This window comes from Actinoplanes sp. NPDC021490, assembly GCF_055562135.1.
This window is the reverse complement of sequence record NZ_JBVHFW010000019.1, coordinates 82600-195791: the sequence shown is the minus strand read 5'-3', so window position 1 is coordinate 195791 and position 113192 is coordinate 82600. Positions and strand designations below refer to the sequence as shown.

Below are 113192 nucleotides of genomic sequence, written 5' to 3'. Positions count from 1 at the left end.
GCTGGGTCGGCCGGGGCGCTCTCGCCGCCCGTACGGGTGGCAAGCTCGAGCGTCTCGACGGCTGGCTCAACCGCCGCGGCCTCTCCGCCGTGCTGCTGGTCCGCTTCCTGCCGCTGGCCCCGTTCGGCCTGGTCGGCTACGCCTACGGCACCACCAGCGTCTGCCGCAAGCGTTACCTGCTCGGCACCACGCTGGCCTCGATCCCGTCCGCGGTGTCGTACGCGGTGATCGGCGCGGCCGTGGTCCAGCCGGGCGAGATGAGCCCGCTGTCGCTGGCCCCGGCCGCGATCGGCTTCACGCTGACGACCGGCATCGTCTTCTGGTGGAAGCGCTCGGCCAAGAAGGCCGCCGCCGCGGCCGCCTGACGTACGTAAGAACAAGAAGGCCCACCTCGTACGAGGTGGGCCTTCTGCTTTGTCTTCAGAGCCGTCAGACGACGACGCTGACCAGGCGGCCGGCGACGACGATGACCTTCTTGGGCTCGCGCCCGGCCAGCGCCTCGGCCACGGCGGTCAGCGCCTGGGCCCGCACGTCGGCCTCGGGCGCCGTCGGTGACACCTCCACGCGGGCCTTGACCTTGCCGTTGACCTGCACCGGATATGTGATCGAGTCGGCCACCAGCTGGGCCGGGTCGGCCACCGGGAAGTCGGCGTAGGCCATCGAGCCCGGGTGGCCCAGCTTGCCCCACAGCTCCTCGGCCATGTGCGGCGCGAACGGGGACAGCATCAGCAGCAGCGGCTCGACCGCCTCGCGCGACGCCGACGGCAGCGGGGTCAGCGTGTTGGTCAGCTCGATCAGCTTCGCGATGGCGGTGTTGAACCGCAGCTCGTCCAGATCCTCGCGAACGCCCGCGATCGTCCGGTGCAGCTGCTTGCGCACGGCCGGCTCCAGCGGCCCGTTCCCGACGCGTACGGCCCCGGTCTCCTCGTCGACGATCAGGCGCCACACACGCTGCAGGAAGCGCTGCGACCCCACGACGGCGCGGGTGTCCCACGGGCGGGAGACGTCCAGCGGGCCCATCGCCATCTCGTAGACCCGGAACGTGTCCGCGCCGTACTGCTCACACATCTCGTCCGGCGTGACCACGTTCTTCAGCGACTTGCCCATCTTGCCGTACTCGCGGACGACCTCCTGGCCGTCGTAGAAGTACTTGCCGTCGCGCTCGGTGACCTCCTCGGCGGGCACGATGACGCCGCGGGAGTCACGGAACGCGTACGCCTGGATGTAGCCCTGGTTGAACAGCCGGCGGAACGGCTCGAACGACGAGACGTGGCCCAGGTCGTACAGGACCTTGTGCCAGAACCGGGCGTACAGCAGGTGCAGCACGGCGTGCTCGACCCCGCCCACGTACAGGTCGACGCCGCCGCAGTCGCCGTCGCGCTGCGGGCCCATCCAGTACGCCTCGTTGTCCGGGTCGACCAGCGCCTTCTCGTTGCGCGGGTCCAGGTAACGCAGCTCGTACCAGCAGGAGCCGGCCCACTGCGGCATGGTGTTGGTCTCGCGGGTGTACGACTTCAGGCCGTCGCCCAGGTCCAGCTCGACGTTGACCCAGTCCTTCTTGCGGGACAGCGGGGTCTCGGGCTCGCTGCCGGCGTCGTCCGGGTCGAAGGTGCGCGGCGAGAAGTCGTCGACGTCGGGCAGCACGACCGGCAGCATCGACTCGGGCAGCGCCACCGGCAGGCCGGTCTCGTCGTAGACGATCGGGAACGGCTCGCCCCAGTAGCGCTGCCGGCTGAACAGCCAGTCCCGCAGGCGGAACGTCGTCGCGCCCCGGCCGTGCCCGTGCTGCTCCAGCCAGGTGATCATGTCGGCCTTGGCCTCGACCACGCCCTTGCCGTCCAGCCAGTCGCTGTTGATGGCCGGGCCCTCGCCGGTGTACGCGCCCTCGAAGTCGTCGGGGGCCTGCACCGTACGGATGATCGGCAGCTCGAAGACCTCGGCGAACGCCCAGTCGCGCTCGTCCTGGCCGGGCACCGCCATGATCGCGCCGGTGCCGTAGCCGGCCAGCACGTAGTCGGCGATGAACACCGGAACGCTGTCGCCGTTGACCGGGTTGGTCGCGTACGCGCCGGTGAAGACGCCGGTCTTCTCCTTGCCCTCGGTGCGCTGCTCGTCGGTCTTGGCCGCGGCCTCGGTCCGATAGGCGGCGATCGCCTCGGCCGGCGTCGGATATCCGCCCGACCACTTCGGATTCGTCCGGTTCGGCCACGCGGGCGGGGCGATCCGGTCGACCAGCTCGTGCTCGGGGGCCAGCACCATGTAGGTGGCTCCGAACAGCGTGTCGGGCCGGGTGGTGAAGACGGTGATGTTGTCGCCGGTCGAGGTCGCGAAGTCGACGTGGGCGCCGCGCGACCGGCCGATCCAGTTGCGCTGCATCAGCTTGACCGGCTCCGGCCAGTCCAGCGTGTCCAGATCCTCGACCAGGCGGTCCCCGTACGCGGTGATCCGCATCATCCACTGCTTCAGGCTGCGCTGGAACACCGGATAGTTGCCGCGCTCGCTGCGCCCGTCGGGCGTGACCTCCTCGTTGGCCAGCACCGTGCCCAGGCCGGGGCACCAGTTGACCGGGGCCTCGCTGACGTAGGCCAGGCGGTGCTCGTCGATCAGCTGACGGCGTTCGACCGGCGACAGCTCCGGCCAGGGCCGTCCGTCCGGGGTGGGCTTCGACCCTTCCTCGTACGCGGAGATCAGCGTCGCGATGGGGCGGGCCTTGCGGATTGCCGGGTCGAACCAGGAGTTGAAGACCTGCAGGAAGATCCACTGCGTCCAGCGGTAGTACTCCGGGTCGGTGGTCGCGAACGAGCGCCGGTCGTCGTAGGCCAGGCCCAGGCGGCGCAGCTGGGTCTTGTACCGCTCGACGTTGGCCGCCGTGGTGACCGCCGGGTGCGTGCCGGTCTGCACCGCGTACTGCTCGGCGGGCAGGCCGAACGCGTCGAAGCCCATCGGGTGCAGGACGTTGAAACCGGCCATCCGCTTGTACCGGGTGTAGCTGTCGGTGCCGATGTAGCCGAGCGGGTGCCCGACATGCAGACCCGAACCGGACGGGTACGGGAACATGTCCTGGACGTGCAGCTTGGGCGCGCCGGCCCGGGGGTGTGTGGGGTCGGCCAGATCGCCGGCCGGGTTGGGCGCCTGGAACGTCCCGTTCTCGGCCCAGTACGCCTGCCAGCGCGGCTCGATCTCGTTGGCCAGCGCGGCGGTGTAGCGGAACTTCGGGGTCTCTGACTCGCTCATCGTCGGCATCCGTCTTCTCGTCATCAAGGGTGGCTGGGGCTTCTTCGAACCTGGGCACAAAAAAACCCCTCACGCAGGAGGGGTCGCCGTGCTGGGCCGCTAGGGAAGCGGGATCAGCACGGCCGGCTAAGAAGCAGGAAACGCCGAGCCATGTGTTGCATGATACCGGTCGCCGCCCGTGAGCGGCGACCGGTATCACCCCTGACTGTTAAGCAGCCGGTCCGTAGACCGCCAGCTCGGTGCTGTCGAGGAACACGCAGCCGCTGACTGTCGGCGGCTGGCCGGCCGGGCAGAGGCCCGCGTCCTGGCCCTGCGTGGTCAGCATCGTGTACCGGACGAACTGGATGCCGTCGCCCGTGCCCGCGGCCAGCGCGACCGGGGTCGGCGTGACGGTGCCGGCCGGGAAGTTGCCGCTCGCGGCGACCGCCCAGGTCGTGCCGTCGACCGAGGTCTCGACGCGGTATCCACCGGTCGAGGCGGTCTCGTCGTCACCACAGGTGGCCGACGGGTTGATCACGAGCTCGGAGACGTCGACCGCACCGGAGAGCCGGATCACGGCGTTCTGTCCCGCGTCGGTCTCGGGCACGTCCGAGCCCCAGCCCGAGGTCTGCGACTGATCGATCAGCTCGCCCGGGCCACACCCGAACGGCGTGTAGTCGGGACCGGTGAAGCTGAGGATCGTGCCACCGCCCGAGGAGGCGGCCCAGTCCTTGCGGACCGACCAGTTCTCGGTCTTGGTGCCGGAGTTGATCGACAGCGTCTTGACGACGATGTCGTAGCCGGCGCCGCGAGCGAACACCTTGGCGTACGTGCCCGGGATGATGCCCGAGATCGAGTAGGTGCCGTCCGCGGCCGTGGTGGCCCGGTAGTCACCGGCGAAGCCGGAGGCGTGGCCGCCGAAGGCGACGGTCAGGCCGGCCACCGCCGCACCGGTGTCGGTGTCGGTCGCCTTGCCCTTGAGGGTGCCCCGCGGCGTGTTGGCCGACGGCGGCGTCGAGAAGTCCTCGACCGGCTGCGAGTCGTCGCCGTCGATGGCGGCGGCGAAGTAGCCCATGCCCCGCTTGGCGAAGACCTTCCAGATCGTCTTGGCGTTCTTGCCCTTGTTGACGACCAGGTCGGCGGCGAGGATCGAGTTGCGCATGTCCAGGTAGGACGGGTTGGACGGCGAGAGCTCCATGCCGCGCGTCACGATCGACTGCACGGTCTTGCTGCCGACCGCCTGACGCAGGTCCCACAGGGTCTGCGACCAGATCTCACCATCGGCGTGCACCTCGGGGCCACCGGCATAGATCTTGCCGTAGTCGCCGTAGGTGAAGCCGCCCGGACCGGCGCCCGGGGTCCCCGCGCACTGCGTCGCGGTCGAGCCGACCGGGCAGTCCACGGCCTCGTAACGGATCGTGCCGCCCGCGGTCCAGTACTTGCCGACCAGCATCTCGCCCGGCTTGGCGGTGTCCTTCTCGAGGCCCTTGGCCTCCAGGTAGTCCAGGGCGTAGAAGTCGCTCCACGCCTCGCCCATCGCGCCGCCCTGCTGATCGCTGAGCGTCGAGTTGCCGTCCGCGTCGATCACCAGGCGGTTGGACAGGCCGTGGGTGTACTCGTGGAACACCACGTCGGCCTCGTCGCCGGTGTTGGCGGCGATCGAGCTCGGGCCCGGGTTCAGCAGGTACATCTGCATGACCGGCGGGATGCCGTCGGGCGGGGTGTTCATGTTGGCGTTGTCGGTGTGGTTGGGGTCCGGCAGGCCGTTCGCCGTGTTGGCGCCGTCCATCGCCTGACCCTGCACGGCGTCGCCGTCCTGGGCCTCAAAGTTGCCCGCGGCCCGGGTGAAGCCGATCGGACCGGCCTTGAGGTGGTCGTGGAAGGTGCCCAGGAACGTCAGCAGCTGCACCGCGTTCTGCTTGCGGTTGGTCTGCCACGAGTTGGGCGTCTCCGGGTCCCACGAGCAGGGGTACGCGTCCGAGCAGAGGCCACCGACCTCCTCGTTGAAGTCCACGAAGGGGTAGTTCCAGGTGCGCAAGCCGGAGGGGCCGACCTCTTCGCCGGCGTCCGGGAGGTCGTTGTCGTTGACGTCCGACCAGACGTGGGCGACGTTGCCGCTGAGCACGCGCGCGTTGTTGGGCAGCCAGCCCTTGGCGGTCACGTCGACCGGCTGCTGGCGTCCGCCCTTGGGGGCGCCCGGGTAGTTCTGCCACACGTCGGCCCGGTCGTTGGCGATCGTGCTCTTGCGGTAGAGCACCTCACCGCTGGCCGCGTCGACGACGTGCACGTAACCCTCGTCGACGGCAATCGTCTGCCAGGCCAGGCGCACGCCCGAGGCGGTCTGGAACCAGACCTGCTTGACGTTGCCCTTGTCGCTGAAGGTGGTCTTGCCGGCCTCGGTCTTGGTGACCTTGGCGGTGGACGTGCCGAACACGTCCTTGACGGCGGCGGCACGCGCGGCCGTGGCCGACACCTTGGCGGCGCCCGCGCTCGACGGCAGCGACTTGAGCGGCGAGCCGTCGACCTGCACGAGCCGGCCGTCCTTGGTGACGTGCGCCTTGAGGCCGTTGCCGAACACCGGCACGCCGTCGGACACCTGCACCCAGCTGAGGTGGTGGGTGCCCTCGATGTCGACGTAGTCCTGGCGCAGCACGAGGGTGGCCAGGTCGGCCGCGTCGAGGCCGAACACCTCGGGGTGGGCCTTGATGTAGTCGAGCGCGATCTTGGTCGGCTTCTTGTTGCTCGGCCCGGTCAGGAAGCCGTCGAGCTTCGCCACCCGGCGCGGGGTCCCCGTCGCGCGGTCGATGTCGACGATCCCCTGCACCCCGAGCGAGTCGCGCAGGGTGTTGACCGCGTTGGCACTGGGCGCCGGGACAACGGCGCGGCTCAGGGCGGCAGTCGGTTGCGCGGCCGCCGCGGCGGCCAGGTTCTGACGGCTGTCGTAGTCGGCTCGCCGCTGCGACTTGCTGTCGGTCGCTCCGGTCACGGCCCCGGGCAGCGGCGCGGCTTGGGCCTGCGCCGGCAGCAGCGATGCGAGCAGGACGATCCCCGCGGCTGCCGCCCCCACCCGCCGGGTCGCGGACGGTACGGATAACGGTCTCAATTCAGCCCCTCTCGATCGGGCTCAGATGCGGCCGCGAGCAGGGCGAACCCCCCGCCGGCCCCACCTCACTTGTGTGGCCCGTCGATGGCTGATGCTCTTCAACATCGGCAAATATAACTAGAGCGATGTCTGATTCTTTACCTATCTGATACCCATGTCCGGTTGACGGTTGTCGAATCAGGCCGACGGCCGACCTCGGCGAGTTGCTGTGATCGGGCTAACCTGTGGGTGACGGGGCGGCGCGCTGAGTTTTTCGCTGCCCTTTCGCCCCGGCTGCCGAAGATGGGGCGCGCACACCAACTTGGAGGAGGCCCGTGACAACCCCGACCTGGGACGAGCCCGGTGGACCGATGCCGAACGAGGACTTCCGCGCCGCGACGCAGGCCATCATGACCAACATCGAACAGGTCATCGAAGGCAAGAGCGCCACGGTCCGGCTCGCTCTGGCGGTTCTGCTGGCCGAGGGTCACCTGCTCATCGAGGACGTGCCCGGCGTGGGCAAGACTAAGCTGGCCAAGGCGCTCGCCCGCTCGATCGACTGTTCCGTCCGCCGCATCCAGTTCACGCCCGACCTGCTGCCCAGCGACGTCACCGGCGTGAGCGTCTACAACCAGGAGCAGCGCGACTTCGAGTTCAAGCCCGGCGCCGTGTTCGCCAACCTGGTGGTCGGCGACGAGATCAACCGGGCGTCCCCCAAGACCCAGTCGGCCCTCCTCGAATGCATGGAGGAGCGGCAGGTCACGGTCGACGGGACGACCTACGAGCTGCAGGCGCCGTTCATGGTGATCGCGACGCAGAACCCGATCGAGATGGAGGGGACCTACCCTCTGCCCGAGGCGCAGCGCGACCGCTTCACCGCGCGTATCGCGATGGGTTACCCCGACCCGCGGGCCGAACTGGCCATGCTGAGCGGGCACGGCGCGCACGACCCGCTGAACGACCTGCGGGCCGTCACCGACGCCGCCATAGTCCGCCGGCTGATCGCCACGGCGCGTGACGTGCACGCGTCCGAGGCCGTCCAGCAGTACGCGATCGCCCTGGTCACCGCGACCCGCGAGGCGCCCGAGATCCGTCTCGGCGCGTCCCCCCGGTCGACGCTCCAGCTGATCCGCACGGCCAAGGCCGTGGCCGCGCTCGAGGGCCGCGACTACGTGCTGCCCGACGACCTGCAGTCGCTGGCCGTGCCGGTGCTCGCGCACCGCATCATCCCGACCGCGGACGCCCAGCTCAACCGGCGGACGACCGACGCCATCGTGTCCGAGATCGTGCACCGGCTGCCGCTGCCGCACGACCGCAACCGCTCGCCGTACGACACCCGGAACAACGCCGGCGGCAACCAGTACGAGCCGCGGGGGCACTGACCATGCGCGAGGCCTTGCGAGGGCTGACCACCCGCGGTCGTTCCTTCCTCGCGGCGGCCGCGGCGGCGGGCCTCTCCGCGATCATCCTCGGCGAGCGTGACCTGCTGCGGGTGGCCGTTCTGCTCGCCGTCCTGCCGCTGCTGGCCGCGGCGTACGTGGGCCGCAGCCGGTACAAGCTGGCCTGCACCCGCTCGCTCGACCCGGGCCGCGCGCCGGTCGGGTCGAGCGCGCGGGTGATCCTGCGCCTGCAGAACATGTCCCGCCTGCCCACCGGCACCCTGCTCCTGGAGGACAGGCTGCCGTACGCGCTGGGCAGCCGCCCCCGGGTCGTGCTCGAGCGGCTGGGCTCGCACCAGGCCAGCAGCGTGGCCTACACGGTGCGGGCCGACGTGCGCGGCCGCTACCCGATCGGCCCGCTGGTGATCCGGCTGACCGACCCGTTCGGCCTGTGCGAGCTGACCCGCTCCTTCCCCAGCGTCGACAACCTCACCGTCATCCCCCAGGTGTTCACGCTTCCGGTGGTCCGGCTGGCGGGCGAATACGCGGGCACCGGCGACAGCCGGGCCCGGTCGGTGGCCGTGCACGGCGAGGACGACGCCGCCACCCGCGAATACCGGCGCGGCGACGACCTGCGGCGCGTGCACTGGCGGTCCACCGCCCGCACCGGCGAGCTGATGGTGCGCCGCGAGGAGCAGCCCTGGGAGAGCCGGGCCACGGTCGTGCTCGACACCCGGGTCTACGCCCACCGCGGCGAGGGCCCGACCGCCAGCTTCGAGTGGGCCGTCTCGGCCACCGCCAGCATCGCGATGCACCTGCGCCAGCAGGGCTACAAGTTGCGGCTGGTCACCGGCTCGGGCGTCGACATCGACGCCGCCGAGGCGACCGGTGAGGGCATCATCCTCGACACCCTGGCCGACGTGAAACTGTCCCAGAACGGCGACATCTCGGTGCTGGTCGAGCAGGTGCGCCGCCGCTCCGACGGCGGGCTGGTGATCGGCATCTTCGGCGCGCTCACCGTGCCCGAGGCCGAGCTGCTGAGCGGCCTGCGCGGCAACGGCGCCACCTGCATCGGCTTCGCCATCGACAGCTCGACCTGGGTCAACTTGAGCCCCGGCGAGCGGCAGGAATCCGACCGGGAGCACTCGGCGGCCGCGCTGGCCCTGGTGCACAGCGGCTGGCGTTCGGTGCCGGTCGTGCACGGGGCGACGCTGCCCGCGCTGTGGCCGGCCGCCGCCCGCGGCTCCAGCGGCTTCGCCTGGCGGGCCGCAATGGCCGAGACCGTGGGCGGGAGGATCCGATGAGTGGCCGTCGCCGTCTCGGGCTCGTCGCGGCGGGGGCGACCCTGCTCGCGTCCGCGCCCATCGTGTCGATCTTCGACGGCTACACGTGGCTGATGCAGTGCCTGCTCACGGTGGGCCTGATCGCCGGGGCCGCGGTCGGCGCCCGGACCCTCCGGTTCCCGTCCTGGGCCCAGGCGCTCAGCATGGTCGTGGTCCTGCTGCTCACGCTGACCTGGCTCTTCCCGAGCGGTCACGAGTTCCTGATCCCGACGCCGGCCACGTTCGGCCACTTCGCCGACCTGTTCACCCAGGCCGGGCAGGACACCAGGTCGTACGGGGTGCCCGTGCCCGACCGGGAGGGACTGCTGTTCGTCACCGTGCTCGGCATCGGCTCGGTCGCGATCGTGGTCGACCTGCTGACCGTGATCGCGCGCAAGCCCGCCCTGGCCGGACTGCCGATGCTGGCGATCTATTCGGTGCCGGTCGCGGTCTACGTCGACAGCGTGCCGGTGCTGCCGTTCATCATCGGGGCCTTCGGCTTCCTCTGGCTCCTGGTCAGCGACAACATCGACCGCGTACGCCGGTTCGGCCGCCGCTTCACCGGCGACGGGCGCGACGTCGACGTGTGGGAGCCGTCGCCGCTGGCCGCGGCCGGGCGCCGCCTCGGCGTCGTCGGCGTCATCGCGGCCGTGCTGCTGCCCCTGCTCGTCCCCACGATCAGCGGCGGGCTGCTCTCGCGGCTCACCCAGACCGGCTCCGGGGTCGGAGTGGGCGTCGGCAACGGCTCGGGCGGGCGGATCAACCTGTTCGCCTCGCTGAGCGGCCAGCTGACCCGCAACGACGAGGTCGAGCTGGTGCGGCTCCGGACCGACGAGCAGACGCCGTACTACCTGCGGTTCGGGGTGGCCGACCAGCTCACCGCGAACGGGTTCGGCAGCCGGCCGGCCAACGGCGAGAGCATCACGCAGGGCCTGCCCGACCCGCGCACCTCCAGCGCGACCAGCAACTTCGTCCAGCACCGGGCCCAGGTGCAGATCAGCGACGACCTGCAGCAGGGCATGCTGCCGACCTACCAGAACACGGTGGGGGTCGAGGGGTTGCAGGCCGGCTGGAACTTCGACGACAACCAGCAGGTGGTCTTCTCCAACCGCCGGTCGACCCGCGGCCTGACGTACACGTTCGACTACGTGCGGGCCCGGCCCACCGTGGCCCAGCTGCGGCAGGCCGAGCCGTTGAACCAGGACGACCCGATCGTGCGGCTCAACACCGCGCACCCCGACGACGCCACGGTGACCGCCCTGGTCAACCGGCTCATCGCGAACAAGCGCACCCAGTACGACCGGATGATGGCCCTCTACGAGTACTTCTCCTCGAAGAACGGCTTCACCTACCGGCTGTCGACCCAGCCGGTCGGGGCCAGCTCCGAGATCGCGGCGTTCCTCGACACCAAGGTCGGCTACTGCCAGCAGTACGCGGCGGCGCTGGCCTGGATGGCGCGGGAGGCCGGCATCCCGGCCCGGGTGGCGTTCGGCTTCACCCGCGGTCAGCGCGACGGCGACGCGTACCGGATCACCAACCGCAACGCCCACGCCTGGACCGAGATCTACCTGCGCGGCTTCGGCTGGATCCCGTTCGACGCCACCCCCGCGGCCAGCGTGACCGGCGCGGCCCGCTCCGACTACGCGCCGGACGTCGACCTGCCCACGCAGGCCCCCACGGCGGCCGAGTCGCAGGCGGCGCCCGGAGCCGACCCGTCGGCGTCGGGCGGGCTCGAGCGGCCCGACCGTCCCGACTTCAACGACCAGGCCGCAGCCGGCCCGATCGACACCGGTTCGGGCGGGATGTCCGGCACGGCCATGCTGATCGTCGGCCTGTCCGCCCTGCTGCTGGCGTTGCTGCTGGTTCCGGCGCTGCGGCGGGTGCTGCTGCGCCGCCACCGGCACGCGGCCACGGCCGGAAAGAATCCGAAGGTCACCACGCTCAGCGGGCCCGGAGACATCGTGGTCACGTCCGAGAACGTGAAGGATCGAGCCGACGCGCACGCGGCGTGGGACGAGCTGATGGACACGATGGTCGACTTCCGCATCCCGATCGACCCGACCGAGACGCCCCGGGCCACCGCCCAGCGGCTGGTCAACGACGCCGTCCTGCTCGAGGAGCCCGCCTCCGCGGCGACGCTGCTCGGCACGGCCGAGGAAAGGGCGCGATACGCGCGCAAGCCGTTCGAGGGCGCCGAGCTGACCGCGGCGCTGGGCCACGTGCGCCGCGGGCTGGCCCGCTCGGCCAACCGGCGCACCCGCCTCACGGCAGTCCTGCTGCCACCGTCGGTGCTGATGCGCTGGCGGCTGGGCCTCGCCGAGGGTTCGGCCCGCATGGTCGGCGCGGGCGGGCGGTTGCGCGAGGCCGCGGCCAAGTTCAGCCCGCGTCGGCTGCTCCCCCACCGGGGCCGTTGACACCCGGTCCAACGAGAGATGCCGCTCCCCTTATCGGGGGGCGGCATTTTTCTTTGGCCAGGCGCTCAGCCCACCTCACCCAACCTCACCCAGCCTCGCCTCTCCCAGCCTCGCCTCTCCCAGCCCCGCCTCTCCCAGCCCCGCCTCTCCCAGCCCCGCCTCTCCCAGCCCCGCCTCTCCTCGCCCCGCCTCGCCGAACGGTGGTCGACACCGCTGATCGGAGCGGGCGGTGGCTTGGGCGCACATGGGAAGACGCCAAGAACGGGCGCGGCAGGCGCCGGCATGCGGCAGCAAGAACGGGCAAAGCGGCGCGGGCAAGCGCGGGCAGGCTGCGGGAAGAAGCAGTAAGCCGCAGGCGGGCGGCTGGCGGGCGGCATGCAGCAGGCGGGCACGGCGGCCGGCGCGGTGGGCGGCGAGCGCGCGGCAGGCGGGCTGCGGACGGCAGACCGGCGGCGGGCGGGCGCGCGACAGAAAGCATGCGGCGGCGGGGCGCGCGGCCGGGGGGCGGACGCAAGAAAGAGCGATGGCGGCCGCGGCCGCCATCATTGGTGGTCACCCGGACCGGCCGGGCTAGGTTGTGCCGAGATCCGCGGCTGCCCTTGTCGTCAGCCGCGGGTCTGCGGAAACGTCAGCGATGGCCCTCGGGCCGCTGACGCCACCGGTCCTCCAGGCGGTCGAGGAAACCGGCCTTGCGGGTCTGGCGGGTGCGACGGGTGGCGGTGCCCCCCACGGCGTGCAAATCGGTCGGGGCCGAGCTCTTGCGGCGGGACTGCATCGCGAAAGCGGCGGACCCCAGCATGACCACGAAGCCCGCGACGCCCAGCGGCGTGTTGCTGCTGACCGTGCCATAGACGACCAGCGCTAGGCCGAGAACGATGACGAACGCGGCGACCAGCAGCCGGCGCCGTGCGTGAAAACGCGGGTCGCTGGCCCGCACAGCCGAGGCGAACTTAGGGTCCTCGGCAAGCGACCGCTCGATCTGATCGAACAGCCGCTGCTCGTGCTCCGAGAGCGGCACGGCATTCCTCCCCGGGCGCAAATCCAACCCCCCAGGCGGGGTCGGGGTGTCACTAAGGTAAGTGGCGCGGGACAGCCGTTGGCTGCCTTACCGAGCAAGTCTACGAGGGGGTTGGCGGGTCGGAAAGCGGGACGACCGTCGAGTGCGGGTGATTTTCGGTTCTTCGTAGATCGCTTCGTCCCAAAAGACTGGCCGGACCGACGCTGGCACGACCGAAACGGGCGATTACTGCGTCCTTGGCCGCTTCCGCCTCACGCCAGCCCCGTTCCGGTTCGCCCAGGCTGAGCTGCCGGGACGTCGTGGCGGCCGGAGTAAGGCCCTCGACCCGCACGCCGACGAGACGAATATGCTCGCTCGCCCCCAGGGCCGTGAACAGCGACCACGACATCTCGAAGATCTCGCGTGCCACATCGGTGCTCGTCGGCATCGTGCGTGACCGATTCACCGTACGGAAGTCGGCCAGACGCACCTTGATCGCCACCGTGCGACCGACGAAACCGCTCGCGCGCAGCCGGGCCCCGACCTTGTCGGCCAGGGCAAGCAGGCTCTTACGCAGCACCTCATGATCGGCCACGTCGACGTCGAAGGTCATCTCGGCGCCGATCGATTTCTCCTCGCGCTCGGGACTGACCCCGCGCGGGTCGCGGCCCCAGGAGAGCTCGTGCAGATGGACCGCCGCGGCCTCGCCCAGGGCGCCGCGCAGCATGCCGACGGGGGCGTGCGCGATCTCGCCGACGGTGGTGAGGCCCAGCCGGCGCAGCGTCTCGGCGGCCCGCTCGCCGACTCCCCACAGGGCGTCGACCGGCAGCGGATGCAGAAAGTCGAGCACCAGGCCGGCCGGCACGACGAGCAGCCCGTCAGGTTTGGCCCGGGTCGATCCGAGCTTGGCCACGAACTTCGTCGTGGCCACTCCGACCGAGCAGGTGAGCCGCTGCTCGGACTGCATACGGCGGCGGATCAGCCGGGCGATCTCGGTCGGGGTGCCGAGCAGACGCTGGGCGCCCGCCACATCTAGGAACGCCTCGTCGGACGAAAGCGGCTCGACCAGCGGGGTCACGTCACGGAAGATCGCCATGACGGCTTCGGACGCCGCCCCGATGGCCGGCCCGTCAACGGGCAGGAAGATGCCGCGCGGGCAGAGCGCCCGGGCCCGGGCGGTCGGCATCGCGCTGCGGACCCCGAACCGGCGAGCCTCGTAACTGGCCGAGCTGACCACCCCGCGCGGCCCGACACCGCCGACGATCACCGGCTTGCCGCGCAGCTCAGGCTGGGCGCGAACGGCCACCGAGGCGAAGAACGCATCCATGTCGACATGCAGGATCGTGCACCCCGCGTCATCGGCACCCGGCCCGAATCGCGGGTCGCGCCCCCTCGGCACAGCCTGGCTACGTCCCACGTGAAGGAGGCTAGCCCGACCCTCCGACAAGATCGCCACTCCACCACCACAAAGTGGCATAAGCCCTAAATCCGCTGTACGGCCATCCCTAACCCCCACCCGCCCGGGGAGATGTGGGGAGACACTATCCGGTGTCAAGTGCGGGGGGCCGGTTGTCCACAGTGGCGGGCTGTCCACAGGTCAGTTGGCGTGTCTTGCCTGGATGTGCATGGAGGAGAGGTCCCAGCAGACGTGTCAGCGCTCGTTGACCTGTGGCTGGGATGAGGGCGATGCAGTTTGCGGGCGCGTCGCCGTTTCCGCCCTTACTGCTCCCGGCGTCGCATTGTGCGCCGTCGGGGTCGATGGGCGTGGCCGACCGGCTGACCGTCGGGGTAGGCGTGTGGCAGGTCGTGGGAGCGAAGTGGTCGTCGCCCAGCAGAAAGTGATCGCCCGGCGACCCCGGCCACGTAAGAGGTGGGCACCGGCCAGCCTGAAGAGAGCATCGTCAGCACTCGCGTGGCGGGTAGGCGATCACGGCGGCCAGGAGCAGAGGGTGATCGGCGCTGGTCGGGTGGGATTTATCGGTACATCAGCACCGCGGCCCACCGTCGGCATGGCGAGGGAACGGCGCACCTGACACGTCACGTGGAACTGAAGACACAGGTCAGTGGGCGATCAACAAGGGGATCTGCATCTCGGCGGCGGTGACCGAGCCGTGGTAGGCGATCAGCCGGCCCACCGCGGGCGGTTCCCAGCCGCCGGCCAGGGTGACGGCGCGGCCCTGGCAGATGACCACGATGTCGCCGATGCGGTCGCGGTGGCCGGGGGCTACCGGGCCGAACCAGCCGTCGTCGATCGCCTCGTCGCGGGTCAGCACCCAGGCCTGGTCGCCGAGTACGGCCTGCCAAGTGGCCACCACGTCGTCGCGGGCGCCGGGGGCGGTGTAGAGGTAGCGGACCCGGGGCTCGCCCGCTACGCCGGTTACGCCCTCGCGCAGATCCGGAATGTCGGCCATGTCGAAACGTGCGTCAGCGGGGACATTGAGCTGGCCGTGGTCGGCGATCACGAGCAGGGCCGCGCGGGGTGGCAAGTTGTGGATGATCTGGTCGATCAGGGCGTCCACGCCGCGCGCGGCCTCGCGCCAGGACGGGGAGTCGACGCCGTCCTCGTGGCCTTTTTTGTCCAGGTCGGGGTGGTAGCCGTAGACCAGGGCGGGGCCCTCGGTGGCCGACAGGGCGGCGGTCATGTCGGCGGCCAGGCTGGTCTCGCCGACGTACCGGGCGCCGCCGTAGGACGCGACGGTCAGGCCGCTGCCCTCGAACTCGGGCTTGCTCACGGCGGTGGCCGCGACTCCGGCCGCGGCGGCGGCGGCGAAGCGGGTCGGCACCGGCTGCCAGGACGCCGGGTCGGGATCGTGCTTCCAGAGGATGTGGTTGAGCGTCCGGCCGTCGGGCCGCCGCACGGTGAAGCCGAGAATCCCGTGCGCGCCGGGCGGCACCCCCGTGCCCACGGTGGCCAGACTGACTGGCGTGGTCGACGGGAAACCCGTGGTCAGGGTGCGGGCCGAGGCGGCCAGATCGGCGACCGTGGGAGCGTACGGGGAAATGACCGGAATCTGATGTGTGCCGAGCCCGTCGACCAGCAGGACACCGACCCGGTTCACGCCGTCGAGGCGGTCGCGGAGCCCCAGCACGTCGGTGGCGCCGGGGACCCCGAGCAGCGCGCACACGCTGGGCAGCACGTCGGCCAGGCTGTGCGAACCGTAGGCGGGCCGCACCGGCTCGAAGGCGGACGCGGGCAGATGGTCGGCGGGCACCACTAGTGGCTCGGTGGTCACGCGGCCATCCGATCACGTCCCGGGCTCCCGCGCGACCGATCTGCGGGCGCCGGCCGTACCAGCAAAAGGGCTACGGCTTGCGGGCGAACAGATGCAGCTGGGAGGCGATGTCGCGGAACGGCGGCCGGGCCGACAACTCCAGTTCGAGGTCGAGCAGAGCCTGCGGATCCTCCTCGACGACGGCCGCGGGCAGAAGATCGGCCAGCACCCGTACGCCATGGGTCTGCTCGACGGTGAGCCCGGCCGAGCCCAGCAGCGCCTCCGCGCTCTCCGCGTCGTAGCGCCGCCGCAGGGTGTCGCGGGCGCCCGCCCGGCCCTCGGGATCGGCCGCCACCGCCGTGGCCGCCCGCAGGTGCCCGTTGATCGCGCGGCCCAGGATGGCCGCGGCTCGGCCGGCCACCAGCACACTGGCCGCTCCCCCGGGGCGCAGCGCGGCGGCGATCGCGGCGACCACGCCGGCCGGGTCGTCGACGACCTCGAGCACGGCGTGGCAGAGAACCAGGTCGGCCTGGCCCGGCTCGACCAGGCCGGCCAGCGCGTCCCCGTCGCCCTGCACGGCCCGCACCCGGCCGGCCACCCCGGCGTCGGTGGCGCGTCGGGTCAGCGCGGCCAGCGCGTCGGGGCTGGCGTCGACCACGGTGACGGTGTGCCCGGCCTCGGCCAGCGGCACGGCGAACCCACCGGTGCCCCCGCCGACGTCGAGCACGGTCAGCTCGCGGCCGGCGTGACGTTCCAGCTCGCGCCGCAGCACGGCCCAGACGGCAGCGGTGCGGGCGGAGACGAGCGGGCGCGCTGTCCGTGTCGATGCGATTTCCACACGGGCAGCGTAACGGCCGTTCAGAACCGGAACAGCACTCCCGTGGCGCGGCGCATCTCGCACGTGTTGCCGTAACGGTGCGTCCAGCTCACCGGGCGGCCCTGCCACATGCCGCTGAGCTGGGCCGTGACCGGCTTGTAGAGCAGGATGCAAGCGGTGTGGGCGGGCTTGATCCGGTCCGGGTCGGCGTCGGTGCCGGTCAGGGCCGCACACGCCTCGGCCGGCCGGGGGTGGCCGCCGCCGAGCGGGTCGCAGGTCAGCTTGACCGCCATCGCGAAACCGGCGTCGGCCACGTAGCTGAGCGTGAGCTCCTCTTTCGTGGGGCGCGGCGGATGCCCGTACGAGGGCCTGGGGTCGGGCAGTGGGCCGATGACGGCGGTGAGGGCGGCAGCGGCGAGAGCGACAGGAAGCATGCGCTAAAGGTACAAAATCGGGCAAGTCGAATCAGCGGAAGTCCCGGGAGCCCGGTGTGACCGGCGGAGTGACCGCCTCCAGCCGGTCGGCCACCAGGTTGAGCACGTTCTCGGCCGACTTCTCGAGGCGGCCGCGCACGATCAGCGCCGAACTGGTGCGCGCCACCCGCCGATACCGCTGCCACAGCCCCGGCGAGCAGGTCACGTTGAGCATCCCGGTCTCGTCCTCGAGGTTCACGAACGTCACCCCGCCCGCGGTCGCCGGCCGCTGCCGGTGCGTGACGATCCCGCCGACCCGGATGCGGGTGCCCGCCTCGACCCGGCCCAGCCGGTTGATCGGGATGGCGCCCACCTGGTCGAGTTCGGCCCGGATGAACTGGGCCGGGTGCGCGTCGGGGGACAGCCCGGTGGCCCACACGTCGGCGACCAGCTCGTCGACCGCGCTCATGCCGGGCAGCATCGGCGCGTCGGTGCCGGTCACCGTGCCGGGCAGGCGGTCGGGCCGGTCCTGCGCGGCGGCCCCGGCGGCCCACAGCGCCTCGCGCCGGGTGAGGCCGAAACCGGCGAACGCGTCGGCGGTGGCCAGCGCCTCCAGATGAGCGGTGGTGCATCCGGTCCGGCGGGCCAGATCGGTCATTCCCCCGTACGGGCCGTGGGCGCGCCGCTCCTGCTCGATGCGCCCGGCCAGATCCTCGCCGAGCGAACGGATGCTGCCCAGTCCCTGCCGGACGGCCGGGCCGCCCAGCCCCCAGGCGTGCGGCGGCTCGCCGGGCAGGGCGCCCCAGCGGGACCTCGGCGTCGACTCGAGGGTGGCCTTGGCGTCACTCAGGTTGATGTCGGGGCGCCGCACCTCGACCCCGTGCCGGCGGGCGTCGTCGACCAGCGACTGCGGCGAATAGAAGCCCATCGGCTGGGCGTTCAGCAGCGCCGCGCAGAAGGCGGCCGGGTGGTACCGCTTGAGCCACGCGCTGGCGTACACGAGGTAGGCGAAGCTCATCGAGTGGCTCTCCGGGAAGCCGTAGCTGGCGAACGCGGAGAGCTTGACGAACAGGTCGTCGGCGAGTTCGCCGGTGATCCCGTTGCCGGCCATCCCCGCGTACAGGCGGTTCTTGATCTTCTCCATCTTGTCGGCCGACCTCTTCGAGCCCATCGCCCGGCGCAACTGGTCGGCCTCGGCCGGGTCGAAGCCGGCCACGTCGATCGCCAGCTGCATGAGCTGCTCCTGGAAGAGCGGCACGCCGAGCGTCTTCTCGAGTGCGTTGCGCATCAGCGGATGCGGATAGGTGATCGGCTCCAGGCCGTTCTTGCGCCTGATGAACGGGTGGACCGAGCCGCCCTGGATCGGGCCGGGGCGGATCAGCGCCACCTCGACCACCAGGTCGTAGAACTCGCGCGGTTTGAGCCGGGGCAGGGTCGCCATCTGAGCGCGGCTCTCCACCTGGAAGACGCCCACCGAGTCGGCCCGGCAGAGCATCTCGTAGACCTCGGCGTCGGTCAGGTCCATGGTGGAGATGTCCAGATCAGATTCGATCATTTCGTACGCGTACCGCAGCGCGGAAAGCATGCCCAGTCCCAGCAGGTCGAACTTGACCAGCTCGACCGCCGCACAGTCGTCCTTGTCCCACTGCAGCACCGTGCGGCCCGGCATGCGCCCCCACTCCACCGGGCACACCTCGATGATCGGGCGGTCGCAGATCACCATGCCACCGGAGTGGATGCCCAGGTGGCGCGGGAAGTCCTGCACCTGGTTGGCGAACTCGACGACCTGGGCCGGGATGTCCTCGACGTCGACCGTGGCCACGTTTCCCCACCGGTCGATCTGCTTGCTCCACGCGTCCTGCTGGCCCGGCGAGAACCCGAACGCCTTGGCCATGTCGCGCACCGCCGACCGCGGCCGGTACGAGATGACGTTCGCGACCTGGGCCGTGTGCTCGCGGCCGTGCTTGCGGTAGACGTGCTGGATGACCTCCTCGCGCCGGTCCGACTCGATGTCGACGTCGATGTCGGGCGGGCCGTCGCGTTCCGGGGCCAGGAACCGTTCGAAGAGCAGGTTGTGCGCGACCGCGTCCACATTGGTGATGCGCAGCGCGTAACAGACCGCCGAGTTGGCCGCGCTGCCCCGGCCCTGCGCGTAGATGTTCTCGCGGCGGCAGAACTCGACGATGTCGTACACGACCAGGAAGTACCCGGGGAAGCCGAGCGCCTCGATCATCTGGAGTTCGTACTCGATCTGCTCGTACGCCCGGGGGTGCGCCTCGGGCGGGCCGTAGCGGTCGCGGGCGCCGCGCATGGTCAGTTCGCGCAGCCAGCTCATCTCGGTGTGCCCCGGCTCCGGGATCGGGAAGTCGGGCAGCCGCGGGGCGACCAGGTTGAGGTCGAACGCGAGGTCCTCGCCGAACATCGCCGCGTTGGCCACCGCGTTCGGATAGGCGGCGAACCGGCGGGCCATCTCGTCGCCGCTGCGCAGGTGGGCGGTGCCGGCCGCGGGCAGCCAGCCGTCGATCTCGTCGAGGCCGCGGCGCGACCGGACGGCGGCCAGGGCGGTGGCCAGCCGGCGCCGGGCCGGGGTGGCGTAGTGCACGTTGTTGGTGGCCACGACCTCGAGGCGGCGGCTCCGGGCCAGCTCGAAGAGGACATCGTTGCGATCATCGTCGTACGGGTCGCCATGCGAGGTGAGCTCGACGGCGACGTTCGGACGGCCGAACAGGGCGACCAGACGATCGAGCTCGTACGCGGCGGCCTCGACACCCCCGGTGGCCAGCGCGAGCGGGACGGGGCCCTTGCGGCAGCCGGTGAGGATCAGCACGTGATCGCGCAGGTTGGCCGCGATGTCCTCCAGATCCCCGTACTCGGGCTTGCCCTTCTCCCCGCCGGCCAGCTGGGCCCGGGACAGGGTGGTGGCCAGGCGGGCGTACCCCTCGTGACCGTGCGCGAGGGCGAGCAGGTGACGGCCCTCCGGGTCGGCCTCGCCGTTCTGCGGCTTGGTCAGGCCGAGGGACAGCTCGGCGCCGAAGATCGTGGGCAGGCCGAGCTCGCGGGCGGCCTGCGAGAAACGGACCACCCCGTAGAAGCCGTCGTGATCGGTGACGGCCAGCCCCTGCAGCCCCAGCCGGGCGGCTTCCTCGGCGAGTTCCTCGGGATGACTGGCGCCGTCGAGGAAGCTGAAATTCGTGTGGCAGTGGAGTTCCGCGTACGGGGTGGTGCTCTCCTGTTTGATGAAGGCCGGCGCCTCGTACGCCTGCCGCTTGCGCGACCAAGCGGGCGAGTCACCGCCGTCCCCGTCGACCGCCAGCGGGTCGACGACGTGACTCTCTTTGCTCCCCTTGCCGGTGAGCGTCCGCTCGAGTTCCGACCAGGACACTTTGGGGTTATGAAAGCCCACTGGAACTCCTAGTCATAGATCGCCTCCACGGCCCAGTGCCCCCCGGCCAGGCTGAGCAGAAACGCCCGCCCGTCCTCGAGAACCACCTGAAACCGCGCCCGCCGCCGCGAGTCCTCCGCGTCCCACCAGCGCTCGTCCACCGGCCAGGGCCCGGCCCACCCGACAATGGCCACGGCCGGCGCCCGCTCGATGATCAGAGCGGCCGGGCTCCCGCTCAGATCAAGCCGGGCACTGACCCCGACGGTCCGCCCCTCCGCATCGACCACCACGGCCGGCAGCGCCCGCAAAGGCACAATCGCCGGCGCCGGCTTCGGCAGCTTCCCCGGCCAGGGCGGCTCCTTGACCCCCCGCTTCTTCTTCACCCCGACCCGCTTACCCGACCCCTTCTCCCCGCCGCCACTCACCCCCGACGCTTCCCGCCACGCGCGCTCCGCCCCTTCCCGCCCGCTTTGCTCAGCCCCTCCCGACCACGCCTGCTCCACCCCTCCCCGCTCCTCACGCTCCGCCCCTGCCTGTTCTCCGCGTTCCCGCCCATCCTTCGAAGTGGACAAATCCGAAATAAGAGTTATCCGACCGCGGGCAATGTGTGATGTGGGTACCTCATCGCGAGTGGCCTCATCGGGGCCGGGCTCCACACGGCCGGGCTCAGCAACGACAGGCTCAACAAGGACCGGCCCATCAGTGGCGGGCTCATCGCGTACGGGAAAGGGTGGATCGGGAAACTGCAAGGTGAGCTGGGGCTGGATGTGGTGGGACAGGACCGGGACGGTTTTGATGCCGGGGACCGGGTCGGTGTGCGGGGCCGCCGGGCGGCGGGGATCGCGTTTGTCGCCCCAGGGGACCAGGCGGATCTGGTCGTCGGCGTTGCGGCCGCCGCCCAGCACGGGTGTGACCACCGACTCGGGGCCGAGCAGACCCTGCACCCGGCTGAAGGCGCGGTGCGCGCGTTCGCGGTCGGCGCCGGCGTCACCCCACAGGCCGGGCTGCAGTCCAAGGTGGACGAGCACGCCGTCGGGGATCAGCCGCAGCCGCACCAGTCCGGCGGTCGGACGGGCGGGGGCGCCGCGGCGGGCGCCGGTGAGCCAGCCGTCGAGCTGCCAGCGGACGCGTTCGGCGATGGCGGCCGAGGTCAGCGTGCCGTCGTGCCGCCAGACGCGGTGCAGTTCCTGGCCGTTCGCGGTGACCGCCTCGATGCCCAGCCGGGTGCAGGCCAGCCCGTACGCGGCCAGCTTGTCGTGCAACCGTTCGGCCAGCGCGCGCCCGGCGAACGCGGCCACGTCCACGCGTTCCAGCGGCTCGTCGTACGTCTCGGAGACCTCCAGATCGGGCGGCGGCCGGCGCACCGCGAGCGGCCGATGATCGAAACCGGCCGCGAGCCGGTGGGCCAGCGCCCCGTCGAAGCCGAACCGGGTCAGCACGTCCCCGGCCGGCAACGCCGCGAACTCGCCCAGCGTCTTGAGGCCGAGCCGCTTGAGCAGGTCGGTCAGTTCGGGCCGTTCGAGCGCCTCGATCGGCTGCCCCCGGAGGAAGGCGGCCGTCTCGCCGGGCGGGATGACCCGGCCGGCGCGGGCCGCGAGCCCGGCCGCGAACACTCCCTCGGCGATGCCGACCTGGCTTTCCACCTCGCAGGCCTGGGCGACCTGCTCGACTATCCGCTCGGCCGCGGCCTCCTCCCCGCCGAAGTAGCGCGACGGCCCACGGGCGGCGATCGCGCACGCCCCCGGCCGGATCACCTCGACGCCGGCCGCAGTTTCTTCGACGGCCGCGACGACGGGTTCGAACGCGCGCGCGTCCCGGCCCGGATCGTGCTCGACCGCCTCGACCTGCGGGCATCTGCTCTGCGCTTCCCGCCGCCGGAGCCCCCGCCGTACGCCTTCCTGCCGCGCCGTCTCGGAACAGGCGACCACGCGGTTGCCGTGCAGCACGATGACCGGTTTCGCGGCCGGCACCCCCAGCACGATCTCGGCCGCGATAACCGGCCAGTCCGGGCACCAGAGCAGCATGGTCCGGGCGCCGACGGTCCCCGCCGCGGCCCGGCTGCCCGCCTCCGGCTTTCCCACGTCACATCACCGCCGTCGTCCGGCGGTCGTCCGGCTTCCCCCGGAAGGCCACCACCCGCCCGTCGCCGTCATCGTCCACATGCGAGGCAGCCGCCTGCTCTTCCTCAGCGCCAAACCGCCCGCCGCCGGAAATCTGTTCCTCTTCCACGCCGAGCGGGCCGCCGCCGGACATCTGTTCCCCCTCCACGCCGAGCGGGCCGCCACCGGGCGCCTGCGGGTGCTCGCCCGGTGTTTCTCCTGGCCGAAGCTCTGGGCCGGCGGGGCCGGGGCCTCCCGCCGTCCGATCGCTCCCGGTGCTTTTGTCCCCCTCGGCCGAGGGAACCAGGCACAGCTGGCCGGCTTCCCGGCCTCGCCGCCCTTCTTGACGAGGGGCGGCGGCGGCCGGAAAAGCAGGAGGAGATGGCGGGGCGGGCGAGGGAACGGCGGTGAGGAAACGCTTGGCCGGCCGGTCCACCGTGGGCTCGGGCTGGGACGAGGCCGGCGGCGGAGGCAACGGGCGGATCGTGATTCCCGGCATCCACATGGTGACCTCTTTGGGGCGGGCCGCGGCGCCCCGCCCCCGGGCCAGGACCCGCACTTCGCGACGGCGCAGACGGCCGTGACCGGCGTCGAGTCCTTCCCAGCGGGCTTCGAGAACACTCAGCGTGACGTCGGCGCCGGCCCAGTCGCCGTACGGAACCAGCACGCTCCCCCGCTGCCGGGCCCGCGCCACCAGCCGGGAGGCGATCGAGGCCGGAACACCACCCGGAACGGCCAGCACGATGACGTCCACACCGTCGATCAGCGCGGCGACGACGGTGGGCCATTCGGGCCCCGGGTCGGGCACCAGCGCAAGCCGGTCGAGGGCGATGCCACTCTCGGCGGCGGCTATCGCACCCAGCGAGGGCACCCCGACAACAGCACACCACGATCCCGTACGGGATGCCTCGGCCACCAACGCCAGCAGCAGCGAAGTCCCGCCCGCAGCCGTGGCCGACCGCCCCGCGGCCACGGCCACCGTGCTGCCCCGGCGCAGTCCGTGCCCCGGCAGCAACGAACTCAACTCCGGCGCAACCGGCAAGGTCCGATCAACACCGGAAGTCTCGGTCTCACCCGCCGCCCGAACCAGCTCAGCAAGGGCGGCCGCACCGCTGATCATGCGTCCCGCCATGTGGTGCCTCACTCTTGTTACCCAGCTCTTCCCGCCCGCCCCGCCGCGAGCCGGCCTACCGAAACCCCCTCCCAAGCCACCCACCGCCGCTTCCCGGCCGGTCGTCGCCCTGCGAATCTCAGTCCCGCTGAAACCGCGAAGCACCAGCCCTTCTTCGTGCCGCTCCCCCTACCCGGCGCCGCATTGCGTGCCCTGCGCCGCATGCCATGCCGTACCGCCCATGCCGTACCGCCCCCGTGCCGCGCCGCCCCGTGCGTGCCACCCCCGCGCCGTGCCGTGCCACCCCCGCGCCGTGCCGCTCCCGCGCCGTGCCGCTCCCGTGCCGTGCCGCACGCCGTCGGGTCGTGCTGCGTGCTGTGCCACACGCCGCCGTGCCGTGCCACACGCCCAGCTCCTTGGCTTCGCGGCGACAGCGCGTGAACCGCGACCGCCCACACCGCAACGGCATCTCCGCGCTCCACGCCCTGATCGACGCGTGCGCGGCCGCCGCCGGCGCCGGCGAACCCGGGCACGGCTGATCGGCGGCCCCCGGAGAAGGAGGTCGCCGAGCAGTGGGGAAGAACCGCCCGGAGAATCCGGGACAAAACTCGTCGGCCAAACTTCGGACCGGCGGGACAAGGCCTGAGATCAGGCCCCCGGCCAACGCCGGCGGGTCAGACGACCGAGGCGAACCGGATCAGACAACCGCCCCGGGCAGGACCGATCCGGCACCATCCCGGGCAGAACTGATCAGCCGCCGCCACGCGCAGAACCGACCCGACCGCCACCCCGGGCAGAGCTGACCCGACCGCCACCGGCAGAACTGGTCCGGCCACCGCCACGGGTAAGGCTGCCGACGAGGCTGGTCATGCGGCCAGTGGGGGCTGGTAGGTCAGGCCCAGGGAGGACTCGACCACGGCGACGAACTGTTCGGCGGCTCGCAGTAGGTCGTCGGCCTCGCGGGGAGTTACCACGCGTGGGATGCCGGCCTCGGCTGCGGCGCGCTTGGAGGCTCCGAGGGCGAAATAGTTGGCCCACTCGCCGAAGTCGGGGGCCACCATCACCAGGAGCGACCACACGCTGGTGACCTTGCTGCGCCGGCTGGCCGGCGCGGGACGGGCCCGGGCGGCGAGCACAGCCGCCGCGGCTCGCAGGGCGGCCAGGTGAGCGGTGGCGTAACGGATGCCGTCGGGCTGGGTGCGCGCGGCCTCCGCAAGCCCGTCGCGGGCGATGGTCAGCAACTGCGCGGGCGTGCGCTGAGGCAGCATGTGCGCCGGGACGGTGGGGGCATCGGCCCGGGCCGCCGCCGTCGGCGCATGCGCCAGGCCGGGCACGGTCAGCCCGGAGACGTCCACACCGGACGAGGCCCGGCGAGCAGAGACAGCCGGCGAATCGGGCGCGGCCACCTGACGCGGCCGCGCCGGGGCGGAGGGCTCACGACGAAGGCGCGCCGGCCCCGAGGGCTCCTGGTGGGCGGCGTCGGCCGGCGGCGCTTCGGGGGCGGACTGGCGGGGCACGACCCAGCCGAAAGCCGCCTGGCGGGCCATCACCGAACCGGAAGGCTCCTGAGAGGCCGGGGCCGCCGGGTTCGCACGAGATGACGGCGTGCCGGCGAAGGCCGACGGATCGATGAGCGCCGGGTGGGCTTCCGGCCGGCCGCCATGGGCCAGGTCGGGAGCCGGCCAAAGGCTTGGCGCCGTGTGGCTCGCCATGTGTTTCTCCTCGCGTGTCTCGCATCCGACGTGCCGGGTCGAACCGGAGCGCTGCGGAGGAAGGAGCAGCAGCCCCGTGGTGGTGACCGGCCGGGTGTGAAGCTTCCCCACACCACACCCGGCCGGACTTGCCGGCGGGTCCGTCGCCCGCCACCCGGGGGTCGGGGGGAGCGGACGACGGTCCTGCCTTGTCTGGAGGCCCGGACCCGCGAATGCCCGGAACCTCATGCGCGGCACTTCGCGGGCGCCGCACTGTGGGAGCCGCGCCGCGAAACACGGCTCCCGTCAGTCCGGATATTCGAGGCTCAGGCGTTCGAGGTATTCGAACATCCGTTCTAACTACAGAGAAGACTAGCACTGACGTACGACAAAAATGCAAGACGGCGTGAGGGAGCCCAGCCGGAAGAGTTCACACTGTGATGACGACCTTGGCCCGTACGTGCTCCGCCTCCATGTAACGGACGGCCTCGGGCACCTCGGCCAGCGGATATGTGCGGTCGATGACCGATCTGACCCGCCCCGCCTCGACGAGCTCACGCAGCCCGGCCAGCAGGGCGCGGCTCGGCGGCACCGACAGCACGATCATCCGCAGCCGGCTGAACCGGGCCGCCAGCTGGGCGCCGACGATCAGCTTCAGGGGCCCGACCAGCGCGGGCCGCCCGCTGAAGGTGCCGCCGCCGGAGAGCACGAGCGTCCCGCCGGGGGCCAGCACCCGCCGCAGATCCCGCAGCGACCGATTGCCCACCAGATCGAACACCAGGTCATAGGGGGTGACGGCCGCCGGCAGCGAGGTGAAGTCCTGCGTTTTGTAGTCGATCACCTCGTCGGCGCCCAGGGAGCTGACCAGGCCGGCGTTCCGGGTGCTGCAGACCGCGGTCACGTGGGCGCCCAGGGCCTTGGCTATCTGGACCGCGTACGTGCCCACGCCGCCGGAGGCGCCGTTGATCAGAACCCGGGCGCCGGGACGCACCCGGCCCACCTCGCGCAGGCCCATCAGGGCCGTGCTGCCGGCCAGGGGCAGGGCCGCGGCCTCGGCGAAGCTGATGCCGGCCGGCTTGAACTCGATCGTCCCGGCCGGGGCGCACACGGTGGAAGCGAACGCCCCGTGCGCGTCGCCCAGGTCGCCGAAGACCTCGTCGCCGGGCTGGAAGCGGTCGACCCCGGCGCCGACCGCCTCGACCGTGCCGGCGAAGTCCGTGCCCCGGATCCGGGTGCGCGGCCGCCGGACTCCCATCATCATGAGCCGGGCCAGATAGGGGTCGCCGCGCATCATGTGCCAGTCCCGCGCGTTGATCGAGGCCGCCCGCACCCGTACGAGGACCATCCCCGGCTCGCAGACCGGCGGCTCGACGTCCGCGAGCTCCATGACGCCGTACTTCTCTTGCACAATCGCCTTCATGACGTCGATCGTGGGCGTCACCGGGGGCGGATTCATCCCGCTGAAGGCCATCGGTCACCCGGCCGGAAGCAGGAGTCAGGCCCGGCCCGAAGTACGGCCCGTCTCGTACGCCCACATGGCGATCTCGACCCGGTTTCGCACCACCAGCTTGGCCATCAGGCTCGTCACGTGCGTCTTGACCGTGCTCAGGCTGATGTGCAGCTCGGTGGCGATCTCGGCGTTCGTGCGGCCCCGCGCCACCGCCCCCAGCACCTCTTCCTCACGGCCGGTGAGGGCGTCGATCGGCTGGGCCGGCGGTCCGGCCGGGCCGGTGCCGGCGAACGCCTTGAGCAGCCGGGTCGTGATGTTGGGGGCGATCAGGGCGTCCCCGCGGGCGGCGGCGTGGACGGCCTGGCTCAGCAGATCGGTTCCCGCGTCCTTGAGCAGGAAGCCGCGAGCGCCCGCGCGCAGGGCCGAGTAGACGTATTCGTCGAGGTCGAACGTGGTGATGACGACGACCGCGAGGGGGTCGGTGACCGCGGGCCCGGCCAGGCGGCGGGTGGCCTCGATGCCGTCCATGCCGGGCATGCGGATGTCGAACAGGCACACGTCGGGCCGCAGCCGCTGGGCCAGTTCGACGGCCCGTCGCCCGTCGGGGGCCTCGCCCACCACCTGGATGTCGGGCTCGGCGTTGAGGATCATGGTGAGGCCGGTACGCACGATCTCCTGATCGTCGGCGACGACCACCCGGATGCTGTCGTCCATCTAGGCGGCCGCTCCCGTCCGGGGCAGCGCGGCGGTGACCGTCCAGCCGCGGCCGGGCGCGGGACCGGCCTCGCAGGTGCCGCCGAGCAGGCCCGCGCGTTCGCTCATGCCGGCCAGGCCGAATCCCGGGGATCCGCCCGCGTGCGTGCCCAGGCCGTCGTCGCTGACCCGCAGGCGCACGAAGCCGTCGTCGGCGGTCACCCGCACCTCGATGCGGGTGGCCTGCCGGGCGTGCCGCCGCGCGTTGGTCACCGATTCCTGCGCGAGGCGGTAGATGGCCGTGCCGACCGTGGCCGGTATTTCGCCCAGGTCGCCGGTCAGCTCGACCTCGACGACCGGGCCGGACGGCGGCCGCCCGGCCAGACGGGCCACCTCGGGCAGGCCGGGGCTGGGCTCGAGATCGGCGTCCTGGGCGTGACGCAGGGCGCGCACCATCGTGCGCATCTCGGCCAGGGCGCTGCGGGCCTCGGTCTCGATCAGGCGTAGCGCGTCGACCGCGGCCTCGGGCTGCCGCTGCGCCACGGCGATGCCGGCCTGGGCGCGGATCGCCATCGCCGAGACGTGGTGGGCCACGGTGTCGTGCAGGTCGCGGGCGAGCCGTTCGCGTTCGCGCAGTTTGGCCTCGCCGAGCCGGCGCTCGAGCAGCCGGGCGCGATAGCGAAACGTGGTGGCCAGGGCGAACGCGGCGATCATGGCGACGAAGCCGAGGAGCATGTCGGCCGCGGTGATCTCGCCGAGGGCAGCCGAAACCGCGATCTTGGCCAGGATGAGCGCGCCGCCGATCACCGATTCGCGTCCGGAACCCCAGCGGAACAACGCGTACGGCAGGAGAAGCAGATAGGCGAGCGAGCCGTTCTCCGGTTGTGGCAGCCAGACGAAGCACGTCACGAACGCGATCACGACCACCGGCAGGGGGTGGGTGCGCCGCCAGAGCACGGTCGGGGCCAGCAGCAGCCCCAGGACCAGGCCGGGATAGGCCCGCGTCAGGAGTCCTTCGAGGACGGTGGCCACGACGATGACACCCAGGAGCACCCAGTCGCGGCGGACGCGGACGGGCGCACCGGGGAACCGGGGTTCCCGCCACACCGAACGGAGAAGCTCGTGCACGCCCCGATCGTACGAAGGATGCGGCCGATCCGGACCGGCCTAAAGTACTAGCTTCTCGAAGGCGAGCTGGTTGTACTGCGAGGAGTCGTAGGGCGGGATCTCGCGGTAGCCGCCGCGGCGGTAGAGGGCGATCGCCTCGGTCAGCGCGGAATGGGTGCCCAGCCGGATGATCGTGATCCCGTGGGCGGCCGCGTCCCGTTCGAGCGCGTTCAGCAGGCGCGCGCCCAGGCCGTAGCCGCGGGCGGCGGGGCTGACCCAGAGGTGACGGATCTCGGCGAAGGCGCCCGACCGGATCCACAGCCCGCAGCCGACCGGCTCGTCGTCCTCGCGGGCCAGCAGGAACGTGCCGTCCCGGAGCGTCCCGGGCGTGGTCAGGGCGGCCCGGTCGTAGCCCTCGGGAAAGCGGAGAGCCAGTTCCGAGGCGTACGCGGAAAGGCAGCTCCGGGCTTCGGGGTCGTCGTCGGGCACCGCCTCGAAAGTGACCGCGGCCAGGCGCAGCAGCCGCCGGATCCGGTCCTGGGCCTCGACCAGCCGGTCGCGCTGTTCCGGGGTCAGCGGCTCGAGCAGCGCGGCCACGCTGTCCCGCGAGCGCGCCTCCAGATCGTCGCGCTCGCGCCGCCCGGCCGCGGTCAGGGTGGCGATGCGCCCGCGGCCGTCGGCGGGATCCGGCCCGACCTCGACGAGCCCCTGACCGGAGAGCGACCGCAGCAGCCGGCTCAGATAGCCCGAGTCGAGCCCGAGCCGGATGCGCAGCTCGCGCAGGCCGGCGCCGGCGCCGATCTCGAACAGCAGGCGCGCCTCGCCGAGCGGCCGCCCCTGACCCAGGTAATGATCGTGGAGGACGCCGAGGCGTTGCGTGTAGTACCGATTGAAGTCCCGCACCAACTCGATCTGATCCACAATCTCTGACCTTAGTCAGATAAATGGAGGACCGCATGCCCCGGACCGTGGTGATCACCGGCGCGAGCTCCGGAGTCGGCCTGGCCGCCGCCGAACAGCTCGCGGCGGCCGGAGACGACGTCGTGCTGGTCGGCCGGACGCCCGCACGCCTGGAGGCGGCCGCCCGCAAGGTCAGAAACGCCCAGGTCTACCGGGCCGACTTCGAAGACCTGGATCAGGTACGCGACCTGGCCGCCAAGCTGCGGGAGGCGTACCCGAAGATCGACGTCCTGGCCAACAACGCGGGCGGCATGGTCGGGTCCTACCGCCGTACGAAGGACGGCTTCGAGGCCACGATCCAGGGCAACCACCTGGCCCCGTTCCTGCTCACGCACCTGCTGCGTGACCGGCTGACCGGCGGCGTGGTGATCGGCACGGCCTCGCGGGCGCACATGCGCGGCTTTCCCGACCCGGACAACCTCGCGGGCGACCCGGCCCGCTGGAGCTCGTTCCCGCAGTACGGCGCGGCCAAGGCGGCCAACATCCTGTTCGCGGCCGAGGCCGCCCGGCGGTGGCCCGAGATCACCAGCGTCTCGTTCCACCCCGGGGTCGTGCGCACCAACTTCGGGGCGGGCCAGGTCACCCGGTTCTTCTACAAGTACGCGCCGTTCCTGGTCACGCCGGAGAAGGCCGGGGCGCTGCTGGTCTGGCTGGCGAACAACGACCATCTGGTCAACGGCGCCTACTACGTCGGGCACGAGGTCCGGACGCCGGCCCGGCACGCGAACGACCCGGCCCTGGCCGCGCGGCTCTGGGAGGCCAGCGCCGCGGCCACCGGCGTACGGGAATAACGGAAAACCGGGAAACCGAGGGGTTGTTCACCTGCCCCTGCCGCCGGGGCCTGCGGAAACGTACGGTCTCGGCTCGTGCGGAAGTCCGCGGTGCTCTCCCTGCTCATCGTCACGGCAATGTGGACGATGGGCCGGGACGACGCGCCGTCCGGACCGGCCGCTTGGGGACGACTGGCCGCCCTGTGGTCGGCTGACCTGCTGCTTCTCCAAGTCGTGCTGATGGCCCGCATCCCGTGGATCGAGCGGGCGTACGGGCAGGACACGCTGGCCCGATGGCACCGGTGGACCGGCTTCGCCTCGTTCCAGTTGCTGCTCGCCCACGTCGTTCTGGCCGTCATCGCGTACGGGGAAAGAAAGCCCTGGCCGCGGCTGACGACCGAACCCGGAATGCTCTACGCCCTCGCCGCGCTGGTCGCGCTGATTCTGGTCGTCGTCACGTCGGCGCGTGTCGTACGCAGGCGCATGCGCTACGAGTCGTGGCATCTTCTGCACCTGTACGCCTACCTGGGCGTCGGGCTGGCCCTGCCGCACATGCTGTGGCTCGGCAGCGACTTCCGGTCGCCGCTCGCCCGCGCGTACTGGTGGAGCCTCTACGTGCTGGCCGCGGGTTCGGTGCTGGTGTTCCGGCTCGGGCTGCCGGTGTGGCGCACGCTGCGGCACCGGCTCACCGTCGATCACGTCGACCCCGAGGCGCCCGGCCTGGTGTCGGTCTATCTGAGCGGGCGGCGTCTCGACCGGCTTCCCGTACGGGCCGGTCAGTTCTTCGTCTGGCGTTTCCTGGACGGCCCGGGGGCGCTGCGCGGCAACCCGTTCTCGCTGTCCGGCCCGCCGCGCAGCGACGCCCTGCGGATCACGGTCAAGGTGGTCGGCGACGGCAGCTCGCGGGTGGCGGCGCTGCGGCCGGGCACGCGGGTGCTGATCGAGGGCCCGTACGGGCGGATGACCGCGGCCACCTACGCCGGCGGCCCGGTGACCATGCTGGCCTGCGGGGTCGGGGTGACGCCGCTGCTGGCGTTGCTCTGGGACCTCCCGTACGCCCGAGGGACGGCCACCCTCGTCTATCGCACCCGGCATCCGCACGAGGTGGCCTTCCTGGGCGAGCTCGAATGGCTGGCCGAGCATCGCGGGGTGCGGCTGGTGCCGCTGGTCGGGCCGCGCGCCGAGGCCGGGTCGTGGCTGCCCGCCGAGTACGCGGACTACGACGACGCCGGGGCGCTGCGGTCGCTGGCCCCCGACATCGCCGGCCACGACGTGTACGTCTGCGGGCCGGACGCCTGGGCCGCGTCGGTGTTCCGGGCCGCCCGCGCGGCCGGCGTACCCCCGGCCCGCCTGCACCGGGAACGTTTCGGGTGGTGAGAATGGGTGACATGAGGGAACACCCCAATGTCATCGCCGTCCAGGACGCCCTGGACGCCGCGGGCGCGCACACCGCCGACGACGCGCCGTCCCAGGTGATCATCCTGGACGCGGCCGCGCACACCGCGGCGGCCGCGGCCGAAGCCCTGTGCATCGAGGCCGGCCAGATCGCCAACTCGCTGATCTTCGACGCCGACGGGGAGCCGCTGCTCGTGCTCACCTCGGGCGCCCACCGGGTCGACACGGCCAAGGTCGCGGCCTCGCTGGGCCTGGCGAAGCTCAAGCGGGCCACGCCCGAGTTCGTCCGCGAGCACACCGGGCAGGCGATCGGCGGGGTGGCGCCGCTGGGGCACCCCAAGCCCGTACGGACCCTGGTCGACACGGCTCTGGAGCAGTACCGCGACGTCTGGGCGGCGGGCGGCGTGCCGCAGGCGGTCTTTCCGATCACGCACGCCGAACTGGTCCGCGTCACCGACGGCACCCCGGCCGACGTCGCCTGATGCCGGTCACCCTGCACGTCTGGCGGGTGCCGCGGCGGCTGGTCGGAGCGGCGATGTTCCGGATCGCTTTCCCGGGCGTACGGAATGTGCCGTTTGCGAAGTTCGTGGGGACATCCCGAGGGTTCCTGCCGCGCGACGCGGATCTGACCCGGTACGCGGCGGTGATCGTGAGCCCGGAGCCGGTCGCCGTGCCCAAATGGGACAAACTGGCGGTCGCGTCGGCCCGGGTGGAACTCGAGCCGCTGCTCAGCCGGGGGTCCTGGTCGGGCCAGGAGCCGTTCACGGTCCGGCCAACGGAGCCGGCCCCCGACGGCATGGTGCTGGCGCTGACCCGGGCCCGGCTGCGGCCCACGAAGATGCGGACGTTCTATCGCGCCGTGCCGGCCGTTCTCCCCGAAGTCGATCAGGCGCCCGGCCTGCTGGCCCGCTTCGGCATCGGCGAGGCGCCGATCGGCTTCCAGGGCACCATCAGCCTGTGGCGCAATGCGGCGGACCTGGCCCGATTCGCGTACCGTCAGCCGGAGCATCGGGCGGTGATCGCGCGGACACCGGCCGATCGGTGGTATGCCGAGGAGCTTTTCGCCCGATTCGCGGTGCGGGAGATCAGCGGCGACCGGGCGGTGCTCGGGTGGGTGGCTGGGGACCAGAGGGGCGTGACTCGACGATGAGGCTCGTGGCGTGGCAGCCGGACGATCTGCTGCGGCGGCTGGACGACGTGGTGAGCGTCTACGGCGAGGCCATGGGCTATCGCCAGGAGCTGTTGCAGACCCGCCGCGGTTACATCGGCGCCCACGTGCGCCGGCCCGGCTTCCGGGCGGTCGCCACCCTGACCACCGACGGGCGGCTCGCCGGTTTCGGCTACGGCTACACCTCCGGCACCGGCCAGTGGTGGCACGACCAGGTGCGTTCGAGCCTGCCCGACACCGAGCGGCTGCGCTGGCTGTCGCACTGCTTCGAGGTCGTCGAGTTGCACGTACGCCCGGCCGCGCAGGGCCACGGCGTCGGCGCCCGGCAGCTGCGCGCACTGCTGGCGATGGCCGACGGCGAGACCGTGCTGCTCTCCACCCCCGAGGCCGACGAGCAGAAGTCCCGGGCCTGGCGTCTCTACCGCCGGTTCGGCTTCACCGACGTGCTGCGCCAGTTCATGTTCCCCGGCGACGAGCGCGCATTCGCGATCCTCGGCCGCGACCTGCCGCTCGTGGAGCGCCCGGCCGAGGATGCCCCCGGCATTGTCGGTCTCTAGAGCCACGCCCTGGGCCCTGCTCGGGGCACTGATCCTCGCCCAGATCTGCTACCCGCTGACCTCCGGCGACACCCGGGCCGCGTTCACCGTCGCCACCGTCGTGCTCGGCTACCTGCTCTCGGTCTCGCACGCGTGGCTCACCCGCGGCCCCCGAGCCGCGCTCGCCCTGGTCGGCACGGCCACCGCCGGCGGTTTCGCGGTCGAGGCGCTGGGCGTGGCCACGAGCTTTCCGTTCGGCACGTACGACTACTCGGGCCAGCTCGGCCCCAAGGTGCTCGGCGTCCCGCTGATCATCCCGCTCGCCTGGACGTGGATGGCCTGGCCGGCCTGGGTGGCCGCGCAACGGCTGCCGGTCGCCCGCTGGGCGCGCGTCGTCGTGGCCGGCTGCGGGCTGGCCGCCTGGGATCTCTTCCTGGACCCGCAGATGGTGGCGGAGGGGTATTGGCGGTGGGAGTCCCCTACCCCCGCGCTGCCCGGAGTGCCCGGCATTCCGATCAGCAACTATCTGGGCTGGTTGGGCTTCGCCCTGATCCTGATGACGATCCTCGATCATCTGATCCGCCGAATCGCTGCTTCCAAGATCGCCGTCCGGCCATCCCTAACCCCCACCCGCCCTGGGGAGAAGGAAGCAGACTCTATCTCTTGTCAAGCGGGAAGCACGGAGTTATCCACAGGCAGCGACGTGCCCATCATCGCGCTCTGGATCTGGACGTACGCTTCCTCCGTGCTCGCCCACGCCGTCTTCCTCGACCTGCCCGCCTCGGCGGCCTGGGGTGGCGTGCTGATGGGCGCGGCCGTGCTCCCGCTCCTGCTTCAGCTGCGGCGAGGGCCGCTCCTGGCCCTCCTTCGACGACGGCCGCTGCCCCAGCCGCGGCGACGGCTATGAAGCGGCGACGGCTATGAAGCGGCGACAACCATGAAGTGGCTGGCGCTGCTGCCCTGGGTGGCCCTGACCGCGCACACCGTCGCCAACGCCTTCCTGCTGCGCCGCCTGCCCCGCGAGCCGGCCGTCAGCGAACGGGTCGCGGTGCTTCTGCCGGTGCGCGACGAGGCCGATCGGGTCGGGCCCTGCCTGGAGTCGTTGCTCGCGCAGCGGGGCGTACCGGAGCTCACGATCTATGTGCTCGATGACGGATCGACGGATGGCACCGCCGAGGTCGTCCGGGCTCTCGCCGGGGACAAGGTCGTGCTCCTCACCGGGGAACCGCTGCCGCCGGGCTGGCTGGGCAAGCCGCACGCCTGCGACCAGCTCGCCCGGGCCGCTTCCGGGGCCACCGTGCTGTCCTATGTCGACGCCGACGTCGTGCTGCACCCGGAGGCGATCGCCTCGGCCGTCACCGAGATGCGGCGCCTCGACGCGGGCCTGCTCTCGCCCTATCCGAAGATCACCGGCGCCGGACGCCTCGTGCAGCCTCTCCTGCAGTGGTCGTGGCTGACCTTCCTTCCCCTGCGCGCGATGGAACGCTCGCCCCGCCCGTCGCTGGCCGCGGCCGGTGGCCAGTGGCTGGTGATCGACGCGGCGGCGTACCGGAAGGCGGGGGGCCACGCGGCCGTGCGCGCCGAGATCCTCGAGGACATCGCCCTGGCCCGCGCGATCAAACGCACCGGCGGGCGGATAGCGCTGGCCGACGGCTCCCCCATGGCCACCTGCCGCATGTACGACTCGTGGCGCGAGCTCACCGCCGGTTACACCAAGTCGCTCTGGGCGTCCTTCGGCTCGTCGTCCGGCGCGGGCGCCGTCGTGGTCCTTCTGCTTTTCCTGTACGCCGTCCCACCGCTGACAGCCGCAGCGTTCGCCGCGGCCGGGGAGTTCGAGTGGGCCGGTGTCGCCCTTGTCGCGTACGGGCTCGGTGTCCTGGGCCGGGTGGTGGCCGCGACCGCGACGGGTGGGCGCGCGTGGCCGGACGCCCTGGCCCACCCGATCTCGGTCGCGCTGTTCGCGTGGCTGGTCACCCGTTCGTTCCGGCTGCGCCGCCGCGGAGCCCTGACCTGGCGCGGGAGGCCGGTATGACCAGGCAGTCACCGGGCAGGGCCCGACCGGCGACCAGCACCCGACCAGCAGTCGGCGGGTGGCCGGCATGAGCAGGATCGTGGTGATCGGGGCCGGGGTCGGCGGGCTGACGGCGGCCGTGCGGCTGGCCCGTGCGGGGCACTCGGTGACGGTGTTCGAGCGATCCGGCCAGCTGGGCGGGAAGCTCGGGGTCTACGAGCGGGACGGCTTCCGGTTCGACACCGGGCCCAGCCTGCTGACGTTGCCGCAGGTGTTCACGGAGGCCGCGCTCGAGCTGGTGCCGCTCGATCCGGTGGTGCGGCATGTCTTTCCGGACGGCACGGTGCTCGACTCGTCGCCGGTGCACGCCGAGTTTCTCGAACGCATCGGGGACGCGCTGGGGCTGGAGGCGGCCCAGGACTGGGATCGGTTCTGGCGTCGGGCCCGGCGCATCTGGGACGCGTCGTGGCGGTCGGTGCTGCGGGAACCGGTCACACCGGCATCGCTGGCGGCATTGTCGTGGCGGGTCGGCGATCTGGCCGCGATCGCCCCGGGCCGCACGTTGCGTTCGCTGGGACGGCACTATCTTCGCGACCCCCGGCTGCGGATGATGCTCGACCGGTATGCGACCTACACCGGCGCCGACCCGCGGCGGGCGCCGGCCGCGCTGGCCGCGGTGCCGTACGCCGAGCTGGCCTTCGGGGGCTGGTATGTGCCGGGTGGACTGGGCACGCTGGCGACCGTGCTGGCCCGGGGCTGCGCCGAGACCGGGGTCCGGATCGTGCTCGACGCCCCGGTCGAGCGGATCGAGACTTCGCAGGGGCGGGTCACCGGCGTACGGCTGGGGGACGGTTCTCTCGTGCCGGCCGACGAGGTGGTGTCGAATGTGGACGCGCTCACGGTCTATCGCGACCTGCTGCCCGAGCCGCGGCGGCTGACCGGGCTCACCGACCGCAGCCTGGCCGGGTTCGTGCTGCTGCTCGGCGTGCGCGGTGAGACCCCGGCGCTGGCCCACCACACGGTGTTCTTTCCGTCCTACTACGACGCGGAGTTCGACGCGATCTTCGGCTCGGCCTCGCGGCGGGCGCGACCGGCCGCCGACCCGACCGTGTTCGTCACCCGGGCCGTCGACCCGGCGGTGCGGCCGGACGGTTGTGAGGCATGGTTCGTGCTGGTCAACGCGCCGCGGCACGGCAACGGGTGGCGGGCCGTGGACTGGCGGCGGGAGGGGCTGGCCGAGGCGTACGGGGATCTGGTTCTCGACGTGCTGGCCCGGCGCGGTCTCGACGTGCGCGATCGGCTGGTCCTGCGGGAGACGCGCACGCCCGCCGACCTGGCCGCGGCCACGGGGGCGCCCGGCGGCGCCATCTACGGCACGGCCGGCGGGCTGATGCGGCCGGTCAACCACGGTCCGGTCGCGGGACTGCACCTGGTCGGCGGCTCGGTGCACCCCGGCGGCGGCCTGCCGATGGTCACGCTGTCGGCCCAGATGGTCGCCGACCGGATCGGCCCCGCCTGAGCCGACGGGCTGGGCACAGCCGGCCGCGGGCCGGCACAGCCAGCCGCGGGCCGGGCACAGCCGGGCCGGGCCGGGCACAGCCGGGCCGGGCACAGCCGGGCCGGGCACAGCCGGGCCGGGCCGGGCACAGCCGGGCCGGGCCGGGCACAGCCGGGCCGGGCACAGCCGGGCCGGGCCCGGGGTCAGCGGGGGGCGTGGGCGGCGAGGAAGGCCTTGGCGATGGCCGAGGACAGGTCGGCCGGGTTGGTGGCTGGGAAGGCCTTGCCGCCGGTGGTGGCCGACATGTCGTTGAGCGCCTTCATGTCGGCGTCGGGACCGTAGCCGACGGCGATGATCGGGACCGGGCGGCTCGGGTCCTGTTCGCCGGCCAGCTTGGTCATGAACTGGGCCTGCGTCATCTTGAACGTGGACTCGCCGTCCTTGCCGTCGGTCAGCACCACGACCAGCGTCACCGTGCCGGGCGCGACCTTGTCCCGCATCTCGGCGACGCCGTCGAGCACGCTTTGATAGAGCGGGGTGCCCGAGTTGTCGGCCGCACGATATTTGTCCATGGCCTTGACCAGGGCGTCCCGGCGTGTGCCGCCGTCGAGCTCCTCGGTGATCGGCCCGAACGGCACGATCTCCTGGTGGGCGGGGCTGGTCGGGCTGGGCTGGCCGAAATACCACATGCCGACCGTGGTGTCCTCGGCGAACAGCTCGGCGGCGAACCGGCCGGACTCGCGGAGCAGCGCGGCGCGGGTGATCGTACGGCCGCCGGGCGCCTTGATCTTCTGGTTCATCGAGCCGGACGCGTCGATCAACAGCAGCACCTGGGTGGCGAGCGACTTGTATTCGCTCCACATCGCGGCCGGGGCGAGCAGGTTGCCGGGCTGGGGCGGCAGGGGCAGCGCGTTGGGCGTGGGGCCCGGACGGAACCCGGCCTGGGTGAGCGACGACGGGGTGATCGCGGCTCGCAGCTTCGCGGTCAGCTCGGTGTCCTGATTGTTCTTGGCCACCGCGAACGGGTAGTCGGCCTGGACCAGGCCGTCGGCCGGGTAGGCGCCCTCGAGCTGCACGGTGTGCTTGCCCCGCTGGTAGACCTTGAGCTGCTGCTCGACGATCGGGAAGACGCCGACGTCGTAGACCACGCTGTTGGTGTTCCACTGCTCGGCCACCTTGGCCAGCAGTGTGGACGGGTCGGCCGAGGCGTCCCGCAGCCGGCTGCGCAGGGTCAGCGCGCGCAGCTGGGCGATGCCGCTGTCGGGCGTGGTGCGGGACATGGCCGCGTTGACGCCGTAGACCGAGAGCAGGCCGACCGTGCTGGCCTGGGCGTCCGGCATGGTCACCGAGACGACCTTGCCGGTGGCGACGGCCGCGGTGAGCTGGGCCCACGAGGTGCGGCCACCCTGGCCGAGCCGGTCGGCGACGGAAGCGGGGGCGGCCAGCATGATCGGCGAGTACGCCATCGGGTTGCCCTGGGCGGTGAACGCGGCGCCGCCGGCGTTGGCGATGCCGAGCCAGGCGCTGCTGGACGGGATCCAGATGTCGGGCTTGGCCGCGGTGGCGACGGTGTAGCCGGGTTCCTCGGCGACGACCTCGATCGGGTCGCACGGGTTGGCCGGGTCGTCGTCGAGCGTCTTGGCTCCGGCCCGCACGGCCGGGGCGATCTCGGGCGCGGCCACCACGCGCAGTTTGACGCCCGGACAGGCGGGCGCGGTCGACGGCTTGAGCGGGAGCGAGGTGTTCGTGGTCGGGGACGGATCCCGCGTGTACATCCACCAGGTGGTGCCGCCCGCGACGGCGACCAGCAGCAGGACGATTGCGGCGGCCAGCAGCACCCGCCCGGGGCCGCCACCGGGGGGACCGTGGTGGGTCACAGGCTCGTCCATCGGCGACTGATTGCGTCCCGTCAGATCCGACATCGCACCCACCTCTCCCTCGACTCCGACGCGCCCGGCGACCCGTCCGGCCTCTCCGGCGTGGATCGCAACATCGAGCGGTCTCGCTTCAACGTGAGCGAATAGTAATCACATCTCGCCCGCCGACAACCGTCCGCCCCCTATTGGCACATTGCCGACAGACACACCGGCGCCCATCACCTACCCTGCGGCCGGGCGATCGCGACCACGATCATTTCCCCATCTTCACCTGTGCCAACAGGCTCCCGGGCCCACCCGCCGTAGACCCGGTCGACGTCGAATCCGGCGGCCTCGACAGTTGTCCTGATCTCATTTTCGGAACGGAAACGCAACGTGGCCGTGCTCGTCAACTCGTCACCCTCCGTAAACAGGTAGTGCAGAGTGAAGCCGACCACCCCGTTATCCAGGGAATTTACCTCCGTCCATGTCTCGACCTGATCGCCGTCGGGCATGACGACGGTCCGACGTGAGTCGACGGGGTTCCACCGCTCCCAGCGACGATCGTCCGGATCGCGGCTGTCGAAGATCAACCGGCCGCCGTCGACCAGGGACCGGCGCAGCGCCCGCAAGGTCGACAACCACTGCTCGTCACTGACGAGGAACTGCGCGACGTGACTTGTGAGTAACACCGCATCGAACGCCCGGGCCGGCAGCACTTCGGCCGAGCCCTCGATCCACTGCACCTGGCCGGCGCCGGGCTTGCGGCGGGCGGCGTCGAGCGACGCGCGTGCCGGGTCGACCCCGGTGACCTCGTGACCGGCCTTCGCCATGGCGATCGCGAGGCGACCGGTGCCGCAGCCGAAGTCCAGCACGCGGGGCGCGTGGTGCTCGGCCAGCAACGCCATGAACAGGTCGTCGTCGAAGCCCCACACGAATTCCGCGTCGTAGACCTCGACGAGGCGCGGATCCTCGAACTCACCATGGTGCACAGCGATGATGCTAAGTCCGATTTCCGGTACGCAGCTGCACACGGCTTCTCAGTAGTCTCGGCCCATGGAGTGGCTGGCACCGGAGAGATACGCGGCGGAGCTCGAGGCGGAGGCCGGCCGGCTGGGTCACCGCCTGATCGGGCTGGCGGCCGGTTCGATCGTGCCCACCTGTCCCGCGTGGACGGTTCGTGACCTGGTCACCCACGTCGGGACGGGTCACCGCTACGCCATCGGGGTCGTCGCGTCGGGCCGGATCGCGGAGTATCGGCTGGTCGAGGCGCCGTCCGAGCCCGACGCCTGGACGCGGTGGCTGCTGGACGGGGCCCGCGAGCTGAACGCGGCCGTGCGCGAGCGGGGCTTCGGCGAACAGGTGTGGACCTGGCACCCGAGGCATCAGACGGCCGGTTTCTGGCTGCGGCGCATGGTGCACGACCTGGTGGTCCACCGTTTCGACGCCGGGGCGGCCGCGTCCACCGGGAACGCCGCCCCGGATGACGCCCTGGCGCCCGATCTGGCCGCGGACGGGGTCGCCGACCTGCTGCTGTGCTTCGAGACGTTCGAGGGGCTGGCCGGGAACGGCGAGGCCCTGCAGTTCCGCGCCACCGACATACCGCGAAGTTGGCACGTCACGTTGACGAGCGGCGGCATCGAGTGGACCGACGGCGACCGGCCGGCCGATGTCACGGTCGCGGCGCCGGTGCTGACCCTGCTGCTGGCGCTCAACCGGAGGCCCGCCCCGGTGACGGTCGAGGGCGACGCCGGCCTGTGGGAACGGTGGCGGACCGGCTCGCGGTTTTGAGGGCCCCTCGGGAGTTTGTGGCGCCCGGCGAGGCGTACGGGATCAAAGGTTCAAAGAGGACGCACGCCCAGGGGAAGCTCCTGGGTGGCGACGTGGTGGAGCAGGGTGGCCCGCAGGGCCTGGGCGGCGTGCGGAAGCACCGAGCGCTTGCGGTGGGCCAGGGCGATGGTGCGGCGCATGCCGGGCGGGGCGAGCGGGGTGGCGCGCAGCAGGGGCCGGTTGGCCAGCACCATGCTGGGCACGAGGGCGACGCCCAGGCCGGCCTCGACGAAGGCCAGCACCGCGTCCATCTCGCCTCCCTCGACGGCGAACTTCGGGGTGAAGCCGGCTTTCTGGCAGGCCTCGAGAGTGACGCCGCGGATGTCGTAGCCGGCCCGGAACATGACCAGCGGCGTGTGCTCGAGCTCGGCCAGGGCGATCTGCGGGTTGGTGGTGGGCGGCGGGCCGTCGGCGACCGAGGCCACGACCAGGCTTTCGCGCAGCACGGGGGCGGCGCTCAGCGCGTCGTCGATGCCCTCCTCGGGCTGCACGATCAGGGCCAGGTCGAGCGTGTGGGCCAGCAGGTTCTCGATCAGGTCCTGCGAGCCGCCCTCGTTGACGTAGAGCTGGATCTCGGGGTGGGCCGCCCGGAAGGTGCGCAGCACCTCGGGCACGAGCGACGAGCAGAGGCTCGGGGTCGCGCCCAGCCGCACCTCGCCGCGGCGCAGGCCGACGATGTCGGAGACCGCCTCGCGGGCCGCGTCGGCGTCGGCCACCATGCGCTGGGCGAGCGGAAGCAGCGTCTGGCCCGCGGCCGTCAGCGTCACGCCGCCGCGGATCCGCTCGAACAGAGGCGCCCCGAGCGTGTCTTCCAGCGTGTGAATTTGCTTACTGAGAGTCGGTTGCGAGACGCCCAGAATGTCAGCTGCTTGGGTGAAATGCCGGGTTCGTTCGACTGCCAGGAAGTAGCGAAGTTGCTGCAGCTGCACTTTGATAGCTTATCTCTATGATGACTGGGTCGATCATGCATTAGACGAATCGCACACAGCTTTCTACCGTCCAAGGGGTGGCGGTAGATACTTCGACCCGGAAGTCGGCGGCGGCTGCGTCCGCTCCGGGCAAACTCAGCCGGCGGCGCTCCTCGGTCGCCCTCAAGATCTTTATGGCGGTGACCGGCTTCCTGCTGGTCGGCTTCCTCTATGTGCACATGATCGGCAACCTGAAGATCTTCTTCGGCGCCGAGACCTTTGATCACTACGCGCACTGGCTGCGGTCCATCGGCACCCCGCTGCTCCCGGACGGCTGGTACCTCTGGATCCAGCGCTTCGTGCTGACCGTGGCGGTGATCGGGCACATCGTGGCCGCGGTGATCCTGACCCGCCGGGCCCGGCAGGCGCGACCGGTCAAGTACGCGCACCGGCCGAAGGTGCAGGGCAGCTACGCGGCGCGCACGATGCGCTGGGGCGGCGTCATCATCCTGCTCTTCGTGATCTACCACATCCTCGACCTGACCACGCTCACGCTGAACCCGCACGGCGTCACCGGCGAGGTGTACCGCAACGTGGCCGAGGACTTCGCGCCGTCCCGCTGGTACGTGACGCTGTTCTACACGCTGTCGATCGTGGCGGTCGGCTTCCACCTGCGGCACGGCCTGTGGAGCGCCGTGCGCACGCTGGGTCTGCAGAGCCCGCGCGGCGAGTTCTATGCCCGGGCGACGGCTCTGGTGCTGTCGGTGGTGCTGGTCGTCGGCTACCTCTCGGTGCCGTTCGCGGTTCTCGTCGGATTGGTGGACTGACATGTCGGACTTCTGGAACGACGGCGACCCGATCGCCGACACCGCGGCGCCCGAGGGGCCGATCGAGACCCGCTGGGAACGCCGCAAGTTCAACGCCAAGCTGGTCAACCCGGCCAACCGCCGCAAGCTGACGGTGATCGTCGTGGGCACCGGCCTGGCCGGCGGTTCCGCGGCGGCGACGCTGGCCGAGGCCGGCTATCACGTCAAGTCGTACTGCTATCAGGACAGCCCGCGGCGCGCGCACTCGATCGCCGCGCAGGGTGGCATCAACGCCGCCAAGAACTACCGCAACGACGGCGACTCGATCTACCGCCTGTTCTACGACACCGTCAAGGGCGGCGACTTCCGGGCCCGCGAGTCCAACGTCTACCGGCTGGCCACGGTCTCGGTGAACATCATCGACCAGTGCGTCGCGCAGGGTGTGCCGTTCGCCCGCGAGTACGGCGGCCTGCTCGACAACCGCTCGTTCGGCGGCACCCAGGTGTCCCGTACGTTCTATGCCCGCGGCCAAACCGGTCAGCAGCTGCTGCTCGGCGCCTACCAGGCCATGGAGCGCCAGATCGGCCTGGGCAACATCGAGATGAACTCGCGGCACGAGATGCTCGAGCTGATCGTCGTCGAGGGCAAGGCCCGCGGCATCGTCGTCCGCGACATGATCACCGGCGAGATCACCACCGAGATGGCCGACGCCGTCGTGCTCGCCTCGGGCGGCTACGGCAACGTCTTCTTCCTCTCCACCAACGCCATGGGCTGCAACGTCACGGCGTCGTGGCGGGCGCACCGCAAGGGCGCGCTGTTCGCGAACCCGTGCTACACGCAGATCCACCCGACGTGCATCCCCGAGTCGGGCACGCACCAGAGCAAGCTCACGCTGATGAGCGAGTCGCTGCGCAACGACGGCCGGGTGTGGGTGCCCAAGCGGGCCGAGGACTGCCAGAAGCCGGCCGCGGACGTCGCCGAGGAGGACCGCGACTACTACCTGGAGCGGATCTACCCCTCGTTCGGCAACTTGGTCCCGCGGGACATCGCGTCGCGTGCGGCCAAGAACGTCTGCGACGAGGGCCGCGGTGTGGGCCCGGGCGGCCTGGGCGTCTACCTGGACTTTGCGGACGCGATCAAGCGGCTGGGCAAGAAGGCCGTGGAGGCCAAGTACGGCAACCTGTTCGAGATGTACCAGCGGATCACGGGCGAGGACCCGTACGAGGTGCCGATGCGCATCTATCCCGCGGTGCACTACACGATGGGTGGCCTCTGGGTCGACTACGACCTGCAGTCGACGATCCCGGGCCTGTTCGTGGTGGGCGAGGCCAACTTCTCCGACCACGGCGCCAACCGGCTCGGCGCGTCCGCGCTGATGCAGGGTCTGGGCGACGGCTACTTCGTGCTGCCGACGACGCTGGGCAACTACCTGGCCAACGGGCCCTACGAGAAGATCTCCGAGAACCACGAGGAGGTCGTCGCGGCCCGCGCCCAGGTCGAGAGCCGCATCAAGCGCCTGCTGGAGATCAACGGCGACCGTACGGTCGACAGCTTCCACCGCGAGCTCGGCCACATCATGTGGGAGTACTGCGGCATGGAGCGCACCGAGGAGGGCCTGACCAAGGCCATCGGGCTCATCCGCAGCCTGCGCGACGAGTTCTGGCAGCGCGTCAAGGTGCCCGGCACCGGCGAGCAGCTCAACCAGAACCTCGAGAAGGCCGGCCGTGTCGCCGACTTCTTCGAGCTGGGCGAGCTGATGTGCATCGACGCCCTGCACCGCCGCGAGTCCTGCGGCGGCCACTTCCGGGCCGAGTCGCAGACCCCGGACGGCGAGGCGCTGCGCCACGACGACGAGTTCAGCTACGTCGCGGCCTGGGAGTACGCCACCGGCGAGAGCGCCAAGCCCACCCTGCACAAGGAAACGCTCGAATTCGAGTACGTCCACCCGAGCACCCGGAGCTACAAGTAATGGACATCCAGGTCCGCGTGTGGCGTCAGGAGAACCCGTCCGACAACGGCCGGATGGTCTCCTACGACGTCAAGGACATCTCCCCCGACGCCAGCTTCCTCGAGATGCTCGACGTGCTGAACGAGAAGCTGATCCTCGACGGCGACGACCCGGTCGCCTTCGACCACGACTGCCGCGAGGGCATCTGCGGCGCCTGCAGCATGGTGATCGACGGCGTGGCGCACGGCCCCGAGAAGGCCACCACCACCTGCCAGCTGCACATGCGGCACTTCAAGGACGGCGACACGATCGACGTGGAGCCGTGGCGAGCCTCCGCCTTCCCGGTGGTCAAGGACCTGGTCGTCAACCGCGGCGCCCTCGACAAGATCATCGCAGCCGGCGGCTACATCACCGCCCCGACCGGCGCCGCCCCCGAGGCGCACGCCACCCCGGTGCCCAAGAAGGACGCCGACCTGGCGTTCGAGGCGGCCACCTGCATCGGCTGCGGCGCCTGCGTGGCGGCGTGCCCGAACGGCTCGGCGATGCTGTTCACCGCGGCCAAGGTCGCCCACCTCGGCCTGATGCCGCAGGGCCAGCCCGAGCGCGACACCCGCGTGATCGACATGCTGCAGGCCCAGGACGACGCGGGCTTCGGCGGCTGCACCAACATGGGCGAGTGCTCGCAGGTCTGCCCCAAGGGCATTCCGCTCACCCTGATCGGCCGGCTGAACAGCGACTACCGGAAGGCCGTCCGCAAGAACCTCTGAAGTTCCGGGGCCGGGTCCTAGGATCCGGCCCCGATTCCTCTGTGGATGAACGACGTCAGCGTCTCGATCGCCTCGTCGTCGGACACTCCCGGCGGGTGATCGGCGGCAAAGGCCGACAGCAGTCCGGTGAAGATCGAGGCCAGCACGTACGGATCCGCCGACGGCGCCGCCTTGGCCAGATGGTCGGCGATGTGGCGCAGATCGGGCTCCATCATCTGCCGGAACCGCTCGGCGAACCCCTCGTCGACGATGGCGGCCTGCCGCAGCGCCTCGACGACCGTACGGTGCCGGCGATGGAAGCCCCAGTACGCCGCGACGTGGTAGCGCACCGCCTCGCGATCACGGAAGTCGTCGCTGTGCCCCTCGGCCGCGGCGCTCTCGTCCCCTTCGGCCAGCAGGTCCCGCAGCAGCGCCTCGAGCAGCTGCTCCTTGCTCGCGAAGTGCTTGTAGAACGAGCCCGTGGCCCGCCCCGCCTCCGCCGTGATGTCAGTGATCTTGGCGTTGAGATAACCGGCCCGCTCGAAGACCCGCACGGCGGCCGCCTTGAGCTCCGCCTCGGTCTGTGCCGCCTGCTGCTTCCGAACCCCTGCCACTTGACGCAGATTATCAGCCACCCGTACGGTGAATCTATGTTCACTGAATCTCAGTTCACCTTAATCGTCGGCGCCGGACCCACCGGACTGACCCTGGCCCGGGTGCTGCGGCGGCACGGCGTCCCGTTCCGCATCGTCGAACGGTCGCCGGGCCCGCCCGAAGGTTCCCGGGGCAAAGGCATCCAGCCCCGTACGCAGGAGGTCCTGGACGACCTCGGCCTGCTCCCCGCGTTCCTGTCCGCGGGCCGCGACTACCCGGCGTTGCTCATCCACCTGCCCGGCGGCGGAGAGATGACGCAGCGGATGGACGAGCTGCACGACCCGACGCCCGCGGTGCCACACCCCAACATGCTGATGCACCCGCAGTGGCGCACCGCTCAGCTGCTGGCCGACGGCATCCCGGTCGAGTACGGCGTCGAGGTCGTCTCGCTCACCCAGGACGCCGTCACGCTGTCCACGGGCGAGACGGTCACGCCGCGCTACGTCGTCGGATGTGACGGCGGGCGAAGCACCGTACGCAAGGCCCTCGACATCCCCTTCGAGGGCGACTCGTTCCCCTCGGAACAAATGATCATCGCCGACGTGCGGGTGCCCGGCCTGACCCGCGACAACTGGCACATCTGGCCCGGCGCGGACCAGCGCTCGTTCCGGCTCGGTCTCTGCCCCATGCCCGGAACCGACACGTTCCAGCTGACGGCGCCGCCCTCGGACCTGTCGATCGAGCAGTTGGTGGAATCGGCCGGGCTGAAGGTCACCGGCATCGGCTGGCAGTCTCTGTACCGGGCGAACATCCGGATGGTCTCGCGTTATCGAGTGGGTCACGTGTTCCTGGCCGGGGACGCCGCGCACGTGCACTCCCCGGCGGGCGGGCAGGGCCTCAACACGGGTATCCAGGACGCCTACAACCTGGGGTGGAAGCTCGCGTACGAGGGCCTGCTCGACACGTACGAGGAGGAACGCCTGCCCGTGGCGGCCGGCGTCCTGGGCATCAGCACCCGCCTGCACCGCCGGGCCGTCGACGCGGCGGACGACGCGATGCGCCGCGACGACCCCGCGCTGCGGCAGTTGTCACTTCATTACCGGGACAGTTCCCTCTCCGCCGAGCACCGCACCACGCCGGGCCTGGTCCGGGCGGGCGATCGGGCGCCCGGACCGCTCTTCGACCTGCTGCGCGGGCCCCAATTCACCTTGCTGGCCTTCAACTGGACGGGCGAACTGCCCTCATCGACCGCCCAATGCCACGTCCACCGCATCAGCGATCCGGCGGTGGCGGCAATTTACGACGCCCACGAGCCAACCCTTTTCCTCGTACGCCCGGACAACTACATCGGCTGCGTCTCGCCCCACGTGGACGACGTCACCCAATACCTCGACGCGCTCACCCGCCGCTGACAGCGCCCACCGCCCACCCGGCAGCCGACGACGCCGCGAGACCCATCGGTGCCGCGCTGAGGCCACCGGCGGCTGATCTCGCCGCGAAGCCCATCGGCGCGGGCCTGAAGCCCGACCACCCCACAAAGCCGCGAAGCCCATCGATGCCGCTCTGAAGCGTGACCACCGAATGATGACCCGCACCCACCCGGCGGCTGACGACGGCCGTGAGTAGTCACCGTTACCACCCGCCTGGCCTGACCACGCATTCATTGAACGACCCGCCGGGCGCACGGGAGCCGACTTGCTTGCGCCCGGCGGATTTGAACCGGCAAGTGTGGGCGCGGTAGGTGGGTGGTAACGGTGACCACTCACGGCCGCTTCTTTCCTACGGCCCAGTGCGGGTCATCATTCGGTGGTCACCCTCGAAAGACCGAAGCAGCCTGCGGCGGTCACTGTGCTGCGGTCGGGGCTGTTGCTGGTGTTCGAATGCTGTGCAGGCCGATCAGCGCGGCCCCCACGCTGGCCGCCGCCGCGAAGGCCAGCGGAACAACCGCGCCCAGGTGGATCGCGGCGGCCCCCAAGGGAATGCCGATGGCGACCGGGCCGAACATCACGGTGCTGGAGGTCGCGGCGACCCGGCCCAGCAGGTGGTCCGGGGTCAGGGTCTGCACGGCGGTCACGGCGGCGATCAGGGTCCAGGGCAGGCCGACGCCGATGACCAGGCTGCCGGTGACCATCGCGGGAAACCAGGGCAGCGCCTGTGCCAGACAACCGGCGGCGAAGACGACAGCTCCGATGCCGGCCACCGTGATCGGGGGCCGGCGGGCCAGGATGCGACCGGCGACCAGGCCGCCGACGATCGATCCGGCGCCCTGCGCTGTGCCCAGGAAACCCAGGTGGGTGGCCGGCAGGTGCAGGTCGTGCACGAGGTGGGCCAGCACCGCGGCGTCCTTCAGCCCCGACATTCCGATCGCCACCGCGGCCACGAGCACCGGGTTTCGCACAGCGGGCACGCTGAACAACGCCCGCAGTCCTTCCTTCAGCCCGCGCCGACCGGCGCGGGCTTGCGGGTCCGGGCGTTCGGCGGTGGGCCGCAGCCGGACCGCCGCGTAACAGAGCGCGGTCAGCAACGGCATCGCGGCACTGAGCAGGACCACCGCGACGGGGCCGTGCCAGGCGTACAGGGTCGCTCCGGCCAGCGGGGCGATCAGTTTCATGCCTTCCTGGGCGCTGGACCGCCAGCCGTTGACGTCGCCGAGCCGGCCGGGTGGCAGCGCGGACGGCAGGATCGCACTTTCGCCGGCCTCGATCAGCACGTAGCTCGCGCCGCGGGCCAGCAAGACGGCGAAGATCAGCCAGGTGGCGCCGGCCGAGCGGACGGCCAGCAGGGTGAGCAGCAGCAGGCCCAGGACGAGGTCGACGGCGATCACCAGGGGGCGCCGGGGCAGGCGGTCGACCAGGGCGCCGAGCCAGGGTGCGGCCAAGGTGGGGGCGTAGATGCAGACCGCGGTCAGGGCGGCCAGGCTCACCGAACCGGTCAGGTCGAGCACCCAGATGCCGGCGGCGAGGGTCATGGTCGTGCTGCCGAAGCCGGACAGCAGCGAGATCAGCACGAACAGGACCGCGTTGCGCCGCATGACGCCTCCGAAGAAGGTTGAGTCGTGTGGACTCACATACTTTAGAGTTGAGCGGCAATCTGTCAACGTTTGGGTGACGCGGCCTCCAGTGCGGCGCGGAGCCGGTCGACGGCGGCCCGGGTGGGCGCGGGCAGCGGCCCCGGCACGGCCTCCAGGTCGGCCATCACGGATTCGGCCAGGGCGAACAGCGCCCCGCCGGCCGCGCCGGGCACCGCCGAGAGGGTCTCGCGCACCAGCACGGCCCGGGTGAAGCGGCGGTCCCAGCGGCGGTCGGCTCCCACCCGGCGGTGCAGCTCGAGGGCGGCATCCCGCAGTCGGGCGAGGCTCTCCCCGTACGCATCGGGGGTGGTCGGCACGGCCGTGGCCAGCCGCAATCTCCGCTGCTCGGCGGCCTGCCGGCTGCCCAGGCCGAGCGCGCCGGCGATCTCGCCCCAGGTCGCGCCGTCGCGGCGGGCCCGGTCGATCAGTTCGAGTTCCCGCAGGTCGAGCTGCGCCCGTGCGGCCGGGATCTCGCGCAGCCGGTCCAGATCCGCCATGCCGCCATACTAGTCAACAGAACGTTGACAACGGGATGTCAGGAGCGGAGCGATTTCAGCAGGGCGATGTCGGCCGCGTGGCCCTCGTGCTCGACCGTCGGGGTTTCGACGATGACGGGGACGCCGGCCGTGGCCGGATGGGTCAGCAGCTCGGCGAAGGCGGCCGTGCCGATGCGGCCCGCGCCGATCGTCTCGTGCCGGTCGCGGGCGGAGCCGCACTCGTCCTTGGAGTCGTTGGCGTGGATCAGCTTGAGGCGTTCGCGACCGACCGTCTCGACCAGCGCGTCCAGCGTCGCCGTCATGCCGCCCGGCGTGGCCAGGTCGTGCCCGGCCGCCCACGCGTGGCACGTGTCGAAGCAGACGCCCAGGCCGGGATGGTTGTCGACGGCGTCGAGGTAGCGCGCCAGATCCTGCATCTTGGAGGCCAGGCTGCGCCCGCCCCCGGCGCTCGGCTCGACCAGCAATTGGGGCAGGCCGGGCCGGTCGAGCAGCGGCAGCAGCACCTCGTGCAGCTGGTGGAATGCCTTGTCCTCGTGGGCCTCGTCGACCGAACTGCCGGCGTGGAAGACCACGGCGGTCGCCCCGATGGCCCGGCCCCGCTCGAGCGCGTGGGCCAGCACGGCGGCCGAGCGTTCCACTGTCAGCTCGGTCGGGGAGCCCAGATTCACCAGCAGAGAGGCGTGGATGTACGCCGGGACACCGCGCTCGCCGATGCCGTCGCGGAACAGCACGTCCTGCTTCGGGTCGCCGGGCGGCATGGCCCACCCGCGCGAGTTCGAGACGTAGACCTGCAGCGTCTCGGACTCGGCGGCGTCCACGTAGGGCAGGGCCGCCTTGGCCAGCCCGCCCGACGTCTTGGTGTGCGAACCGATGCGGCGATCGGGCGGGGAACCTAGAAGCACTGGATGGCGACCTCGGACTGCGGCGGCACCTGGGTGTTGCCGCCGGGCTGCTGACTACGGACGATGGCGTCCTGGTTGAAGTCGACCCGGACGCGCAGGCCCAGACCCTCCAGCGCGCCCTTGGCCTGCTGGCACGGCTGGTTGGTCAGGTCGGGCACGGTGACCAGCGGCGGGCCCTTGCTGACGTCGAGCGTGACCGTGTCGTCCTTGGTCGCGCCGGTGTTCGGCTTCGGGTTCTGCCCGATGACCGTGTCGGCCGGCTGGTCGCTGTCCTTGTAGACCTCGGCCGCGGTCAGGCCCAGCCCGGCCAGGTCGGCGCGGGCGTCGTTGATGTTCTTGCCGGTCAGGTCGGGCACCCGGATCGGGGCGCGGCCCTTGCTGAGCACGACGGTGATCGTCGCACCCCGCTTGAGCTGGGTGCCCGTCTTGGGGTCGGAGGCGATGACCGCGCCCTCGGGCACGGTGTCGCTGTATTGACCCGCGCCCTCCTTGAGCTTGAGGTTCAGCTGTTCGAGCTCGCCGCGGGCGGCCGCCAGCTCGAGGCCGGACAGGTCGGGCACGGCGAAACGCTCGGGGCCGAGCGACAGGTTGACCGTGAGGACGCCGCCCTTGACGATGCGCTCGGTGGCCGGCGGGTCCTGCGAGACGACCGTGTCCTTGGGGACGGTCTCGCTGTAGGCGCCGTCGCCGTAGAACAGCTCGAAGCCATGCTGGTCCGCGTACAGCTCGGCCTGGGCCTTGGTCATGTTGACCATGGCCGGCGAGTCGGTGTAGCGCCCGAGGGTGACCCACCACGTGCTGCCGATGACGACCAGCACCATGACGGCCACGGCCGCGCTGAGCAGGATGCGGCGCCGGTCGGTGCCGCCGCCCAGCCCGCGCTTCGCCCGCGGCATGCGGCCGGCCGTGTACTGCTGGCCGCGCGGAGCCGGCTGGTTGGGCAGGCGGGCCCAGGGGGGACGGTCGCCCACGCCGACGGCGGGCACCACGGTGGTGGCGTCGGTGACGGCGCCGCGCGTGGGCGGGACCTGGCGCAGCAGCGCGGTCTCGACGTTGGCCGCGCCCAGGTCGTCGCGGACGGTCTGCACCTCGGCCAGCAGCGCGCCGGCGTCGGTGGGCCGGGCGCCCGGGTCGCGGCGGGTGGCGCGGGCGGTCAGGTCGTCGAGCACCGAGGGCAGGCCCTTGACGATGCTGGACGGGGCGGGCACGTCGTTGTCGACGTGCTCCCAGGCCACCGCGACCGGGTCGTCGCCGTCGAACGGCACCCGCCCGGTGAGCATCTCGAACAGCACGATGCCGGCCGAGTAGACATCCGTGCGCGCGTCGGCGTGGCCGTCGGTGACCAGCTCGGGCGCGACGTAGGCCACGGTCGCCATCAGCTGGCCGCCCTCGTCGGCGCTGCTCGCCTCGACGGCGCGGGCCAGCCCGAAGTCGGCCACCTTGACGACGGCGTCGACCAGGTTGGCCACTCCCCCGCTGGGCGCCTCGGCCACGAGCACGTTCTCGGGCTTGACGTCGCGGTGCACGAGGCCGGCCCGGTGGGCGGCGGCGATCGCGGCGAGCATCTGCTCGAGGATCGCCAGCGCCTCGACCGGGTTGAGCCGGCGGCGCTGGGTGAGCAGGTCGCGCAGCGTGCGGCCCTGCACGTATTCCATGACCAGATAGGGCAGGCCCTGGTGGCGGCCCTGGTCGTAAACGGCCACGACGTTGGGATGGGTGAGCCGGGCGATCGTCTTGGCCTCGTCGGTGAACCGGTCGACGAAGTGCGCGTTGGTCGCCTGCGACGGGTGAATGATCTTCAGAGCGACGGTGCGCTCGAGTCGTTCGTCGGTGGCGGTGTAGACGGTCGCCATGCCACCACGGGCCACTCGACCGGTGATCCGGTAGCGGCTGTCAATCGTCGTGCCGATCAACGTGTCGGCGACTGTGGTGTCCATCGGCGTGAAGTGTATGTGGCTTTCGCTTGGGGGCAGTCCAGGATGTCACAGCTGAGTCCAAACGGGTACGGGCGATCACTCCGCCCCGCCTGATCTGCCCCGTCAAAAGCGGATTTAGTGGCGTCGCTTGTGGCGTCGGCCATCCCAAGACCGGCTCGGTGAAGCGGAGGCGGCCGGGTCCGCGGAGTCGCTGGGCGACGGATCCGGGCTCTCCGGGGCCGCCGATTCCGACGGGGACGGTGACGTCGAGCGGGTCGGCGAGGGCGAGGCGGCCGGAGCGGTCGGCGTCGGAACGGGCGGGTTGCAGTGGCATTCCGGACTTGCCGGTTTCGTGGTCCGGATCGGACGGGCGACCGCCGGCGGCGCGACGACCGGGGCGATCGTGGCGACCGGCGCCGCGGCGGGCGGCGTCACCCGGAGCGCCGCGGGCGCCGTGGGCGCCGTGGTGCGGGGCGGCGGCAAGGGCGCGGCCGGGGCCGACGACGACCCCATCCCGGCCGCGGTGGCCGCCGCGGCCCGCGGCGGCGCGACACCGGCGGCGGCCGTGCTCTCCGTCATGATCGATCCCAGCCCGTTCACCACGGCCAGATAGGCACTGGCCGCGCCGACCACGGTGAGGGTCGCGAAGGCGGTCACCGCCACGGCGCGCCGGGGCTGCCGGGCCGGGGGCGCCGCGGTGGCGTCCTCAACGGGGAGGTGCAGGCCGAAGGTGCCCATCCCGGTCGAGGTCATGTCCGGCCCACCGGCGGGCGGTTCGGCCGGCGAACGGCCCATGTCGTAGCGCAGCGAACGCCACGCGCCGGCCACCTCCGTACGGGTCCTGCGGAGTAGGCTCATCGGGTTCCTTCCCGGCTCTCGTACGCTGTAGGAGTGAGCGATTCCGTAACCGCCGGCCCGGCCGAGTGGATCAACCTGCCGGACGTGTCCGCGAAGCTCGACGTGTCGATCAGCAAGGTCCACCAGATGATTCGCGACGGGCATCTGCTCGCCGTGCGCCGTGACGGCATCCGCGTGGTCCCCGCGGACCTGGTGGCCAACAGCACGGTGCTGAAGCACCTCCCCGGGGTCCTGAACTTGCTTCGCGACGCCGGGTATAACGACGAAGAAGCCCTCCGGTGGCTGTACGAGCCCGACGAGACCATCGACGGGTACGCGGCGAAGGGCCTCGGCGGGGACCGCGCCCGCGAGGTGAAGAGGCGCGCTCAGGCGCTCGGCTTCTAGACCGTCCGCTTGGTCGCGGCCTCGGCCAGGCGGTGCAGCACGTCGCGGGCCTCGGCCTCGACCGGCGCACCCTCCAGGGCCGCCAGCGACGCCGTCATCAGCTCGTCGATGCGGCGCTCGGTGGCGGCCAGCGCCCCGCTGTCCCGGATCAGGGCCCGCAGCCGTTCCACGCGCCGGTCGTCGAGGCCCTGGTCGCCCAGCCCGGCGTCGAGTTCCGCGCGCTCCGGCTCGCCCAGCGCCGCGAACGCCGCGGCCACGAGATAGGTGCGCTTGCCCTCGCGCAGGTCGTCCCCGGCCGGCTTGCCGGTCTGCGCCGGATCACCGAAGACGCCCAGCACGTCGTCGCGCAGCTGGAACGCCTCGCCCAGGGGAAGACCGAAGCGCGAGTACGCCTCGTGCAGCCCGGGACTCGCCCCGGCCAGGGCCGCGCCGAGCAGGAGCGGGCGCTCGACCGTGTACTTCGCCGACTTGAACCGGGCGACCTTGCCCGCCCGCTCGAGTGACGTGTCGGCGGTGGCCTGGGTGAGCACGTCGAGGTACTGCCCGACCGTGACCTCCGTACGCATCTCGTCGAAGACCGGGCGGGCCCGGGTGAGCTCGGCCGGGCCCAGACCCGAGGTGTGCAGCAGCTCGTCCGACCAGACCAGCGCCAGGTCGCCCAGCAGCACGGCCGCGCTGTCGCCGAACGCCGCCGCGCCGCCCCGCCAGCCCGACGCCGTGTGCCGCGCCTCGAACCGCCGGTGCACCGAGGGCTCGCCGCGCCGGGTGTCCGACCGGTCCATCAGGTCGTCGTGGATCAGGGCGCTCGCCTGCACCAGTTCGAGCGCCGCAACCGCGGCCACGATCTGGCCGGAGTCGGCGCCCCCGGCCCCGCGGAAGCCCCAGTAGGCGAAGGCCGGCCGCAACCGCTTGCCGCCCTTGAGCACGAAATCCTCGAGCGTCTCGGCCACGGCGGCCAGCGCCGGGTCGATTCCGACGAGCCGGTCATGCTGCTCACCGAGGAACACGGCGAGCGCCTTGTCGACGCGGGCGCGCAGGTCGGCGGCTTCCAAGGGCGAGGTCACGCACGAACGCTAGCGGACTCCGTCGGTAGAGTGACCGTGTGGCTCTCGGACTTCCCTCACGTCTTCCCGCGACCCCGGCGATCGGCGATCTCGTCCGGGGGTCCGTGCCGACGTTCTCGTTCGAGTTCTTCCCGCCCAAGACACCCGAGGGCGAGCGGCTGCTGTGGCAGGCGATCCGCGAGCTCGAGCCGCTGCGGCCCAGCTTCGTCTCGATCACGTACGGCGCCGGTGGCACCACGCGTGACACCACGGTCGCCGTCACCGAGCGGGTCGCGACCGAGACCACGCTGCTGCCGATGGCCCACCTCACCGCGGTCAACCACTCGGTCGCCGAGCTGCGCAACATGATCGGCCGGCTGGCCGGGGCGGGCATCCGCAACGTCCTCGCGGTGCGCGGCGACCCGCCCGGCGACCCGATGGGCGACTGGGTGCAGCACCCGGAGGGCGTCCTGTACGCGGCGGATCTCGTCCGGCTGGTCAAGGAGTCGGGCGACTTCAGCGTCGGGGTGGCCGCGTTCCCGCACAAGCACCCCCGCTCGGCCGACATCGAGACCGACACCGCCAATTTCATCCGCAAATGCCGCGCCGGCGCCGACTTCGCGATTACCCAAATGTTCTTCGACGCCGACGAGTACCTGCGCCTGCGTGATCGGGTCGCGGCGACCGGCTGCGACACGCCGATCCTGCCCGGCGTCATGCCGGTGACCCGGATGGCCACGATCGAGCGGTCGTCGCAGCTGTCCGGGGCGCCGTTCCCGCCGGCGCTGCTGGCCCGCTTCGAAAAGGTGGCCGGCGACGAGGCCGCGGTCCGCGCGCTCGGCGTCGAGCTGTGCGCCGAAATGTGCGCGCGGCTGATCGACGAGGGCGTGCCCGGCATCCACTTCATCACGCTCAACCGGTCGACGGCGACGCGCGAGGTGTGGCAGCTGCTGGCTCCCCTGCCCGCGGCCGTGTAACCGTGCTCTGGGACGACTACGCCACGACGTGGTCCGGGCTGCACGGCGGCTTCGACCCGAGGCGGGCGTCCTTCCTCGTACGCGGGTGGGTCCGGATCGCGTACGGGATCGGCTCGTGGCTGGCCCGTCACCGCGTGGGCCCGATGTCTGTCACCACGATCGGTCTGCTCGTCTGCTGGACAGTCCCGGTGGCCGTGCTGCTGGGCCGTTGGGGCGCCCTCCTGGCCGCCGTCCTGGTGCTGGTGGCCGCGCTGGCCGACGGCCTCGACGGCGCCGTGGCGGTGATCACCGGCCGCACCACCCGGCTCGGCTACGTCTACGACTCGGTCGCCGACCGCGTGGGCGAACTGGCCTGGCTGGTCGCGTTCTTCCTGGCCGGCGCCCCCGGCTGGCTGGTGGCCACCGCGGGCGCCGTCTCCTGGCTGCAGGAATACGCCCGGGCCCGGGCGACGGCCGCCGGCATGTCGGAGATCGGCGTGGTCACCGTGGCCGAACGCCCCACCCGTGTGCTGGTCGCCATCTTCGGCCTGCTCGCCGCGGCCGCCTGGCCACCCCTGATCATCGTGGCCGCCGCCGTGTGGACGGCCCTGTCTCTGGTGGCCGGCGTCCAGCTGACGGCGGCCATCCGCCGGGCCCTGATCACCTGACCGACGGCCCGCGCGGCGAGCGTGATCGTTAATCGGTTGTGAGGAAACGGTCGCGGATCGTACGGTTGTCCACATCGGAGCCGCCGGGCCGGGCGGCGGGCCGACACGGGGGCAGGTCCGCCGACCGTCCCGGCCCCGGATCATCCGTTACCGGATAATCCGCGTTACGCTGGGCCGATGTCCGCTCCCGCACGCACCGAGCGCGACGTCACCGGCCTGCTCAACATGGCCGGGCACGCGCTCTCCAACCGCCTGGCCGTTGCCCTGGCCGGCATCGACCTCACCCCGCGCATGCAGTGCGTCCTCGTGCACGCGCTCGAGCAGGAGCGCACCCAGATCCAGCTGGCCGCCCTGGCCGACCTCGACAAGACCACCATGGTCAGCACGGTCGACGACCTGGAGCGCCGCGGCCTGGCCGAGCGCCGGCCCTCCACCACCGACCGCCGGGCGCGCGTCATCGCCGTGACCGAGAAGGGCCGCCTGGCCGCCGAGGAGGGCCAGCGGATCGTCGACGAGGTGCACGCCGACGCCCTCAGCAGCCTGCCCGACACCGCCCGGGCCGCCTTCGTCCAGGCGCTGGCCCAGCTGGCCGACACCACCCGAGACCAGGGCCCCCAGCCCGTACGCCGGGCCCGCAGCCGCTGAATTCGAGGCCGCAGCCTGCGGCCCGGGTGACCACCGGGAACATCTCGGTCGCGCGCTACGGCCGGGCCGCCCACGGGGGTCGCGGGCGGCAGCCGCCGGAGGCGGAGTGCTAACCCGGTGCGGTTGAGCACTCGACGAGGCGTACGTCTGCGGTCCGATTCTGATCTTTGGTTCGGAGGGCGAACGCGGTGATCAGCAGGGCGGTCAGCACGAAGCCGGACGCCACCAGGAAGGCCAGGGTGTAGCCGGCGTGCAGGGCCTCGGCCTCGGGACGACCGGCCAGCGACGCGGTGCGGCCGGCGGCCAGAGCGGCCAGCAGCGAGAGGCCGAGCGCGCCGCCCGCCTGCTGCGCGGTGTTGCTGAAACCGGAGACCATGCCGGTGTCGGCCGGCGCGGCGCCGGCCATGGCCAGCATGATGATCGCCGGGACCGTGACGCCGACGCCGAGACCCATGACGATCAGGGCGGGCAGCATGTCGGTCGCGTAGGACGGCTCGACCGGCAGGCGCCAGAGCAGCAGCAGACCGGCGAAGAGCAGGATCAGACCGGCCATCAGCACCGGGCGCGGGCCGAACCGGCCGGTCAGGCGGGGTGCGGCAAACAGGGAGACCAGGCCGATAACGATCGGGGTGGGCAGGAAGGCCAGGCCGGTGCCGAGCGCGTCGAAGCCCATCACCCGCTGCACGAACAGCGCGTTCATGAACTGGAAGCCCATGCCGGTGGCGAACACCAGCACGACGGCCGCGTTGGCGGTCAGCAGCCAGCGGCGGCTCAGGATCGTCAGGGGGATCAGCGGGCGGCGGGCCAGGCGCTGCCGCAGCAGGAAACCGAGGATCATCAGGACGGCGATCGCCCCGGTCACGGCCGCGGTGGGTCCGGCTTCCGGTTCCCCCGTACGCACGATCGCGTACACGCCGAGCGACAGGCCCCCGGTGATCAGCAGGGCGCCCGGCACGTCGAGCCCCCGGGCCGGCCCGAGCCCGGCCTCGCGGGGCAGCAGACGGCGGCCGAGGACCCACACGGCGATGCCGATCGGCACGTTGATCAGGAAGATCACCGGCCAGCCGAGCGCGTCGGTGAGCATGCCGCCCAGCACGAACCCGGCCGCCGCCCCGCCGGCCTGGGTGAAGCTGTAGATGCCCATCGCCCGGGCCTGCGCCTCGGGCTCGGGGAACAGCCGCACGATCATGCCGATGACGACGGCCGCCGCCAGCGCGCCCCCGGCCCCCTGCACGAACCGCCCGGCGATCAGCATCCCCGCCGTACTCGCGAAGCCGCAGAGCAGGCTGGCCACGGTGAACAGGGCCAGCCCGGCCAGGAACACCCGCCAGGCGCCGATCAGGTCACCGAGCCGCCCGGCCAGCAGGAGCAGTCCCGCGAACGCGACCAGGTACCCGTTCACCACCCAGGACACCCCGGCGGCGGTGAAGCCCAGGTCGCGCTGAATGTCGGGAACGGCGACGGCGACGATCGTGCTGTCCAGAACGATCATCAGGGACATCGCGCACAGCACCGCGAGGGCGGACGCACGACGGGTCACGGAAGGACTCATGGCCCGACCGTAACAGATAATCCGTTAGCGGACTATCTCGAAGCAACTCATCATGCGCCCTGCAGGAGTCCGCCCAGCACGACGATCGCCTGGTCGATGGCCTCGTCGTCGACGTCGAGGTGGGTGACCACGCGCGCGATGTCGGGCAGCATCGGGGAGATGTGCACGCCCTGCTTCGCGGCCAGGGCGGCCAGCGTCGGCGAGTCGAGCGACGACTTGGACAGGTCGAGCGGCACCAGGTTGGTGCGGACCCGGGCCGGGTCGACCACTCCCAGCGGGGCCAGGGCCTCGGCCAGCTTGCGGGCCCGGGCGTGGTCGTCGGCCAGGCGCTCGATGTGGTTGTCCAGCGCGTACCGGCCGGCCGCGGCGAGGATGCCGACCTGGCGCATGCCGCCGCCCATCCGCTTGCGGATCACCCGGGCCTGGGCCATCCGTTCGCGGCTGCCGACGATCAGCGAGCCGACCGGGGCGCCGAGACCCTTGGAGAGGCAGACCGAGAGCGTGTCGAACAGCGCGCCGTAGGTGGCCAGCGGCACCCCGTCGGCGACGTGCGCGTGCCAGATCCGGGCGCCGTCACAGTGGAGTCCGACGCTCGACCGGTCGGCCAGCTCCCGCAGGGCTTGCAGAACGTCGAGCGGCACGACGGAACCGCCGCCCAGGTTGTGGGTCTGCTCGACGGCGATGGCCCGGGTCGGCACCGACGGATAGCCGACCGGCCGGATCATCGCGGCGATCTGCTCGACGTCGAGATCGGCGCCGACCGACGGCCACGTGCGGGTCGAGATGCCGCCGAGGGCCGCGGCCGCCCCCAGCTCGTACGTGACGACGTGCGCATCGCCTCCGGCCAGCAGTTCGGAGCCCGGCTGCACGTGGAGCTGCAGCGCGATCTGGTTGGCCATCGAGCCCGACGGGGCGAACAGCGCCGCCTCGTGGCCGAACAGCTCGGCGACGTACGCCTCGAGGTCGTTGACCGTCGGGTCGTCGCCGAAGACGTCGTCACCGACGGGGGCGGACGCCATGGCCTGCCGCATCTCGGCGGTGGGCCGGGTGACCGTGTCGGATCGAAGATCAACCACGAAGCATCTCCGCTACCAGGAAGGCGAGCTCGAGGCTCTGCTGGGTGTTCAGCCGGGGGTCGCAAGCCGTCTCGTAGCGGCCCGGCAGGTCGAGGTCCTCGATGCCCTGCGCGCCGCCCAGGCACTCGGTGACGTCCTCGCCGGTCAGCTCGATGTGGATGCCGCCGGGGTGGGTGCCCAGGCCACGGTGCACCTCGAAGTAGCCGAGCACCTCGTCGACGATGCGGTCGAAGTGGCGGGTCTTGTATCCGTTGGACGACTCGTGGGTGTTGCCGTGCATCGGGTCGCACTGCCAGACGACCTTGGCCCCGGTGGCGTGCACCTTCTCGACGATCGGCGGCAGCGCGTCGCGGACCCGGCCGTTGCCCATCCGGCTGATCAGCGTGAGCCGGCCCGGGATGTTGTTCGGGTTGAGCTTCTCGCACAGCTCGATCGCCGTCTCGGGCGAGGTGCCGGGGCCGAGCTTCACGCCGATCGGGTTGGCGATGCGGCTGATGAAGTCGATGTGCGCGTGGTCGAGCTGCCGGGTGCGCTCGCCGATCCACAGGAAATGACCACTGAGCCCGTACGCCCGTCCGTCGCTGACCCGGGTCAGGGCGCGGTCGTACTCCAGCGCCAGCGCCTCGTGCGAGCAGTACAGGCTGACCGTGCGCAGGGCCTCGTTGTCGGTCATGCCGCAGGCCCGGATGAAGTCGAGGGCGCGGTCGATCTCGCGGGCGATGGCCTCGTAACGCTCCCCGGCCGGCGAGGCGCGCACGAAGTCCTTGTTCCAGTCGTGCAGCCCGTGCAGGTCGGCCAGGCCGCCCGCCAGGTAGGCCCGCAGCATGTTCATCGCCGCGGCCGAGTTCGCGTACGCCCGGATCATGCGCTGCGGGTCGGCGACGCGGGCCGACTCGTTGGCGTCGAGCGAGTTGATCAGATCGCCCCGGTAGGCCGGGAGGCCGAGCGAGTCGGTCGGCGCCGAGCGGGGCTTGGTGTACTGCCCGGCGACGCGCGCGACCTTCACCACCGGCATCGAGGCCCCGTACGTCAGCACGACCGCCATCTGCAGCAAGGTGCGCGCGTTGGCGAGCAGGTGACTCTCGGTGTTGTCGGTGAACGTCTCGGCGCAGTCGCCGCCCTGGAGCAGGAACGCCCGGCCCTCACACACGTCGGCCAGCTTGACCCGCAGCTGGTCGACCTCGTAGGGCGCCACGATGGACGGCACGTTGTCGAGCACCTGGCAGACCGAGGCGACCTCGTCCATGTCGGCCCACGGCGGCATCTGGACCCGCGGCATGGTGCGCCAGCGGTCGAGGCCCAGAGCCTCGTCCTCGGCCGAGTCGGTGGACGGGCGGGAGGTCTGCAGGGCCGGGTTGCCCACCCCCGGGTAGCTGAGCTGATGCCACTCTCGCTGCATGAGGGAAAGCGTACGGAAGCGGGGCACCAGCCTTGCGGCCGGTGCCCCGCTTCCTTACTGAGGAGGGGCAGAGATCAGAGGTTGTTCTTGATCGCGGTGATCAGCTCGCCGTTGCTGGTGTCACCGGAGAACTCCCAGAAGAAGGTGCCGGCGAGACCCTGCTGCTTCACGTAGTTCATCTTCCCGGCGATGGTCGACGGGGTGTCGTAGCTCCACCAGTTGCTGCCGCACTTGGCGTACGCGGTGCCGCCGACCGTGCCCGTGACCGGGCAGCTGTTCTTGAGCACCTTGTAGTCCTCGATGCCGGCCTCGTAGGTGCCGGGGGCGGCGCCGGTCGCGGAACCACCCGGTGCGGCCTGCGTGACACCTGTCCAGCCGCGGCCGTAGAAGCCGACGCCGAGCAGGATCTTGTTGGCCGGGACGCCCTTGCTCTTCAGCTTCTGGATCGCGGCGTCGGAGTTGAAGCCCGCGGTCGGGATGCCGGAGTACGAGGTGAGCGGCGAGTGCGGGGCGGTCGGGCCCTGCGGGGCGAACGCGCCGAAGTAGTCGTAGGTCATCGGGAAGACCAGGTTCAGCTTCGAGATGCCCGACGCGTAGTCGGCCACGTCCAGCTTGCCACCGTTCGAGCCGTCCGCCGTGATCGCCGAGGTGATCGTGAAGTTCTGGCCGAACTTGGTGCGCAGCGCGGAGATCACGTTGTTGTACGAGGCCGGGCCGGACGCGTCGCAGCTCAGGCCACAGGCGTTCGGGTACTCCCAGTCGATGTCGATGCCGTCGAAGACGTCCGACCACCGGGGGTCCTTGACCAGGTTGTAGCAGGAGTTGGCGAACGCGGTCGGGTTGGCCGCGGCCTGGGTGAAGCCGCCGGACCAGGTCCAGCCGCCGAACGACCAGATCACCTTGATGTTCGGGTACGCCTTCTTGAGCTTGCGCAGCTGGTTGAACGAGCCGCGGAGCGCGCCGGCGTCCCAGGTGTCGGCGACGCCGTCCACACTGTTGGCCGCGGTGTAGGCCATGTCGTAGTCGGCGTAGGCGTCGCCGATCGTGCACTGGCCGCCGGTGGTGTTGCCGAACGCGTACAGGATGTGCGAAAGCTTCGCGGCCGAGCCCGAGGTGACCAGGTTCTTCACGAAGTACTGACGGCCGTAGACGCCCCACTGGGCGAAGTAGCCGACGACGTTCTTACCACTGGTGCCGGGCGGGGTGGTCGTCGGCGGCGTGGTCGGAGGCGTCGTGGGGGGTGTCGTCGGGGGCTTGGTCGGCGGGGTAGTGGGGGGCGTGGTCGGAGGCGTGGTGGGGGGTGTCGTACCGCCGCCGCAGACGCCGTTGTCGATCCAGACGTCCCACTGCCCGCTCTTGGTGGCGGGCGACTCGCCCTGGGTCCACCACTTCGCGGTGTAGTTGTGGCCGCTCTGGGAGGCCTGGTTGTCCTTGACGTAAACAGCGGTGGAGGACCACGCGGGGGCACAGGCCGCAGCGGCCGACGCCTGGGTGGCCGGGATCGCAGCGGTGGCAGCCACCACTACGATCGCCGAAACCCAGGTGGCGCGGCGGAGGGATTTCTGCACTGGGGCTCCTCTTTGAACAGTTAGGAAACTTTCCAAAAAGTTCGTTGGAGGAGACCGTAGTCACAGGCATTCATAATCGTCAAGACAGTGTCGAGGGATTACGCAAAGGCTTAACTTTGTCGCACCGACCGCTACGGGGTGCACACTGACGGACACAGCGCGTAGTCTGCGTTCATGACCATCCCCGACGTCGTTGTCCGATTGGCCGCACGCCGCCGATGAGTGTCCGAGTTATAGGTGTCGATGCGTACGCGCTCGGCTGGGTCGGCGTCGAGCTGCGTGACGGCGCGTTCGGCCGGGCCGTGCTGGCCTCCACGCTCTACGAGATAGTCGTCGGCAGCTCCGGCGCCTCGGTGATCGGCGTGGACATCCCGCTGGGCATGCTCCCCGACCGCTGGCGGGCCGCCGACACCCTCGCGGCCGACCAGCTGGGACCGAGGCGCGGCAGCGTGTTCCGGGTGCCGCCGCGCGCGGTCTGGCAGGAGTCCGACTTCACCGCGGCCAACCGGCTCTGCCGCGAGCTGACCGGGGCCGGGCTCAGCCGGCAGTCCTGGGCGCTGCGGCCCAAGCTGCTCGAGGCCAACGCGATCTGGGAGCGGCACCCCGGCCTGCTGTTCGAGGCGCACCCCGAGGTCTCGTTCCGCACCATGGCGGGCGAGCCTCTGCAGTACGCCAAGAAGACCTGGACCGGTCAGGCCCGGCGCCGCGAGCTGCTGGCCCGCAACGGCATCGTGCTGCCCGACCAGATCGGCCCGGCCGGTCAGGCGCCGCCGGACGACATCTTGGACGCGGCCGCCGTGGCCTGGTCGGCCCACCGCATGGCCACCGGGACGGCGCTGAGCCATCCCAGCCCGCCCGAGGAGACCAACGGCTCGAAGATCGCTATTTGGTACTAGGAGCTGTCATCTCGGTGGCGATCTGGCGGGCCCGGTCGCGGGCCGCCTCGAGAGCCGTCAGGAAGGCCGCGCGCAGGCCGTGCTTCTCGAGCTCGCGCAGGGCCGAGGCGGTGGTGCCGCCGGGCGAGGTGACCGACTCGCGCAGGCGGACCGGATGCTCGCCCGAGTCGCGCAGCATCGTCGCGGAGCCGACGGCGGTCTGCACGGCCAGCTCGTGGGCGACGTGGCGGGGCAAGCCGAGGAGGATGCCCGCGTCGACCATGGCCTCCACGAGCAGATAGAAGTACGCCGGACCGGAGCCGGAGAGCGCGGTCACCGCGTCCTGCTGGCCCTCGGGCACGCGCAGGGTGCGGCCGAGCGGCTGGAAGATCTCCTCGGTGATCGCGAGGTGCTCGTCCGTCGCGTACGGCCCCGGGGAGATCGCGGTCATCGCCTGGTCGACCAGGGCGGGGGTGTTGGTCATGACCCGCACGACCGGGATGCCGCCGGGCAGGCGATCGGAGAAGAAGCCGGTCGGCAGGCCGGCGCAGAGCGAGACGACCAGCGTGCCCGGCGGCACCTTCATGCCGAACTCGTCGAGCAGCTTGCCCGCGTCCTGCGGCTTGACGGCGATCAGCAGCACGTCGGCCTGGGTGACGGCGGTCAGGTTGAGCACCGGGCGGATGCCGTAGCGCTCGGCCAGCTCGGCCGCGCGCTCGGGACGGCGGGTGGTGGCCAGCACCTGCTGCGGCGTCCAGCCGGAGCGCAGCAGTCCGGACAGGACCAGCTCGCCGAGCTTGCCCGCGCCGATCACGGCGACACTGTGCTTGGTCATTCCCGCGCCCCTCTGGAAACACATAAGGGGCGACCAGATGGCCGCCCCTTACGAAAGCTCGACCTAGCTGCCGAAGAAGACCTCAGCCTCTTCGTACCGCGACAGCGGCACGGTCTTGAGCTCACCGGTGCCGTCGATCAGCGGCACGCGCACGATGTCGGTGCCCCGCAGCGCCATCATCTTACCGAAATCGCCCTCGTTGACGGCGTCGATCGCCTGCAGGCCGAACCGGGTGGCGAGCACCCGGTCGAACGCCGACGGGGTGCCACCGCGCTGGATGTGACCGAGGACGACGGTGCGCGCCTCCTTGCCGGTCTTCTCCTCCAGCTGCTGGGCGAGCCACTGGCCGATGCCGCCGAGGCGGACGTGGCCGAACGAGTCGAGCTCCTGGTTCTGCAGAGCCATCTGGCCGTCGAGCGGCTGCGCGCCCTCGGCGACCACGACGATCGGCGCGTACTCGACCTGGAAGCGCTTGGTCACATAGGTCGCGACCTGCTCGACGTCGAACTGACGCTCGGGCAGCAGGATCACGTTGGCGCCACCGGCCAGGCCGGCGTGCAGCGCGATCCAGCCGGCGTGCCGGCCCATGACCTCGACGACCAGGGTGCGGTGGTGCGACTCGGCCGTGGTGTGCAGCCGGTCGATGGCCTCCATCGCGATGTTGACCGCGGTGTCGAAGCCGAACGTGAAGTCGGTGGCGTTCAGGTCGTTGTCGATCGTCTTGGGCACGCCGACGACGTTGACGCCCAGATCGTTGAGCTTGGTCGCGACGCCGAGGGTGTCCTCGCCGCCGATCGCCACGAGCGCGTCCACGCCCTGCTCGGCCAGGTTGGCCTTGATCCTCTCGACGCCACCCTCGATCTTGAAGGGGTTGGTGCGCGAGGAGCCCAGGATGGTGCCGCCACGGGGCAGGATGCCGCGGACCTCGGCGATGCCGAGCGGCTTCGTCAGACCCTCGAGCGGGCCCTTCCAGCCGTCGCGGAAGCCGACGAACTCGTGACCGTAAGCGGCGACGCCCTTGCGGACCACCGCCCGGATCACCGCGTTGAGACCGGGGCAGTCGCCGCCGCCGGTGAGCACGCCGATACGCATGTTTTGCTCGTCCTCCCTGTATCGGGTATGCGAGAAGCAGATAGCCCGTCGAGCCCCAGGGAGAATTGTCGGCAGCGTTGCCGGTCCGGGGCGGGCCGCGACCCGAACTCTAGTCGCCGCCCACCACCCGGATGCAGCCGCCCCGCTAAAGCCGGACTGTTTCGTTCTCCCCGGCGTCCGGGGTCTTTCCGGTTACGGCGGCCTTGGCGTAGCCGAGCAGCGTCACGACCTTCGAGCTGTGCGCGGCCTCCCAGTACTCGGCGGTGTCGGCGTGCACCTTGACCAGGGTCAGGTTCGGCGTCTCGAGACCGTCCGGGAACCAGGCCTTGAGCGGCGCGCTCCACAGCTCCTTGGCCTTGGCCGGGTCGTCGGTGCGGACGGCCGTGCCGGCCAGCGAGACCCAGTTGTTCTGCTTCTGGTCGCTGAACGACACGTTGACACTCGGGTGGACGGCGATCTGCTCGACCAGGTCGGAGTCGGAGTACGTGAAGAACCACAGGTCGCCGTCGAACTCGACGTCCTGCAGGGCCATCGGGCGGCTGACGTGCTTGCCGTCCGGGGTCATCGTGGTCAGCATGCAGATCCGGGCGTCCGCGATCATGCTCTTGACCTTGTCGCGGCGCTCCTGCTCGATGTCAGTCATACCGGGAATCGTTCCCGGTAAAGAACCGGCCAAACGAGGGCTCAGCCACCCATCGCCCGCCACCGGGCCAGGTTGTGCCGGGCGTCGACCAGCGCGTCGTGCCGGCCCGACATGGTCGGCAGCGGCGGGCGGCCCTTGTCGTCCCAGAGCTGGCGCAGATCCTTGGTGAAGCGCGGGATGTCGCGCGGCAGGGCCGGCATAGCGCCCCACAGCTGGGCCAGCGCGACGTGGTCGTACGCCGCGAACCAGGCCCACAGCTCGATCTGCTCGTCACGGCCCGCGATCGGCTCCTTGAGGAACGCGTACAGGTCGTCGCGGATCCGCTCGCGCGAGCGCCAGGCCTTGTCGGACGGCGAGGGCAGCTTGTCGAGCACGTTGCGCCGCACCCAGGGAATGGCCCGGCTGTCGTCGAACTCCGTGCTGACCGCGTAGAACTCGCGGCCGAACTCGTCGACGACACCGATCGAGACCAGGTCGACCACGCGCCCGTCCTCGATGAATTCGCAGTCGTAAAAATAGCGGTAGCCCATCGGCTCCTATCCTGGACCATGGTCAGCCGGGGGTGGACTCCAGGGCCTCCCGTGCGCGTCGCAGGGCCGCCGGGCTCCCCCGCCGGGCCGCCCGGTCGGCCTTGACCGCCCAGCGCAGTCGCAGCAGCACGGGCAGCGCCGCCTCCAGTTCGCCGGCCTCGACCGGGCCGGCCGCGAGATATCCGTCGAGCAGTTCGTGGGCCCGTGCCACTCCCCCGGCGTAGAGCACAGCCGCGGCCACGTCGTAGACCAGCGGGCCGACCCCGCTGGCCCCGCAGTCGAGCAACCCGGCGCGGCCGGTGCCCGGGTCGAGCACGAAGACGCCGGGCGCGGGGTCGCCGTGCAGGACCCCGTACGTGAGCCGGTCGGTGATGGTCAGCCGGGTGGCGGCGGCGGACGCCTCGGCCACCGCGGCCCGCAGCCACGGCTCGGCGTCCAGGTGGGCGGCCTCGGCGTCGAGCGGCTGCCAGGACCGCAGGCCCGGATGGTGAAAGCCCTGCAGGGCCCGGTGCACGGCACCCAGGCGATCGCCCCACCACTGCTGGTCGACCGGGTCGCGGCCGTCCAGGCGGCGGCCGGGCACCCGGTGCAGCACGGCCAGCGCCCCGGCCTCGGTCTGGGCGGTGAGCCCGCCGGACAGGGTGCGGACGGGCCGGCCGGCCGCGATGTCCCGGCCGCGCAGAAGCTCGGTGGCGGCCAGCCCGGCCTCGACCGGGAGCCGGGCTTCGGCGTCGCACAGCCGGACGACGTACGTGTCCGATCCGGCGATCACCTCCCATCCACGGGACAGCAGCACGTCGTCCAGGGCGGTGATCTCGCTGGGCACGAGATGCCACTCGTCCCGCAGAGTCGATCGAAGAAGTTCGGCATCCGGCACGGCGGGATTATCGCGGCAGAACCGGTAAAAGCGACGGACTGGCTGGGTGATGTCCGAACGAGACCTCAACCCGAGCGACTTTCACTCATGGCATTCAGGTGTTTACAGATAGCGACCAGCGCGACATGATCCTATGAGGCGCCGCCGGTACAGGTGCTGATAAATGGCGCCGGTGGGTTGCTGTGTGCTAAGAGTGATCGTTCGCGTCGCGGGGCCCGGCGCGGCCACTCGCCGACGCGGCCCCCACCGGGGGAGGGATGACGCCGTGGACCATCGCATGCCGGACAACGGCGACGCGCTGACCGGCGTGGAGATGTTCGCCGGCCTGGAGCCGGACGTCCGGCAACGGGTCATCGCCACGGCAGTCCCGCGTACGTACCGCAAAGGACAGATCATCTTCGTCGAGCACGACCCCGGCGAATCACTGATCATTCTCAAGCGTGGCGCCGTGGCCATCTTCCGCACGGCCCCGACCGGGGAACGCGCGGTTCTCACCGTGGTGCGCCCGCCCGACGTGCTCGGCGAGGTGTCCCTTCTGGACGCGTCGGCCCGCAGCGCCTCGGCCGAGGCCATCGAGGACTGCCAGGCGCTCACGCTCTCGCGGTCCGCCTTCATCGACCTGGTGCACGCGAACCCGCGCATCCTCGACGCGGTGATGCGCTCGGTCGGCGCGCTGATCCGCCGCCTGACCGAGCAGAACACCGATCACGTCTTCCTCGACCTGCCCGGACGGGTGGCCAAGACGCTGGTGCGGCTGGCCGGCGAGAGCCAGGCTCCGATGATCACGATCGAGCTCAACCAGAGCCAGCTGGCCGAGATGGCCGGCGGCTCCCGGCAGAGCGTGAATCAGGCGATCGGCTCGTTCGCCAGCCGCGGCTGGCTGCGCACCGAGGGCCGCCGCATCGTGGTCACCGATCTGCAGGCGCTGCGGCGTCGCGCGGGGATGAATGTGAGCTGACCGGGCTCTCGACCGTGGTCTTGAGCTTGCTTGCATACATGTCAACGTATTCGCGGCCGGACATCGCCATGAGTTCGAACATGATCTCGTCGGTGATGGCCCGCTCGACGAAGCGGTCGCCCTTGGCGTCCTGGTAGCGGGAGAAGTCGAGCGGCGCGCCGAACCTCATGCGTACGCGCTTGATCTTGGGAATGAGGGTGCCGGTCGGCTGGATCTCGTCGGTGTTGAGCAGCGCGACCGGAACCACGACGGCCCCGCTCTCGAGCACGAGCCGGGCCACCCCGGTCTTGCCGCGATAGAGCCGGCCGTCGGGCGAGCGCGTGCCCTCGGGATAGATGCCCGCGACGCCGCCCTCGCGCAGCACCCGCAGCAGCGTGTCCAGAGCCGCCTGGGCAGCCTTGCCGCCCGAACGGTCGACCGGAATCGTCCCCGTTCCACTGAAGAACTGGCGCATGAGCCAGCCCTTGATCCCCTTGCCGGTGAAGTACTCCGCTTTCGCGACGAACGTCACCCTACGGTCCACCATCAGGGGTGTGAAGATCGAGTCGGAGAACGACAGATGGTTGCAGGCGAGGATCACCGGCCCGCTGCGGGGCAGGTGGGACAGCCCGCGCACATCGGGACGGAAGAGAAGCTTGAGCACCGGTCCGAGGACCACGTACTTGAGCAGCCAGTAGAACACGGTGTCCTTTCCGGGACGTCCGGGCGTCTAGGAAGCGTACGAAGCGGGACGGCGCGCCACAACGCACTCCCGCAGACTGTCCAAGACGTGTCACCATTCAAGGCACGGTCGGCGAGGGAGTGTGCAGGAGTGACAGCGGGTGGCGCCCGCCGCGGGCGGCGGGACAACGGGCTCGACGCGGCCGATTACGCGGTCGCGGGCGACGTGGATCCGCGCGTCGGCGAACACTTACTCGACGTGCTGGCGGCCGGCGGAATCGCGGCCTACCTGCAGCCCACGGCCGATCTCAATCCCATTCTGCGCGCCACCACTCTGCCCGCGCGGCCGATCGACCGGCTCTATGTCGACCGCATCCACCTCGACGTGGCCCGCGAGCACCTGCACAAGGTGACCGGCGGCGAGCCGCCCATGCCGCCGCCCGCCGACCCGACCGCCGAGCCCGCGAAAAACGTCGATGTCGAGGCCGAGTGGGCCAAGATCGTCGCCGGCTTCCACACCACGGTCGACCCGACCGCCGAGCCGTGGCCGGCCTCCGAGGGCATCGAACGCCCCAAGGAGCCGCCGCGCACGGGCGGGCTGTCCAACGCGGCCGACTTCTCCGGCGTCTCGCTCAACCGGCGGCGCACCGACCCGCCCGCCGAGGACCCCTCGCTGCTCGACGGCCTCGACACGTTCGGCGCCGACCTGCCGGGCGACGAGGACGACGAGGAGGAGCGCTATGTCCCGCCGCCGCCCCCGCCGCTGCCGCGCATCTCGAAGTACGCGGTCCTCGGCGTGCTCGGCGTGGTGGTCGGCTTCCTGCTCTTCATCTTCCCGACCGTGCTGCCGATCGACCGCGACTACGTGACCATGCTCGGCTTCGCGGCGATCGTCGGCGGCGCGGTGACGCTGGTGTGGCGGCTGCGCTCCGGCGACGACGAGGACGACTACGACGACGGCGCTGTGGTCTGACTTTCCGGTGTGAAATGTTCCATAGACCACCGTCGGTATATATCTGGGTAGCCATCCGATAACCTTCGGTGATGCGCCAGAGTTCGCTGGTCGTCGTCGCCAACCGTCTCCCGCTCGATGACAATGTCGCGCCCGACGGAGCGTGCGAGTGGCGGCGAAGTCCGGGCGGCCTGGCCGGCGCCCTGCGGGCGATCCTCGAGCAGACCCCGGCGACCTGGATCGGCTGGGACGGCGACCTCGGACCCGGGCGCGATCTGCCCGACATCGGCACCCTGCGGCTGCGCCCGGTGACGATGAGCGAGGACGATTTCCGCGGCTACTACGAAGGCTTCGCCAACTCGACGCTCTGGCCGCTCTATCACGACGCGGTCGAACAGCCCGTCTTCGATCGCGAGTGGTGGCTCACCTACGGCTCGGTCAACCGGCGCTTCGCCGAGGCCGCGGCCGAGGTGGCCGAGCCCGGCGCCACGGTCTGGGTGCAGGACTACCACCTGCAGCTGGTTCCCCAGATGATCCGCGAACTGCGGCCCGACCTCCGGATCGGCTTCTTCCTGCACGTGCCGTTCCCGCCGCCCGAGCTGTTCATGCAGCTCCCCCGCCGGGTCGAGCTGCTGCGCGGCATGCTCGGCGCCGACCTGGTCGGCTTCCAGCGGCCCCAGGCGGCCCACAATTTCGCCCAGCTCGCGACCAAGCTGCTGGGGGCGCACGGCGCCGACGACGCGATAGTCCTCGACGACCGGGTGGTCCGGACGGGCGCGTTCCCGGTCTCGATCGACGTCGCCGAGATGCGGAGCCTCAACGCCCGGCCGTACGTGGTGAAGCAGGCCCGCCAGCTGCGGCACGACCTCGGCACGCACAAGCGGGTGCTGCTCAGCGTCGACCGGCTCGACTACACCAAGGGGATCGAGCACCGTCTGACGGCGTACTCGGAACTGCTTCGCGACGGCCGGATCAAGCTCCGCGACACCGTGATGGTGCAGGTGGCCGTGCCGAGCCGGGAACGCGTGGAGAGCTACCGCGGGCTGCGCGACCGGATCGAGCGTGAGGTCGGGCGGATCAACGGCGAGTACGGCCGGGTCGGCGAGCCGGCCATCCACTACCTCAACCAGCCGTTCGACCGGGCCGACCTGGCCGCGCTCTATCAGGCCGCCGACGTCATGGTGGTGACCCCGCTGCGCGACGGCATGAACCTGGTCGCCAAGGAGTTCGTGGCGGCCCGGCGCGACAACAGCGGCGCGCTGGTGCTCAGCGAGTTCGCCGGGGCGGCGGCCGAGCTCGAGGACGCGTTTCTGGTCAACCCGCACGACGTCGACGGGCTCAAGGAGACGCTGCTGCAGGCCCTGGCGGCCGCGCCCGACGACCTGGCCGCCCGGATGAAGGCGATGCGGGCGTACATCACCAGCAACGACATCCACGCCTGGGCGCGCGCCTATCTGACCTCGCTCGAACAGGCCCAGGCGCTAGTCCCCTAGCTCCTTGCCCAGCCAGTCCAGGATCGCCTCGATCGGCTCGGCCCAGGCCACGTCGAGCAGCAGGTCGTGGCCCATGCCGGGGAACAGCAGCGGCGCGCCGCCGTATCGGGTCGCCGTGCGGTCCAGCGACTTGCGCGGCACGACCCGGTCGTCGGGGCTGCCCACCACCAGCACCGGCGGGTTGCCGGCCGGGCGGGGCGCGGGATCGTGGGTGACCAGTTCGCGGCCGGGCCGGGCGTCGATGCGGTCCAGAATCTCGCGGGCGCGCTCGTCCGGCATCCCGGCGCCGAACAGCTGTCGGCGGTTCAGGCGCAGCCGGCCCCCGAAGACGGCGGGCAGCGTGCCCAGCGGGTTGGCCCGGAGCGCGGTCCACAGGGCCGGCCAGCCGTCCATCACGGGGGCGGCCAGCACCGCCGCCTTCGCCGGGTAACGGCCCATCGCGTACGCCACCACGAGCGCCCCGGTGCCGTGACCGACGAGCACCGTCTGGCGCGGCAGGGACGCGGCCACCTGCACGACGTCGTGGGCGTGGGCCCGCAGGTCGCCGCCGGGGCGCGGGGTGAGGGCATGCGCCGGGAAGCCGCGGGCCGCGGTCGCGGGCAGCCAGTGCTCGGCGAAGGCCCACGCTCCGTGACCGAGGCCGGGCACGAAGAGCAAAGGCGGCAGCTTGGCGTCCGTCTCCTCGGTCATCGAGACGACTTCACGCTCGACCGGCGGCACCGGCTTCGTCCAGTCCTCGAAGCGCAGCAGATCCGACTTCACTTCGCGGGCTCCATCTCGTGCAGGAGGCCCTCGATGGCCCGCAGGTAGTCGGTGTGGCCGACCTCGAACCAGTGCCGCCGGCCCGGCAGCATCCGCCGCCGCGACCAGCTCGCGATCGGCCGGGTCGATTCCTTCTGCTGTACGGCCGTGGCCCGCTCGGGGTCGGTGGCGCGCAGCCGCAGCCAGCGGGCGACCGCCACGCTCTGCCAGTGCGCCAGCGGGAACAGCCCGGAGTCGGCCTGCACCAGCCCCACCACGGCCAGCGTCGGGTGCTTGCGGGCGAACGCGTGCAGATGAAGGTCGGGGCGGCCGTCCTCGCCGGTGTCGAGCAACTCGGGGGCGAGGAACTCGAAGCGCGGGCGGTAACCGGTCGCGGTGATCACCAGGTCGGGCTCGATCCGGCGGCCGTCGGCGAGCACGGCCGAGGCGCCGTCGAAACCGGTCACATCGGGCACCGGGGTGATCCGCCCGTGGCCCAGGTAGTACGGCAGCTGGCTGTTGACGACCGGGTGGCTCTCGTACGGGCGGTGGTCGGGCTCGGGCAGGCCGTATCGGGTGAGGTCGCCGGTGGTCAGCGCGAGCGCGCGGCGATAGAGCCATTGGCGCAGGCGCAGCGGCAGACGAAGTTGGAGCATGCGGTCGTTGACCTGGTCGGCCGGGCGGCCGAGCACGTACTTGGGGGCGTACCAGTAGCCGCGGCGGGTCGAGTGCCAGACCGTGGTCGCCTGCTGGGCCGCCTCGACCGCGATGTCGCAGCCGGTGTTGCCGCCGCCGATCACCAGGACCTTGCGGTTGCGCAGCTGGGCCGGGTCCTTGAACTTGGCCGAGTGGATCAGCTGGCCGCCGAACTCGCCGGGGATCTTGGGCTTGGACGGCGCCCAGTTGTGCCCGTTGGCCACGACCACCCCGGCGTACCGCTGCACCCGCGAGGAGCCGCCGCCGGTGGACTGGGTCGTGATGTCCCAGCGGCCGTCGCCGACCGGCACGACCGAGACGACCTCGGTGCCGAACCAGACGTCGCTCTCCAGGTCGAAATGCCGGGAGTATCGCTCCAGGTAGGAGAGCACCTGCTTGTGGTCCGGATAGTCGGGCCAGGTGTCCGGCATCGGGAAGTCGGGGAACTCGGTCAGCGGCCGGGAGGAGATCAGGTGGGTGCCGGCGTAGACCGGGCTGCGGTCGTGGCGCCAGTTCCACGCGCCCCCCACCGACGTCTCCCGCTCGTAGCAGTCGACCTCGAAACCGTGCTCACGCAGGTTCTTGATCGCGGCGAGACCGCTGGCTCCGGCCCCGATGACACACACGGCGTCATGACGGTCGGCGATGTCGGGAGTGTCGGGCACCCGGCGATATTGCCAGAACCCGAGCCTTACTCGGAAGGGAGCACGAGGTCCGCGACCACCGGAAGATGATCACTCGCCCGGCGGGCCCGGTCGGATTCGACGACCTCGTACTTCTCGATTCTGATGTCGGGGGTGACGAAGATGCCGTCGATCCGCCGGTTGGGCAGCGTGGCCGGGAAGGTCAGAGGCGCTTCCCCGTACGAGGTCAGGCCGTCCTCCACCGTGCGCCACGCGCCGCCGCCCGGGCCCTCGTTGAGGTCGGCCGCGGCGATCACCGGCCCTTCGACCTTGCTCAGCTCCTGCTTCCACAGCGCCGCCTGGACGGGCCGCTCGGCCGGGTCGGTCGCCAGGTGAGAGCCCGAGACGGTGAAGCTGCCGCCGCGCACCGAGCCCCGGGCGAACGCGGCGCCGCGCAGATGCCGGCCCGGGGTGAGCGGGTAGCGCATGCACCACGTCTCGTGCACCGCCACCCGCAGGCTGACCAGCAGCAGGTTGCCCAACGAGGGCAGACCGCCGGCCGCCACCACCATGCCCAGGTCGTCGGCGAGCGACGCGCACTTCTGCCGCCAGCGGAACCGGCGCGGCGCCTCCTGCACGACCAGGACGTCGGGCGCCAGATCGCGGACCAGCCCGATCAGGGCGGCCCGGTCGTCCTTCAGGCCGTGCACGTTGTAGCTGACCACCCGCAGCGAGGCGCCGGACATCCTGGTGACCTCCGCCGACTCAGACGCGTCGCGCCAGGTCGGCCGCGCCGACCACACCCGCCGTGTTGCCCGTCTCGGCCGCCCGCACGTCGGCCACCGGGAAGCGACCGCGCTGCTTGAGCTGGTCGCGGTACGTGTTGCGAGTCGGGGCCATGAGCAGGTCGCCGGCGTCGACCACGCCCCCGCCGACCACCAGGATCTGCGGGTCGAAGCTCTGGGCCAGGTCGGCCATCGCCACCCCGAGCCAGTAGCCGATCTGGCCGAACGCGTCGCAGGCCACGCCGTCGCCGGCCCGGGCCGCCTCGGTGATCTGCCGGCCGGTGATGGCCAGCGGGTCGCCGCCCGCCAGCTCCAGCAGCTTCGCCGCCCGGTCCGGTTCCTGCCGCGCGCCCGCCCGGGCGAACCGGACCAGCGCGTTGCCGCTTGCGTACTGCTCGAGGCAGCCCAGCCGGCCGCAGCCGCAGGGGTGGCCGTCGGGCACCGACTGGATGTGGCCGAGTTCCCCGGCGATGCCGTTCGCGCCGCGCCACAGTTTGCCGTTGAGCACGATGCCGCCGCCGATCCCGGTGCCCACGGTGATCATCACCATGGAGTCGTCGGCCTCGCGGGCCACGCCGTACCGGAATTCGGCCCAGGCGGCGACGTTGGCGTCGTTCTCGAGCACGGTGGGCAGCCCGACAGCCTTGCTCACGTAGTCGCGCAGCGGCTCGTCCCGCCAGGCCAGGTTGGGGGCGAACAGCACGGTGGCGCCGGGCGCGTCGATCCACGCCGCCGCACCGATGCCGACCGCGGTGGCCTGCGGAAACTGCTGCGCCAGCTCGGTCGCGACCTCGACGATCGTGTCCCGGGTGCCGGCCGGGTCCTCGGCCGGGGTGCTCCGGCGGTTCGACGCCAGCACCGTGCCGTGCTCGTCGACCACCCCTCCGGCCACTTTCGTGCCGCCGACGTCGACTCCGATGGTCAGCGTCACGCTGCCCGTCCCCTCACTTGTCCCAACGCAAGGCGTCGTCGTCACGGGCCGCACTGCCCGCCTCGTCGTCGCCCACTTCACCGGCCGCCTGAGCGCCCGCCACATCATGATCCACCGCCGGGCCCGGCGCCATGTCGGCAACACCCGCATCAGCGGTGGCCGCGGCCCACACATCAGGCCTTCGGGGCCCGCGCGAGCTCTCCACGGGACCGTTCGCCGTCTGGGCATCGCCCGCGGCCGCCCTTCGTGCTTTGGCCAGCTCCGCGGCCTCGGCCACCCGCCGCTCGGCCTCGGCCGCCGCCCGCAGCGCCGCCGCCCGCCTTTCGGCCAGCTCGGCGGCATGTTTCCGGGCCATCGCCGCCCGCCTTTCCGCCAGCTCGGCGGCATGCTTCTTGGCCACAGCCGCCGCGCTGGTCACGGTCGCGGCCGACCACGGGTCGTCGCTCGCCGCGTCCCCGAAAACCCCGGCCCGCCCCGGGTCCTTGCCGGCCCCCGCGTCACCCCTCCGCTCCACTCCTCTATCTCTGGACATATCCGTTTCGTCCGGAGAAAAGGCAGTGACGCCATCGCCGGCAGCCGCTGCGTCGGCGTCGGCGTTGAGCTCGGCCTCGGCGTTGATGGCCGCCGCCCAGGCCGAGTCGGCCGTGTTGCTGTCGGCTCGTGTCACGGCCGACCAGGTCTGGTCGGCGTTGCCCGGCCGGGCCGGCGCGGGAGGCGGCTTCGGCTTGGGCTTCTCGCCCACGATGGCCGAGACCGAGCGCAACAGCCCGGCCACCGAGCCGGCCAGGTCGCTCGCGCTGCCGGCCAGGCGCGCCGCCGTCTCGGGGCTCGGGTCGCGCATGGCCGCGATGGCCTTGCACACCGGGCACACGCAGCACTCGGGTTCGCCCGTAGCCCAGCGCCGATCGTTGAAGGCCTGCCCCGCCACCGCCCGCGCCAGCACCGTGGCGACGAGCTTCTCGGCCTCTTCCCGTGCCGATCCGGCCATGGAAAACCTCCCCGCTAGAACGTCCTCAGCTCGGCAGGCTCTCGACCCGGCGCTTGAGCTGCTTGAGCGCCGTGTCCATGATCATTTTTTCGGCTTTGCGGCGGAACATGCCCAGCATCCCGATCGAGAGCTCAACTTCGAGTGTGTACGTCACTGTCGTGCCGCCGCCGTCGCCCTCGGTCAGGTCATAGGACCCGCGCTGCGACTTCTGCGTCTTCGAAGGCTCCACCAGATGCCACTCGATGCGCGAGAGATCGTCGGCATATGCGTATTCGAGCGTGTAGTCGTCGGCCATGACCCCGGCATCGATGACGAACCGGACACGGTAGGCGTAACCGTCCTCGTACTCCTCGAGGACCTCCACCTGCTTCATCGCCTCGGCCCACTCGGTGTAGCGCGGGAAGTCGCTGATCACCGCGGCCACTCGGTCGAGGGGCGCATGGACCTGGATCGACTGGGTCGAGGTATCCGCCATGCACGGAGGCTACCTCCCGCCTGCGACATTCCCGGCGGCCGGGCCGGGCGCGACGAGCCACCGGACGACGGGACGGCTACCATCCCTCAGGTGCCGGTGCTAGCCAGTGTCTCCGCGCGCGTCCAACCGCTCGCGGTGGCCGCGCGCATCGTCATGCTCGCGCTGGTCGCGGCGCTCACCGTGATCGCCACCGGCGACCCGGGGCAGCTCCGCTGGATAGCGCTTCTCGCGGTCGCCGCGCTGCCCGCGGTGCTCGCTCCCGACCATCATCTGCTGGCCCCTCTGGGCCGCTTCGCCGAGGTCGTCGTCACCTGTCTGGCGGCCGGCTCGGTGGCCGCGGCCAGCGACAGCAACAACACCTTGGACGCGGGGTTCGGCGCCGAGGCCGTGCTGCCCTACCTGGCGGTCCCGTTGCTCACCGCGGCCCTGCGCCGCCGCCCGACCGAGGGCACGGCGCTGCTCGGCGTCGCGGCCGTCTCGCTGGTGGTCGGCGGCACGGTGGCCGGCGAGGTCATCACCCAGCCCGGGTTCCTCGCGGTCGGCGGCCAGTGGCTGGTGCTCGGCGCCATCATCACGTTCGCGGCCGACACCATGCGCCAGTTCATGCAGCCTTCCGAGCCCACCCCCCAGCCGTACGCGGAAGCCACCCGCCTGCTCACCCAGCTGCGCAGCGTGGCTCGGTCGCTGCCCGGCGCCACCCTGGATCCGGGCGGCATCTCCGAGCACCTGCTCGAGGAGTTGCGCCTGGTCAAGCCGTCCGACCGGGCCGCGGTGCTGTCGGCCAGCGGCGGCGGGCGGCTCGTCGTGCTGGCCCAGACCGGTGTCGAACGCGTCGACTGGGAGGTCACGCTCGACGCCGACTCCGCGATCGCCGACGCCTGGGCCAGTCAGCAGCCGCAGGTCGCGAGCCGATCCCAGGCCCGCTCGAGCCGCCGCGGCGACACCTCGTCCCTGGTCGTCCCGCTGGTGGCGGGCGTCCGCACGATCGGGCTCGTCATTCTCGAGAGCGACGTCGCCAACGCGTACCCCAAGGAAACCGTGGGCGAAGTGACCTGGGTGACCGACGCCGCCGCCCTGCGGCTGGAAGCCGCCCTGCTCTTCGACGACGTGCGCTCGCTGGCCACCAACGAGGAGCGTCAGCGGCTCGCCCGCGAGATCCACGACGGGGTCGCCCAGGAGCTCGTCATGGTCGGCTACGGCATCGACAACGCCCAGGCCACCCTGCCCGAAGGGGCCGAGGAGACCGCCGAGGAGCTGCGGTCCCTCCGCGCCGAGGTGACCCGGGTGATCACCGAGCTGCGGCTCAGCCTGTTCGAGCTGCGCTCCGAGGTCGATCGCAACGGTGGCCTGGCCGCCGCGATCGCCGAGTACGCGCGCACCCTGGGCACCTCGGCCGGCCTGCGCGTGCACTTCACGTTCGACGAGTCGACGGCCCGTCTGCCCGCCGCCACGGAGGCCGAACTGCTGCGCATCGCCCAAGAGGCGATCACGAATGCGCGTAAGCACGCCGGAGCCTCTAATCTGTGGGTTACCTGCACCGTCGACCCGCCGTACGCCGAGATCGAAGTCTCCGACGACGGCCGGGGCTTCGCCGACGACCGCCCGGACGGTCGTTACGGTCTGACCATCATGGCCGAGCGGGCCGAACGGATCCGGGGCCGATTGAAGATCACGCCGCGACACCCCAGCGGGACAACCGTTGCCGTAGTGCTCGGATCCCCTGCCAGGCGCGATAGCGTGCGGAATAGCGTTTCCGCTCCAGAAGGGGAGTAAGCCGAGCATGTCGACCAGTCCGGCGCCGACTACGCGCACCAAGGTCCTCCTTGTTGACGATCATGACTTGATTCGTAAGGGGCTGCGACACGCATTCGAGCGCGACCGTCAGTTCGAGGTCGTCGGCGAAGCGGCCACGGCGGCCGAGGCCGTCCGTCAGGCCGGCGCCCTGCAGCCCGATGTCGTGATCATGGACCTGCGACTGCCCGACGGCAGCGGTCTCGAGGCGACCAAGGCCCTCCGCAAGAACAACGCCAACATGGGCATCGTGGTGCTCACCATGTACGCCGGTGACGACCAGCTGTTCGGGGCCCTCGAGGCGGGCGCCAGCGCGTTCGTCCCCAAGACGGCCCCCGCCGACGAGGTTGTCGCGGCCGCCCGGCACGCGGCGTCCGCGCCCAGCGCCTTCACCGCGGCCGACCTGGCCGAGGCCATGAAGCGCCGGCTCGCCCCGTCGGGTCCCCAGCTCTCCCCGCGCGAGGGTCAGGTGCTGCGCCTGCTGGCCGACGGCATGAGCGTGGCCGGCATCGCCAAGCAGCTCTTCGTGTCGGAGTCCACGGCCAAGACCCACATCTCCAAGCTGTACGAGAAGCTGGGCGCGGCCAACCGGGCTCAGGCTCTGATGACGGCCCTGCGTCTGGGCCTGCTCGAGGCCCCTGACGCCCCCAAGTTCTAGCGTCACCTTCCCCACGACGTCAGCGCCCGGTCCCCCCACCGGGCGTGTCGTGTTTCTAGGTGCTTTTTGCGCTCAGCCGCTTGACCGTCAGATAGGCCTCGCAGCCCAGACAGAGGCCGAAGGCGGCGTTGAGGAATGCCGCCAACAGCGCGAAAGCTGCGAAAACCACCCCGAGCGTGGTCACCCCCGTGAGGTACCCGACACTCGCGACAGCCATAAAGCTAAATCCGACTAACTGCGCGAAGCGTACGGGTGGAAGGGGTTCCCGCTCGGCCGGAGGACCCAGCCGGGGAAGCACGAGAGCGCGATAGACGTACGCGTAAGGCCCGCGCCGCGGATCGGCCGCCGTGATCGCGAAGACGATCGCCTGAGCGAGCGCGAGCCAGCCCCACCCGGTCGCTAGCACGACCACCAGAACGAGGGTGGTCACCGTGGCGGCGAACCGCTGCCCGCGCGGATCGAGTTCCATTCGCTCAGAATGGCATTCACCAGGGCTTTCGCCATCGCCGCGGTGCCGTGAGGGGCATCTCAGCCCTCGAGGTCGAGAAGGACCTTCCGCAGCAGGCCGTTGAGCTGGATCAGCTCCTCGTGCGAGAGGGCGTGCAGCAGACGCTGATCGCGGGCCATGCCCTCGAAGATGTATTTGCTCCACATCGCGCGCCCGGCGGCCGTCGGCCGGATCAGCACGCGCCGGCGATCGGTCTCGTCGTTCTCACGGGTCACCAGCTCGGCCGTCACGAGACGGTCGAGCCGGCTGGTCATGGCGGCCCGGGTGACGTTGGCCGCCTCGGCCAGCTGGGCCGGCGTCGCCTCGATCGGCCACGGCTGAATCATCAGCACGTGCAGGGTCTTGTAGTCCTCGAACGTCAGCTCCCGCGACTCCGCGAACGCGGCCGCGTCCTGCCGGCGGGCCTCCCGCTGGATGTAGTTCATCCGCACCAGCGCGCCCTCGACCTCGGGGGCGAACGCCGGCTCGTCCTTCCAGAACGCCGCCCACCGAGCCACGTGCTGATCGACGCTGTCCTGGTCCATGATCGCCATTGTGCCACCATCTGATTTTTAGATTGCTAATAGTTAGACGGTGAACTACTTTCCTGGGCATGCGGATCACCGATTTCCGTCTGCTCGCAGCCGGACAGACCCTCTCCTGGATCGGAAACGGCTTCCAGACCGTGGCGCTGGCCGTCGCGGTCGTGCGGGCCGGTGGCGGCCCCGGCGACCTCGGCCTGGTCATGGCCGCATCGATCGTGGCCCGGCTCCTCTGCACCCTCTTCGGCGGCGTGTGGGCCGACCGCCTGCAGCCGCAACGCGTCATGGTCGGTTCCGACCTCGTACGCCTCCTGGCCGCCGCCGGCATGGCGCTGATGTTCATGAGCGACGGCTACCACCTCGTGCTGCTCTGCGCGCTGGCCGCGATCTCGACCGGGGCCGCCAGCTTCTTCGACCCGGCCTTCGGCGCGCTGCGCCCCCTGCTCGTCCCGGCCGAGAAACGCCAGTCGGCCAACGCAACCTTCAGCATGTTGCAGACCGGCAGCCAGGTCGCCGGCCCCGCGCTCGGCGGCGTGACCGTAGCCGCGTTCGGCGCCTCGGCCGGCTTCACGGTCAACGCCTTGAGCTTCCTGGCCTCGATGATCGCCGCCCTGCTGCTGCGGGTCCGCGCCGAACGCGGCCCGCGCACGTCGATGATCAGCGAGCTGGCCGAGGGATGGCGCGAGATCAGCAAGCGCGACTGGCTGATCGGCGGCCTGTTCGGCGCCACGCTCTACCACGTCGCCAACGGCGTCATCCTCGTGCTGGTCCAGGTCGTGGCCATCGAACGACTGGGCGGCCCCTCCGCGGCCGGCTTCATCGCCGCCGCCGAGGGCCTGGGTGGCCTCCTCGGAGCGGCGATCGCTCTGCGCTTCAAGCCTCGCCGCCTGCTGCGCGCGGGCTGGCTGACGCTCCTCCTCATGCCGCTGTGGGCCCTGGCGTACGTCTGGCCGGCCGAACTGATCGCCGTCATCGCGGGCGCCATCATCGGCTACGCGGGCCTGATCTTCTTCGACGTGGCCTGGGAGACCGCCATCCAGGACAACGTCCCCCAGCGCATGCTGGGCCGGGTCTCCTCCTGGGACTACCTGACGTCCTTCCTGGCCATGCCCCTGGGCAACATCCTGGCGGGCCCGCTGGAGAGCGCCTTCGGCACCGGCAAGGTTTTGACAGCCTGCGCCGGCGTCCTCTTCGTGGCCGCCGCGGTCCAGCTCCTGATCCCGGGCACCCGCCGCCTGACCCGGACCCAGCCGGAAACGGCCTCACCCACCCGTCCCCCGGAGGTGGTGGAGGCGGCCGGAGTCTGAACGGCGTCGGGCTCCCGCCCTTGACCGCAGCGCCACACCGCCGAACGCCTCACCCTGTCCGGCACACCACCGAGCCCATCGGCCCCTAACCCGCTGAACTGCCGTCGATCGTAAGCAAGCCGCTGCCTTCTCGCCTTGGACCGCGCTGGGACCACCGGCCCGCCGTGCCCACCTCTGCCGCGAGAGGGACAGCGGCCTGCTTGCGCTCGGCGGTCCGAGTTACCGGCAAGTGTGGGCACGGCAGTCGGTGGTTGAGGTGACCACTCCATGCCGTTCCCCCGCCACCGGGTGATCGGTGGTCACTGTGCTGTGGTCGAGGCCGAAGAGCGCGGGTGTGGGGTGGAACGCTTGATCTCGCCTCTCCGGGAGCGGCGTGTCAGAGTAGTCCTATGGATTTGGTGGGTCTCGTTGCGATCGTCGCCGTGCTGGTCGTGGGCGTCTTGGTCGGGCTCTGGCGACGCCGCACGGACGGCCGGATCCGCGATGTGACGGACGGCCAAGCCCGATCTTCCACGCGCGACCGGATCCAAGATGTAGCGGGTAGCCGAACCGGAGATGCCACGAGCGGGCGGATCCAAGATGCAGCAGGCAGCCAAGCCGGAGGCGCCAAGAGCAGCCGGATCCGAGATGCAGCAGGCCGCCAAGCCGGAGATGCCAACAGCGGCCAATCCCGGGATGCTGAGGACGGCCAAGCCCGAAATATCACGCTTGGCGGGATCTCGGGTGGAGCCGACGGCTCGGGCCGAAATGCCGTGCGGGCCGAGGCCGGGGTGGGCCTCGGCTCGGCTCGTTCTGGCATGACCGGCGCGGAGTCGGGCACAGTGGTGACGGCGGCCGGGACGGGCACGGTGGCGGAGGATGAGCGTGAGGAGCCGGGCGTGATCGAGGAAACCGCGGCGGACAACAGCGCCCCCGGTCAGCGTCTCGATGACGCGCTGCTCGCGGAGCTCGGCGTCGGCCAGGCCAAGGCGACCCTCCTGCAGTTCTCGTCGGCGTTCTGCGCCCCCTGCCGGGCCGTGCGGCGCGTCAGCTCCGAGGTGGCCGGGATGGTTCCCGGCGTCCAGCACGTCGAGGTCGATGCCGAGAGCCACCTCGAGGCCGTCCGCGCGCTCGGCATCTGGCGCACCCCGACGCTGCTGGTACTCGACGCCGAGGGCCGCGTCACGAAGCGGGCCACCGGCGTCCCGGCCAAGCCGCAGCTGATCGCCGCACTCGGCGACGTGCTCTGACGTTCCAGCGGCGCGGCGGTCAGCAGGCGGTCCAGCGGCGCGGCGGTCAGCTTGCGATGAGCAGGCGGTCCGGCGGCGCGGCGGTCAGCTTCCGGTGAGCAGGCCGTCCAGCGGCGCGGCGGTCAGCTTCCGGTGAGCAGGCGGTCCAGCCGGGCCGCCTGGGTCTCCCAGCGCCACTCCCGCTCGACCCAGGCCCGGCCCGCGGCGCCCATGGCCTTGGCCCGGGCCGGATCGGTCAGCAGCTCGGTCAGCCGGGCGGCGATGGCCTGCACGTCGCGGCCGCCCACCACGTAGCCCGTCTCGCCCTCGCGCACCGCGTCGGGCGCGCCGCCCGAATCGCCGCCCAGCACGGGCAGGCCGGTGGCCGAAGCCTCCAGATAGACGATGCCCAGGCCCTCCACGTCGAGCCCGCCGGCCCGCGTGCGGCACGGCATCGCGTAGACGTCGCCGGCGGCGTAGTGGGCCGGCAGTTCGGGCCACGGCACCGAACCGGTGAAGACGACGTCCTTCTCCACGTCGTTCTCGCGGGCCAGGCGCGTGAGGGTCTTGCGGTACGGCCCGCCGCTGACCAGCAGCAGGGCCGCGCCGGGGACGCGGCGGCGGATCGTCGGCAGGGCCCTGATCAGCATGTCCTGCCCCTTGCGCGGGACCAGGCGGGAGACGCAGACGATCACCGGGCGGCCGGTCAATCCGTGGCGGGCGCGCACCTCGCTGCCGTCGGCGCCGGGGTGGAAGGCGTCGACGTCGACGCCGGGCGCGAGCCTTTCCAGCGAAGTCAGGCCGGGCAGCGCGCGGGCGAGCCGGGTGCGCTGGTATTCGCCGAGGTAGGTGACCACGTCGTTGCCTCGGGCGATGCGCCGGAGCAGGGTGCGGGCGCCGGGCAGCGCGGCCCAGCCGATCTCGTGGCCGTGGGTGAGCGCGACCGCGCGGGTGATCCCCGCGTGGCGGCGCAGGCCCTCGGCGAGCAGGCCGAGCGGGGCGGCGGCGCCGAACCACACGCGGTCGCAGTCGTGCGCCCGGGCGATCTCGGCCGCGCGGCGGGCCACCGCGGGCGTGGGCAGCAGCATGCCGGTCTTCTCGCGGACGACCTCGAAGGGCTGCTCGGCGTCGAACTTGTCGGCGCCGCGCCACGTCGACGCGTAGACCACCACCGAACCGGCCGGCTGGCGGACCGCCAGGTTGTGCACGAACTGCTGGATGCCGCCGGGGCGGGGCGGGAAGTCGTTGGTGACCAGCAGGGTGCGGCCCATCAGCGCTCGCCCCGGGCGAAGGCGCGGGCGGCGGCGATCCGTTCCACCGTGGACGGGTGTGAGGCGAACATGACGTGCTCCCAGGCGGGCGGATCGGGGTCGGACAGGTTGACCGTGCCGAGGCGGCGCTGCATGGCCTCGAACGTGGCCGGGTCGCCGGTGAGGACGAGGGCGTGCTCGTCGGCGCGGGCCTCGATGCGCCGCGACACGAAGGCCTGCGCGGGCCCGGCGATCAGGCCGGCCAGGGTGACCAGCGCGATCAGCAGGCCGAGGGCGCGCGGTTCCCCGATCGTGTCGGCCCCGGCCCGGGCGAGCAGCCACTGCCAGGAGCCGAGCAGGAAGAGCGCGATCACCGCGGCCGCCGTGCCCAGGGCGCCGAGCAGCGTGCCGATCAGGACGTCGCCGTCCTTGGCGTGGCCCAGCTCGTGGGCGGTCACCGAGACGACCTCGGCCGGTTCGGCCTCGGTGAGCATCGTGTCGTAGACGACGATGCGCCGGGTCGGGCCGAGGCCGGAGACATAGGCGTTGACGGCCCGCGTGCGGCGCGACGCGTCGGCGACGAGAACATCCTTCACCGGTACGCCGTCACGGGCGGCCAGCTGCATCAATTCCGTACGCAAGGGACCGTCGGCCATCGGGGTGAACTTGTTGAAGACCGGCTCGACCACCACCGGCAGCACGAACGACAGCAGCACGACCAGCCCGGCCGCGCCCGCCGCGCCGATCGCCCACCACCACCGCGGCGCGAAGTGGGTGATCGTGTAGAAACCGGCGAGCGCCAGGCCACCGATCACCGCGCCGACGGCGAACGACTTGAGCAGATCGGCCGTCCACGCGCCCCACGACTGGGTGGAGATGCCGTAACGGACCACGATGGTGTGCCGCCAGGCGGCCAGCGGCAGCGTCACCACCTCGCTGACCAGCACGACCGCGAACCCGCCGAGGACGGCCTGGGCCAGCCAGTGACCGCCGAACGGCCGACCGGCCTGGGTCACCAGCCACGCGCCGGCCGGGGTCAGCCCGATCACCAGAGCCACGATCAAGGTCAGGAGCATCGCCCCGTACGACCCCGGGCGCAGCTCGGCGTGGAATTCGCGGCCGCGCGCAACCTGGTCGGCCGGCAGCTGGTCGAGCGCGGCCAGCTGGTCGGCCCGGGGAGCGGGCGGGCGGTGCCACGGAATCGTGTGCCAGGCGACGAGGACCAGCACCACCAGCAGGACCAGTAGCGTGCCGGCCGCCCACACCCGATTCATCGCACCTCCAAGCTCGACCGCCCATCCTAGAGAGCCGTGATCACGCCACGTGACGGGTGCGCGGGTACATGGGGACGACCACGGGTGGCTCGGGTGTCTCGAGCAGCTCGACCTCGAAGCCGGCCAGCTCGAACACCTCGACCGCCCGCAGCTCGCCCGGGGTCAGGTCACCGATGCCGTCGGGCGTGCTCAGCAACGCGCCGACGACACACTCGCGGCACTCCCGCGCCGTCCGGTCGCAACGACCGCAGTCGATGATCATCACTCCTCCTCCCCCGGGTGGCGGCGCGACGTCAACGGGGAAGCACCGTCGCGGACCGACCACCATCGGTGACCACAACGGTAGGGCGGGGGTACGACAAAAATGAGTTGCCGCAGGTCAGGAGCGCGAGAGACGGCGTAACAGAGAGTCCGCGCCCATCGGGTAGGCCCCGTGCCGGCGTACGCCGTCGGCCACCTCGCGGTCGGAGGAGATGACCACGAGCGGGCGCCCGGCCGGCTCGCCCCGCACCAGCTGACGGATCAGCTCGTCGGCGGTGTCGCCCTTGCGCGAGAACAGCACCCGCACCCCGCGCGGCGCCGGCGGCAGGCCGTGCACCCGCTCGGCGCCGTCGAAGACCACGGTCACCTCGTCGCCGGTCTGGGCCGCGATGCCGCCGAGCCCGGTGATCAGGCGTTTGCGCTGCTGTTCGAGGGACATCTCGGCGAACCCGCGCTTGGTCACGTTGTAGCCGTCGACGATCAGGTGGGCCCGGGGCAGGGCGAGCAGCTGGTCAAGCCGGCCGGGGTCGTCGGTGTCCTGCGCGCGGGCCTGCGAACGCTCGGGCGACCCGGGACGGTCGGCCGAGGCGTCGGCCACGAAGTCGGCCGGCATCCGGTCGGACGGGTTGAGCGCCAGCTCGCGGCGCAGCCCGGAGGCGGCCTGGCCGATCGTCTCGATCAGCAGCCAGAGCCGGGCGTCGTCGGCGGCACGGGCGTCCTTGGCGGCCGCCTTGCCGGTCGCGGCCAGCGCCTCGGCCTCGGCCAGACGGGTCTTGAGGCGGCGCACCTCGGAGTCGTGGTCGGCCGCTATCCGCGCGGCCCGGCCCTTCTCGGTGGCCAGCAGGTCGCTCGCGCGTTTCTGGGCGGCCTGGGCCTCACGCAGGGCCTTGCCGTTGGCCCGCGCTTCCTCGCGCACCTGGCCGAGCTCTTCACGGACCCGGGCCAGCTCGTCGCGCAGCTTGTCCGCCTCGACCTTGGCCACCGCACGGTCGTGCTCGGCCCGGGCGGCCCGCTGCTCGGCGTCGCGCACCTGGTGAGCGACGGCGGCGCTGTCGGCCTCGGCCTGCACGGCGTGGCCGGCCTCCTCGATCAGCTCGCGCCAGCCGTCGGGGCGGGCCAGATAGGCCAGCGCGGCCACCTCGACCGGGTCGGCGGCGCCCGGCGCGACGCCCGCGGCGATGGCGCGGCCCAGGTCACCGGCGTCGGCCACGACACGGCCGCTGATCCGCTGGCGGAAGAGCGGGTCGGCGGCGAGCTGGGCGGCGATCTCGCGGCCGCCGAGCCGGGCCCGGCGGTTGGGGGCGAAGCGGGCGACCCGGCGCATCTGCACCGGCATCTCGTCGGCCGGCAGGCCGGGCAGCGCGGCGGCGGCCAGAACGGTCACCCGCTGGCGCACCGGCTCGGGCAGAACCGGCTCGGGAGCGAACTCCGCATCCTGGACAGCCGCCTCCTCCTCGGGGCGGTCGCCGGACGGCTGGAGCTCTGACATCTACCCATTCTCCCACCGCGGACTGCGGAAAAGCTTGTCGAAGCAAGTGATCTTTTCAAGAGCCGCGCCGGTTTATGTCGTACCCCCTCTCTAATCTCCCCGCCGTGGCACAACCGGCATATGTCCAGGGCACTCTGGACACGCTTCTCACTGCTGACGGCTCGGTCGAACCGGCGGCGCTCTCCCTGTCCGACACCACTTTCGTGGTGCTCGACCTCGAGACGACCGGCGGCGCGGCCGACGGCGCCGGCATCACCGAGATCGGCGCGGTCAAGGTCCGCGGCGGGGTCGAGCTGGGCGTCTTCGCGACCCTGGTCAACCCGGGCGAGCGGCTGCCACCGTTCATCACCGTGCTGACCGGCATCACCGAGGCCATGCTGGCGCCGGCCCCGCCGATCGAGTCGGTGCTGCCCAGCCTGCTCGAGTTCCTGCGGGGCGCCGTGCTGGTGGCCCACAACGCGCCCTACGACGTGGGCTTTCTCAAGGCCGCCTGCGCCCGGCACGGCTATCCGTGGCCTAACCCGCGGGTGCTCGACACGGCCGCGGTCGCCCGGCGCGCGCTCACCCGCGACGAGGTGCCCAACCGCAAGCTCGGCACGCTCGCCCAGTTCTTCCACGCCACCGTCCAGCCGACCCACCGCGCGCTCGACGACGCCCGGGCCACGGTCGACGTGCTGCACGGCCTGATCGAGCGGCTGGGCAGCTTCCGGGTGCACACCCTGGGCGACGCGATCGAGTTCGCCAAGGCGGTCACCCCCACCCAGCGCCGCCAGCGTCACCTGGCCGACGGCCTGCCCCACGTCCCCGGGGTCTATGTGTTCCGCTCGGCCGACGACCGCGCTCTCTACGTCGGCAAATCAAAAGACATCGCCACCCGCGTACGCAGCTATTTCACCGCCAGCGAGAAGCGCGCGCGGATCTCCGAGATGCTGGGCGCCGCCACCCGGGTCGACGCGGTCGAGTGCGCTCACCCGCTCGAGGCCGAGGTCCGCGAGCTGCGGCTGATCGCGGCGCACTCCCCGCCGTACAACCGCCGCTCGAAATACCCGGAGCGCGTCGTCTGGCTCAAGCTCACCACCGAGGCCTATCCACGGCTGTCGGTGGTCCGCTCGCTGGTCGACGACGACGCGGCCTATCTGGGCCCGTTCTCGTCCCGCCGCACGGCCGAGCTGGCCGCGGCCGGGGTCTACGACGCCGTCCCGCTGCGCCAGTGCAGTCACAAGCTCTCGGTGCGCACCCCCTTCCCGGCCTGCGCGCTGGCCGAGCTGGGCCGGTGCCCCGCCCCGTGCGAGCACAAGATCACCCCGGAGGACTACGCGACCACCGCCGCGCTGCCGTTCCGCAGCGCCATCCACGGTGATCCGTCGCAGGTGGTCGACGCCCTGATGGACCGCATCGACGCGCTGTCCGACAAGCGGCGCTACGAGGAGGCCGCCGTCCTGCGCTCGCGGCTCATCGCGCTGCTGCGGGCCACCGTACGGATGCAGCGATTGTCCGCTTTGACCAGGCTCACGGAGATCGTCGCCGCCCGCCGTGACGGGATCGGCGGCTGGGAGATCTCGGTCGTCCGGCACGGACGGCTGGCCGCCGCGGCCACGTCGCCACCCCGCGAGCATCCCCGGCCGACCCTCGACGCGGTACGCCTGACGGCCGAGACGGTCCTACCGGGACCGGGCCCGGTGCCGGCCGCCTCGGCCGAGGAGACCGAGCGGATTCTGGCCTGGCTCGAGCAGCCCGACACCCGGCTGGTGGAAACTTCCGGCGACTGGGTGTCACCGGTTCGTGGCGCCGCGCGCTTCACCTCCCTGCTCAACAGGGCAGAAGCGGCAGCATCGGGCAAAGACTCGGCCGTTCGCTCATCCGTAACTGACCGTTCGGATGACGCTCGCTCGCTTAGGCTGTAAGGCAAGTGGAATCTCCGGCCTGGTTCGCGGGGCTTCACGACGATTTGGCCCTCGGCTCTCGCGGTCCCCCGCGCGCCAGTCCGGCGGCCCTGCGGTGAGGGGGTGTCCAGTGGACGTCGACGCCGGCCACGGCGCCGCCCTTGGACGTGCCCTGCCGACAACCGAACGCGACTTGTCGATCACCCAGCGGTTGCGCTCCTTCCTGAGCTTCAATGGCGACGACGACGATCCCGTCACCGTCCTCACCCGCACCCATCGGGCCGTGCACCCGTCGGCCGACGCGGGAGTCCTGCGGCGCAGCTACGCGATTGCCGAAAACATGCACCGCGGCCAGATGCGCAAGTCCGGCGAGCCGTACATCACTCATCCCCTCGCCGTCGCGCAGATCTGCGCCGAGCTCGGCATGGACACCACCACCCTGGTCGCCGCCCTGCTGCACGACACGGTGGAAGACACCAGCTACACGCTCGAGGCGCTGCACGGCGACTTCGGTCCCGAGGTGACCCACCTGGTCGACGGCGTGACCAAGTTCGACAAGGCGTTCTACGGCAAGGCGGCCGAGGCCGAGACCATCCGCAAGATGATCGTCGCCGCCGGCAAGGACGTCCGTGTCCTGGTCATCAAGCTGGCCGACCGGCTGCACAACATGCGCACGCTGGACGCCCGCTCCCCCGCCTCCCGCGCCCGCATCGCCACGGCCACCCTCGACGTGCTCGTCCCGCTCTGCGACCGGCTCGGCATCCAGGCCCTCAAGCGCGACCTCGACGACGTGGTGCTCTACCACCTCGAGCCCGATTCCTACACGCGGATCGACGAGCACGTGCGCAACCGTCCCGGATGGTCCGACTACCTCGACGACGTGAGCGGCAAGGCCCGCGCCGCGCTGCGTCGTCAGCGGGTGACGGCCGAGGTCACGCCTCGCCCGCGGCACTATTACTCGATCTGGAAGGACACCGTGGCCGGGGGCCACTCCGTCCCCTTCGACCTGCCCCGCATCGCGGTGGTGGTCGACGGCCCCGAGACCGACTGTTACGCCGCGCTCGGCGCGATCCACGGCCAGTGGCGCCCGGTGGCCGGCCGGTTCAAAGACTTCATCGCCTCGCCCAAGAACAACCTCTACCGCTCGCTGCACACGACGGTCACCGGGCCCGACGGGCGCCTGGTCGAGGTTCTGATCCGCACCCGGGCCATGCATCGCTACTCGGAATACGGCGTCGCCACGACGTATCGCTATCCGAAATACGCCGAGACCGCCGAGGCCTCGGGCGCCGACCAGCTGACCTGGCTCAAGCGGGTGCTCGACTGGCAGCAGGACACCACCGACGCCGCCCAGTTCCTGGCGTCGCTGCGGTGCGACCTGGCCGAGGCCCAGATCACGGTCTTCGCCCACGGGCACGCGTTCGAGCTGCCGAGCGGTTCCACACCGGTCGACCTGGCCTACGAGCTCAGCCCGCAGACCGGCGACCAGTGCCTCGCCGCCACGATCAACGGCCGGCTGGCCCCGCTCAGCTCGCAGCTGCGCGACGGCGACGTCGTCGAGATCTTCTCCGAGACCGATCATCATCTGGAGGTGGAGCCGAACGCTCCTCGCGGACCGCGTCGCGAGTGGCTCGGCTTCGTCAAATCGAGCCAGGCCCAGCTGCAGATCAACAAGTACTTCGACGAGAAGAACGAACCGGGCATCAGCATCGCCGACAAGGTTCGTCTGGGCCGCGCCACGATCGGGCTGACCCTGCGCAAGCACGACCGCGGCCTGGCCAGCGAGGTGCCGCTGCGCCGCCTGGCCGAGGAACTGGGCTATCCCGACCTCGAGACGATGCTGGTCGCGGTGTGTGAGCGCACCCTCGAGCCCGACATGGTCGTCGAGCAGTTGATCGCCCTCGTCGACCACCCTGACTAGCCGACGACCGGGCCCCGCTAGCCTTGCGGTTGTGAATATTCCTCGGCGCGTGCGGGCGTACGCATATCAGACGTTCTATCGCATGCCGAGTCCCGTGCGCCGCGCCGTGGCCAGCCTGGTCGCCCCGAAATACCTGGTCGGCGCGGTGGCGGTGATCCGCGACTCGGAAGCTCCCGAGCCCTCGCGACTGCTGCTGCTCCGCCAGCCGACCAAGCACGGCTGGAGCCTCCCGGCCGGCCTGCTCAAGCGTCACGAGCCCGCGGCCGAGGGCGCCGCCCGCGAGCTGTTCGAGGAGACCGGGGTCCGCGTCGACCCGTCCGACCTCACTCCCGGCAACCCGAACGCGATCATCCACCCGGTGGGAGTGGTCGACACCGTCTGGTTCGGATCGGTCCCGGCGTCCACCACGGAGCTGCGCGTCGACGGCGGCGAGATCCTCGAGGCGAACTGGTTTCCGGTCGACGACCTCCCCCGCCTCACCCGCAACACCGCCCAGCTGCTGGCCCGCTACGACATAGGCCGGTCGTGACGGGGGTCGGCGGAATCATTCTGGCCGCCGGCGAGGGCCGGCGGCTGCGCCCGCTGACCGAGTCGCTGCCCAAGGCGCTCTGCCCGGTCGGCAACGTGGCCCTGCTCGACCGCGCGCTGGCCCGGCTGGCCGGGCTGGGCCTGGCCGGTCCCGAGACGGTCGCGGTCAACGCCGCCTATCTCGCCGAGCAGGTCGTGCGGCACGTCGGCGACCGCGCCCACCTGTCGGTCGAGCCCGACGGCCCGGTCGGCACGTCGGGCGGCGTCGGCCGGCTCCGGGACTGGGCCGACGGCCGGGGCGTCCTGGTCGGGAACGCCGACGCCTACCTGGCCGATCCGGCCCGCGAGCCCGGCAAGGACATCGCAGCCCTGCTCGACGGCTGGTCCGGCGACACGGTCCGGATGCTCACCAAGCCCAACCCGCCCGGCGCGACCGGCGGCTTCAGCGGCCGCCGCTTCACCGGCTTCTCGCTGCTGCCCTGGCGCTACGTCCGCACCCTCTCGACCGAGCACGGCGATCTCGTACGCACGGTGTGGCGCCCTGCCGAGGCCGAGGGCGCGCTGGAACTGGTCAACTATGACGGCCTCTACATAGACACGGGCACGCCGGCCGACTATCTGAGAGCCAACCTGCACGCCGCGTACGGCGCCGCCCTGATCGACCCCACGGCGACGGTCACCGGGGCCGTCAGCGAGTCGGTGATCGGCCCGGGCGCCCGGATCGCGGGCACAGTCACCCGCTGCGTCATCTGGCCCGGCGCCGAGGTGCTCGCCGCCGAGTCACTGGCCGACGTCATCCGCGCACCAGGTCCCCTGACGATCCCGGCCGCCGGATAACGAGTCCGCCCCGTCGGCCCCCGCCTCGCGAGCAGCGAAGTCGACGGCCCACGAGCCCCGTCACCCACACCGCGAGCAGCGAAGGCCAGCGGCCCGCCAACTCCGTCACCTGCCCCGCCTCAGCGAAGGTCGACGCCCCACGAGCCCCGTCACCCGCACCGCGAGCAGCGAAGGCCAGCGGCCCACCAACTCCGTCACCTGCCCCGCCTCAGCGAAGGCCGGCGGCACACCAGCTCCGTTGCCGCCCGCGAGCGGCAACTGCCAACGCCGGTGAGCCCGGCCCGATCGAGGACGTCGGCGGCGGCCGGCAGCCCCGTCCGCGCCACCCTGCCGGCCGGCAGCCGGCCGGCGAGCGTGTCAGTCGGCGCCGGGGAGGCCGATGGCGAACGCGTCCTCCAGGTCGTGCTTGGAGTAGGCGCGGAAGGCGATGTGCGACTCGGTGTTGAGGACGCCCGCGGTCTTGGAGATCTTGCCCGCGATGACCTCGGCGATGTCCTCGAACTTGGCGACCCGGACGATCGCGATCAGGTCGACGTTGCCGGCCACCGAATAGACCTCGCTCACCCCGTCCAGAGCGGCGAGAGCCTCCGCGACCTCGGGAATGGAGTCGGTAGCGCAGTCGATGTGCACGATCGCGGTGTTCACCGGCGAGCTCCTCAGCTGGGAGGACGGATGGTCGCGACCATGCTATCCGCAGCCGGTCACACCGCACCGGATCGCCCGGGGGCCGGCGCTGACCAAGTAGCCCGGCGACGAGAAAGGGGCCCGCCGAAGCGGGCCCCTTTTGATGCTCGTTGCTTACCGGCGACCGGAAGTGATCTCTTCGCGGTCGTCGCCGGTGACCGGCGGCATTCCGGGCGAGACCGGGGCCTCGGACGGCTTCTCGACCGGGAAGAAGAAGCCCTTCACGGCCGGAGCCAGAGCGCCGACGCGGTTCATCTTCTTCGGGACGACCCAGCCGCCGTACTCCAGCGGGATGGGGTGGCCGTGATCGTCGACCGGGCCGAGCGGCTGGTGCACCTCGACGAACTGGCCGTTGGGGAGGCGCTTGATGATGCCGGTCTCGACGCCGTGCGCCAGCACCTCACGGTCGTGCTGCTGGAGACCCAGGCAGATGCGGATCGAGATGAAGTACGCCAGCGGCGGCAGGACGATCAATCCGATACGGCCGGCCCAGGTCATCGCGTTCAGGCTGATGTGGAACTTGTCGGCGATGACGTCGTTGGCGCCGGAGAGGGTGGCCACGATGAAGAACGTGAACGCCATCGCGCCGATGCCGACGCGCTCCGGGTTGTCGCGCGGGCGCTCCAGCAGGTTGTGGATCCCCTTGTCGCCGCTCTTGCGGGCCTCGATCCACGGCCAGAACATCGGGCCCGTGGTGAGGGCGCCCAGGCCGACCACGGCCGGCCAGAACAGCGGCGGGATGCTGTAGTCGCCGATGTAGATCTGCCAGTTCGGCATGAGCCGGACCAGGCCGTCCATGAACATGACGTACCAGTCGGGCTGCGAGGCCGAGGACACCTCGGACGCGCGGTACGGGCCGAAGAGCCAGATCGGGTTGATCTGGAACAAGCCGGCCATCAGCGCCACCGTGCCGAAGACGGCCATGAAGAAGCCGCCCTGCTTGAGCGCGTACCGCGGGAACATGCGCTCGCCGACCACGTTGGTGTTCGTGCGCATCGGGCCGGGCCACTGGGTGTGCTTCTGCTTGAAGACCAGGCCCAGGTGGACGCTGATCAGCGCGAGCAGACCGCCCGGGATGAGCAGCACGTGCGCGATGTAGAACCGGCCCATGATCAGGTGACCCGGGAACTCGCCGCCGAAGATGGAGGCGGAGACCCAGGTGCCGACGACCGGGATCGACAGCATGATCGCCGAGGCGATGCGAAGACCCGTGCCGGAGAGGCCGTCGTCGGGGAGCGAGTAACCGGTGAAGCCGGCCAGGAAGCCGAGCAGGAACAGCGCGACGCCGATCGCCCAGTTCGCCTCGCGCGGCTTCCGGTATGCGCCGGTGAAGAAGATGCGCGCCATGTGCACGACGATCGACGCCATGAACAGCAGCGCCGCCCAGTGGTGCATCTGGCGCATGAACAGACCACCGCGCACCTCGAACGAGAGGTGCAGCGACGACGCGTACGCCTGGGACATCTCCGTGCCGCGCAGAGCCGGGTAGGCGCCCTCGTAGGCGGTCTCCGACATCGACGGGTCGTAGAACAGCGTCAGGAAGACACCGGTCAGCAGCAGGATGATGAACGAGAAGAGCGCGATCTCACCGAGCAGGAACGACCAGTGGTCAGGGAAAACCTTGTTGAGCAGGGCTCGCAGCGGGGTCGCCGCCTGGAACCGCTCGTCGACGCCCTTGGCTGCGGTGACAGGCGCCTGTTGGAGGTCTACTTTACGGCGCTTCACGGCCGCTCCCAGAAGTCAGGTCCGACGGTGTCCTTGTAGTCGGACGTTGCCACGAAGAAGCCTTCCTCGTCCACTCCCAGCGGCAGCATCGGCAGCCGCCGGGTGGCGGGACCGAAGATCGGCTGGGCGTTCCGGGTGATGAGGAACTGCGACTGGTGGCAGGGGCACAGCAGACGGTTCGTCTGCTGTTCGTAAAGGCTAGCCGGGCAACCGGCGTGCGTGCAGATCTTGGAGTACGCCACGTAGTCGCCCCACATCGACCCCTTGTTACGGCGGTCGGCCTCGGCCGCCTCACGGGTCTTCTGCGCGTCGTCGGCCCGCAGGTGGATCAGCAGGGTCGGCGAGTCGGCGTACTCGTTGGTCGCGCCGTGCGGGATGCCGGGGAAGACCGTCATCTGGCCGCCCGTGCTGACGTCCTCGGGACGGATCGGCGTGCCGTCCTCGCGGGTGAGCCGCACCGGGTTGCCGCCGTTCTTGCCCGGGTTGAACCCGGTGGTGTACATGATCGGCAGGTCGTCCTTGTGCGGGTTCTCGATCAGGCCACCGATCAGCGGCGCCGCGGCGACCAGGCCGATCGGCGCCAGACCGAAACCGATCGCGCCCTTGAGCAGCGGGCGGCGCTGGACGCCGGTGCCGATCTCGTCGGCGACGAACATCATCGTCTGACCGGTGATCTTCTGCTCGTCGCTCGGCGACGCGCCGTCGTGCCGGGCCTGGATCGACACCTCGTGCGGCAGCAGCTTCTTGGCCCAGGCCAGGATCGCGAAGCCGACCGCGAACAGCGAGATGCCGAGCGTGATGCCGAGCAGCGGGGTGAAGTAGTCGCCCATCGTGTGGCCGAGCTGGAACCGCCACGGCCACCAGATGTAGAAGCCGAGGAAGGCCAGCGCGGCCAGGCCGGCGATGATGAACAGGAAGGAGATGTTGCGGACGACCCGCTTCTCGGCCTTCGAATTGGTGCCCTGGAACTGCGACTCGTACGTGACGATCTCGATCTCGTCGCGGCGCAGGCCCTCTTTGACGATGTCGAGACGCGTCAGCTTCGGGTCGTCGACGTCGACCGGCTTGGTCGCACCGGGCGTGTCGTGGTGCAGCGTGGTCATGACTTCCCCGCAATCCACAGCGACGTGAAGACCAGGATCGTGATGCCGACGAAGAAGATCGCGAGACCCTCGGTCGACGGCCCGTACCGGCCCAGGTTGAACAGACCGCCCGGGTCCTTGTCCTCCTGGAGCTGCAGGGTGATGTAGGTGATGATCTCGCGCTTCTCTTCCGGCGTGAGCTGGTTGTCACCGAACACCGGCATGTTCTGCGGGCCGCTCAGCATGGCCGCGTAGATCGTCTCGGGGGTGGCGTCGTGCAGGGCCGGGGCGAACTTGCCCGACGAGAGCGCGCCGCCGGCGCCGCCGAAGCTGTGGCACGAGGTGCAGTTGACCCGGAACAGCTCGCCGCCGCGGGCGATCGCCTCGGGGTTCTTGTCGAGGTTCTCGACCAGCTCGCCGGTGGGCAGCTGAGGGCCTCCACCGAGCTCCTGGATGTACTGAGCGAGCTGCTTGGTCTCGTTCTTGTCGAACTGCGGCTTCTTCTCCTCGGCCTGAGCCTCCTGGCGGGTCATCGGCATGCGGCCGGTGCCCACCTGGAACTCGACCGACGCCGCGCCGACGCCGATCAGGCTCGGACCGCGGTCCTGGACACCCTGGCCGTCGCGCCCGTGGCAGGTGATGCAGCTGTTGTCGTACAGCTGCTTGCCCTCTTGAGCCGTGGCCGACAGCTGCCGGGGTTCGTCGGCGAACGCGCCCGGCGCGAACGCGGTGTATACGCCGCCGGCCAGCGCGAGCGCGGCGACCATGCGCACGGCCGCCCCGAGGCGCCGCCGAGTCTTACTCGGCGCGCCACGCCGCCGGGAGAACACCCGGAGGCGCCGGCCCGCGGGGGTGTCTGAAGTCATGGGTTGTATCCCTCTGCGTTTTGACCAGAAGCTCATGAAGGGCGTGCGGCTCTACTGCAGCCAATAGATCATGGCGAACAGCGCGATCCACACGATGTCCACGAAGTGCCAGTAGTACGACACGACGATCGCCGAGGTGGCCTGCGCCGGGGTGAACCTACCCATCGTCGTACGGATCATGTAGACGATGAAGGCGATCAGGCCGCCGGTGACGTGCAGACCGTGGAAGCCCGTGGTCAGGTAGAACATCGAGCCGAAACCGTCGCCGTTGAGCTTGATGCCCTCGTGGACGAGGTTGCGGTACTCGTTCGCCTGGCCGAGCACGAAGATCAGGCCCATCACGAAGGTGATCGTGAACCAGCGCCGCAGCGCGAACACATCACCCTTCTCCGCCGCGAACACGCCGAGCTGGCACGTGACCGAGGAAAGCACCAGGATCACCGTGAACGTCGTCGCGTACGGGATCTCGAGATGCCGGGTGTGCTCCTCCCACTGCTCGGGCGCCGCCGCGCGGATCGAGAAGTACATCGCGAACAGTGCCGCGAAGAACATGAGCTCGCTGGAGAGCCACACGATCGTGCCGACGCTCACCATGTTGGGTCGCGTCAGCGAGTGGATCCTGCTCTTGTCGATGGCTGAGGCCGCTGTCACGGGCTCATTATTGCTCCGCGATCAGTCCAACGTGCTGCGGGGGGTCGAATTCAGTCATGAGTTGCAGCCCGGAAAGACAGGCACCGACCGGATAGGCCTAGCCTCGAGTGGTGCACCTAGCAGAAACGACCACACTCGCCGCTCCGAGCGGGGAGAATGTTCTTCCGCAGTTCACACCGGCCGCGATCTTCACCGAGATCCACCTCGGCAGCCTCGTGGCGCTGTTCCTGGTGGTGGCCGCGGCGCTGTACGGCTATGGCGTCTATCGGCTCCGGCAGCGGGGCGACCACTGGCCGGTGGGCCGCACGGTGGCGTTCGTCGCCGGTGGACTCGGCTCGATCGCGGCGGTGACCGTCACCGGCATCGAGGCGTACGACACCACGCTGATCTCGGTGCACATGGTCCAGCACATGATGCTGTCGATGGTCGGGCCGATCTTTCTGGCGCTGGGCGCGCCGGTGACGCTGGCCCTGCGTACGGTGCCCGCCCCGGCCCGCAAGACCCTGCTCGCGGTCCTGCACAGCCGGGTCGCCCGCGTGCTGACGTTCCCGCTGGTCGCGTTCGGAATCTTCGTGGCCAACCCGTTCGTCCTCTACTTCACCGACCTTTATCGGCAGACGCTGCTGCACCCCTTGCTGCACGAGTTCATCCACGTGCACTTCATCATCACCGGCTGCCTGTTCTTCTGGCCGCTGCTGGGCCTGGACCCGCTGCCCAACCGCTGGCCCTACCCGGGCCGCGCGCTGCTGATGGTGCTGTCGGTGCCGTTCCACACGGTGCTCGGCCTGACCATCATGCAGAGCAAGACGCTGCTGGCCGGCGACTACTACCCGAGCCTGGGTCTGAGCTGGCTCGATCCGGCCGCCGACCAGGTCACCGCCGGGGGCATCCTGTGGGCCGGCGGTGAGATCGTCAGCGTCACCATGCTCGGCATCCTGGTGATGCAGTGGGTGCGCCAGTCCGAGCGGGAGGCCCGCCGCATCGACCGCGCGCTGGACCGCCAGGAGGCGGAGGACGCCGCCGAGCAGGCCCGCCAGGATGCCGCCAAGATCACAAACGGGGCCCCGGCCGACACCCGGGCCCCGGGGTCCGACGCGTTGTAAACCGGTCCGTTACGATCGGCGGGCACCTACGACGTGAACCGGGGCACACTATGAGCGACGAACCGACTCAGTACACGGTCCTGCTGTACAGCGACGATGCCGCCGTGCGCGACCGCATCCGGATGGCGATCGGGGTGCGTCCCGCGGCCGATCTCAAGGTCGAGTTCGCCGACGCCGCGACCTGGGAAGACTGCCGCAACCTGCTCGACAAGTACGAGATCGATCTGATGGTGCTCGACGGCGAGGCCTCCCCCGCGGGCGGCATCGGCATCGCCCGGCAGACCAAGGACGAATACGCGACGCCTCCGCCGGTCTGCGTGGTCATCGCCCGCGCCGCCGACCGCTGGCTCGCGGCCTACGCCCAGGTCGACCAGACCCTGGTCGCGCCGCTCGACCCGGTCACCACCGGCCGCACGATCGCCGCCATGCTCCGCGCCCGCCGCAACGGCTCCGTGCCGCTGGGCACGATGGGCACGCTCGGCTGACCTCGGCCGCCGCGAACTCCCCCCGCGAATCCCCGACCCCGGAGGCCCCGTCATGGGCGCACGCACCTGGCCGAACCTGACGAGCGCCCTGCTGCGGGGCGAGGAGCTGGGGACCGCCGACACCGCCTGGGCCATGGGCGAGATCATGGCCGGCAACGCCACGCCGGCCCAGATCGCCGGGTTCGCGATCGCGCTGCGGGCCAAGGGTGAGACCCCGGGCGAGCTGGCCGGCCTGGTCGAGGCCATGCTGGCCAATGCGACCCTGGTCGAGCTGCCCGAGTCCGTACGCACCGACGCGGTCGACGTGGTCGGCACCGGCGGCGACCGGGCCAACACCGTGAACATCTCGACGATGGCGGCGATCATCACGGCCGCCGCCGGTGTGACGGTGGTCAAGCACGGCAACCGCTCGGCCTCGTCGACGACCGGCACGGCCGACCTCCTCGAGCACTTCGGCATCCCGCTCGACCTCGGCCCCGAGGGCGTGGTCAGCACGGTGACCAGCGCCGGCATGGGCTTCTGCTTCGCCGCGCGCTACCACCCGGGCATGCGGCACGCCTCGGTCACGCGGCGCGAGCTGGGCGTCCCCACGTTCTTCAACGTGCTGGGACCGCTGACCAACCCGGCCCGTCCGACCGCGGCCGCGGTGGGCTGTTTCGACGCGCGCATGGCCCCGGTGATGGCCGCCGTGTTCGCCCGGCGCGGCGACTCGGCGCTGGTGATGCGGGGCGAGGACGGTCTCGACGAGTTCACCACCTCCGCGCCCACCCGCCTGTGGCAGGCCAAGGACGGCAAGGTCGAGGAGCACCTGATCGACTCGGTCGAGCTGGGCCTGCCGCGCAGTCAGCCGGCCGACCTGCGGGGCGGGGACGCCGCGTTCAACGCCGACGTGGCCACCCGGACCTTCGCCGGTGAGCCCGGCCCGGTGCGTGACGCGGTCGTTCTCAACACGGCGGCTGCCCTGGCAGCTCACGGTGGCTTCCCCGGCGACCTGAGAGACACGCTGCGGGCCGGAATCGCCCGGGCCCAGGAAACGATCGACTCCGGGGCTGCGACGGCTCAGCTCGCACGCTGGGTCGATGCGGCGCAGAAGGCCAAGGCCGCCGAGTAGCGGATCCGACCAATTTCACAGCGGACACGCCGCTGCCAATGCTCCAGAATGCCGGATTTACGTGGCAACGTCGGAATCAGTTTCGGGTAATCCACCTTCCGGCGAAGAGGAGCCACCCGTGTCGGATCACGAACCCCGCTGCGTCATCTGTGACAGCGACATGCTGTTCGAGGTGCCGGCCACCCAAACCGGCCAGATCGAGGAACTAGTCTGCCGCCGCTGCGGAGCCGCCGAGGTAGTAACCCCCGTAGTAGCCCACCTCTGGCCCCACACAACCCCAAGCCCCCTCGCCCTACCCCACCAGCGAAGAGCAGCCTAAAACCAACAAGGTGGCCCGCGCCCACAGGTAGGGCGCGGGCCACCTCCACAAATCCTGATCCCCCAGCCACAAACCACTTACTGTGCGAGATCACGTATCCAGTGAACTGCCGGGCCGAGCGCCGTCAATGAGATGAGCCCGGTTTTCCGACGCCGTCGCTCTTTGCGGCGTTGGAAAACCGGGCTCATCTCATTGACGTAAAAGGCGCTCGGCCCACGCGTCGCGAAGCGGCACCATTAGGCTCAGCTAACTAATCCTGAGCCGGACCGCAGCCCTCTCGTGCCTAATGCTCAGCGGGATGCCGAGTCCCCGTGTAGTACTCAAAGATCATTGAGCAGGACGAGAAAATAACCAGCACCAGCCCCAGAGCCAGCAACCACCACTGCCAGAACACCAGCCCAAGCCCAGCAATAGTGGCCGACAGCGCAATCCCGAACGGCCAGTAACTACCCGGGCTGAAGAAGCCGATCTCACCGGCGCCTTCGGCGATCTCCCCGTCCTCCCGGTCTTCCGGGCGCAGGTCGATGCGCCGGGCGACGAACCAGAAGAAGCCGCCGCACATCGAGCAGAGCAGGCCGGACAGGATCAGCGCGACCGTGCCCACCCACTCGACGTGGGTGCCGGTGCCCCGGGTGTAGAAGCCGTAGACGATGGCCGCTCCGAAGAGGAAGGCGGCGACGCCGACGAAGATCTTGTATTCGGTACGCACGCTGTCCCTACTTCCCGGCCGTCGCGGCGGCACCGGCGGGCGCCGCCACGGCGCCGCGCTGGTTCCAGCCGTTCTTCTGGCGCCGCGTGTCGAACGGCTCGGTCGTCGTCGCGTACATCTTGTCTCCGGTGAAGCCGATCGCGGCCATCGCCTCCTGCGTGGAGGATCCGTCGCGCTTGGCCGCCAGGAACTGGTCGAACCGCTCGGGCGAGACCACGACGAGCTCGAAGTTCATGAAGGCGTGGTAGGTGCCACAGAGCTCGGCGCAGCGGCCGACGTAGCGGCCTTCCTTGTCGAGAGTGATCTCGAAGGTGTTGCGCACGTTGCCCGGGAACACATCCCGCTTGAACAGGATCTCGGGCACCCAGAACGAGTGGATCACGTCCCGGCTGGTCTCCTCGAACCGGATCTTCTCGTTCGTCGGCAGGACCAGGATCGGGATGACGTCGGACGAGCCGACCGTCGAGGCCACCGTGTTGGCCTCTTCACCGATGCCGTCGCGGTAGTTGAACTGCCAGTTCCACTTGAACGCGACAACCTCGACGACCTGGTCGGGGTTCTTCGACAGCTTGTCCACGTCGGTCTGCACGATCGCCGTGTAGTAGAAGAGGATCGCCACGATCAGCACCGGGGTGACCGTGTAGAGAACCTCCATCGGCATGTTGAACCGGGTCTGCACGGGCAGCTCGTCGCCGCGCTTGCGATACCGGATGATGCACCAGAAGATCAGGCCCCACACGAAGACGCCGACGATCAGCGCTGCGATCACCGAGGCGATCCACAGGTCGTACATCTTGTGCGCCTGCAGGGTGATGCCCTTGCCGGGCCATCCGAAGTGGCCGAAGGCGTCGCCGACGCCCTCAAGCGAACAACCCGAGAGCAGCATCAGCAGCGCCGTGCCGCTGAGACCGAGCCCGGCGATCCGGACTGCAGCTCGCGACCGCGCGGCCGGACTCTTTGCGCTCACCTGCTTTTGCCTCCTTAGCAGCGCCGCCTCCCGCCCGAAACGGACACGAGTGGCCAGGCGTTACCGACGGTCGCACATTACTCGACCAGGCCCTGACACACCTTTGCGGGGGTCCGATCTTCGACCGTGCGCGTATACCCCTCAACAATGGGACGATACCGTTCCTGGGGTGGAATACACGGGCGATCCCGCTGGTCCGGCCGCATACCTTGACGCGGCGACCGCGAGTCCACTGCATCCGGTGGCCCGCGAGGCGCTTCTGGCCGCGCTGACCGACGGCTGGGCCGACCCCGCCCGCCTCTATTCGGCGGGCCGGCGGGCCCAGCAGCTTTCCGACGCGGCCCGGGCCGTTGTCGCCGAGATCCTGGCCGTACGCCCCGACGAGGTCTCCTTCTGGTCGTCCGGCACGGCCGCCGCGCAGGCCGCCGTGCTCGGGGCGCTGGCCGGACGGACCCGCCAGGGCGACACGCTGGTGCATTCGGCGATCGAGCACTCCGCCGTGCTGCACGCGGCCGCCCGGGGCAAGGCCGTCGAGGTCGGCGTGGACCGCCAGGGCCGCCTAGACCTGGACGCCTGGGACCGGGCCGTGTCCGCGCCCGGGGTGGCCGTCGCGTCGCTGATCAGCGCGAGCCATGAGGTCGGCACGGTGCAGCCGGTCGCGGCCGCGGCCGAATACTGCTCCGAGGCCGGCGTGCCGCTCTTTGTCGACGCCGCGCAGTCGGTGGGCCGGACCGCGGTGCCGACCGGCTGGTCGCTGCTGAGCGCGAGCGCGCACAAGTGGGGCGGCCCGCCCGGCGTGGGGGTGCTGGTGGTCCGCAAGGGTGTGCGCTGGATCTCCCCGTACCCGCAGGATGATCTTTATCGCCCTCAGCCGCCCGGAAGCGCCGACCTGCCCGCGGTGGTCGCCGCCGCGGCGAGCCTGCGCGCCGTCCAGGCCGAGGCCCAGACCGAGGCCGTACGCCTGAGCGCGCTGGTCGACCGCATCCGCGAGCGCGTGCCGGCGCTGGTGCCGGACGTCGAGGTGGTGGGCGACCCCGATCAGCGCCTGCCGCATCTGGTCACGTTCTCGTGCCTGTACGTGGACGGGGAGGCGCTACTGCACGCGCTGGACCGGGCCGGTTTCGCGGTCTCGTCCGGCTCGTCCTGCACGGCGTCGACGCTGCGGCCCAGCCACGTGCTCGAGGCGATGGGCGTGCTCAGCCACGGCAACGTGCGGGTCTCGCTGCACCGCGGCACGACCGAGTCCGACGTCGAGCGGTTCCTGGCCGTGCTGCCGGGCCTGGTCGAGGGCATCCGGCGGGAGGCGGGACTGTGATCGAGCTGGACTGCCTGGGCCAGAAGTGCCCGCTGCCGGTGATCCGGCTGGCCCAGAACATCGGCCGGGCCGAGGTCGGCGGGGTCGTACGGGTGCTGGCCGACGACCCCGCCGCCGCGAACGACATCCCGGCCTGGTGCCGCATGAAGAAGCACGAGTTTCTGGGTTCGCCGGCCGAGAACGCCTTCGAGGTGCGGCGGCTCAGCTAGGACCTCAGATATTCGACGACCGGCCCGACCGGCTCCTTGGCCAGGCTGGTGTCGACGACCAGGCGCGGGCCCAGGTACGGCTCGTATTCCGCCTGGCGCTCCAGCACCCGCACCCAGTCGGGCACGCCGTCGTGGTCGCGGGCCGCGTAGCGCTTCTCGACGCGGCGCCGGTGCTCGGTGTCGTCGCCGCACACCACCTCGACCACCCGCAGCGGCACGCCGGCCCGCTCGGCGGCGTCGATCCAGAGCTGGCGGGCCGCCCGGACCGGGCTCACCGCGTCGATGATCACCGAGTGGCCGATGCCCAGCTGCACCTCGGCCAGCGCGGCCACCGCCCCGTACGCGGCGAACCCGGGCCTTGGCTCGACCACCTCGTAGCGCTGGAGCGCGAAGTCGACGGTGTCGACGGCGAGCACGCACGCGGGCAGCTCCGTCGCCACCCCCGCGGCGAGCGTGCTCTTCCCGACACCGGGCAGACCGGCGAAGACCGCTAAGACCATGACCCGATCAGACCACGCGGCTGGTCAGGCCGGAAGGTGAGCCTCGATCTCGGCGGCCGCGGCATCGCCGTACGAGTCGGCGAAGCGCTTGGCGAAGTCTCCGCCGCGGATGTCGTATTCCTGGGGGCCGACCGACTCGAGGACGAGCGCGGCCACCAGCGAGCCGACCTGGGCCGCCCGCTCGAGGCCGAGCCCCCACGACACGGCCGAGAAGAAGCCGGCCCGGAAGCCGTCGCCGACACCGGTCGGGTCTTCGGCCAGCACGTCGCGGGCGACCGGCACGTGGATGCGCTCGATGCCGCGGCCGGTGATCTCGACGCCGTCCTTGCCGAGCGTGGTGACCCGGATCTTGACCTGGTCGAGGACCTGCTCGGAGGTGAGGCCGGCCTTGGTCTCGAGCAGCGAGCGCTCGTACTCGTTGGTCAGCAGGTATTCGGCCCCGCCGATCAGGGTGAGCACATCGCTGCCGTCCATGCGGGCGAGCTGCTGCGACGGGTCGGCGGCGAACTTGAAGCCCCGGGCCCGGCACTCCTGCGAGTGGCGGATCATGGCGGCCGGGTCGTTGGCGCTGATCAGCACGAGGTCGAGACCGCCGGCGCGCCCGGCGACCGGTGACAGTTCGATGTTGCGGGCCTCGGACATCGCGCCCGCGTAGAACGAGGCGATCTGGTTGAGGTCGTCGTCGGTGGTGCAGACGAAACGCGCCGTGTGGGCGACCTCGCTGACGTGCACCGAGTCGCAGTCGACGCCGTGCCGCTCGAGCCAGGACCGGTAGTCGGCGAAGTCGGCCCCGACCGCACCCACCAGGATCGGGCGCAGGCCCAGCTTGCCCATGCCGAACGAGATGTTGCTGGCCACCCCGCCCCGCCGGACCACCAGGTCGTCGACGAGGAACGAGAGGGAGACCTTGTGCAACTGGTCGGCGATGAGCTGGTCGGCGAACCGCCCCGGAAAGTGCATCAGGTGGTCGGTGGCGATCGAACCGGTCACGGCGATCTTCATGAGGGCCCTCGGGTCTTTCGGGAACAGGGGGGCTTACGTACGCAGCCTACCGGCTGGTGACGCGCAGCAGGCCGCCCCGTTAACGGAGCGGCCTGCTGCGGAGTTGTGCGCTATGCGTGGGCGATCAGTGGAACGAGTCGCCGCAGGCGCAGGAGTTCTGCGCGTTCGGGTTGTCGATCGTGAAGCCCTGCGCGTCGATCCGGTCGGCGAAGTCGATCGTGGCGCCGGCCAGGTAGGGAGCGCTCATGCGGTCGACGACGACCTCGACACCGCCGAAGTCGTTCACGACGTCACCGTCGAGCGAACGCTCGTCGAAGAAGAGCTGGTAACGCAGACCAGAGCAGCCACCCGGCTGAACGGCGATGCGGAGGCGCAGGTCGTCGCGGCCTTCCTGCTCGATCAGGGCCTTGACCTTCACCGCGGCGACATCGGTCAGGAGGATAGTGGTCGGGGCGGTGGCCTCGGCCGACTCGGTCTGCGATGCCGACTCTGTATGCGATTCAGTGGTCACTGCGTTATCTCCCTGCATGTGCGGACAGATTTGCCGTACTGGCCAACGCTAGCCCCATTCCGGAAGATTCCCAATTGGGGTGGCCCAGTTCACCTAGATCTCACCTGCTCCACTGCTCGCTCAGGCGTACAGCCAGCTCACGCAGCCCCCGGGCCGGTTCGGCCATGGCGATTTCGGTGCTGCCGAAGTGCTCGGTCAGGGAATACGTCTCGGTGACACCGGCCGCCGCGGCCTCGCGATAGCCGGTCTCGTTGCGCCCGGCCAGCACGACGCAGGGCAGTCCGCGGTCGCGGGCGGCGCCTGCGATGCCGGCCACGACCTTGCCGCGCAGCGACTGGTGGTCGAAGGATCCCTCCCCGGTGATCACCAGGTCGGCCGCATCGAGCTCCTTCTCGAGCCCGATGGCCATGCTGACCAGGCCGATTCCCGAGACCACGCGGCCGCCGAGGGCGATCAGGGCCGCCCCGATTCCGCCGGCCGCGCCACCACCGGGCGCCCTCTGCAGATCATCGACATCAAAGGCCTTTTCCAGTACGCCGGCAAACTGCTCGAGGGCCGCGTCGAGGCGGTAGACGTCCTCGCGGCTCGCGCCCTTCTGCGGCCCGAAGACGTTGCTCGCCCCCTGCAGGCCGGTCAGCGGGTTGTCGACATCGGTGGCCGCGACCAGGCTGACCTGCCGCAACCGGGGAGCGCCACCCAGCGCGGCGGCCGCGTTCAGATAGGCGCCGCCGTAGGGCAGGGCGTAACCGGCGATGTCGACCGGCGGGGCGCCCAGCGCGGCCAGCATGCCGGCCCCGGCGTCGTTGACCGCGGAGCCGCCCAGACCGATCACGATCTCGGCCACCCCCGCCTCGACCGCGGCCAGGAGCAGCAGGCCCAGCCCGTACGAGGAAGCGCTGTTGGGGTCTCTCTCCCCGGGAGTGAGAAGGTGCAGGCCGCACGCGTGCGCGCTCTCGACGTAGGCCGTCGTGCCGGACAGCAGGATCTCGCCGCCGACCGGACGCCCGAGCGGGTCGACCGTCGGCACCGGCACCCGGCGGCCGGGCAGAGCGCCCGCGAGCACCTCGATGAACCCCGGGCCGCCGTCCGAGAGCGGCCGCTTGACCAGCTCGTCGGGCTTGGTCCAGCCGGCCACCACGGCGTCGGCCACCTCGGGGGCGGACAGGGTGCCGGCGAACTTGTCCGGGCAGATCAATACGCGCACGCGTATGAGTGTGGCAGGCCACTGTTCACGGAGCCGATACCTGTCCCGCGCTGTGCGACGATGGCCGATGTGACGTCGACCTGGACCGAACCCTCGAACACCGCCACCGCCCTGCTCCTGCTGGGCCGGGGCACCGACCCCGCCTCCGAGCGCGGCGTGGACTGCCCGGGTGATCTGCCCGCTCCCAGCGACCCCGATCTGGTCGCGCGGGCCACGGCGGCCAAGGCCGCGCTGGGCGACCGCGTCTTCGTGCTCGGCCACCACTACCAGCGCGACGAGGTCATCCAGTTCGCCGACGTCACGGGCGACTCCTTCAAGCTGGCCCAGCAGGCCGCGGCCCGGCCCGACGCCGAGTTCATCGTGTTCTGCGGCGTGCACTTCATGGCCGAGAGCGCCGACATCCTCACCACGCCCCGGCAGCGCGTGATCCTGCCCGACCTGGCGGCCGGCTGCTCGATGGCCGACATGGCGGTGCTCGGTCAGGTCGAGACCGCCTGGGAGCGCTTCGAAGACCTGGGCATCGCCGGTGACGTCGTCCCGGTGACGTACATGAACTCGTCGGCCGACATCAAAGGCTTCGTCGGCCGCACCAAGGGCGTGGTCTGCACCTCCTCGAACGCCAAGCGCGCCCTGACCTGGGCGTACGAGCAGGGCAGCAAGGTCTTCTTCCTGCCCGATCAGCACCTGGGCCGCAACACGGCGGTGCTCGAGATGGGCTTCGACCTCGACGACTGCGTGCTCTACGACCCGCACAAGCCCGGTGGCGGGCTCACCGACGAGCAGCTGCGCAACGCCCGCATGATCCTGTGGCGGGGGCACTGCTCGGTGCACGGCCGTTTCACGCTCGACAGCGTGCGCGAGGTGCGCGAGCGGGTGCCCGGGGTCAACGTGCTGGTGCACCCGGAGTGCCGCCACGACGTCGTGCGCGCCGCCGACCAGGTGGGCTCGACCGAATACATCATCAAGGCGCTCGACGCGGCCCCGGCCGGGTCGGCCTGGGCGGTGGGCACCGAGCTCAACCTCGTACGGCGGATGGCTCTGGCGCACCCCGACAAACAGATCATGTTCCTCGACCGGACGGTCTGTTACTGCTCGACCATGAACCGGATCGACCTCCCCCACCTGGTGTGGGCGCTCGAGGAGCTGGTGGCGGGCCGGGTGCCCAATGTGATCACGGTGGACGAGGACACGGCACACCACGCGCGTGTCGCGCTGGACCAGATGCTCGCCTTGCCGTAACGGTAAGTAGTCGCCAACCTCCGTACAGCGCGGGATTTTCTTTCCGCTGTCTTAACTGTCGGCTTTTCACGGCCTCGTAGGCGTTGTGTGACTGGCGTCCTTGTCACTCAGCGCTATGCTTCGGCGGTTGCAAGAGCGGGTATCCCCGCCCGGCACTTGCCCCCTCGATCATCTCGGGCGCTCGCTGACGCCCACCAGCTGGAGGTTACGTTGACCGACGACGTCTTGGTCGTGCACGGCGGTACGCCGTTGCAGGGTCAGATCCGGGTCCGTGGCGCCAAGAACCTCGTTTCCAAGGCAATGGTGGCCGCCCTGCTGGGCGAGACGCCGAGCCGCCTGTTCGACGTGCCGCGCATCCGCGACGTCGAGGTCGTGAGCGGCCTGCTCGAGCTGCACGGCGTCAAGGTCAGCGACGGCGCCGACGACGGCGAGATCGTGATGGACCCCACCAACGTCGAGCGCGCCAGCACCGACGAGATCAACGTGCACGCCGGCTCGAGCCGCATCCCGATCCTGTTCTGCGGCCCGCTGCTGCACCGCCTCGGGCACGCGTTCATCCCCGACCTCGGCGGCTGCCACATCGGTCCGCGCCCGATTGACTTCCACATCCAGGCGCTGCGCGAGTTCGGCGCCGTGGTCGAGAAGACGCCCGAGGGCATGCACCTGAGCGCGCCCAACGGCCTCCGGGGCGCCAAGCTCGAGCTGCCCTACCCGAGCGTCGGCGCCACCGAGCAGGTGCTGCTGACCGCCGTACGGGCCGAGGGTGTCACCGAGCTGCGCAACGCGGCCATCGAGCCGGAGATCATCGACCTGATCTGCGTGCTGCAGAAGATGGGCGCGATCATCACCGTGCACACCGACCGGGTCATCGAGATCCAGGGTGTGCCGAGGCTGTACGGCTACCAGCACAAGCCGATCCCCGACCGGATCGAGGCCGCGAGCTGGGCCGCCGCCGCGCTGGCGACCAAGGGCGAGATCGAGGTGCTCGGCGCCCGGCAGGCCGACATGATGACGTTCCTCAACGTGTTCCGCTCGATCGGCGGCGAGTTCCAGATCACCGACGACCGCGTGGCCCGCCCGGGTGTCACCGGCGCCGAGGGCGGCATCAAGTTCTGGCACCCCGGCCACGAGCTGCAAGCCGTCGCGCTCGAGACCGACGTGCACCCCGGCTTCATGACCGACTGGCAGCAGCCGCTGGTCGTCGCGCTGACCCAGGCCCGCGGCCTGTCGATCATGCACGAGACCGTGTACGAGCAGCGTCTGGGCTACACCGACGCGCTCAACCAGATGGGCGCCACCATCCAGGTCTACCGCGACTGCCTCGGCGGCACCCCGTGCCGGTTCGGCCGCCGCAACTTCAAGCACTCCGCCGTGATCGCCGGCCCGTCCAAGCTCCACGCGGCCGACCTGGTCATCCCCGACCTGCGGGCCGGTTTCGCCCACCTGATCGCGGCGCTGGCCGCCGAGGGCACGTCGCGGGTGTACGGCGTCGACCTGATCAATCGCGGCTACGAGGACTTCGAGGGCAAGCTGGCCGCCCTGGGCGCGCACGTCGAGCGGCTCTGAATCTTCTCTGTTTAGGCACGATGCGCGGCGCGGTGTGAAGAACACCGCGCCGCTTGGCTACTCTCTGAGCGTGCCCTCGCTTTTTCGCCGCAAGCAGTCCGATGTCGCCACTCCCCAGGTCGTGGAGGAGGTGACATCGGCCGACTCGCGCCCCAAGGGCTACACCCCCAGCAAGAAGGAACTCGGCGTCGTCACGCCCAAGCGCACGTCGACCGGCCGCCGGGTCGGCGCCGAGCCCGCCCCGGCCAACCGCCGTGAGCAGGTCAAACTGATGCGCGAACGCCAGCGCGTCGAGCGGGCCGAGGCCGCCGCCGGCATGAAGGCGGGCGACGAGCGCTACCTGCTGGCCCGCGACCGCGGCCCCGAGCGCGCGCTGGTCCGCGACATCATCGACAGCCGCCGCACGGTCGGCACCTACTTCTTCGGCGGCGCGCTGATCGTGCTGATCGGCTCCACGGTGCGGATCCCCGCCGTCCAGCTGGCCAGCAACGTGCTCTGGCTGATGCTGGCGCTCGGCGTGATCGTCGACAGCGTCCTCATCTCGCGCAAGGTGAAGCGCCTGGTCAACGAGCGCTTCCCCAACACCGGCCAGCGCGTCGGCTCCCTGCAGATCTACGGCGTGATGCGAGGCCTGACGTTCCGCCGCATGCGGGTCCCCAAGCCGCGCGTCGAACTGGGCGACGCGGTCTAGTTCCCACTTCTTGCCGAAACCGCAAGGCCGCGTGCCGTACGCGCAAACGGTCGCTAGCGTCGAGGCATGGCACACGACCACATGATCGAAATGCTCGACCTGGACGCCGAGGTCCTGAGCGACTACCACCGCGACCTCATCACCTGGGTCGGCCGCGAGGCCCCCGACGCCCCGCACGTCATCGACCTGGGCGCGGGTAGCGGCACCGGCTCGCTCGCCCTGGCCCGCGAACTGCCCCGGGCCCGGATAACCGCGGTCGACGTGTCCCCCGAGATGCTGGCCCACGTACGCGCCCGCGCCGAGGCGGCCGGACTGGGCGACCGCATCGGGACGATCGAAGCCGACCTTGACCAGCCGTGGCCCGACTTCGGCCAGGTCGACGTCATCTGGGCCGCCTCGTCGATGCACCACATGGCCGACCCGGGCCGCGCGCTCGCCTCGGCCCACGCCGCGCTACGCCCCGGCGGATTGCTCGTGATCGCCGAACTCGACTCGTTCCCGCACTTCCTGACCGGCACCCCGGATGAAGACCTGGAGGCCCGCGCGCACGCCGAGGCGGACAAGGCCCGGCACGAGGCGGGCCTGCACATGCACGAGAACTGGGGCGCGCGGGCGACCAAGGCCGGCTTCACCGGTGTGACCGAGCGGCACTTCGACATCGCCCTGCCCGCACCGCTGCCGGCCGTGGCGGTGCGATATGCCGAGGTGTCGCTGGGTCGTCTTGTCGAGAGGCTTCCTGAGCTGGGCGGGGTGGTGGGTGCGCTGGAGGGTCGCGAGGATTTGAACGTGCGCACCGAACGGACGGTTTGGCTGGCGCGCCGCTGAGCCGACGCGCTGCCGGAGCCGGGCCGGGGGTTATTCGATTCCGGCCAGGCGGAGCAGGGCTGCGGTGGCGGCGGCGGCCACGACCACCACGACGAACGGGGCCTTGCGCCAGGCCAGCAGGGCGCCGACGAGGACGCCGGCCGGGCGGGCCACGCCGGCGAAGTTGCTGCCGGCCATCAGCGTCGAGGTGGCGGCCAGCGCGGTCAGCAGCGCGGCGGCGGCCATGGGGAGCAAGCGCTGCAGGTTGTCGGAGAGCTCGATGCGTTCGCGCAGCAGCACGCCGCCGAGCCGCATCAGGTAGGTGCCGACGCCCAGGACGATGATCGCGGCGAGCATCATGCGGCGGCCCTCCCCGGGCGAAGACGGATCTGGAGCTGCTCGGGGCGGGTCATGCGGCCGGCCTTTTCGGGCGCAGCAGCGTGAGCAGGCCCAGCAGGGCGCACAGGACCGGCAGGCCGGCGGGCAGCACGGGGGTGACCGCCACGGCGACGGCGGCGCCGGTGAGGGCGACGGCCCGGGTGGCACGGTCGCGCAGCGAGGGCAGGATCAGGGCGATCAGCGCGGCCGGGAAGGCAGCGTCCAGGCCGAGCGTCTCGTAGTCGCCGACGGCGGTGCCGAGCAGCACCCCGAGGGCGGTGCCCAGGTTCCACGACGTGAAGAGCGTGATGCCGATCAGCCAGTACGTGCGGCGGCGCTGGGCGGGGTCGGTCTCGGCCAGGGTGAAGGCGACTACCTCGTCCGTCATCAGGTGGCTGCCGATCAGCTGCTCGCGCCGGCTGGCGCCCATGCTGCTTCCGATGGCCATGCCGAACGGCAGGTGGCGGGCGTTGAGCAGAAGCCCGGCCAGCACGGCGGCGACGGGGCTGGCGGCGAGCAGCCCGACGGCCAGGAACTGCGATCCGCCGGCGAACACGACCGTGGACATGAGGAACGGCACCCAGACCGGAAGCCCGTACGCGATGGCGATGGCCCCGAACGAGGCCCCGACCGCCACCATGGCCGCGGCGATGGCGGCCGCGTCCCGGAGCAGCGTTCGCTGTATCGTACGCATAGTTCGAAATACTGAACGATGTCGTTGCCGTTCGTCAAACCGAACAGCTTGATCGATGGAGCGAACATTGCATCAGCCGTCGCCGCCGCTCGCCACGATCGCCGCCGCCCTGCGCCGGGAACGGGAACGGGCCGGCATCTCGCTGACCGAGCTCGCCCGGCGGGCCGGGCTGGCCAAGTCGACGCTCTCGCAGCTGGAGGCGGGCACCGGCAACCCGAGCATCGAGACGCTGTGGTCGCTCGGAGTGGCGCTGGGGGTGCCGTTCAGCCGCCTGGTCGAACCGCCCGAGGCGCAGGTCCGCGTGATCCGGGCCGGTGAGGGGCCGCGCCTGCAGGCCGACGAGGCCGACTTCGTGGCGACCCTGCTGGCCGCCGGGTCGCCGCACACCCGGCGGGACATCTACGTGATGGAGCTGGAACCGGGCCAGGCCCGTGACGCGCTCGCCCACATTCCCGGCAGCATCGAGCACATCGTCGTCGGCGCGGGCCGCATCCGGACGGGTCCGATCGGCGAGCAGGTCGAGCTGGGGCCGGGCGACTACGTGACCTTCCCGGGCGACGTCGACCACCATTACGAGGCCTTCGAGCCCTCCTGGGCCGTCCTGATCATGGAACACCGCTGAACGAGAGTCAGCGCCCGTCGGTGTAGAGGCGGGCGACCACGTCCTCGATCTCGGGCTCGACGACCGACAGGTCGCGTACGGGGGCCGCGTTGACCAGGGCCGCCACCGCCGCGCCGGCCGCGATCGACTCCAGGGCGAACGTGACCCGGTGGCCATCGGCCTCGGACGCGATCATGGTGGTGCCGGGCAGGGCGAAGCCGGGCGGCAGCGGGGACTCCAGGTCGGCCACCAGGCGGCGCCTCGACCCGTACCGGGAATGCAGGTCCTCGATCGTGCCGTCGTGGACCACCCGGCCATGGTCGATCACCACGAGCCGCTTGCAGAGGCGCTCGATGTCGGCCAGATCGTGGGTGGTGAGCACGAGCGTCACGTCGCCGGTGCGGCCCAGCTCGCCCAGGAACGAACGGACCGCCTGCTTGCTGACCACGTCCAGCCCGATCGTCGGCTCGTCGAGAAACAGCACCTCGGGGCCGTGCAGCAGAGCCGCCGTCAGCTCGCCCCGCATGCGCTGGCCCAGAGACAACTGGCGTACGGGCGTGTCCAGAAATTCGTCGAGGGCGAGCAGGTCGCGACAGCGGCGCAGGCGCGCCTCGTGATCGGCCGCGGGCACCCGGTAGACGTGGCGGAGCAGGCCGAACGACTCGCGCAGCGGCAGATCCCACCACAGCTGGGAGCGCTGCCCGAAGACCACGCCGATCCGCAGCGCCAGCGTGGTTCGCTGCGGCACCGGGCTCAGCCCGCACACCGAGACCTCGCCGCCGGACGGGGCGAGCACGCCGGTCAGCATCTTCAGCGTGGTCGACTTCCCGGCGCCGTTGGGCCCGATATAGCCCACCATTTCGCCCGCGGCTATCGACAGGCTGACCCCGTCGACCGCCGCGACGACCCGTTTCTCCCGGCGCAGGCGGCCCGCCTTGACGCGTACGGTGAAGTCCTTGCGAAGGTTCCGCATCTCGATCATGAGCCGGTGCTCCGGTAATGCCGCACGCCAGTCCTCCAGACGAGCCCGGCGATCGTCGCGGCGGCCAGCGCCACCAGCGGCGACAGATAACCGGCCCAGGCGGGCAGACCGAGCGGGTCGGCCCGTCCGAGCAGCGTCAGTGCCGGGTGATAACTCACAAAACCGAAGCCCAGCCCGTACGCGAAGATCGCGCGGAACCAGGTGCCGTAAACCGTGATCGGGTACGAGGTGAAGTCGCGCCCGCCGTACGTGAAGGCCGCCC

General features: G+C 71.1%; 104 protein-coding genes and 1 pseudogene (2 of these 105 only partly in view). 44 read left to right on the top strand and 61 right to left on the bottom strand.

The features are described from left to right. Window positions 1–365: the final stretch of a TVP38/TMEM64 family protein gene (locus ACZ3I4_RS38365; protein ID WP_465387018.1), read on the top strand. It extends 382 nt beyond the left edge of the window; 365 of the gene's 747 nt are visible here — the last part of the coding sequence; the start codon falls outside the window, past its left edge; its stop codon occupies window positions 363–365. 64 nt (window positions 366–429) lie between these two features. Here the strand turns inward: ACZ3I4_RS38365 and leuS are convergent, their stop codons facing one another. Both leuS and ACZ3I4_RS38355 read right to left on the bottom strand, forming a co-directional pair. Then, a complete protein-coding gene (gene leuS / locus ACZ3I4_RS38360) occupies window positions 430–3258 on the bottom strand; it encodes a leucine--tRNA ligase (protein ID WP_465387017.1) in 2829 nt (942 codons plus the stop codon). A 184-nt stretch (window positions 3259–3442) separates the two neighbouring features. After that, window positions 3443–6280, bottom strand: coding sequence for a M36 family metallopeptidase (locus ACZ3I4_RS38355; protein ID WP_465387016.1), 2838 nt, complete (start codon window positions 6278–6280; stop codon window positions 3443–3445). A 350-nt stretch (window positions 6281–6630) separates the two neighbouring features. On the opposite strand from ACZ3I4_RS38355, the gene ACZ3I4_RS38350 reads away from it, so the two are divergent. Genes ACZ3I4_RS38350 through ACZ3I4_RS38340 form a run of 3 tightly spaced genes read left to right on the top strand, consistent with a single transcriptional unit; the run spans window position 6631 to window position 11410 of the window. Further along, window positions 6631–7677: an AAA family ATPase gene (locus ACZ3I4_RS38350; RefSeq protein ID WP_465387015.1), complete on the top strand. Its 1047-nt coding sequence runs from the start codon at window positions 6631–6633 to the stop codon at window positions 7675–7677. Window positions 7678–7679: 2 nt separating this feature from the next. After that, the gene (locus ACZ3I4_RS38345) at window positions 7680–8978 is read left to right on the top strand and encodes a DUF58 domain-containing protein (protein WP_465387014.1); all 1299 of its coding nucleotides are present in this window, start codon (window positions 7680–7682) and stop codon (window positions 8976–8978) included. Further along, window positions 8975–11410 (top strand): transglutaminase TgpA family protein, encoded by a 2436-nt coding sequence (locus tag ACZ3I4_RS38340; RefSeq protein WP_465387013.1) that lies wholly within the window; start codon window positions 8975–8977, stop codon window positions 11408–11410. Before ACZ3I4_RS38345 ends, ACZ3I4_RS38340 begins: the two co-directional genes overlap by 4 nt. 628 nt (window positions 11411–12038) lie before the next feature. Here the strand turns inward: ACZ3I4_RS38340 and ACZ3I4_RS38335 are convergent. From ACZ3I4_RS38335 to ACZ3I4_RS38275, 13 genes and pseudogenes are all read right to left on the bottom strand, one after another. Beyond that, window positions 12039–12428 carry a DUF3040 domain-containing protein gene (locus tag ACZ3I4_RS38335; protein WP_465387012.1) on the bottom strand — a complete coding sequence of 130 codons (390 nt, stop codon included), beginning with the start codon at window positions 12426–12428 and terminating at the stop codon, window positions 12039–12041. A 100-nt stretch (window positions 12429–12528) separates the two neighbouring features. Continuing rightward, window positions 12529–13824, bottom strand: a complete 1296-nt coding sequence (gene dinB, locus ACZ3I4_RS38330; RefSeq protein WP_465387011.1) for a DNA polymerase IV — start codon at window positions 13822–13824, stop codon at window positions 12529–12531. A 643-nt stretch (window positions 13825–14467) separates the two neighbouring features. Continuing rightward, window positions 14468–15640 (bottom strand): alkaline phosphatase family protein, encoded by a 1173-nt coding sequence (locus tag ACZ3I4_RS38325; RefSeq protein ID WP_465387010.1) that lies wholly within the window; start codon window positions 15638–15640, stop codon window positions 14468–14470. Between the two features lie 70 nt (window positions 15641–15710). Beyond that, a complete protein-coding gene (locus tag ACZ3I4_RS38320; protein WP_465387009.1) occupies window positions 15711–16457 on the bottom strand; it encodes a methyltransferase domain-containing protein in 747 nt (248 codons plus the stop codon). Window positions 16458–16477: 20 nt separating this feature from the next. Continuing rightward, entirely contained in the window at window positions 16478–16870 is a 393-nt protein-coding gene (locus ACZ3I4_RS38315; protein WP_465387008.1) for an SSI family serine proteinase inhibitor, read from the bottom strand. Between the two features lie 31 nt (window positions 16871–16901). Next, a complete protein-coding gene (locus tag ACZ3I4_RS38310) occupies window positions 16902–20252 on the bottom strand; it encodes an error-prone DNA polymerase (RefSeq protein ID WP_465387007.1) in 3351 nt (1116 codons plus the stop codon). Window positions 20253–20260: 8 nt separating this feature from the next. Continuing rightward, the gene (locus ACZ3I4_RS38305) at window positions 20261–22255 is read right to left on the bottom strand and encodes a DNA polymerase Y family protein (RefSeq protein ID WP_465387067.1); all 1995 of its coding nucleotides are present in this window, start codon (window positions 22253–22255) and stop codon (window positions 20261–20263) included. Between the two features lie 430 nt (window positions 22256–22685). Next, window positions 22686–23462: pseudogene (locus tag ACZ3I4_RS38300) on the bottom strand (hypothetical protein); the annotation flags it as partial. An 845-nt stretch (window positions 23463–24307) separates the two neighbouring features. Beyond that, a complete protein-coding gene (locus ACZ3I4_RS38295) occupies window positions 24308–24709 on the bottom strand; it encodes an SAV_6107 family HEPN domain-containing protein (RefSeq protein ID WP_465387066.1) in 402 nt (133 codons plus the stop codon). A gap of 853 nt (window positions 24710–25562) precedes the next feature. Then, window positions 25563–26552 (bottom strand): NAD(P)-dependent alcohol dehydrogenase, encoded by a 990-nt coding sequence (locus tag ACZ3I4_RS38290; protein WP_465387006.1) that lies wholly within the window; start codon window positions 26550–26552, stop codon window positions 25563–25565. Between the two features lie 75 nt (window positions 26553–26627). After that, on the bottom strand, window positions 26628–27296 hold the full coding sequence (locus tag ACZ3I4_RS38285) for a response regulator (RefSeq protein ID WP_465387005.1): 669 nt from the start codon (window positions 27294–27296) through the stop codon (window positions 26628–26630). After that, window positions 27297–28403, bottom strand: coding sequence for a sensor histidine kinase (locus ACZ3I4_RS38280; RefSeq protein ID WP_465387004.1), 1107 nt, complete (start codon window positions 28401–28403; stop codon window positions 27297–27299). Between the two features lie 39 nt (window positions 28404–28442). After that, window positions 28443–29303 (bottom strand): bifunctional helix-turn-helix transcriptional regulator/GNAT family N-acetyltransferase, encoded by an 861-nt coding sequence (locus tag ACZ3I4_RS38275; RefSeq protein WP_465387003.1) that lies wholly within the window; start codon window positions 29301–29303, stop codon window positions 28443–28445. A 35-nt stretch (window positions 29304–29338) separates the two neighbouring features. Between ACZ3I4_RS38275 and ACZ3I4_RS38270 the strand changes: the two genes are divergently transcribed. From ACZ3I4_RS38270 to ACZ3I4_RS38235, 8 genes are all read left to right on the top strand, one after another. After that, complete coding sequence (locus ACZ3I4_RS38270; protein ID WP_465387002.1) at window positions 29339–30133, top strand: SDR family NAD(P)-dependent oxidoreductase; 795 nt, start codon at window positions 29339–29341, stop codon at window positions 30131–30133. Between the two features lie 75 nt (window positions 30134–30208). After that, a complete protein-coding gene (locus tag ACZ3I4_RS38265) occupies window positions 30209–31489 on the top strand; it encodes a ferredoxin reductase family protein (RefSeq protein WP_465387001.1) in 1281 nt (426 codons plus the stop codon). An 11-nt stretch (window positions 31490–31500) separates the two neighbouring features. Next, window positions 31501–31989 carry a YbaK/EbsC family protein gene (locus ACZ3I4_RS38260; RefSeq protein ID WP_465387000.1) on the top strand — a complete coding sequence of 163 codons (489 nt, stop codon included), beginning with the start codon at window positions 31501–31503 and terminating at the stop codon, window positions 31987–31989. After that, window positions 31989–32657: a monooxygenase gene (locus ACZ3I4_RS38255; RefSeq protein ID WP_465386999.1), complete on the top strand. Its 669-nt coding sequence runs from the start codon at window positions 31989–31991 to the stop codon at window positions 32655–32657. The genes ACZ3I4_RS38260 and ACZ3I4_RS38255 overlap by 1 nt, the downstream gene beginning before the upstream one ends. After that, window positions 32654–33232, top strand: a complete 579-nt coding sequence (locus ACZ3I4_RS38250; RefSeq protein WP_465386998.1) for a GNAT family N-acetyltransferase — start codon at window positions 32654–32656, stop codon at window positions 33230–33232. The genes ACZ3I4_RS38255 and ACZ3I4_RS38250 overlap by 4 nt, the downstream gene beginning before the upstream one ends. Continuing rightward, the gene (locus ACZ3I4_RS38245) at window positions 33207–34118 is read left to right on the top strand and encodes a carotenoid biosynthesis protein (RefSeq protein ID WP_465386997.1); all 912 of its coding nucleotides are present in this window, start codon (window positions 33207–33209) and stop codon (window positions 34116–34118) included. The genes ACZ3I4_RS38250 and ACZ3I4_RS38245 overlap by 26 nt, the downstream gene beginning before the upstream one ends. A gap of 30 nt (window positions 34119–34148) precedes the next feature. Beyond that, a complete protein-coding gene (locus tag ACZ3I4_RS38240; protein ID WP_465386996.1) occupies window positions 34149–35243 on the top strand; it encodes a glycosyltransferase family 2 protein in 1095 nt (364 codons plus the stop codon). Between the two features lie 67 nt (window positions 35244–35310). Beyond that, entirely contained in the window at window positions 35311–36741 is a 1431-nt protein-coding gene (locus ACZ3I4_RS38235; RefSeq protein ID WP_465386995.1) for a phytoene desaturase family protein, read from the top strand. A gap of 182 nt (window positions 36742–36923) precedes the next feature. Here the strand turns inward: ACZ3I4_RS38235 and ACZ3I4_RS38230 are convergent, their stop codons facing one another. Further along, the gene (locus tag ACZ3I4_RS38230; protein ID WP_465386994.1) at window positions 36924–38642 is read right to left on the bottom strand and encodes a substrate-binding domain-containing protein; all 1719 of its coding nucleotides are present in this window, start codon (window positions 38640–38642) and stop codon (window positions 36924–36926) included. Window positions 38643–38815: 173 nt separating this feature from the next. Further along, complete coding sequence (locus ACZ3I4_RS38225; protein WP_465386993.1) at window positions 38816–39610, bottom strand: class I SAM-dependent methyltransferase; 795 nt, start codon at window positions 39608–39610, stop codon at window positions 38816–38818. Between the two features lie 22 nt (window positions 39611–39632). Here ACZ3I4_RS38225 and ACZ3I4_RS38220 point away from each other — a divergent pair, with 22 nt between their 5' ends. Beyond that, the gene (locus ACZ3I4_RS38220; RefSeq protein WP_465386992.1) at window positions 39633–40367 is read left to right on the top strand and encodes a maleylpyruvate isomerase family mycothiol-dependent enzyme; all 735 of its coding nucleotides are present in this window, start codon (window positions 39633–39635) and stop codon (window positions 40365–40367) included. Window positions 40368–40417: 50 nt separating this feature from the next. Here the strand turns inward: ACZ3I4_RS38220 and ACZ3I4_RS38215 are convergent, their stop codons facing one another. Next, on the bottom strand, window positions 40418–41341 hold the full coding sequence (locus tag ACZ3I4_RS38215; RefSeq protein WP_465387065.1) for a LysR family transcriptional regulator: 924 nt from the start codon (window positions 41339–41341) through the stop codon (window positions 40418–40420). A 71-nt stretch (window positions 41342–41412) separates the two neighbouring features. Between ACZ3I4_RS38215 and ACZ3I4_RS38210 the strand changes: the two genes are divergently transcribed. From ACZ3I4_RS38210 to ACZ3I4_RS38200, 3 genes are read left to right on the top strand one after another with little or no spacing between them, the layout of a single operon-like run. Further along, window positions 41413–42141 carry a succinate dehydrogenase cytochrome b subunit gene (locus tag ACZ3I4_RS38210; RefSeq protein WP_465386991.1) on the top strand — a complete coding sequence of 243 codons (729 nt, stop codon included), beginning with the start codon at window positions 41413–41415 and terminating at the stop codon, window positions 42139–42141. A gap of 1 nt (window position 42142) precedes the next feature. Then, window positions 42143–44089 carry a fumarate reductase/succinate dehydrogenase flavoprotein subunit gene (locus ACZ3I4_RS38205; RefSeq protein ID WP_465386990.1) on the top strand — a complete coding sequence of 649 codons (1947 nt, stop codon included), beginning with the start codon at window positions 42143–42145 and terminating at the stop codon, window positions 44087–44089. Then, window positions 44089–44835, top strand: coding sequence for a succinate dehydrogenase/fumarate reductase iron-sulfur subunit (locus tag ACZ3I4_RS38200; RefSeq protein ID WP_465386989.1), 747 nt, complete (start codon window positions 44089–44091; stop codon window positions 44833–44835). The genes ACZ3I4_RS38205 and ACZ3I4_RS38200 overlap by 1 nt, the downstream gene beginning before the upstream one ends. A gap of 17 nt (window positions 44836–44852) precedes the next feature. Here the strand turns inward: ACZ3I4_RS38200 and ACZ3I4_RS38195 are convergent, their stop codons facing one another. After that, window positions 44853–45428: a TetR/AcrR family transcriptional regulator gene (locus tag ACZ3I4_RS38195; RefSeq protein ID WP_465386988.1), complete on the bottom strand. Its 576-nt coding sequence runs from the start codon at window positions 45426–45428 to the stop codon at window positions 44853–44855. Window positions 45429–45464: 36 nt separating this feature from the next. Here ACZ3I4_RS38195 and ACZ3I4_RS38190 point away from each other — a divergent pair, with 36 nt between their 5' ends. Beyond that, window positions 45465–46820, top strand: a complete 1356-nt coding sequence (locus ACZ3I4_RS38190) for an FAD-dependent monooxygenase (protein WP_465386987.1) — start codon at window positions 45465–45467, stop codon at window positions 46818–46820. A 431-nt stretch (window positions 46821–47251) separates the two neighbouring features. Here the strand turns inward: ACZ3I4_RS38190 and ACZ3I4_RS38185 are convergent, their stop codons facing one another. The 4 genes from ACZ3I4_RS38185 to ACZ3I4_RS38170 all read right to left on the bottom strand — a co-directional run bounded on the left by ACZ3I4_RS38185 (window position 47252) and on the right by ACZ3I4_RS38170 (window position 51814). Continuing rightward, complete coding sequence (locus ACZ3I4_RS38185) at window positions 47252–48439, bottom strand: MFS transporter (RefSeq protein WP_465386986.1); 1188 nt, start codon at window positions 48437–48439, stop codon at window positions 47252–47254. Window positions 48440–48501: 62 nt separating this feature from the next. Then, window positions 48502–48975 (bottom strand): hypothetical protein, encoded by a 474-nt coding sequence (locus tag ACZ3I4_RS38180; RefSeq protein WP_465386985.1) that lies wholly within the window; start codon window positions 48973–48975, stop codon window positions 48502–48504. 38 nt (window positions 48976–49013) lie between these two features. Further along, entirely contained in the window at window positions 49014–49877 is an 864-nt protein-coding gene (locus tag ACZ3I4_RS38175; protein ID WP_465386984.1) for a deoxyribonuclease IV, read from the bottom strand. Continuing rightward, on the bottom strand, window positions 49868–51814 hold the full coding sequence (locus ACZ3I4_RS38170; protein WP_465386983.1) for a Stk1 family PASTA domain-containing Ser/Thr kinase: 1947 nt from the start codon (window positions 51812–51814) through the stop codon (window positions 49868–49870). The genes ACZ3I4_RS38175 and ACZ3I4_RS38170 overlap by 10 nt, the downstream gene beginning before the upstream one ends. A 127-nt stretch (window positions 51815–51941) precedes the next feature. Between ACZ3I4_RS38170 and ACZ3I4_RS38165 the strand changes: the two genes are divergently transcribed. Further along, window positions 51942–52406, top strand: coding sequence for a hypothetical protein (locus ACZ3I4_RS38165; protein WP_465386982.1), 465 nt, complete (start codon window positions 51942–51944; stop codon window positions 52404–52406). 278 nt (window positions 52407–52684) lie between these two features. Beyond that, window positions 52685–53035, top strand: a complete 351-nt coding sequence (locus ACZ3I4_RS38160) for an Rv2175c family DNA-binding protein (RefSeq protein WP_465386981.1) — start codon at window positions 52685–52687, stop codon at window positions 53033–53035. On the opposite strand, the gene ACZ3I4_RS38155 is transcribed toward ACZ3I4_RS38160, so the two are convergent. Further along, entirely contained in the window at window positions 53032–54087 is a 1056-nt protein-coding gene (locus ACZ3I4_RS38155) for a polyprenyl synthetase family protein (protein WP_465387064.1), read from the bottom strand. The genes ACZ3I4_RS38160 and ACZ3I4_RS38155 overlap by 4 nt on opposite strands. 50 nt (window positions 54088–54137) lie before the next feature. On the opposite strand from ACZ3I4_RS38155, the gene metF reads away from it, so the two are divergent. From metF to ACZ3I4_RS38140, 3 genes are all read left to right on the top strand, one after another. Next, window positions 54138–55055, top strand: a complete 918-nt coding sequence (metF, locus tag ACZ3I4_RS38150; protein WP_465386980.1) for a methylenetetrahydrofolate reductase [NAD(P)H] — start codon at window positions 54138–54140, stop codon at window positions 55053–55055. 2 nt (window positions 55056–55057) lie between these two features. Then, a complete protein-coding gene (locus ACZ3I4_RS38145) occupies window positions 55058–55702 on the top strand; it encodes a CDP-alcohol phosphatidyltransferase family protein (RefSeq protein ID WP_465386979.1) in 645 nt (214 codons plus the stop codon). 177 nt (window positions 55703–55879) lie between these two features. After that, window positions 55880–56347 (top strand): MarR family winged helix-turn-helix transcriptional regulator, encoded by a 468-nt coding sequence (locus tag ACZ3I4_RS38140; RefSeq protein ID WP_465386978.1) that lies wholly within the window; start codon window positions 55880–55882, stop codon window positions 56345–56347. Window positions 56348–56456: 109 nt separating this feature from the next. Here the strand turns inward: ACZ3I4_RS38140 and ACZ3I4_RS38135 are convergent, their stop codons facing one another. From ACZ3I4_RS38135 to ACZ3I4_RS38120, 4 genes are all read right to left on the bottom strand, one after another. Beyond that, window positions 56457–57899: an MFS transporter gene (locus ACZ3I4_RS38135; protein ID WP_465386977.1), complete on the bottom strand. Its 1443-nt coding sequence runs from the start codon at window positions 57897–57899 to the stop codon at window positions 56457–56459. Window positions 57900–57949: 50 nt separating this feature from the next. Further along, window positions 57950–58975, bottom strand: a complete 1026-nt coding sequence (locus ACZ3I4_RS38130; protein WP_465386976.1) for a threonine aldolase family protein — start codon at window positions 58973–58975, stop codon at window positions 57950–57952. Then, window positions 58968–60374: a class II 3-deoxy-7-phosphoheptulonate synthase gene (locus ACZ3I4_RS38125; protein ID WP_465386975.1), complete on the bottom strand. Its 1407-nt coding sequence runs from the start codon at window positions 60372–60374 to the stop codon at window positions 58968–58970. The genes ACZ3I4_RS38130 and ACZ3I4_RS38125 overlap by 8 nt, the downstream gene beginning before the upstream one ends. Before the next feature lie 74 nt (window positions 60375–60448). Continuing rightward, window positions 60449–61942: a glycosyl hydrolase family 18 protein gene (locus ACZ3I4_RS38120; protein WP_465386974.1), complete on the bottom strand. Its 1494-nt coding sequence runs from the start codon at window positions 61940–61942 to the stop codon at window positions 60449–60451. A 218-nt stretch (window positions 61943–62160) separates the two neighbouring features. On the opposite strand from ACZ3I4_RS38120, the gene ACZ3I4_RS38115 reads away from it, so the two are divergent. Continuing rightward, window positions 62161–62838 (top strand): DUF429 domain-containing protein, encoded by a 678-nt coding sequence (locus tag ACZ3I4_RS38115; protein ID WP_465386973.1) that lies wholly within the window; start codon window positions 62161–62163, stop codon window positions 62836–62838. On the opposite strand, the gene proC is transcribed toward ACZ3I4_RS38115, so the two are convergent. The 5 genes from proC to ACZ3I4_RS38090 all read right to left on the bottom strand — a co-directional run bounded on the left by proC (window position 62825) and on the right by ACZ3I4_RS38090 (window position 66794). After that, window positions 62825–63652 carry a pyrroline-5-carboxylate reductase gene (proC, locus tag ACZ3I4_RS38110; RefSeq protein WP_465386972.1) on the bottom strand — a complete coding sequence of 276 codons (828 nt, stop codon included), beginning with the start codon at window positions 63650–63652 and terminating at the stop codon, window positions 62825–62827. The two genes, ACZ3I4_RS38115 and proC, sit on opposite strands and share 14 nt — an antisense overlap. A 63-nt stretch (window positions 63653–63715) precedes the next feature. Beyond that, entirely contained in the window at window positions 63716–64744 is a 1029-nt protein-coding gene (locus ACZ3I4_RS38105) for a 6-phosphofructokinase (RefSeq protein ID WP_465386971.1), read from the bottom strand. Window positions 64745–64889: 145 nt separating this feature from the next. Next, window positions 64890–65387, bottom strand: a complete 498-nt coding sequence (locus ACZ3I4_RS38100; protein ID WP_465386970.1) for a pyridoxamine 5'-phosphate oxidase family protein — start codon at window positions 65385–65387, stop codon at window positions 64890–64892. A 41-nt stretch (window positions 65388–65428) separates the two neighbouring features. Then, window positions 65429–65917, bottom strand: coding sequence for a polyadenylate-specific 3'-exoribonuclease AS (locus ACZ3I4_RS38095; RefSeq protein ID WP_465386969.1), 489 nt, complete (start codon window positions 65915–65917; stop codon window positions 65429–65431). A 22-nt stretch (window positions 65918–65939) separates the two neighbouring features. After that, the gene (locus ACZ3I4_RS38090) at window positions 65940–66794 is read right to left on the bottom strand and encodes a phosphotransferase enzyme family protein (RefSeq protein WP_465386968.1); all 855 of its coding nucleotides are present in this window, start codon (window positions 66792–66794) and stop codon (window positions 65940–65942) included. A 277-nt stretch (window positions 66795–67071) separates the two neighbouring features. On the opposite strand from ACZ3I4_RS38090, the gene ACZ3I4_RS38085 reads away from it, so the two are divergent. Next, window positions 67072–67752: a Crp/Fnr family transcriptional regulator gene (locus ACZ3I4_RS38085; protein WP_465387063.1), complete on the top strand. Its 681-nt coding sequence runs from the start codon at window positions 67072–67074 to the stop codon at window positions 67750–67752. Here ACZ3I4_RS38085 and ACZ3I4_RS38080 read toward each other — a convergent pair. Further along, the gene (locus ACZ3I4_RS38080) at window positions 67703–68434 is read right to left on the bottom strand and encodes a lysophospholipid acyltransferase family protein (protein ID WP_465386967.1); all 732 of its coding nucleotides are present in this window, start codon (window positions 68432–68434) and stop codon (window positions 67703–67705) included. The two genes, ACZ3I4_RS38085 and ACZ3I4_RS38080, sit on opposite strands and share 50 nt — an antisense overlap. Before the next feature lie 129 nt (window positions 68435–68563). On the opposite strand from ACZ3I4_RS38080, the gene ACZ3I4_RS38075 reads away from it, so the two are divergent. Next, a complete protein-coding gene (locus ACZ3I4_RS38075) occupies window positions 68564–69385 on the top strand; it encodes a DUF308 domain-containing protein (protein ID WP_465386966.1) in 822 nt (273 codons plus the stop codon). Window positions 69386–69456: 71 nt separating this feature from the next. Then, window positions 69457–70857 carry an alpha,alpha-trehalose-phosphate synthase (UDP-forming) gene (locus ACZ3I4_RS38070; protein WP_465386965.1) on the top strand — a complete coding sequence of 467 codons (1401 nt, stop codon included), beginning with the start codon at window positions 69457–69459 and terminating at the stop codon, window positions 70855–70857. Here the strand turns inward: ACZ3I4_RS38070 and ACZ3I4_RS38065 are convergent. The 6 genes from ACZ3I4_RS38065 to ACZ3I4_RS38040 all read right to left on the bottom strand — a co-directional run bounded on the left by ACZ3I4_RS38065 (window position 70846) and on the right by ACZ3I4_RS38040 (window position 76096). After that, on the bottom strand, window positions 70846–71547 hold the full coding sequence (locus ACZ3I4_RS38065) for an alpha/beta hydrolase (RefSeq protein ID WP_465387062.1): 702 nt from the start codon (window positions 71545–71547) through the stop codon (window positions 70846–70848). The genes ACZ3I4_RS38070 and ACZ3I4_RS38065 overlap by 12 nt on opposite strands. A 68-nt stretch (window positions 71548–71615) precedes the next feature. Beyond that, window positions 71616–72959, bottom strand: a complete 1344-nt coding sequence (locus ACZ3I4_RS38060) for a flavin-containing monooxygenase (protein WP_465386964.1) — start codon at window positions 72957–72959, stop codon at window positions 71616–71618. Window positions 72960–72985: 26 nt separating this feature from the next. Further along, window positions 72986–73663, bottom strand: a complete 678-nt coding sequence (locus ACZ3I4_RS38055) for an endonuclease/exonuclease/phosphatase family protein (RefSeq protein ID WP_465386963.1) — start codon at window positions 73661–73663, stop codon at window positions 72986–72988. 19 nt (window positions 73664–73682) lie between these two features. After that, complete coding sequence (locus tag ACZ3I4_RS38050; protein ID WP_465386962.1) at window positions 73683–74633, bottom strand: ROK family glucokinase; 951 nt, start codon at window positions 74631–74633, stop codon at window positions 73683–73685. Between the two features lie 13 nt (window positions 74634–74646). Further along, a complete protein-coding gene (locus ACZ3I4_RS38045) occupies window positions 74647–75621 on the bottom strand; it encodes a hypothetical protein (protein ID WP_465386961.1) in 975 nt (324 codons plus the stop codon). Between the two features lie 25 nt (window positions 75622–75646). After that, window positions 75647–76096 carry an SRPBCC family protein gene (locus tag ACZ3I4_RS38040; RefSeq protein ID WP_465386960.1) on the bottom strand — a complete coding sequence of 150 codons (450 nt, stop codon included), beginning with the start codon at window positions 76094–76096 and terminating at the stop codon, window positions 75647–75649. Between the two features lie 90 nt (window positions 76097–76186). Between ACZ3I4_RS38040 and ACZ3I4_RS38035 the strand changes: the two genes are divergently transcribed. Further along, window positions 76187–77869, top strand: a complete 1683-nt coding sequence (locus ACZ3I4_RS38035) for a GAF domain-containing sensor histidine kinase (RefSeq protein WP_465386959.1) — start codon at window positions 76187–76189, stop codon at window positions 77867–77869. Window positions 77870–77876: 7 nt separating this feature from the next. Next, window positions 77877–78545 carry a response regulator transcription factor gene (locus ACZ3I4_RS38030; RefSeq protein WP_020512124.1) on the top strand — a complete coding sequence of 223 codons (669 nt, stop codon included), beginning with the start codon at window positions 77877–77879 and terminating at the stop codon, window positions 78543–78545. Window positions 78546–78600: 55 nt separating this feature from the next. Here ACZ3I4_RS38030 and ACZ3I4_RS38025 read toward each other — a convergent pair whose 3' ends face one another. Beyond that, complete coding sequence (locus ACZ3I4_RS38025) at window positions 78601–79014, bottom strand: DUF4395 domain-containing protein (protein WP_465386958.1); 414 nt, start codon at window positions 79012–79014, stop codon at window positions 78601–78603. 59 nt (window positions 79015–79073) lie between these two features. Further along, complete coding sequence (locus tag ACZ3I4_RS38020) at window positions 79074–79586, bottom strand: MarR family winged helix-turn-helix transcriptional regulator (RefSeq protein WP_465386957.1); 513 nt, start codon at window positions 79584–79586, stop codon at window positions 79074–79076. A 59-nt stretch (window positions 79587–79645) separates the two neighbouring features. Here ACZ3I4_RS38020 and ACZ3I4_RS38015 point away from each other — a divergent pair, with 59 nt between their 5' ends. Then, window positions 79646–80881, top strand: coding sequence for an MFS transporter (locus ACZ3I4_RS38015; protein ID WP_465386956.1), 1236 nt, complete (start codon window positions 79646–79648; stop codon window positions 80879–80881). 797 nt (window positions 80882–81678) lie between these two features. Continuing rightward, a complete protein-coding gene (locus ACZ3I4_RS38010) occupies window positions 81679–82110 on the top strand; it encodes a TlpA family protein disulfide reductase (protein ID WP_465386955.1) in 432 nt (143 codons plus the stop codon). Between the two features lie 122 nt (window positions 82111–82232). On the opposite strand, the gene ACZ3I4_RS38005 is transcribed toward ACZ3I4_RS38010, so the two are convergent. From ACZ3I4_RS38005 to ACZ3I4_RS37990, 4 genes are all read right to left on the bottom strand, one after another. After that, a complete protein-coding gene (locus tag ACZ3I4_RS38005; protein ID WP_465386954.1) occupies window positions 82233–83360 on the bottom strand; it encodes a glycosyltransferase family 4 protein in 1128 nt (375 codons plus the stop codon). Next, on the bottom strand, window positions 83360–84613 hold the full coding sequence (locus ACZ3I4_RS38000; RefSeq protein WP_465386953.1) for a M48 family metallopeptidase: 1254 nt from the start codon (window positions 84611–84613) through the stop codon (window positions 83360–83362). Before ACZ3I4_RS38000 ends, ACZ3I4_RS38005 begins: the two co-directional genes overlap by 1 nt. A 40-nt stretch (window positions 84614–84653) precedes the next feature. Continuing rightward, window positions 84654–84875 (bottom strand): hypothetical protein, encoded by a 222-nt coding sequence (locus tag ACZ3I4_RS37995; RefSeq protein WP_465386952.1) that lies wholly within the window; start codon window positions 84873–84875, stop codon window positions 84654–84656. Window positions 84876–84992: 117 nt separating this feature from the next. Next, complete coding sequence (locus ACZ3I4_RS37990; protein ID WP_465386951.1) at window positions 84993–86363, bottom strand: NYN domain-containing protein; 1371 nt, start codon at window positions 86361–86363, stop codon at window positions 84993–84995. 104 nt (window positions 86364–86467) lie between these two features. On the opposite strand from ACZ3I4_RS37990, the gene ACZ3I4_RS37985 reads away from it, so the two are divergent. The 4 genes from ACZ3I4_RS37985 (at window position 86468) to ACZ3I4_RS37970 (ending at window position 91532) form a co-directional block, all read left to right on the top strand. After that, on the top strand, window positions 86468–88267 hold the full coding sequence (locus ACZ3I4_RS37985) for a DEDD exonuclease domain-containing protein (protein WP_465386950.1): 1800 nt from the start codon (window positions 86468–86470) through the stop codon (window positions 88265–88267). 109 nt (window positions 88268–88376) lie between these two features. Further along, a complete protein-coding gene (locus ACZ3I4_RS37980) occupies window positions 88377–90167 on the top strand; it encodes a RelA/SpoT family protein (protein ID WP_465386949.1) in 1791 nt (596 codons plus the stop codon). Between the two features lie 82 nt (window positions 90168–90249). Further along, the gene (locus tag ACZ3I4_RS37975; protein WP_465387061.1) at window positions 90250–90696 is read left to right on the top strand and encodes an NUDIX hydrolase; all 447 of its coding nucleotides are present in this window, start codon (window positions 90250–90252) and stop codon (window positions 90694–90696) included. Beyond that, complete coding sequence (locus ACZ3I4_RS37970) at window positions 90693–91532, top strand: sugar phosphate nucleotidyltransferase (RefSeq protein ID WP_465386948.1); 840 nt, start codon at window positions 90693–90695, stop codon at window positions 91530–91532. The genes ACZ3I4_RS37975 and ACZ3I4_RS37970 overlap by 4 nt, the downstream gene beginning before the upstream one ends. 357 nt (window positions 91533–91889) lie before the next feature. On the opposite strand, the gene ACZ3I4_RS37965 is transcribed toward ACZ3I4_RS37970, so the two are convergent. The 5 genes from ACZ3I4_RS37965 to ctaE form a co-directional block, all read right to left on the bottom strand. Continuing rightward, the gene (locus ACZ3I4_RS37965) at window positions 91890–92177 is read right to left on the bottom strand and encodes an Lrp/AsnC family transcriptional regulator (protein WP_465386947.1); all 288 of its coding nucleotides are present in this window, start codon (window positions 92175–92177) and stop codon (window positions 91890–91892) included. A gap of 153 nt (window positions 92178–92330) precedes the next feature. After that, window positions 92331–93941, bottom strand: a complete 1611-nt coding sequence (qcrB, locus tag ACZ3I4_RS37960) for a cytochrome bc1 complex cytochrome b subunit (protein WP_465386946.1) — start codon at window positions 93939–93941, stop codon at window positions 92331–92333. Further along, window positions 93938–95044, bottom strand: coding sequence for a cytochrome bc1 complex Rieske iron-sulfur subunit (gene qcrA / locus ACZ3I4_RS37955; protein ID WP_465386945.1), 1107 nt, complete (start codon window positions 95042–95044; stop codon window positions 93938–93940). The genes qcrB and qcrA overlap by 4 nt, the downstream gene beginning before the upstream one ends. Next, window positions 95041–95889, bottom strand: coding sequence for a cytochrome bc1 complex diheme cytochrome c subunit (qcrC, locus tag ACZ3I4_RS37950; RefSeq protein ID WP_465386944.1), 849 nt, complete (start codon window positions 95887–95889; stop codon window positions 95041–95043). Before qcrC ends, qcrA begins: the two co-directional genes overlap by 4 nt. A gap of 51 nt (window positions 95890–95940) precedes the next feature. Further along, the gene (gene ctaE / locus ACZ3I4_RS37945; RefSeq protein ID WP_465386943.1) at window positions 95941–96540 is read right to left on the bottom strand and encodes an aa3-type cytochrome oxidase subunit III; all 600 of its coding nucleotides are present in this window, start codon (window positions 96538–96540) and stop codon (window positions 95941–95943) included. A 107-nt stretch (window positions 96541–96647) separates the two neighbouring features. Between ctaE and ACZ3I4_RS37940 the strand changes: the two genes are divergently transcribed. The 3 genes from ACZ3I4_RS37940 to trpD are packed head-to-tail and all read left to right on the top strand — an operon-like array spanning window position 96648 to window position 99239. Beyond that, window positions 96648–97643 carry a cytochrome c oxidase assembly protein gene (locus tag ACZ3I4_RS37940; RefSeq protein ID WP_465386942.1) on the top strand — a complete coding sequence of 332 codons (996 nt, stop codon included), beginning with the start codon at window positions 96648–96650 and terminating at the stop codon, window positions 97641–97643. Between the two features lie 50 nt (window positions 97644–97693). Next, window positions 97694–98128: a hypothetical protein gene (locus tag ACZ3I4_RS37935; RefSeq protein WP_465386941.1), complete on the top strand. Its 435-nt coding sequence runs from the start codon at window positions 97694–97696 to the stop codon at window positions 98126–98128. Between the two features lie 52 nt (window positions 98129–98180). After that, a complete protein-coding gene (gene trpD / locus ACZ3I4_RS37930; protein ID WP_465386940.1) occupies window positions 98181–99239 on the top strand; it encodes an anthranilate phosphoribosyltransferase in 1059 nt (352 codons plus the stop codon). A 602-nt stretch (window positions 99240–99841) separates the two neighbouring features. On the opposite strand, the gene ACZ3I4_RS37925 is transcribed toward trpD, so the two are convergent. Continuing rightward, the gene (locus ACZ3I4_RS37925; RefSeq protein ID WP_465386939.1) at window positions 99842–100267 is read right to left on the bottom strand and encodes a cytochrome c oxidase subunit 4; all 426 of its coding nucleotides are present in this window, start codon (window positions 100265–100267) and stop codon (window positions 99842–99844) included. Between the two features lie 7 nt (window positions 100268–100274). Continuing rightward, window positions 100275–101153, bottom strand: coding sequence for an aa3-type cytochrome oxidase subunit II (ctaC, locus tag ACZ3I4_RS37920; protein WP_465387060.1), 879 nt, complete (start codon window positions 101151–101153; stop codon window positions 100275–100277). 250 nt (window positions 101154–101403) lie between these two features. Between ctaC and ACZ3I4_RS37915 the strand changes: the two genes are divergently transcribed. Together ACZ3I4_RS37915 and ACZ3I4_RS37910 are read left to right on the top strand one after the other, a co-directional pair. Beyond that, window positions 101404–102549, top strand: coding sequence for a cysteine desulfurase family protein (locus tag ACZ3I4_RS37915; RefSeq protein WP_465386938.1), 1146 nt, complete (start codon window positions 101404–101406; stop codon window positions 102547–102549). Then, entirely contained in the window at window positions 102546–102758 is a 213-nt protein-coding gene (locus ACZ3I4_RS37910; RefSeq protein WP_465386937.1) for a sulfurtransferase TusA family protein, read from the top strand. The genes ACZ3I4_RS37915 and ACZ3I4_RS37910 overlap by 4 nt, the downstream gene beginning before the upstream one ends. On the opposite strand, the gene ACZ3I4_RS37905 is transcribed toward ACZ3I4_RS37910, so the two are convergent. The 4 genes from ACZ3I4_RS37905 to ACZ3I4_RS37890 form a co-directional block, all read right to left on the bottom strand. After that, on the bottom strand, window positions 102755–103258 hold the full coding sequence (locus ACZ3I4_RS37905) for a P-loop nucleotide/nucleoside kinase family protein (protein WP_465386936.1): 504 nt from the start codon (window positions 103256–103258) through the stop codon (window positions 102755–102757). The genes ACZ3I4_RS37910 and ACZ3I4_RS37905 overlap by 4 nt on opposite strands. A 24-nt stretch (window positions 103259–103282) precedes the next feature. Further along, window positions 103283–104260, bottom strand: coding sequence for a carbohydrate kinase family protein (locus ACZ3I4_RS37900; protein ID WP_465386935.1), 978 nt, complete (start codon window positions 104258–104260; stop codon window positions 103283–103285). Between the two features lie 124 nt (window positions 104261–104384). Next, window positions 104385–104789, bottom strand: a complete 405-nt coding sequence (gene erpA / locus ACZ3I4_RS37895; protein ID WP_465386934.1) for an iron-sulfur cluster insertion protein ErpA — start codon at window positions 104787–104789, stop codon at window positions 104385–104387. An 82-nt stretch (window positions 104790–104871) separates the two neighbouring features. Beyond that, window positions 104872–105975, bottom strand: a complete 1104-nt coding sequence (locus tag ACZ3I4_RS37890; RefSeq protein ID WP_465386933.1) for a glycerate kinase family protein — start codon at window positions 105973–105975, stop codon at window positions 104872–104874. A 60-nt stretch (window positions 105976–106035) separates the two neighbouring features. Between ACZ3I4_RS37890 and nadA the strand changes: the two genes are divergently transcribed. The 4 genes from nadA to ACZ3I4_RS37870 all read left to right on the top strand — a co-directional run bounded on the left by nadA (window position 106036) and on the right by ACZ3I4_RS37870 (window position 110296). Further along, window positions 106036–107214 (top strand): quinolinate synthase NadA, encoded by a 1179-nt coding sequence (gene nadA / locus ACZ3I4_RS37885; RefSeq protein ID WP_465386932.1) that lies wholly within the window; start codon window positions 106036–106038, stop codon window positions 107212–107214. A gap of 210 nt (window positions 107215–107424) precedes the next feature. Beyond that, window positions 107425–108780, top strand: a complete 1356-nt coding sequence (gene murA, locus ACZ3I4_RS37880) for a UDP-N-acetylglucosamine 1-carboxyvinyltransferase (RefSeq protein WP_465386931.1) — start codon at window positions 107425–107427, stop codon at window positions 108778–108780. Between the two features lie 70 nt (window positions 108781–108850). Next, window positions 108851–109471, top strand: a complete 621-nt coding sequence (locus ACZ3I4_RS37875; protein ID WP_465386930.1) for a DUF3043 domain-containing protein — start codon at window positions 108851–108853, stop codon at window positions 109469–109471. A gap of 66 nt (window positions 109472–109537) precedes the next feature. Continuing rightward, a complete protein-coding gene (locus ACZ3I4_RS37870; protein WP_465386929.1) occupies window positions 109538–110296 on the top strand; it encodes a class I SAM-dependent methyltransferase in 759 nt (252 codons plus the stop codon). A gap of 30 nt (window positions 110297–110326) precedes the next feature. Here ACZ3I4_RS37870 and ACZ3I4_RS37865 read toward each other — a convergent pair whose 3' ends face one another. Then, window positions 110327–110635, bottom strand: coding sequence for an AzlD domain-containing protein (locus ACZ3I4_RS37865; protein ID WP_465386928.1), 309 nt, complete (start codon window positions 110633–110635; stop codon window positions 110327–110329). A gap of 49 nt (window positions 110636–110684) precedes the next feature. Next, window positions 110685–111347: an AzlC family ABC transporter permease gene (locus ACZ3I4_RS37860; protein ID WP_465386927.1), complete on the bottom strand. Its 663-nt coding sequence runs from the start codon at window positions 111345–111347 to the stop codon at window positions 110685–110687. Between the two features lie 55 nt (window positions 111348–111402). Between ACZ3I4_RS37860 and ACZ3I4_RS37855 the strand changes: the two genes are divergently transcribed. Further along, a complete protein-coding gene (locus tag ACZ3I4_RS37855; RefSeq protein WP_465386926.1) occupies window positions 111403–111969 on the top strand; it encodes a helix-turn-helix domain-containing protein in 567 nt (188 codons plus the stop codon). 7 nt (window positions 111970–111976) lie between these two features. Here ACZ3I4_RS37855 and ACZ3I4_RS37850 read toward each other — a convergent pair whose 3' ends face one another. After that, on the bottom strand, window positions 111977–112930 hold the full coding sequence (locus ACZ3I4_RS37850) for an ABC transporter ATP-binding protein (RefSeq protein ID WP_465386925.1): 954 nt from the start codon (window positions 112928–112930) through the stop codon (window positions 111977–111979). Continuing rightward, window positions 112927–113192, bottom strand: the 3' end of a protein-coding gene (locus ACZ3I4_RS37845; RefSeq protein WP_465386924.1) for an ABC transporter permease. The gene runs 535 nt beyond the window's last position; the window shows 266 of its 801 coding nt (coding positions 536–801); its start codon lies off the right edge, out of view; the stop codon is at window positions 112927–112929. Before ACZ3I4_RS37845 ends, ACZ3I4_RS37850 begins: the two co-directional genes overlap by 4 nt.

Bases quoted from the DNA above. Each gene is read 5' to 3' on its own strand.
- leuS (WP_465387017.1), bottom strand. From the start codon at position 3,258: ATGACGAGAAGACGGATGCCGACGATGAGCGAGTCAGAGACCCCGAAG.
- ACZ3I4_RS38345 (WP_465387014.1), top strand. From the start codon at position 7,680: ATGCGCGAGGCCTTGCGAGGGCTGACCACCCGCGGTCGTTCCTTCCTC.
- ACZ3I4_RS38340 (WP_465387013.1), top strand. From the start codon at position 8,975: ATGAGTGGCCGTCGCCGTCTCGGGCTCGTCGCGGCGGGGGCGACCCTG.
- ACZ3I4_RS38315 (WP_465387008.1), bottom strand. From the start codon at position 16,870: ATGCTTCCTGTCGCTCTCGCCGCTGCCGCCCTCACCGCCGTCATCGGC.
- ACZ3I4_RS38305 (WP_465387067.1), bottom strand. From the start codon at position 22,255: ATGCTGCTCTGGTGCCCGGACTGGCCGGTTATCGCGGCCGAGATCGTG.
- ACZ3I4_RS38295 (WP_465387066.1), bottom strand. From the start codon at position 24,709: ATGCTGCCTCAGCGCACGCCCGCGCAGTTGCTGACCATCGCCCGCGAC.
- ACZ3I4_RS38290 (WP_465387006.1), bottom strand. From the start codon at position 26,552: ATGAAGGCGATTGTGCAAGAGAAGTACGGCGTCATGGAGCTCGCGGAC.
- ACZ3I4_RS38285 (WP_465387005.1), bottom strand. From the start codon at position 27,296: ATGGACGACAGCATCCGGGTGGTCGTCGCCGACGATCAGGAGATCGTG.
- ACZ3I4_RS38270 (WP_465387002.1), top strand. From the start codon at position 29,339: ATGCCCCGGACCGTGGTGATCACCGGCGCGAGCTCCGGAGTCGGCCTG.
- ACZ3I4_RS38260 (WP_465387000.1), top strand. From the start codon at position 31,501: ATGAGGGAACACCCCAATGTCATCGCCGTCCAGGACGCCCTGGACGCC.
- ACZ3I4_RS38255 (WP_465386999.1), top strand. From the start codon at position 31,989: ATGCCGGTCACCCTGCACGTCTGGCGGGTGCCGCGGCGGCTGGTCGGA.
- ACZ3I4_RS38250 (WP_465386998.1), top strand. From the start codon at position 32,654: ATGAGGCTCGTGGCGTGGCAGCCGGACGATCTGCTGCGGCGGCTGGAC.
- ACZ3I4_RS38245 (WP_465386997.1), top strand. From the start codon at position 33,207: ATGCCCCCGGCATTGTCGGTCTCTAGAGCCACGCCCTGGGCCCTGCTC.
- ACZ3I4_RS38240 (WP_465386996.1), top strand. From the start codon at position 34,149: ATGAAGTGGCTGGCGCTGCTGCCCTGGGTGGCCCTGACCGCGCACACC.
- ACZ3I4_RS38235 (WP_465386995.1), top strand. From the start codon at position 35,311: ATGAGCAGGATCGTGGTGATCGGGGCCGGGGTCGGCGGGCTGACGGCG.
- ACZ3I4_RS38230 (WP_465386994.1), bottom strand. From the start codon at position 38,642: ATGTCGGATCTGACGGGACGCAATCAGTCGCCGATGGACGAGCCTGTG.
- ACZ3I4_RS38220 (WP_465386992.1), top strand. From the start codon at position 39,633: ATGGAGTGGCTGGCACCGGAGAGATACGCGGCGGAGCTCGAGGCGGAG.
- ACZ3I4_RS38205 (WP_465386990.1), top strand. From the start codon at position 42,143: ATGTCGGACTTCTGGAACGACGGCGACCCGATCGCCGACACCGCGGCG.
- ACZ3I4_RS38200 (WP_465386989.1), top strand. From the start codon at position 44,089: ATGGACATCCAGGTCCGCGTGTGGCGTCAGGAGAACCCGTCCGACAAC.
- ACZ3I4_RS38190 (WP_465386987.1), top strand. From the start codon at position 45,465: ATGTTCACTGAATCTCAGTTCACCTTAATCGTCGGCGCCGGACCCACC.
- ACZ3I4_RS38185 (WP_465386986.1), bottom strand. From the start codon at position 48,439: ATGCGGCGCAACGCGGTCCTGTTCGTGCTGATCTCGCTGCTGTCCGGC.
- ACZ3I4_RS38180 (WP_465386985.1), bottom strand. From the start codon at position 48,975: ATGGCGGATCTGGACCGGCTGCGCGAGATCCCGGCCGCACGGGCGCAG.
- ACZ3I4_RS38170 (WP_465386983.1), bottom strand. From the start codon at position 51,814: ATGGACACCACAGTCGCCGACACGTTGATCGGCACGACGATTGACAGC.
- ACZ3I4_RS38140 (WP_465386978.1), top strand. From the start codon at position 55,880: ATGTCCGCTCCCGCACGCACCGAGCGCGACGTCACCGGCCTGCTCAAC.
- ACZ3I4_RS38135 (WP_465386977.1), bottom strand. From the start codon at position 57,899: ATGAGTCCTTCCGTGACCCGTCGTGCGTCCGCCCTCGCGGTGCTGTGC.
- ACZ3I4_RS38125 (WP_465386975.1), bottom strand. From the start codon at position 60,374: ATGCAGCGAGAGTGGCATCAGCTCAGCTACCCGGGGGTGGGCAACCCG.
- ACZ3I4_RS38115 (WP_465386973.1), top strand. From the start codon at position 62,161: ATGAGTGTCCGAGTTATAGGTGTCGATGCGTACGCGCTCGGCTGGGTC.
- proC (WP_465386972.1), bottom strand. From the start codon at position 63,652: ATGACCAAGCACAGTGTCGCCGTGATCGGCGCGGGCAAGCTCGGCGAG.
- ACZ3I4_RS38105 (WP_465386971.1), bottom strand. From the start codon at position 64,744: ATGCGTATCGGCGTGCTCACCGGCGGCGGCGACTGCCCCGGTCTCAAC.
- ACZ3I4_RS38100 (WP_465386970.1), bottom strand. From the start codon at position 65,387: ATGACTGACATCGAGCAGGAGCGCCGCGACAAGGTCAAGAGCATGATC.
- ACZ3I4_RS38095 (WP_465386969.1), bottom strand. From the start codon at position 65,917: ATGGGCTACCGCTATTTTTACGACTGCGAATTCATCGAGGACGGGCGC.
- ACZ3I4_RS38085 (WP_465387063.1), top strand. From the start codon at position 67,072: ATGCCGGACAACGGCGACGCGCTGACCGGCGTGGAGATGTTCGCCGGC.
- ACZ3I4_RS38070 (WP_465386965.1), top strand. From the start codon at position 69,457: ATGCGCCAGAGTTCGCTGGTCGTCGTCGCCAACCGTCTCCCGCTCGAT.
- ACZ3I4_RS38065 (WP_465387062.1), bottom strand. From the start codon at position 71,547: ATGACCGAGGAGACGGACGCCAAGCTGCCGCCTTTGCTCTTCGTGCCC.
- ACZ3I4_RS38055 (WP_465386963.1), bottom strand. From the start codon at position 73,663: ATGTCCGGCGCCTCGCTGCGGGTGGTCAGCTACAACGTGCACGGCCTG.
- ACZ3I4_RS38045 (WP_465386961.1), bottom strand. From the start codon at position 75,621: ATGGCCGGATCGGCACGGGAAGAGGCCGAGAAGCTCGTCGCCACGGTG.
- ACZ3I4_RS38040 (WP_465386960.1), bottom strand. From the start codon at position 76,096: ATGGCGGATACCTCGACCCAGTCGATCCAGGTCCATGCGCCCCTCGAC.
- ACZ3I4_RS38030 (WP_020512124.1), top strand. From the start codon at position 77,877: ATGTCGACCAGTCCGGCGCCGACTACGCGCACCAAGGTCCTCCTTGTT.
- ACZ3I4_RS38025 (WP_465386958.1), bottom strand. From the start codon at position 79,014: ATGGAACTCGATCCGCGCGGGCAGCGGTTCGCCGCCACGGTGACCACC.
- ACZ3I4_RS38020 (WP_465386957.1), bottom strand. From the start codon at position 79,586: ATGGCGATCATGGACCAGGACAGCGTCGATCAGCACGTGGCTCGGTGG.
- ACZ3I4_RS38015 (WP_465386956.1), top strand. From the start codon at position 79,646: ATGCGGATCACCGATTTCCGTCTGCTCGCAGCCGGACAGACCCTCTCC.
- ACZ3I4_RS38010 (WP_465386955.1), top strand. From the start codon at position 81,679: ATGACCGGCGCGGAGTCGGGCACAGTGGTGACGGCGGCCGGGACGGGC.
- ACZ3I4_RS38005 (WP_465386954.1), bottom strand. From the start codon at position 83,360: ATGGGCCGCACCCTGCTGGTCACCAACGACTTCCCGCCCCGCCCCGGC.
- ACZ3I4_RS38000 (WP_465386953.1), bottom strand. From the start codon at position 84,613: ATGAATCGGGTGTGGGCGGCCGGCACGCTACTGGTCCTGCTGGTGGTG.
- ACZ3I4_RS37995 (WP_465386952.1), bottom strand. From the start codon at position 84,875: ATGATCATCGACTGCGGTCGTTGCGACCGGACGGCGCGGGAGTGCCGC.
- ACZ3I4_RS37990 (WP_465386951.1), bottom strand. From the start codon at position 86,363: ATGTCAGAGCTCCAGCCGTCCGGCGACCGCCCCGAGGAGGAGGCGGCT.
- ACZ3I4_RS37975 (WP_465387061.1), top strand. From the start codon at position 90,250: ATGCCGAGTCCCGTGCGCCGCGCCGTGGCCAGCCTGGTCGCCCCGAAA.
- qcrA (WP_465386945.1), bottom strand. From the start codon at position 95,044: ATGACCACGCTGCACCACGACACGCCCGGTGCGACCAAGCCGGTCGAC.
- qcrC (WP_465386944.1), bottom strand. From the start codon at position 95,889: ATGACTTCAGACACCCCCGCGGGCCGGCGCCTCCGGGTGTTCTCCCGG.
- ACZ3I4_RS37935 (WP_465386941.1), top strand. From the start codon at position 97,694: ATGAGCGACGAACCGACTCAGTACACGGTCCTGCTGTACAGCGACGAT.
- trpD (WP_465386940.1), top strand. From the start codon at position 98,181: ATGGGCGCACGCACCTGGCCGAACCTGACGAGCGCCCTGCTGCGGGGC.
- ctaC (WP_465387060.1), bottom strand. From the start codon at position 101,153: ATGCTGCTCTCGGGTTGTTCGCTTGAGGGCGTCGGCGACGCCTTCGGC.
- ACZ3I4_RS37905 (WP_465386936.1), bottom strand. From the start codon at position 103,258: ATGGTCTTAGCGGTCTTCGCCGGTCTGCCCGGTGTCGGGAAGAGCACG.
- ACZ3I4_RS37900 (WP_465386935.1), bottom strand. From the start codon at position 104,260: ATGAAGATCGCCGTGACCGGTTCGATCGCCACCGACCACCTGATGCAC.
- erpA (WP_465386934.1), bottom strand. From the start codon at position 104,789: ATGCAGGGAGATAACGCAGTGACCACTGAATCGCATACAGAGTCGGCA.
- nadA (WP_465386932.1), top strand. From the start codon at position 106,036: ATGGCCGATGTGACGTCGACCTGGACCGAACCCTCGAACACCGCCACC.
- ACZ3I4_RS37870 (WP_465386929.1), top strand. From the start codon at position 109,538: ATGGCACACGACCACATGATCGAAATGCTCGACCTGGACGCCGAGGTC.
- ACZ3I4_RS37865 (WP_465386928.1), bottom strand. From the start codon at position 110,635: ATGATGCTCGCCGCGATCATCGTCCTGGGCGTCGGCACCTACCTGATG.
- ACZ3I4_RS37860 (WP_465386927.1), bottom strand. From the start codon at position 111,347: ATGCGTACGATACAGCGAACGCTGCTCCGGGACGCGGCCGCCATCGCC.
- ACZ3I4_RS37855 (WP_465386926.1), top strand. From the start codon at position 111,403: ATGGAGCGAACATTGCATCAGCCGTCGCCGCCGCTCGCCACGATCGCC.
- ACZ3I4_RS37850 (WP_465386925.1), bottom strand. From the start codon at position 112,930: ATGATCGAGATGCGGAACCTTCGCAAGGACTTCACCGTACGCGTCAAG.